This window comes from Vibrio amylolyticus, assembly GCF_023145695.1.
Taxonomy (GTDB): Bacteria; Pseudomonadota; Gammaproteobacteria; order Enterobacterales; family Vibrionaceae; genus Vibrio; species Vibrio amylolyticus.
The window spans coordinates 173,015-288,357 of sequence record NZ_JAJHVV010000005.1 but is presented as its reverse complement, the minus strand read 5'-3'; the positions used below and the strand labels follow the sequence as shown (position 1 = coordinate 288,357).

The 115,343-nt window shown below is 41.6% G+C and carries 74 protein-coding genes and 3 pseudogenes (2 of these 77 running past the window's edge); 26 read left to right on the top strand and 51 right to left on the bottom strand.

Features of this window, described 5'->3' with window-relative positions; all coding sequences use genetic code 11:
- The 10 genes from pntB to KP803_RS09960 form a co-directional block, all read left to right on the top strand.
- Positions 1-533 carry the final stretch of a Re/Si-specific NAD(P)(+) transhydrogenase subunit beta gene (gene pntB / locus KP803_RS10005; RefSeq protein ID WP_248008682.1) on the top strand. 865 nt of this gene lie to the left of the window's left edge, so 533 of the gene's 1,398 nt are visible here — the last part of the coding sequence; the start codon falls outside the window, past its left edge; its stop codon occupies positions 531-533.
- A 140-nt stretch (positions 534-673) separates the two neighbouring features.
- Positions 674-2,128, top strand: coding sequence for a sensor histidine kinase VxrA (vxrA, locus tag KP803_RS10000; protein ID WP_248008681.1), 1,455 nt, complete (start codon positions 674-676; stop codon positions 2,126-2,128).
- Positions 2,103-2,762, top strand: a complete 660-nt coding sequence (vxrB, locus tag KP803_RS09995; protein ID WP_248008680.1) for a response regulator transcription factor VxrB — start codon at positions 2,103-2,105, stop codon at positions 2,760-2,762. Before vxrA ends, vxrB begins: the two co-directional genes overlap by 26 nt.
- Positions 2,762-3,640, top strand: a complete 879-nt coding sequence (locus tag KP803_RS09990; protein WP_248008679.1) for a DUF2861 family protein — start codon at positions 2,762-2,764, stop codon at positions 3,638-3,640. Before vxrB ends, KP803_RS09990 begins: the two co-directional genes overlap by 1 nt.
- Before the next feature lie 59 nt (positions 3,641-3,699).
- Positions 3,700-4,896 (top strand): conjugal transfer protein TraF, encoded by a 1,197-nt coding sequence (locus tag KP803_RS09985; protein ID WP_248008678.1) that lies wholly within the window; start codon positions 3,700-3,702, stop codon positions 4,894-4,896.
- Between the two features lie 62 nt (positions 4,897-4,958).
- Positions 4,959-5,105 carry a YoaH family protein gene (locus tag KP803_RS09980; RefSeq protein ID WP_248008677.1) on the top strand — a complete coding sequence of 49 codons (147 nt, stop codon included), beginning with the start codon at positions 4,959-4,961 and terminating at the stop codon, positions 5,103-5,105.
- A gap of 394 nt (positions 5,106-5,499) precedes the next feature.
- Entirely contained in the window at positions 5,500-6,237 is a 738-nt protein-coding gene (locus tag KP803_RS09975; RefSeq protein WP_248008676.1) for a substrate-binding periplasmic protein, read from the top strand.
- Between the two features lie 117 nt (positions 6,238-6,354).
- Positions 6,355-6,774 carry a gamma-glutamylcyclotransferase family protein gene (locus tag KP803_RS09970; RefSeq protein WP_248008675.1) on the top strand — a complete coding sequence of 140 codons (420 nt, stop codon included), beginning with the start codon at positions 6,355-6,357 and terminating at the stop codon, positions 6,772-6,774.
- A gap of 138 nt (positions 6,775-6,912) precedes the next feature.
- Positions 6,913-7,305, top strand: a complete 393-nt coding sequence (locus KP803_RS09965; RefSeq protein WP_248008674.1) for a hypothetical protein — start codon at positions 6,913-6,915, stop codon at positions 7,303-7,305.
- Positions 7,306-7,447: 142 nt separating this feature from the next.
- Positions 7,448-8,110: a hypothetical protein gene (locus KP803_RS09960; RefSeq protein WP_248008673.1), complete on the top strand. Its 663-nt coding sequence runs from the start codon at positions 7,448-7,450 to the stop codon at positions 8,108-8,110.
- A gap of 96 nt (positions 8,111-8,206) precedes the next feature.
- Here the strand turns inward: KP803_RS09960 and KP803_RS09955 are convergent, their stop codons facing one another.
- The 7 genes and pseudogenes from KP803_RS09955 to KP803_RS09925 form a co-directional block, all read right to left on the bottom strand.
- Positions 8,207-8,704: a GNAT family N-acetyltransferase gene (locus tag KP803_RS09955; RefSeq protein ID WP_248008672.1), complete on the bottom strand. Its 498-nt coding sequence runs from the start codon at positions 8,702-8,704 to the stop codon at positions 8,207-8,209.
- Positions 8,701-8,973 (bottom strand): type II toxin-antitoxin system TacA family antitoxin, encoded by a 273-nt coding sequence (locus KP803_RS09950; protein WP_248008671.1) that lies wholly within the window; start codon positions 8,971-8,973, stop codon positions 8,701-8,703. Before KP803_RS09950 ends, KP803_RS09955 begins: the two co-directional genes overlap by 4 nt.
- Positions 8,974-9,212: 239 nt before the next feature.
- Positions 9,213-9,905, bottom strand: a complete 693-nt coding sequence (locus KP803_RS09945) for a hypothetical protein (RefSeq protein WP_248008670.1) — start codon at positions 9,903-9,905, stop codon at positions 9,213-9,215.
- Positions 9,902-10,075: a hypothetical protein gene (locus KP803_RS09940; RefSeq protein ID WP_248008669.1), complete on the bottom strand. Its 174-nt coding sequence runs from the start codon at positions 10,073-10,075 to the stop codon at positions 9,902-9,904. The genes KP803_RS09945 and KP803_RS09940 overlap by 4 nt, the downstream gene beginning before the upstream one ends.
- A gap of 290 nt (positions 10,076-10,365) precedes the next feature.
- Positions 10,366-10,792: pseudogene (locus KP803_RS09935) on the bottom strand (DUF3653 domain-containing protein).
- A 444-nt stretch (positions 10,793-11,236) separates the two neighbouring features.
- A complete protein-coding gene (gene yciH / locus KP803_RS09930; RefSeq protein WP_248008668.1) occupies positions 11,237-11,548 on the bottom strand; it encodes a stress response translation initiation inhibitor YciH in 312 nt (103 codons plus the stop codon).
- 5 nt (positions 11,549-11,553) lie between these two features.
- Positions 11,554-11,922 carry a DUF3319 domain-containing protein gene (locus tag KP803_RS09925; protein ID WP_248008667.1) on the bottom strand — a complete coding sequence of 123 codons (369 nt, stop codon included), beginning with the start codon at positions 11,920-11,922 and terminating at the stop codon, positions 11,554-11,556.
- Positions 11,923-12,080: 158 nt separating this feature from the next.
- Here KP803_RS09925 and KP803_RS09920 point away from each other — a divergent pair, with 158 nt between their 5' ends.
- Positions 12,081-12,995: a tyrosine-type recombinase/integrase gene (locus KP803_RS09920; RefSeq protein ID WP_248008666.1), complete on the top strand. Its 915-nt coding sequence runs from the start codon at positions 12,081-12,083 to the stop codon at positions 12,993-12,995.
- On the opposite strand, the gene KP803_RS09915 is transcribed toward KP803_RS09920, so the two are convergent.
- Both KP803_RS09915 and KP803_RS09910 read right to left on the bottom strand, forming a co-directional pair.
- A complete protein-coding gene (locus KP803_RS09915; RefSeq protein ID WP_248008665.1) occupies positions 12,982-13,998 on the bottom strand; it encodes a D-alanine--D-alanine ligase in 1,017 nt (338 codons plus the stop codon). The genes KP803_RS09920 and KP803_RS09915 overlap by 14 nt on opposite strands.
- Positions 13,999-14,159: 161 nt before the next feature.
- The gene (locus tag KP803_RS09910) at positions 14,160-14,753 is read right to left on the bottom strand and encodes an SPOR domain-containing protein (protein WP_248008664.1); all 594 of its coding nucleotides are present in this window, start codon (positions 14,751-14,753) and stop codon (positions 14,160-14,162) included.
- 247 nt (positions 14,754-15,000) lie between these two features.
- Here KP803_RS09910 and KP803_RS09905 point away from each other — a divergent pair, with 247 nt between their 5' ends.
- Complete coding sequence (locus KP803_RS09905; RefSeq protein WP_248008663.1) at positions 15,001-17,682, top strand: bifunctional acetate--CoA ligase family protein/GNAT family N-acetyltransferase; 2,682 nt, start codon at positions 15,001-15,003, stop codon at positions 17,680-17,682.
- 53 nt (positions 17,683-17,735) lie between these two features.
- On the opposite strand, the gene KP803_RS09900 is transcribed toward KP803_RS09905, so the two are convergent.
- From KP803_RS09900 to KP803_RS09880, 5 genes are all read right to left on the bottom strand, one after another.
- Positions 17,736-18,632, bottom strand: a complete 897-nt coding sequence (locus KP803_RS09900; RefSeq protein ID WP_248008662.1) for a LysR family transcriptional regulator — start codon at positions 18,630-18,632, stop codon at positions 17,736-17,738.
- A gap of 393 nt (positions 18,633-19,025) precedes the next feature.
- Entirely contained in the window at positions 19,026-19,277 is a 252-nt protein-coding gene (locus KP803_RS09895) for a hypothetical protein (RefSeq protein ID WP_248008762.1), read from the bottom strand.
- Positions 19,261-20,979 carry an SgrR family transcriptional regulator gene (locus KP803_RS09890; RefSeq protein WP_248008661.1) on the bottom strand — a complete coding sequence of 573 codons (1,719 nt, stop codon included), beginning with the start codon at positions 20,977-20,979 and terminating at the stop codon, positions 19,261-19,263. Before KP803_RS09890 ends, KP803_RS09895 begins: the two co-directional genes overlap by 17 nt.
- Positions 20,980-21,044: 65 nt before the next feature.
- The gene (locus KP803_RS09885) at positions 21,045-21,281 is read right to left on the bottom strand and encodes a DUF3389 domain-containing protein (protein WP_248008660.1); all 237 of its coding nucleotides are present in this window, start codon (positions 21,279-21,281) and stop codon (positions 21,045-21,047) included.
- On the bottom strand, positions 21,278-21,721 hold the full coding sequence (locus KP803_RS09880) for a hotdog fold thioesterase (RefSeq protein ID WP_248008659.1): 444 nt from the start codon (positions 21,719-21,721) through the stop codon (positions 21,278-21,280). Before KP803_RS09880 ends, KP803_RS09885 begins: the two co-directional genes overlap by 4 nt.
- A 99-nt stretch (positions 21,722-21,820) precedes the next feature.
- On the opposite strand from KP803_RS09880, the gene KP803_RS09875 reads away from it, so the two are divergent.
- Positions 21,821-22,612, top strand: a complete 792-nt coding sequence (locus KP803_RS09875; RefSeq protein WP_248008658.1) for a M48 family metallopeptidase — start codon at positions 21,821-21,823, stop codon at positions 22,610-22,612.
- Between the two features lie 112 nt (positions 22,613-22,724).
- Here the strand turns inward: KP803_RS09875 and KP803_RS09870 are convergent, their stop codons facing one another.
- Positions 22,725-23,807 (bottom strand): site-2 protease family protein, encoded by a 1,083-nt coding sequence (locus KP803_RS09870; RefSeq protein ID WP_248008657.1) that lies wholly within the window; start codon positions 23,805-23,807, stop codon positions 22,725-22,727.
- A gap of 220 nt (positions 23,808-24,027) precedes the next feature.
- On the opposite strand from KP803_RS09870, the gene KP803_RS09865 reads away from it, so the two are divergent.
- A complete protein-coding gene (locus KP803_RS09865) occupies positions 24,028-24,585 on the top strand; it encodes a PhnA domain-containing protein (protein WP_248008656.1) in 558 nt (185 codons plus the stop codon).
- A gap of 156 nt (positions 24,586-24,741) precedes the next feature.
- On the opposite strand, the gene KP803_RS09860 is transcribed toward KP803_RS09865, so the two are convergent.
- The gene (locus KP803_RS09860) at positions 24,742-24,933 is read right to left on the bottom strand and encodes a hypothetical protein (RefSeq protein ID WP_248008655.1); all 192 of its coding nucleotides are present in this window, start codon (positions 24,931-24,933) and stop codon (positions 24,742-24,744) included.
- A gap of 438 nt (positions 24,934-25,371) precedes the next feature.
- Between KP803_RS09860 and KP803_RS09855 the strand changes: the two genes are divergently transcribed.
- On the top strand, positions 25,372-26,073 hold the full coding sequence (locus KP803_RS09855) for a tRNA (adenine(22)-N(1))-methyltransferase (RefSeq protein ID WP_345791553.1): 702 nt from the start codon (positions 25,372-25,374) through the stop codon (positions 26,071-26,073).
- A 140-nt stretch (positions 26,074-26,213) separates the two neighbouring features.
- Here the strand turns inward: KP803_RS09855 and ppsA are convergent, their stop codons facing one another.
- Positions 26,214-28,586 (bottom strand): phosphoenolpyruvate synthase, encoded by a 2,373-nt coding sequence (gene ppsA, locus KP803_RS09850; RefSeq protein WP_248008654.1) that lies wholly within the window; start codon positions 28,584-28,586, stop codon positions 26,214-26,216.
- Positions 28,587-28,763: 177 nt separating this feature from the next.
- Between ppsA and ppsR the strand changes: the two genes are divergently transcribed.
- Positions 28,764-29,597, top strand: a complete 834-nt coding sequence (ppsR, locus tag KP803_RS09845) for a posphoenolpyruvate synthetase regulatory kinase/phosphorylase PpsR (protein WP_248008653.1) — start codon at positions 28,764-28,766, stop codon at positions 29,595-29,597.
- Between the two features lie 197 nt (positions 29,598-29,794).
- Here ppsR and KP803_RS09840 read toward each other — a convergent pair whose 3' ends face one another.
- The 9 genes from KP803_RS09840 to KP803_RS09800 form a co-directional block, all read right to left on the bottom strand.
- Entirely contained in the window at positions 29,795-31,195 is a 1,401-nt protein-coding gene (locus tag KP803_RS09840; RefSeq protein ID WP_248008652.1) for a transporter substrate-binding domain-containing diguanylate cyclase, read from the bottom strand.
- Positions 31,196-31,330: 135 nt separating this feature from the next.
- On the bottom strand, positions 31,331-33,304 hold the full coding sequence (locus tag KP803_RS09835) for an alkaline phosphatase D family protein (protein ID WP_248008651.1): 1,974 nt from the start codon (positions 33,302-33,304) through the stop codon (positions 31,331-31,333).
- Between the two features lie 148 nt (positions 33,305-33,452).
- On the bottom strand, positions 33,453-34,136 hold the full coding sequence (locus tag KP803_RS09830) for an SDR family oxidoreductase (RefSeq protein ID WP_248008650.1): 684 nt from the start codon (positions 34,134-34,136) through the stop codon (positions 33,453-33,455).
- 725 nt (positions 34,137-34,861) lie between these two features.
- The gene (locus tag KP803_RS09825; protein WP_248008649.1) at positions 34,862-37,360 is read right to left on the bottom strand and encodes a DUF4150 domain-containing protein; all 2,499 of its coding nucleotides are present in this window, start codon (positions 37,358-37,360) and stop codon (positions 34,862-34,864) included.
- A 146-nt stretch (positions 37,361-37,506) separates the two neighbouring features.
- Entirely contained in the window at positions 37,507-38,298 is a 792-nt protein-coding gene (gene icmH / locus KP803_RS09820; RefSeq protein ID WP_248008648.1) for a type IVB secretion system protein IcmH/DotU, read from the bottom strand.
- Positions 38,295-39,620, bottom strand: a complete 1,326-nt coding sequence (tssK, locus tag KP803_RS09815) for a type VI secretion system baseplate subunit TssK (RefSeq protein WP_248008647.1) — start codon at positions 39,618-39,620, stop codon at positions 38,295-38,297. Before tssK ends, icmH begins: the two co-directional genes overlap by 4 nt.
- 11 nt (positions 39,621-39,631) lie before the next feature.
- Positions 39,632-40,132: a type VI secretion system lipoprotein TssJ gene (tssJ, locus tag KP803_RS09810; protein ID WP_248008646.1), complete on the bottom strand. Its 501-nt coding sequence runs from the start codon at positions 40,130-40,132 to the stop codon at positions 39,632-39,634.
- Positions 40,125-41,606, bottom strand: coding sequence for a type VI secretion system-associated FHA domain protein (locus KP803_RS09805; RefSeq protein WP_248008645.1), 1,482 nt, complete (start codon positions 41,604-41,606; stop codon positions 40,125-40,127). Before KP803_RS09805 ends, tssJ begins: the two co-directional genes overlap by 8 nt.
- 9 nt (positions 41,607-41,615) lie before the next feature.
- Positions 41,616-42,188, bottom strand: coding sequence for a hypothetical protein (locus KP803_RS09800; RefSeq protein WP_248008760.1), 573 nt, complete (start codon positions 42,186-42,188; stop codon positions 41,616-41,618).
- A 645-nt stretch (positions 42,189-42,833) separates the two neighbouring features.
- On the opposite strand from KP803_RS09800, the gene KP803_RS09795 reads away from it, so the two are divergent.
- Genes KP803_RS09795 through KP803_RS09785 form a run of 3 tightly spaced genes read left to right on the top strand, consistent with a single transcriptional unit; the run spans position 42,834 to position 48,065 of the window.
- Complete coding sequence (locus tag KP803_RS09795) at positions 42,834-44,159, top strand: type VI secretion system ImpA family N-terminal domain-containing protein (protein ID WP_248008644.1); 1,326 nt, start codon at positions 42,834-42,836, stop codon at positions 44,157-44,159.
- 17 nt (positions 44,160-44,176) lie between these two features.
- Entirely contained in the window at positions 44,177-47,575 is a 3,399-nt protein-coding gene (tssM, locus tag KP803_RS09790; RefSeq protein ID WP_248008643.1) for a type VI secretion system membrane subunit TssM, read from the top strand.
- A gap of 37 nt (positions 47,576-47,612) precedes the next feature.
- Positions 47,613-48,065 (top strand): Lrp/AsnC family transcriptional regulator, encoded by a 453-nt coding sequence (locus KP803_RS09785; protein ID WP_248008642.1) that lies wholly within the window; start codon positions 47,613-47,615, stop codon positions 48,063-48,065.
- A gap of 99 nt (positions 48,066-48,164) precedes the next feature.
- Here the strand turns inward: KP803_RS09785 and tssG are convergent, their stop codons facing one another.
- The 13 genes from tssG to KP803_RS09720 form a co-directional block, all read right to left on the bottom strand.
- Positions 48,165-49,163 (bottom strand): type VI secretion system baseplate subunit TssG, encoded by a 999-nt coding sequence (gene tssG / locus KP803_RS09780; protein WP_248008641.1) that lies wholly within the window; start codon positions 49,161-49,163, stop codon positions 48,165-48,167.
- Positions 49,160-50,908 (bottom strand): type VI secretion system baseplate subunit TssF, encoded by a 1,749-nt coding sequence (tssF, locus tag KP803_RS09775; protein ID WP_248008640.1) that lies wholly within the window; start codon positions 50,906-50,908, stop codon positions 49,160-49,162. The genes tssG and tssF overlap by 4 nt, the downstream gene beginning before the upstream one ends.
- 11 nt (positions 50,909-50,919) lie before the next feature.
- The gene (gene tssE, locus KP803_RS09770) at positions 50,920-51,330 is read right to left on the bottom strand and encodes a type VI secretion system baseplate subunit TssE (protein ID WP_248008639.1); all 411 of its coding nucleotides are present in this window, start codon (positions 51,328-51,330) and stop codon (positions 50,920-50,922) included.
- Positions 51,331-51,389: 59 nt separating this feature from the next.
- Entirely contained in the window at positions 51,390-52,865 is a 1,476-nt protein-coding gene (gene tssC, locus KP803_RS09765; protein ID WP_248008638.1) for a type VI secretion system contractile sheath large subunit, read from the bottom strand.
- Positions 52,866-52,873: 8 nt separating this feature from the next.
- Positions 52,874-53,380 carry a type VI secretion system contractile sheath small subunit gene (tssB, locus tag KP803_RS09760; protein WP_248008637.1) on the bottom strand — a complete coding sequence of 169 codons (507 nt, stop codon included), beginning with the start codon at positions 53,378-53,380 and terminating at the stop codon, positions 52,874-52,876.
- A 26-nt stretch (positions 53,381-53,406) separates the two neighbouring features.
- Positions 53,407-55,071 (bottom strand): type VI secretion system protein TssA, encoded by a 1,665-nt coding sequence (gene tssA, locus KP803_RS09755; RefSeq protein WP_248008636.1) that lies wholly within the window; start codon positions 55,069-55,071, stop codon positions 53,407-53,409.
- Between the two features lies 1 nt (position 55,072).
- Complete coding sequence (locus tag KP803_RS09750) at positions 55,073-57,064, bottom strand: serine/threonine protein kinase (protein ID WP_248008635.1); 1,992 nt, start codon at positions 57,062-57,064, stop codon at positions 55,073-55,075.
- Between the two features lie 239 nt (positions 57,065-57,303).
- Complete coding sequence (locus KP803_RS09745; RefSeq protein ID WP_248008634.1) at positions 57,304-58,251, bottom strand: hypothetical protein; 948 nt, start codon at positions 58,249-58,251, stop codon at positions 57,304-57,306.
- Between the two features lie 38 nt (positions 58,252-58,289).
- The gene (locus KP803_RS09740; RefSeq protein WP_248008633.1) at positions 58,290-59,267 is read right to left on the bottom strand and encodes a DUF2169 family type VI secretion system accessory protein; all 978 of its coding nucleotides are present in this window, start codon (positions 59,265-59,267) and stop codon (positions 58,290-58,292) included.
- Entirely contained in the window at positions 59,248-60,570 is a 1,323-nt protein-coding gene (locus KP803_RS09735; protein ID WP_248008632.1) for a hypothetical protein, read from the bottom strand. Before KP803_RS09735 ends, KP803_RS09740 begins: the two co-directional genes overlap by 20 nt.
- Positions 60,571-60,593: 23 nt before the next feature.
- Positions 60,594-61,079 (bottom strand): hypothetical protein, encoded by a 486-nt coding sequence (locus KP803_RS09730; protein ID WP_248008631.1) that lies wholly within the window; start codon positions 61,077-61,079, stop codon positions 60,594-60,596.
- A gap of 80 nt (positions 61,080-61,159) precedes the next feature.
- The gene (locus KP803_RS09725; protein ID WP_248008630.1) at positions 61,160-63,238 is read right to left on the bottom strand and encodes a type VI secretion system Vgr family protein; all 2,079 of its coding nucleotides are present in this window, start codon (positions 63,236-63,238) and stop codon (positions 61,160-61,162) included.
- A gap of 113 nt (positions 63,239-63,351) precedes the next feature.
- Entirely contained in the window at positions 63,352-63,870 is a 519-nt protein-coding gene (locus tag KP803_RS09720) for an Hcp family type VI secretion system effector (RefSeq protein ID WP_248008629.1), read from the bottom strand.
- A gap of 461 nt (positions 63,871-64,331) precedes the next feature.
- On the opposite strand from KP803_RS09720, the gene tssH reads away from it, so the two are divergent.
- From tssH to KP803_RS22020, 3 genes and pseudogenes are all read left to right on the top strand, one after another.
- Positions 64,332-67,043, top strand: a complete 2,712-nt coding sequence (tssH, locus tag KP803_RS09715; RefSeq protein ID WP_248008628.1) for a type VI secretion system ATPase TssH — start codon at positions 64,332-64,334, stop codon at positions 67,041-67,043.
- Positions 67,030-68,395, top strand: a pseudogene (locus KP803_RS09710) (sigma-54 interaction domain-containing protein); the annotation flags it as partial. The gene tssH and the pseudogene KP803_RS09710, both read left to right, overlap by 14 nt.
- A 155-nt stretch (positions 68,396-68,550) precedes the next feature.
- A pseudogene (locus tag KP803_RS22020) lies at positions 68,551-68,712 on the top strand (helix-turn-helix domain-containing protein); the annotation flags it as partial.
- Between the two features lie 94 nt (positions 68,713-68,806).
- On the opposite strand, the gene KP803_RS21970 reads toward KP803_RS22020, so the two are convergent.
- The 4 genes from KP803_RS21970 to KP803_RS09690 all read right to left on the bottom strand — a co-directional run bounded on the left by KP803_RS21970 (position 68,807) and on the right by KP803_RS09690 (position 86,394).
- Positions 68,807-73,552, bottom strand: a complete 4,746-nt coding sequence (locus tag KP803_RS21970) for an OmpA family protein (RefSeq protein WP_248008626.1) — start codon at positions 73,550-73,552, stop codon at positions 68,807-68,809.
- Positions 73,552-74,619, bottom strand: coding sequence for a membrane lipoprotein lipid attachment site-containing protein (locus tag KP803_RS09700; protein WP_248008625.1), 1,068 nt, complete (start codon positions 74,617-74,619; stop codon positions 73,552-73,554). Before KP803_RS09700 ends, KP803_RS21970 begins: the two co-directional genes overlap by 1 nt.
- Positions 74,620-74,685: 66 nt before the next feature.
- Complete coding sequence (locus KP803_RS09695) at positions 74,686-76,398, bottom strand: hypothetical protein (protein WP_248008624.1); 1,713 nt, start codon at positions 76,396-76,398, stop codon at positions 74,686-74,688.
- A gap of 654 nt (positions 76,399-77,052) precedes the next feature.
- Positions 77,053-86,394: a tandem large repeat gene (locus KP803_RS09690; RefSeq protein WP_248008759.1), complete on the bottom strand. Its 9,342-nt coding sequence runs from the start codon at positions 86,392-86,394 to the stop codon at positions 77,053-77,055.
- A gap of 350 nt (positions 86,395-86,744) precedes the next feature.
- Between KP803_RS09690 and KP803_RS09685 the strand changes: the two genes are divergently transcribed.
- Positions 86,745-87,725 carry a peptidoglycan DD-metalloendopeptidase family protein gene (locus KP803_RS09685; RefSeq protein WP_248008623.1) on the top strand — a complete coding sequence of 327 codons (981 nt, stop codon included), beginning with the start codon at positions 86,745-86,747 and terminating at the stop codon, positions 87,723-87,725.
- 173 nt (positions 87,726-87,898) lie between these two features.
- Here KP803_RS09685 and KP803_RS09680 read toward each other — a convergent pair whose 3' ends face one another.
- The 5 genes from KP803_RS09680 to KP803_RS09660 form a co-directional block, all read right to left on the bottom strand.
- Complete coding sequence (locus KP803_RS09680; RefSeq protein WP_248008622.1) at positions 87,899-88,234, bottom strand: hypothetical protein; 336 nt, start codon at positions 88,232-88,234, stop codon at positions 87,899-87,901.
- A gap of 378 nt (positions 88,235-88,612) precedes the next feature.
- Entirely contained in the window at positions 88,613-90,250 is a 1,638-nt protein-coding gene (gene pfaD / locus KP803_RS09675; protein ID WP_248008621.1) for a PfaD family polyunsaturated fatty acid/polyketide biosynthesis protein, read from the bottom strand.
- 46 nt (positions 90,251-90,296) lie between these two features.
- Complete coding sequence (locus KP803_RS09670; protein WP_248008620.1) at positions 90,297-96,224, bottom strand: hotdog fold thioesterase; 5,928 nt, start codon at positions 96,222-96,224, stop codon at positions 90,297-90,299.
- Positions 96,221-98,311: a PfaB family protein gene (locus KP803_RS09665; RefSeq protein WP_248008619.1), complete on the bottom strand. Its 2,091-nt coding sequence runs from the start codon at positions 98,309-98,311 to the stop codon at positions 96,221-96,223. The genes KP803_RS09670 and KP803_RS09665 overlap by 4 nt, the downstream gene beginning before the upstream one ends.
- Entirely contained in the window at positions 98,311-106,209 is a 7,899-nt protein-coding gene (locus KP803_RS09660) for a type I polyketide synthase (protein ID WP_248008618.1), read from the bottom strand. The genes KP803_RS09665 and KP803_RS09660 overlap by 1 nt, the downstream gene beginning before the upstream one ends.
- A 778-nt stretch (positions 106,210-106,987) precedes the next feature.
- Here KP803_RS09660 and KP803_RS09655 point away from each other — a divergent pair.
- A complete protein-coding gene (locus KP803_RS09655) occupies positions 106,988-107,839 on the top strand; it encodes a 4'-phosphopantetheinyl transferase family protein (RefSeq protein WP_248008617.1) in 852 nt (283 codons plus the stop codon).
- A gap of 130 nt (positions 107,840-107,969) precedes the next feature.
- Here KP803_RS09655 and KP803_RS09650 read toward each other — a convergent pair whose 3' ends face one another.
- On the bottom strand, positions 107,970-108,371 hold the full coding sequence (locus KP803_RS09650) for a thioesterase family protein (protein WP_248008616.1): 402 nt from the start codon (positions 108,369-108,371) through the stop codon (positions 107,970-107,972).
- A 398-nt stretch (positions 108,372-108,769) separates the two neighbouring features.
- Here KP803_RS09650 and KP803_RS09645 point away from each other — a divergent pair, with 398 nt between their 5' ends.
- On the top strand, positions 108,770-109,171 hold the full coding sequence (locus KP803_RS09645) for a YkgJ family cysteine cluster protein (protein WP_248008615.1): 402 nt from the start codon (positions 108,770-108,772) through the stop codon (positions 109,169-109,171).
- Positions 109,172-109,246: 75 nt separating this feature from the next.
- Positions 109,247-110,086, top strand: coding sequence for a MaoC/PaaZ C-terminal domain-containing protein (locus KP803_RS09640; protein ID WP_248008614.1), 840 nt, complete (start codon positions 109,247-109,249; stop codon positions 110,084-110,086).
- Between the two features lie 205 nt (positions 110,087-110,291).
- Here KP803_RS09640 and KP803_RS09635 read toward each other — a convergent pair whose 3' ends face one another.
- The gene (locus KP803_RS09635; RefSeq protein WP_248008613.1) at positions 110,292-115,235 is read right to left on the bottom strand and encodes an ATP-binding protein; all 4,944 of its coding nucleotides are present in this window, start codon (positions 115,233-115,235) and stop codon (positions 110,292-110,294) included.
- Positions 115,236-115,262: 27 nt separating this feature from the next.
- Positions 115,263-115,343, bottom strand: partial view of a response regulator gene (locus KP803_RS09630; RefSeq protein WP_248008612.1) — the 3' portion only. 942 nt of this gene lie beyond the right edge of the window; 81 of the gene's 1,023 nt are visible here — the last part of the coding sequence; the start codon falls outside the window, past its right edge; the stop codon is at positions 115,263-115,265.

Genomic DNA, 115,343 nt, shown 5'->3' with positions numbered 1-115,343 from the left:
AAGATTACGGTGAGCACCGTGAAATCAATGCAGAAGACGTAGCAGATATGCTTAAGAATTCATCTTCTGTCATCATCACTCCTGGATACGGAATGGCAGTAGCTCAGGCGCAATACCCAGTACACGAAATTACAGAAAAGCTTCGTGCACATGGTGTTAATGTTCGTTTCGCAATTCACCCAGTTGCGGGGCGATTGCCTGGTCACATGAACGTATTACTCGCGGAAGCAAAAGTACCTTATGACATCGTTTTAGAAATGGATGAGATTAACGATGATCTAGGGTCTACAGATACCGTTCTTGTTATCGGCGCGAACGATACCGTTAATCCAGCTGCGCTTGACGATCCAAATAGCCCAATTGCTGGTATGCCGGTATTGGAAGTTTGGAACGCTGAAAACGTTATTGTGTTCAAGCGTTCGATGAACCCTGGTTATGCAGGTGTGCAAAATCCACTGTTCTTTAAAGAAAATACCCAGATGCTATTTGGGGATGCAAAAGAGAGTGTTGACGCTATCTCTAAAGCACTATAAAAACAGTCGTAAACAAAAAAGCCAGCATTTATGCTGGCTTTTTTTATGATTGATTATTGACGTTGATATCACAAACGATATGTATTCTTATGACAGAATGCTTTATAGTTCTTTCACGTAAATTATTTTGATTATTCACTTTGATTAAACGCGCATTCCAATTTTTAGTATTAAGTTTAGCTCTCGTCACTAACAGTGCCATTGCTGACTCTTTACCTGAAAGAATCGAAAATTTTATCAGCTTATTCAATTATAACGATGCCATTGTCTCTTATGACATTCGAGTTATTCAGGCTGAATACCCAACAAGACTAATTACACCTGACTCACTGTTACCTAGAACCGCAGAATATCCTTTAAGGGACATTCAAAAACTCTATAAGTTGTCCCAATCTTGTACAGGAAAACTGCCGTTAAGCCCCTTAATTACAGAGCCTTTAGTTTTTACTAGAGCGTTATGTAAAGAGACAAATCTATCAGTTCGTTGGTTTGCAAGAAGTGGATTAATACACCCAGGTGGAGGCTCATATGCCTATCGTTGGGTGAATAAATTTCCTGAAAAGAAAGAGCTCCTGGAGATGTTTATGCATATCCAAGAGAGACCGCTTTCTTTACCAAATACCTTACTAGGTAGGCTACAACGAATGGATCCAAATAGTGTTAGCGCACTGATTGGCGGATCCAAAATGTTCATTGAGCAAGATGAACTATGGTTAAAGCAGGGTAATCTCTACCACATATTTGCAGCTAACCGATGGAAACCAAATGTGAGTAAAGCGGAATTGAGCTTTACCTTGTCTAGTCAAAGCTCGACATGTTTTGTACAGCGTGGAAACATGTGTTGGGATATAGAGGATCATTCAGACGTACTAAGGATCTCAATGATCGCATTAGTCGTAGCCAATATTTTATTGGTCATCGGTTGGTCTGCATATCGTTGGAACTCAAAACGACAAGAAATGAAAAGTCGTATGTTGGTATTACAAATTCTGACGCACGAACTTAGGACGCCAATTGCGAGCCTCTCACTGACAGTAGAGGGCTTTAGACGAGAATTTGAGCAATTACCAGAAAGTGTATACGATGAATTTAGGCGTTTGTGTGAAGATTCGAGAAGATTAAGACAATTAGCGGAAGCAAGTAAGGATTATTTGCAGTCTGATAACAAACCCCTCAATACAGAATGGGTACCATCAGTATCAGATTGGCTTGAATATAAAGTATCCGATGAGTTTACTGCTGATGTTAGCTTAGTTATCAATGAAGATATTGCAGCAAAGCTCAATGTATACTGGTTGAGTAACTGTATAGACAATTTAGTACGTAACGCAATCAAATATGGTGTCGCACCGATAACCATTGACGTTACCACCTCCGCAGATCGTTTGACGATCAAAGTGATAGATCAGGGTGAATTATCACATCGAGATTGGCGGAACTTGAGAAAACCGTTTGTAAGTAAATCAGGCCTGGGATTAGGTCTGACGATTGTTGAATCAATGGTTGGTCGAATGGGTGGCAAAATGTCCCTTATTGGCCCACCAACTACATTTATTTTGGAGATCCCCTGTGAAACAGACACTGCTACTCGTTGAAGATGATAAGAATTTAGCTGATGGCCTTTTAGTAAGCCTTGAGCAAGCAGGTTACGAATGTCTACATGCGGAAACCATTTCCGCGGTAGCACAGTATTGGGAAAAAGCAGATCTCGTGATCCTAGATCGCCAATTACCCGATGGCGACTCTGTAGAGCATCTAATAGGTTGGAAACAAATAAAGGATGTACCTGTTATTTTGCTGACCGCATTGGTTACAGTAAAAGATAAGGTTGCTGGACTAGATGCTGGTGCCAATGATTATTTAACCAAACCATTTGCGGAAGCAGAACTTTTTGCTCGTATACGTGCTCAACTACGATTACCAGAGTCAGAAGATCAAGATGACTCAAAAGTGGTTACAACACATTTAGTGATTGATAAAGCGACACGCGAAGTGTTTTATCGTGACGAAGCGATTACGTTAACTAGGACTGAGTTCGACTTGTTACTTTTCTTAGCGAGTAACCTTGGTCGAGTCTTTACCCGTGACGAGTTGCTCGATCACGTATGGGGTTACAATCACTTCCCAACGACTCGTACCGTAGACACGCATGTGTTGCAATTACGTCAAAAACTGGCAGGTCTTGAAATCGAAACGCTACGTGGCGTTGGTTACAAGATGAAAGCGTAATGCGCAAAATAGTCACATTTCTATGTATTACTATTTGCTTACCTTTGGTGGCAAATAGTGCTGATTGGTTTGAGTCTAATACACCATTGACTCAAGCTCATCAGTTTCTGCTCGATGATGATTTAGATTCAATGTTCGGTTCTGTTGTCGAGGTTTATCAGCAAAACGATAGTCGCTCAATACAAGAGCATTTGAACAACTTATTGCTTCACTCACTTGAAGTAGACTGTGGAAAAGGGCTCGACAACAAAAGACTTCCTGATTGGATAGAAACCGCTTCTCTTAGAAGAACCAATATTCAAAGCCCGGGAAGGGATATGTACAATGTAACAATTTCTATTAAGTCTAAAAAAGAAATTGAAAACATAGTTTTTAAACGTTGGGTTGATAAGCCGCTTTCAACAGATAGCGAGTTCGCGATTACAGAGCCAAATAATCAAGAAAATGATAGTAAGATCTATCAGAAAAGATACAACCTAAACAGTCGAGTCCCAATGGGGCTCTACCGCTTAGATGTAACGGCTAGCGATCAGGAAACCTGGAGTTCCTGGGTGGTATTAGTTGATTCGAAAGCGAAACAAGTCGTTCGTTGGCAATCAAAAGACCAATGGTCTGTCGAAAAAAATGCGCTATTAAACGAAAATTGCCCTTTGCCTTCGTTAACCGTTGCACTCTATGATTATGTCGACGGAAACTATAACGAAGTGTGGAGTCGAAGCTACGAATCTGATTACCCGACGTCGTTTGAACCTAGGAACATAACACCAGAAAGGTACGTTTTAGCGGTCTCTATGACTAACCAAAGGTGGCAAGGTCAGATATTAATCGAACAATCTCAAATAATTAGTAAAACATATGATGTTTCTGTAGAGGATTAGCTAAAGTTAATAGACAATAAGTCGTTATAAACCTTAAGGGAATAGACGTTTATAATATTATGAAAAATTCGATTAGATTTTTGACTTTATCTATAGCTTTAGCCGGAACATCAGCCAGCGCTGCCAACTATGCCATCGAAGCACGTGGAGATGCAATGGGTGGTGTAGGCGTTGTCTCTGCTAATTTTCTCACCGCGCCTTTCTATAATCCAGCCTTAACTGCAATTTACCGCCGCAATGATGATGTCGGTATGATTATCCCAAGTATTGGTCTTTCATATAATGATGAAGACAATATGGTCGATGATCTAGATACAGCTTCATCCCTACTTGATAGTTCTAACCCTGATGATATAGCAGCTTTGCAAACGTCTTTGGATTCATTAGAAGGTGACCAAGCCAAACTAGAGCTGGGTGGTGTAGTCGCATTCGCAATCCCAAATCAATATGTTGCTGCTAACGTATTTGGCAAGGTTTATACCGAGTCATTTGCATCTCCAGACATATATACCGGAGCTAATACAGGAATCAGTCCTGATGCAGATACTCTTGTAAATGCAGCTTTGAGCACAGTAAATGCAGTAGCGATAGGCGTTACAGAAGTAGGTATATCGTTCGCTAAATACCAGACATTTCTAGGTCAACATATCGCTTTTGGCGTATCACCAAAACTTCAACGTATCTATACATATGTTTATTCAGCAAACCTTAACAACTATGATATTAAAGATGTAACTGAAAATGGTACAGGCGAAACTATGTTTAATCTCGATGCGGGATTTCTATGGTTTCATGGGCCACTAAGAATCGGTGTAGCTGCTACGAACTTGGTTTCAAGAGATATAAACACTATAGCTTACACTGATACACTAGAATACTCATACGGTGGGACGACGTATAGTCGAGACGTTGACATTGGCTATGCCTACCAAATGCGCCCGCAATACACAATCGGTGCAGGTCTTGTTGCTGACTACGCGACTATTAGTGTTGATTACGACATCAATGAAGATGAACGTTTCACTGGTTTTGATGATAATACTCAGTGGTTAAGGGTAGGGGGCGAGATAGATATTATGCGCCAATTGAAGCTACGTGCAGGGTATAAACGTAATCTCGCTTATGAAGATAGTGATGATACGATTACCGCCGGTGTCGGAGTTTCACCACTTAATCTTTTTCAACTAGATATTGGTGCGAGTTACACGAATGAGAACTCTATGGGTGTTTACTTAAATTTCTTAGGTAGTTACTAAAACGCTATCGCATCACGTAAATTCATTATATAGTCGGCTCCTCAATTTAGAGGAGCTTTTTTATGTTCGATGATTTATCCCTTTCCCATGAAGAACAGCAAGCGGCTGTTGAAAAAATCCAAGAGCTAATGAAAACGGGTATTAGTACCGGCCAAGCAATAAAACTTGTTGCTGAACAGATCCGTAAAGAGCATGAAGAAAAAGAGTAGGGCAACGTCCTACTTTACAACCTAATGCACTATAACAAATTATATTGTATTAGAATCAACGCAGACCTTGTGCCAAAATCATAATATATCAATTTTGTTATCTCTTTTTTCTAGTAAGAGTGTTCGTACGGAATTCATCATTAGTCGCTATTTATCAATAATTTAGTGTGGAGCTTTACTCTGATTGTCACGTTACTTACGTATGTTATGTAATTAAATTACAAGCTTGTTTAATTACCCATAAAGTACCAGTTTAAAGCTCTACTTTAATACAATGTCACGTAGTTCATTATAAGTACACTCGAATAAGTTACGATGTAAAATTTACTATAAATGGAGCGACAGAACCTAGCGATGCTAAACTTTAATAATGTCAGTTGTTTTGGATTTAATAATGGCTAAATGGGTGACCATTCTTTTTCTAGTGAGTTCACTTTGTAAAGCTAAAGACGTTGTTACTTTGGCTTCTGGTGAATGGTATCCCTATCAGTCTCAAAGCCTAAGACAAGGTGGGTATGTTTCTCATATTGTTAGCGAAGCTTTTAGGTTGGAAGGATATGAAGTGTCGGTTCTTTATTATCCATGGGCACGGGGATTCGACAAAGTGAAATTGGGGGATATTGACGGTTCATTTTCTTACTCAAAAACAGACGATCGCGAAAAGTACGTACTGTATTCAGATATCATCCTTTCGTTACCTATCTCAGTTTTTCACTTAAAAGGGAATGAAATAGAGTGGGAAAACATTGACGATCTGGGGAATTATGAGCTAGGTGGTGTACTTGGTTATGATTACGGCGTTTCAGATCTAGAGAAAGAACGTGTACTTACTATAAACAGAATTCAAAATCAGATGGGAAACTACCAAAAACTGCTAACAGGCCGTTTAGACGTTCTGTTCGAATATCCGCATGTTGCAGAGTTTTTCATAGAAAAACTTCAAGCGAAAGACCAAATAGTCATGCACTCTAAACAGTTCAAAGTACTTTCATACTCACTAATTATATCCAAGAAATCCAAGCGCTCGAAAGAGCTTATAAAGGCATTTAATCAAGGGCTAAGAAAGTTACGTGAAACCGGCATGTACGAAGAGATTGAATTGAATGCAACGCTAGGTTTGTATGAAAAGTAAACTATGACCACACAACTTATTGATGTAAGTTGAATTTTATTTTTTTTAAAGCACTATATACAGATGTGTAAAACGGAATGATTCCGTCTATAAAGCGTTAGGAATACAGAGGATATCGTGCATAAAATTTTTGTATTTGGCACTTTGAAAGAAGGCTTTCCAAACTATCAAACCAACAAAGGTATCAGTTTTCGAAACGAGTTTGTTACCAAGGAAAACTACTCTCTATACCTCATTGGCGACAGATACTCTCCTTGGCTAGTTTTTGAATCAAACTGCTCCTCTCCTGTTAAGGGGCAAGTTTTCGAAATCAACGATGAAGCTTTAGCTGCTATGGATACGCTAGAGCGAATCAACGAACCAGATGGTTATCGCAAATTTGATACCACCGTTATCTGTTTGGAGTCCGGTGATGAGTTTACAGTCCTAGCTTATGGCAAACCTCCAGAGATGCTAGATAAGTCGGCAATTAAACTCAAGTTATCAGGTGAATACAATATCGAACATGCAAAGCTATATCGCAGTCGGTATTCCTAACAAACTGCTCAACAGGATTAACAAACGTTCGGCAGTTTTGGTTTGTTTAGCTTTGGTGTTTACGGTGGTAAATTTTGGCTAAGTGGTTATGTTTGTTAACCTATTAGCAGAGCGTTATATCCCTGAACGAGGAGTTTTATGTCAGCCGAAACTTTACAAATAATATTATCACTAGTATCTGTTAGTGCTGCTTGTACAAGTGCATATTTTGCTTATGTTGCTATAAAAGCAAGTAAGAAAAATGCGTTTCTTAAAGAACGCCATAAGTTGGCATTGGCTGCAAAAGATTTATATATTGCTTTTAACCGTGAGTGGCAGTACTTTCGAATAGATAATCATCAAGATAAATGGAAGATTTTGATGTCATCTGAGTATTTTGTCTCGGCAGAATTATACGCTAGCTTTCAAGAAGTAATCATAGAACTTCGCAATTTTGATGTTGAGCTTAAATTTTCTGAAAAAGACGAAAAAGCTCATAAAATATCAAAAATGTTAGAGAATATACAATGTGATAAGCGACTTGATGAATAAAACTTGTTTATCATTGCACAGTACATAACAAGGCGTTTAAACGGAACAAAAATAGTGGGTTACGTTTCGCTTCGCTACACATTTTAACCCACAATTTTAGTCCGATTAATGCGGCGTTAGGGTACTCTCGAGTTAGGTAGTTATGGATAATAATGAGCAATATGAAAAGTTAATGTTCGATTGTTGTAGTGAGATATTGAAACCGCATATAGACGAAATAACTAACGGTACAGAAGTAGACCTACCGGAAAAAGAATTTATAGACATCCTTTATCATAACTTCTACGACATCATGGAAACTTATGAAGCACTCGAACTCTCTGGAGTGTTGCTTTCAGTAAAGGGACCTAGAAGCAATAAAATATCTGAAGATAAATATTGTAGATATGTGATTAATACATATCTTCAGGACATGTACATATTAAAAGAAAGACTAAATTCCTACGCTACAAAAATTAAGCGAATGCATAATAGTTTAGGTCGTACTCAAATTGTTGAGTTACTTATTGAACCAGTTTTTGATGTAATTAAATCCAGCTTTAAAGGAATTGTAGATACTCGAGGAAGTCATGTGCATCAACGAAGGTATACGGACACAACTCTAGACGATGCAAGCTTATTCTCTTCAACTGCTAAATCAGATCCTAAATTTTCACCAGTATCAAAAGCTAGCATTGAGTTACTAAAAGAAGAATGGGGCGAAAGAATTATAGGAAATAATGCAAAAGTTAAAGAGTTACTTAATTATTATTTTGCATGTTTATATGGTGTAATCCAAGAAAATCAGCAAGTTATTGTGCCGTAGTACCCTAACAACCGCTTAAGCGGGCGATAGCCATCTAGGAGAAGGATGAAAATATATATCGATAAATACAAAACAGTAATCAGTAGTAACATTTCACTACTCGAAACTAACCCTGACATCTGCGATGGTAATAAAGAGTTTATTCTCTGCATCCTGTAACGCCTGAAACCCGTAGCGTTCGTAAAAGTGTTTCGCGCCGTCTTTCGCATCGACAATGACCATCGGAAAGGCCACACTATCACTGGCGGAGACCAGTTTACGCAGCGCATCAATGAGCAACCATTCCCCAAATCCTTTTCCCTTATAACGGTCATCGATCGCCAAACGAGCTATCAATCCACCGGAGCTGGCCGACTGATGTTTCTTCTGCAGGGCGTCAGGTAACGCAGTCAGATCGATCGGGGTCATCGTCAAGGTGTAATAGCCGATGAGGATGGTGCTGTCGTGCTCGTCTTCGAGAACAAACGTACGCGTGTTGTCTTTCTTACCTTGCTGGCTCGCCATCACTTTTAAGTAATGATTCAATGGCTCGATCCCACAATCAAAGTGGCGTCGATTGTGCTTGGCTTTGTCTAACAACACGGTGTGCATCATTGTGTTTTGCTCTCATAGCGATCAGCGGCCGCTTTCAATTTCGCATTCGGGGTAGCGGGGAGCTCAAGTGCCTCGATGAACAGCATCGCATCGGCCTGGCTCAATTTCAGCACTTGATCGCGTTCAATCACTTGTTTCGCTTTCTCAACCGCGGCACTCAAGACGAACGAGTTAATGCTCGACATGCCGGCAATCGCGGCCGCTTTACTCAATAACTCCTGGGTGTCGAGATCGACGCGCGTGGTGATCCGAGGTAATGTACTGGCCATAGTCAGCTCCTAAAGTGTCAAAAGTGGCACATACTTCATTATGGTCGCAAAGCGAGGAACATTCAAACGTTGTGTCACTTTGGCACTCAATCAACCCGTTCGCCTGAGGGCTACGGTCTCGTTATCCAGATGACTTTTAACGATGACCTCTTGAGTTTCTTCGTCAATTTGCCTCAGTCTCTCGAGGAAAACTTGCAGTCCCTCAGGGCTACCCAGGTTGTCTTTTGTGAAAACCTCTGTCATTTGTTTATACTCTTTTTTCTAAGCGCAGTCAGGATAGCTTTCATGCGCTCAGGGGTAGCTTTAGGCGCATTGGGGGCAGGGGCGGTGCGGTTTTCCGAGCGGGGTAATTTGCTGTCCTCCCTTGCTTTAAACTGCTTCAAAGTTCGATGAAATTCATCCATTCGTCCTTGAAGATAATCAAGATACCCAACGTTAGGAGAAGACAGGGTGTCCACTTCTTCGGGCCACACTTTCTTATGGATCATACCCCCAGATTGAGGATCAACCTGAAAGGTCAGTTGCATCGCGGCACTGATCCGCTCTGAAATGACATCGTGCTCCAGATTTTGATAATAGGTCGCGGCGTTGTAGCCGCCCGATCCGGTAAACAGAAGCGCCCCACTGACCGCAGAATCCCCAACGGACGTGTCAATCAGCAGGCCTTCTTCTTCGGTAAGGGCGATGACCCCAATCTCATCCCGCTCGTCGAGCTCGGCGACCAAAGTGTCGTACTGCTCATCCGACAACAGCCTAATCAGCCCGGCTTGAGCAAGTAAGATAGGGATCTCGTCCCCCGAAAAGAAGACGATTTTACCGTCCCAAATCACGTGTTTTCGAGTGAGACAATGAACGTGCTCTAGGGTTAGCTGACTAACCCAAGCTGCATCGCCCGCAATAAAGGCGCCTTCAAGGGCGAGGATGGTTGTCATTGTTTTTTAGGGGCGTACTTAGCGTTGGTGTGTGGAACCTTAAGGTTGACGACCTTCTCTGGTCGCGCTAAAGCCAACGCCCATAACTGGGCATCGCGCTCACTGAAGATGAGCGGGTTCGCGCTGGTCGGTAGGTACCTTACGGGGGTTTCAGTTCGTGAGGTTTTCATGGCTACTGTCCTTAATGAATGGAGACTAAAGGTTTGGGGCTCAAACGAGGGCGACAAAGTCGGCCGGTGTGAACACCACGCGTGAGTGATCCGTGTCTCTCTCAATTGAGGCTCTCATCGACGTGGCGTTGTTTTTCGTCCCGTTGCTTCAATTTCTCTAAGATCTCTTCTTTTCGCTCTGGACTGACGTTCGGAGGGATCGAGGTTAGCGGATTGATGCGGTACTTAGAGCGTGGGTGCCTTTTCTTCATGAGTGAACTCCTTTCTATTGACCATAATCTGTCGGTTAGTTATCGAAATTTCGAGGGGATCCAAGGGCTAGCGGGGGGGGCGGTGACCACCGCCACGAAATAGATCCTGGTGAGGTTTCGCCTGGGGGCGAGTGGGAGAGTCAATTCGGCCATGTAGTTCACGGAATTGACGGTGCTCATCACGCCAATAAGCAAAACTGAGTAATTCTTTGGGGTTGAATTCGCGAAACTCGGGCGTACGCAAGACGGCGCGTTCAACATTGATGCGAAAACCGTCCCAACGAGGATCGTGAGGTAAATAGCCACGCGCATGGATATTTAACAATTTTTCCGCGATCGGATTGATGGACGTGGCACCGGATAACCAACGTCGAACCGTGGCCGGTTGGACATGAAAAAAGGCGGCAGCGTCGTGTACATCGATAAAATGCCAGTGAACCAATTCTGTAAACTTTGGGGTTCTCATTGTGATCGTCCTTCAATATCTGGAAATTAACAAAAAATATTTTCCTCCTAAAAAATGGCCGTTTTTGACAGGAGGCTGCCAAAAACGGCCCAAAGGACAAAGTACGCAAAACAAGATATACCGCAGCGTTTTGGCTTAATCTCTAAATAATGAACATAAATTAGGAATAATGTACGAACATTCAGTGAGATACAGCGTGAACTGTGCAAAATAAAACAAGGTTAAGGGTTTGATAAGCCAAAGAATTTAAGCTTGATTGGTGCGTATTATCTATCTTATGTTAAATGTGAATTGCTATAAATAAGAGTACTAAATACTCTTCTCTACTACTCGCTTGTCTAGCCTAACCGTATTAAACATAAGTGCTATTTACCATAAAGTAGATAATAACTAACTTGCTATCTGTCGATATACGCTAGTTATTATCTTTGAGCGCTCTTTCTTTTAACCACCGGAAAGCTTAACGGTATGGCCTTTCTTTTCTAGATGAGCCTTGATCTTGTCTCGCGCATCACCTTGAATCTCTATCGCTCCATCTTTTACAGAGCCACCACAGCCACATACTTTTTTTAGTTCAGCTGCGATGAGCTTGAGCTGCTTGTCTTCAAGGTCTAACCCAGAGACTATACACACACCTTTGCCTTTACGACCTTTTGTTTGACGTTGAATTCGAACAATGCCATCGCCTTTAGGACGCTCAGCCACAGGTTCTTCTTGTTTAATACGACCAATATCTGTTGAATATACAAGACTCATTATTACTACTTTCTCTGTTGTTCTGCTTTCTGTTTCGCAATTATATACGCTTCAATATGTTTTTGTATCGCGATTTTAGAGCCTTTAATTAAACGGCCATTAAAAAAACAATACCAAGTGTTTGGCTCCCCCGTATCGTTTTTCAACGCGTACCCGTTAAAGTCTTCTGCAACTGGTGACCCGGTTGTTTCTCTCTTTTGCCCAACGGATGAAAACTCTTTTGGGTCAATGATTGTGGCAGTATCACAAAACCAATCGATACTTTTTTTTACCGCAGCTAAACTACCAGCCAAAACATGGTTTTTTATTTTAGCTTGCCAGATATTATTGTCAGAGGACTTTAGGTTAAAACCTTTGTAAATTGTCACAGCCATATGCAATATTCTTGTTATGTTAGTTTCTTAAATAATAATTGTATCTGCTCGGTTATCAAGTATATTTGCAACTTATCCGCGATTTTTTTAAAGATTTCATGAGAAAAAAGATTCCTAAAATTACCGACAAGCTAAAGATTATTCAGTGGAGAAAACAAATGTCTTCTCCAGTGTCTTTGGAAGCGTTTGATGAATTAACCTCTGGCGTATACAGCCGTAACTCTCTACTTGCACTGGTTAAAGATTGGAATCTATTTCGCATTTTCTGTTTTGAAAAACAAGTCAATGTATTACCCGCCTCGACAACTGCCGTCAGACAATTCATAGAGCATGAGGCTAAAACTCGAAAGTTCTCCACCTTAAAACGTTACACTGTGACTATATCTTTAGTTCACCGTCTTTTAGCAAGCCATGACCCTATTGCAAATAGCCAAGTAAGGTTACTTATCGCTAAATACCGCCTCGACAAAAATGGCGATGCCAAACAGGCAACGAGTTTTACTCTTGAGCATTTAAATGAACTAGATGAGTGCTTATCGAAAGAGCATTGCCCGAAGAATATTAGAGACCTAGCAATCTATTTTTTAATGTTTGAATGTGTATTGAAACGCTCTGAACTCAAAGCTCTCACTATTGGCCAAGTCGACAGTATGGAATCGTACTTACATGTTAATGTTCAGCAGCATAGCTATCGCTTGAGTGAGCGTGGGACATTTGTATTACGGCAATGGCTTTCGATTTCAGGAGGAGCGTCTGACTGGCCATTGTTTCGTGCGATAGATAGGCATGGAAATATCAATCATTCTGCAATGGATGACTCGTCAATTTACCGTGTATTGAGGAATGCAGGTACTTTGATCCAATATCCTGCAGTATTCTCTGGTCAATCAACCAGAATAGGTGGCGCCCAGCATTTAGCTAAAACTGGCCATAAACCAAAAGAAATTCAAGAGTTTGGCCGATGGCTATCCCCTGCTATGCCATACCAGTATATTGGGAATAGGCAAAAAGCAGAGACGAAAAGCAAATCTTTAAATCAATCAGGCCTTGGGAATAACGCTAGCTGTGAATAGATGTAGCTTCATTCAGTGAAGTTTCGATGCAATTCGCTAAAAACTCACTAAATGTATGACCATTATTTTCTAACATTTTAGGGAACATCGATATTGGTGTCATGCCTGGGAATGTATTAACTTCATTTAGATAAATATCACCACCTTCTGTCAGAAAAAAGTCAATGCGAGATAGATGGCGTAAGCGCATTTGTTTAAACACCTTTGTAGCGCTTGTTTCTATTGTTTCTAGTTGTAACTCTGTAAGATCAGTCGCTTCTATTTTAGTGCTTGAATGACTGTCGGCACTGTATTTCTCTTCGTAGCTGTAAAAAGCATCTGATGGAGCGATGACCTCACCAGGTCTAGACAAAAACAGTTCGCCGTCAAACTCGTACGCTGCAACTTCTAATTCACGAGGTTTGACTGCTTTTTCAATGAGCACTTGATCAGAGTAGCCAAATGCGGAATCGATTGAGCTTTTTAATTCAGATAGTTCTGTGACCTTGTAACATCCTACTGAAGAGCCCTGACGTGCCGCCTTAATAAAAAGACTTCCCCACGTTTCTAGAGCTTTTTCCGCCTCCTTTAATGCTTCAGCATCATTTTGAGATAGAAATAAGTAAGGTGTATTAGGAATATCTAAAGCGTCATACCATAATTTTGATGTTATTTTATTAAAGCTATTGGTACTGGCCTCGGGGCCGCAGCCTAAGTAAGGGATACTGGCTAATTCAAGCATTGATTGAATATCGCCTGTTTCGCCAGGGTAACCATGAATACATGGAATAACAAAATCAATGGGGGTTTCTGTTGTGTCACAATTTAATGTGGCTTTGTTTGTGTTGAGTGAAACAAGCTTGCCTAAGTCGTTGTACCAAGCACCTTCACGCATCTCTACCCTAATGACGTTAAAATTTAAACTGTTTGAAAGCTGTTGCTGTAAATAATCTGCAGAGAGTAGCGAGACTTCATGTTCCGAAGAACCTCCACCGCACAAAAGAAGAATGGTTGTATTGGTCATTAGTGTTGTTCCATAGCTCTACAAAGTATTGAGTAGCCATAATAATAAAAATGAGCCAAAACGGTAGCGCAACTTTAAAAGTTTTACGCGATTTTGGCTCATTTGCTTGAATGTTAACCGTATCAGGCGCTGTAAACGAACAACCCTTTACAATAAACGCTTTAGTTTAGTTTATTGAGCGTCGGGAATTCAGAGTTTTTGATCGAGTCGATGCTCTTAACAAAAGGTTTTAAGTTTCTAAATTCGGTAGGTAGTACGCTAATCGCTTCTTTTGCTTCGTTACGCGTTGCATAGTCACCGTAGAGAACGGTATACCATTTCGTTCCATTTACGACTTTGTAGTTTTCCCAAACAGGCTGGTTAGTATTGTTTGGCAACATACGAGCGAACTCATCGACCTTAGTTTGAGAGCCGACTGCCACTACCTGGATGGTGAAACCGTAGCGTGGGTTCATTGCCACCTGCTTTGCTGTTGGCGGAATAATTACAACAGCGGCTGCTTCTGGGCTTTTCTTTACGACCATTTTCTCTTCAGCTGCTGGTGATACCTTAACGACATTCTGCTCTTCATTGCTTTGAGTCACGTTGGTTTCGGTAATACCGTCAGCCGTGCCTTCATTAGAAACAACCGGTTTTTCTACCTCGGCAACTTTATAGTCTTCTTTATAACTATCTGAAGTCACATCAGTGATGTAAGTATCAGACGCACAAGCTGAAAGAAGCACAGATAGGGCAACAATTGAAATCTTTTTCATGAAATGTACTTATGTCCTTTATAGAGATTACTGTAAATCATGCCGATTGAAGAGCTTAGAATCAAGCCAACAATTTAATTATATATCAATACTCTGTGATACATGACACAAACTAGATTTTATGCCCGCTTTAACTGTACGAAACGAGAACTATAAGCTCACATATTGTTACGTAATTGATTAATCTAATATTGAATAAACAGGCTGTTAGATAACTTTCCTGTGACCAAAAGCGGCAGAGCAAACCATGAATACGTTAGATCATTTATTAAAACCCACATCAGTAGCCGTGATCGGTGCTTCGACTAAAGAGCTACGGGCTGGCAATATTGTAATGAAAAACCTCCTACTAGGCGGGTTTGAAGGCGCAATAATGCCCGTTACTCCAAAATATCCATCGGTTTGTGGCGTCTTAGCCTATAAAACGGTCGACGCTTTACCAATAACGCCGGACATTGCAATATTATGTACGAATGCATCTAGAAGTGTCGAATTAGTAACAGAATTGTCTTCTAAGGGGATTTCTACCGTAATCATACTCTCGTCTGATATGGCTCAAGTGAATTCAAACAATGTTTCTATTGAAGAACAATGCCTCGAAATTGCGAAGAAGGCCAATATGAGAATATTAGGCCCGAATAGTCTTGGGGTGATTTTACCTTGGCTAAACTTTAATGCGTCTTTTTCTCCAGTGAGTGCTTTGAAAGGGAAAATCGCTTTTATTTCCCAATCTGCGGCAGTTTGTACCACCATCCTTGATTGGGCTAACGATAAAAACATTGGTTTTTCAGCATTTTTTTCTCTTGGCAATGCATTAGACATCGATTTCGCTGAGCTTCTTGATCGCTTAAGTATGGACTCCCACACAGAGGCGATTCTTCTTTATGTCGATACAATAAAAGACGCCCGTCGATTTATGTCCGCAGCTAGAGCCGCTTCCAGGAACCGAAGGATTTTGGTGCTAAAAGGTGGCCGCACTACTGGAGGGCGTAAAGCCGCTCAACGCCACACAGGAGGAAGTGATACGCTTGATATAATCTATGATTCTGCCATTAGACGTACCGGTATGCTTAGGGTAAATAACACTCACGAACTCTTTGCTGCGGTTGAAACACTGACACATTCGGTTCCTCTTAGGGGCGAACGTCTTGCCATTATTACCAATGGTGGTGGCCCCGCAATCATGGCCGTAGATGCGTTACTTGAACGGGGGGGCAAATTAGCAAAACTTGATGATGAAACAATAGAAAAACTCAGTACTCTACTTCCACCAAGTTGGTCACATAATAATCCAATTGATTTGGTTGGGGACGCAGGGCCGAACCGTTATGTTGCAACACTTAATACACTTCTAGACAGTAACCTTGCAGATGCCATTTTAATTATGCATAGCCCGTCTTCGGTATCCCCGTCAGAACAAACAGCGCAAGATATAGTGGATGCAATAAAGGCTCACCCGAGACATAAGCAATTTAATATACTTACCAATTGGTCAGGTGAACTGACAGCAAAACCCGCAAGGCTAGTATTTACACAAGCAGGAATACCGACCTATCGGACACCAGAGAGTGCGGTGGTGGCATTCATGCACTTGGTGGAATATAGGAGAAACCAAAAGCAACTGATGGAGACACCAACCTCGTCTGAACCAGTTCACGTCGTAGAACTTAACCAGGCTAAAGAGTGGATTGGAAGAAAGTTAAGTGAATCTAACTCCGTGATATTAGATACGCACCAGATTGGTAAATTCCTTAAATATTTTAACTTCAATGTTCTGCCCACTTGGATTGCCAGTGATGCCATTGAGGCTGTTCATGTCGCAGAACAGATTGGATATCCAGTTGCGGTTAAACTACGGTCTCCCGATATCGTGCATAAGTCAGATGTACATGGCGTCATGCTAAACCTTAGAAATAGTGTTGAGGTGGCAAATGCAGCACAAGCGATTCTAGATAGAACTAAACTCTCGTATCCTGCCGCTAATATTCACGGTCTTCTTGTTCAAGGGATGGGTAAGCTTGCCGGTGGTGAAGAAATTAGAATTAAAGTAAAAACCGATCGCACATTTGGTCCGGTCATTCTGATTGGACAGGGAGGCTCAGAGTGGGATGAATCTATAGACGCGGCTGCCGCTCTGCCTCCACTTAATATGACCCTTGCTCGATATTTGATTGTCAGAGCGATCAAGAGTGGAAAGATCCGCCCACAAAAACTTCCAGAGCCTATGGACATTAAAGGACTCTCCGAATTTTTAGTGAGACTTTCTCAAATGGTGGTTGATTGTCCTCAGGTTCAAGAACTGGATATTCATCCACTACTCGCTAATGGAACTGAATTTACCGTTCTCGATGCCGATTTAACGCTTAAGAAATACGAAGGTAACGCACATGAACGATTGGCCATTAGGCCGTATCCCGTAGAAATGGAAGAAAGCCTGGTCCTTAAAGATCACACTAAGATCTTGTTACGCCCTATTCTTCCTGAAGATGAGCCACTTCACGCTGAATTTATAAATAACGTCTCTAAGGAAGATTTATATAAACGATTCTTTACTGATGTCGGTGAGTTTAACCACGAAGCATTAGCGAATTTCACTCAAATCGATTATGACCGGGAGATGGCGTTTGTAGCCGTATCGAATGCTGACGGAAACGCGTCGATCATTGGAGTGTCTCGAGCTTTGATCAATCATCAAAATAGCGATGCAGAATTTGCCATTTTGATTCGGTCTGATTTAAAAGGAAATGGCTTAGGTAAAGTCCTACTAGCAAAGATTATTGAGTACTGCCGTGATAAAGGAACAACACAGATATCAGGTATGACAATGCCGACTAACAGAGGAATGTTGACTCTAGCGCAAAAGTTAGGCTTTGAAGTCGATGTACAGTTCTCTGATGGTACGGCAGATATGGTATTGAAGCTGAACTAAGTTTCGTTATACACCCTTTGTGCACTCAAAGGGTGTTTCTTAAATATCCGAGTCTATAACGGGTTCACTAGGTTCCAATGTTGGGTTAAGTATTGAATGCACCAATTCTTGCTATTGCCCATATTATTTCGTTTCCACGCCAAAACGATCTCTATGTCTTGTTCGTCAGTACCGTCGATTAGAGAGAGCTTTCCCTGCTCTATGAAGGTATTCGCGACCTGTTTCGGTAAAGTACCAATCCCTAACCCAGCGATCAGTGCATCGACTTTTGCATGAAAGTTAGTCACAGTTAGTCGTGGTTGTTTATCTAATACATTGACGGTTTGGATTGGGTGCTCAAGCGCAGTATCAGCAATAGCAATTACTTTGTATTTCTGACGCTCTTGATCATTAAGCTCGCCGACACGTCTATGTATGTAATGATCGTTAGAGGCTACCCAGACCATAGACATTGATCCAATCACTTGCGCCTTCAGATCTTGTGGGATCATCCCTACCTTAGGGCAGATCAATAAATCAGCACGTTCTACTGCAAGTGCTTCCCAACAGCCTGCCAGGATCTCTTCTTGAAGCTTTAGTTTAGTACTACTGATCTCTTCTAATTTTGATACCAGTGGAAAGAAATTATTTACTGGAATAATACCATCGAAGGCTATAGTCAATTCTAACTCCCATCCATTAGCCAATGCAGATGCTTTATCCACCAAGTCATGGGAAGCACCTAGAATGAGCCTTCCCTGTTCTAGTATTAATCGTCCGACCTCAGTAAAAGCGGCTTTGTGACCTGAACGGTCAAAGATCATCAAATCTAAGTCTTGTTCGAGTTTTTGTATTTGATAAGTTAGCGAGGAAGGCGCCCTATCGAGCTCTTTGGCTGCACTGGCGAAGCTACCTCGTCTATCGATAGCGTCTAAAATATGAAGAGCTTCAAGTGTAAGTGGGTTTTGCAATGGAATTCCCTTTCTAAGTCGGCACTTATATAGAGTATCCAAATAACAAAAAACCAGCAATAATTGCTGGCTTAGATAATGCTCATTCAAAAAGTTTTAATAAATTGGGCTGAACGAAGATTAATTATTAGACATCTCTCTTTTCACCATAACCACTGAGGCAATGATAAAAGTGATGATTAAACCGATTTCCACATGTAACTCCTGAATTCAAACTGTAACAAAGTGTGTCTAGCGGGGATTCTAACATTTGTTCGGGAACATAAAAGGCTTTAACTTATTTATTACGTAAATACCGGATTTAGATCAATAAATGAGCATAACTAGCAGTTGTAGAAGGTAAAACTAGAAGATAACGATCATGATATGTTAATTAAATGTAACGATAAGTACTTATTTAAACGTAACTTTTCCGCCAATAATCTTAAAAGCAGGCAATCCTCTTATCAACGCCTCCCGAGCAAAGTTAATTAAGCACTTTGGGCAAGTTCCAGCCTCTGTCGTGTAATCCGTAACAATACGTTCCTGAAAACACTTCACGAGCGAACCTTTACCGCCCTTACGGTATTTATACAGTTGGGTCTTACACTTTGCACAATAGATGTCGACCGTTCTAGTTGGCTGCTTCTTATTCGGTTTCGCCATCATAAGGCCCCACAACTAAATCGGGCTTTACCCAAGCTCGGCTAAAGTCAAACCAACCGAGAGCATTGCACTTGGCATTTTGTAGTGACCCGCATTGATCTTGGCTTACACCCAACCAACAGTGAAACATGGGCACTAGCTGTAAGTTTTCGACTAATGACTTACCGAGTGCTTTAGCAGGGAATGCCCCGTGTTCCGTACTTCGCCAATCATTGATTAAGCTAACCCAGTCCTCAAAATGCTCATCTTTACTCATTAACTTGATATCGCTGTAGCCAAGCAACCAACCTGCCAACGCATCATCACGATTATTAGACACACTCATTGGCTTTATCCAAATGTCGATTTCATCTGTATTAGGTACCGAGATGTCGTATTTAATAGTGTCTAGTTTTAGTCCATCTTCTTTTAGTATCTTTTCAATTATCTTTGCCAATGTTGGGAACATCGGATGATGAGCGTGATAAGCAATGGTAATCGTTTTTGTTTCAGGGGGAGTCACTGAACAGTTTGCTCTGCTTTGGTGATACCAACCGGGCTTTAACCCATGAGCTGGCAAAACACCTAATTCGACGAGTTTATTATCCGGTAACATTCGAAACAGGTTCATTGTATGAAGCTTATTAGTGAAGTATTCAGCCCAGTCATTACGTGCAGCGAGCCCATCCCTTCGATTCAAAAGTAAATATGTGCAACCGGGATCAAGTTTTACTTCTTCATTATGGCCACCTAATTCGGGTTTAATCGGATTAGACAAGCTAGGGAAAATCATGGTGGAGTGAACTTCATCAATCACCCAAACTTCAACACGATCAATGAGTGGTCTAAAACCGAAGTATCCATCAAATGCTTGAAGTATTAGTCGTTTGTCGTTGTTCTCTACGATCTGGTAAGGTCCGGTACCTACTGGCATTAGATCATAATTTTCGGCCTTAAGATCATTCGGTAAGCCAATCTTGGCTCTTGTTTCTGCGAGTAATAAAGGAAGTCGCCAATCGTCTGTAGAAAGCTCAATATCAACGATCCAGTCACTTGGCGAGCTTATATGTTCTATATGGGTATAAAGTGGCACAGTTTTAAGCAGTTCAAGACTATTGATTATATGTTCTGTTGTTAATACAAGGCCATTATGGAACCTAACCCTTGGTCTTATATAAAAACGCCATTTTTTGCTAGAGATCGCTTCCCAGCAGTGCGCGAGATCGGGCTGAAGTGCATCTGCTTCGTCTAGTCTGGTTAAACCGCTGAATAGCTGCTGTGCTATGTGTTGCTCAGAACGACGCATATTCTTAGTGGTATTGAGCATAGAAAGCGGACGGTAGTACGGCAATCGTATAACTTGTTGCCCTTCTTGATGCTGTACCCCTAGGTAACCATCAATCACTCTTGCAAGCTTGGCACTATCGTTATTGAGGACACCTAAAGCATGGGATATTCGCCCTTCATCTAAGTACCTCTTGGCGAGTGTCTCATTAACATCTGTACGGCTTCTTTTGAATTTGAGTTGAGACAACTTCCCTCGACCAGGCGCTGGGTGCCATTCAATCCAGCCCTGCTCTTCCATTTTATTCAGTACGATCCGAGCATTTCTACGTGTGCAATATAAGATCTCTGTGATCTCATCGAGTTGAATGCCTGTGTCTTGGCCTTTAAAATGTTTGAATAGGGACTCAAATTGAACTCTTAGGCGGGGACTACTCATAAAGGGGAAATCTCTAGCTTGGATCGTAAGCTAATAGTTTCCCCTTTTTATAACAATGAAGCAAGCTAATCGATAATAGCACAGCCTAAAACATCGCTTATTTCTTTAAGTTGCTGTTCATTATCAAGTTTTAGTGTCCATTTGCATGAACTATCATTGGCGATGACTACGTTAGCGCCCTTACCCATTAAAGTAACAGCGTCGCTAATTGCTTGAAGCGCAATATGATGTTCACCATCGACTCTTACGGTAAGTTCATGTGGGGTCACAATGATCTTACCTTTTGAAAACTCAATGATCATTTCGTCACTCTTTTATCTGATTTATGCTTTTTGACTGCGATAGTCAGACGGCTAGAACAAACTAATCGTTCTCGCTCATCGACAATATTAATTTGCCATACTTGGGTAGATACCCCCAAATGAATAGGAGTAGCGGTTCCAGTCACATAACCACTTCGCATTGCTCTTATATGGTTAGCATTGATATCTAGCCCAACGCAAAAGAAATTGTCATCGACACACATATTAGCAGCGACTGAACCGAGTGTTTCTGCTAATACGACAGAGGCCCCGCCATGAAGCATGCCGAGTGGCTGGTGGGTAATTGGGCTGACTGGCATGGTTGCAGAAATACTGTTGTCATCAAACGTAGTATATTGAATCTGCAAGTGCTCGATAAGGGTATTCTTTGAACTACGATTAAGCTGTTCAATATCTAGTGTTTTTTTCCAGATAGTCATTTAGCACTCTTATGGATTGGGTTATAGTTATTCCAATTGTTGTGAATCTAATAATTCATCACGGTATGACTAATTTGCCTTTCAATATGGAGATTGTAAATGCAAACATCGTTTAAATTACCTGTTCTTTGTTCTGTTATCGCATTAACAGCTTGTAGTTCTTCGCCTACAGGACGAAACCAATTAACACTATTTTCCGACGAAGAGATGAGTTCTCTTGGTGGTCAATCATTTGAACAGATGAAAAAAGACCAGCCGATCAGCACCGATAAGAAAACGAATGCCTACGTTCAGTGTGTTGCTGATGCCGTATTGGCTCATGTTCCAAAGCAACCGAGTTTTGACGAATGGGAAGTCGTCGTATTCGACAGCGACCAAGTGAATGCCTTTGCCCTACCCGGCGGAAAAATTGGTGTTTATACTGGCCTATTAAAAGTGGCAACCAATCAAGATCAACTAGCCACGGTCATCGGCCACGAAATTGCCCATGTATTGGCTGATCATAGTAACGAACGGCTGTCTCAATCCCAACTGGCAAATGCTGGCTTGCAGGTGACGAGTATCGCGTTAGGCTCCTCAGAATATGCTGAATATAAATCAATGACGATGGCGGCTCTTGGTATCGGAGTTCAGTATGGCGTAATTTTACCTTATGGTCGTACTCAGGAGTCAGAGGCCGATATTGTCGGTTTAGACTTCATGGCCCAAGCAGGGTTTGATCCAAATCAGAGTGTCGAACTTTGGAAGAATATGGCCAAAGCCTCAGGTGGCGCTCAACCACCAGAGCTTCTCTCTACACACCCATCGCACGATACTCGTATCAATGATTTGAAAGCAAAAATATCAACGCTACCAAATCAAAATACAAAAGTGCCTAGCTGTAAAAGTTAACACTCAAATTTGAGTAACCATATAAGTCAAAAATGGCGGCGAAATCAATCACCGCCATTTTAGTTTTTGAGAAACTATTGTTTTACATACTTACGTTTTATACACCTAAGTTCTACGTGCCTAGAATCTGTAAAGGCAGTTGAAGTAGCGCATCGCCAGTTGAAGCAAAGTACCATATGATTCCAATCAGTGAACTTACTAATCCGATATACCACACTGCCGAAACAACCTGACCATAACGATCAAGCGGTAATAGATGGCTATTATGACGCTGTTTCCATTCAAGAACGATTTCAACGGTTCCCATGATTAATAGAAACCCAAACAGTGTGAGACCTAACGAATAACTAAGTATCACACCACCAATTGCACCCGCTGCACACAACACAATTCCTGCAACGCTATTCATCGAGAAACTAATACTCTTCAAAACATGCCCGCCATCAAGCGGTAAAATAGGCAGTAGATTGAATAGATTTAAAAATGCATTAAATACCGCTAAGCCTGCAAAAAACATGTTGCCGGTTATTGTGTAAGCAATGAGTAAGATAATAGAGAGAATCAGGCCAAAAAATGGGCCCATTATTGATATAACAACATCTTGCCAACGTGTATTTATTTTCTCATCACTTAGCGCTAACCCACCTAAGAATGGGACGAGATAAATACCCTTTGTTTTCATGTTGAAGTACTTCATTGCTCTCACGTGGCCATATTCATGAAAAACAAGGCAAGCGATCAGTGCGAGAGCAAATTGAAAAGAGAACAACCAGGAATAAGCCGCAAGACTCGCTGACGCCAGCACGACTTTTATTAGTTTCGCACTTTTTAGTGCTTTCATACCTAAAGAAACAAGCCCAATAAGACTAAAGCGTCTTTCCGCTTTTGGTGGTGTAAACGGAACTTGTTGTTCTATGTCTTTTTGGTTTCTACTTCCCTGATCCAATGGTTGTTCATTTATTGATAGCGTGTAGTCAAGAGAGAATGGCTGCCATACTAAATCGACGATCAACTTACAATTAAGATTTATCTCACCATGCATCAACGTAAATTGATGCGTCATTTGATTATCTGAAGTACTAGAGGCATCGATCTGAGAAACTAGTGTGTTATCCCAGTATAACTGCTGCCATCCCGCCATAGAGCCTTCGAGGCGTAACGACTTACCCGCACATTCAATTGATAAGAGTTCCAATGCATTCCCTATTATAATGTTAAGTAACCGCACGATTATGACGTGCGATATGTCGTTGGTAAAGAGTAAACACAGGTGACGCGGTAACCTATATTTACTCTAAGCCAATATCGTCGCTAACCCCATGTCATTATTGGGCTAGTTGTACGAATCCCCTTTATTTTTTATGGATAAAGTGGATAATGTGCGCGTTATTTAAATTACTAAATGTGAGCCTATTATGTCTTCTGAAGCAACTATGCTAGAACGCTGTCAATCAAAGTGTGAACTGTGTGCAAGCGATTCACCGTTAACAGCCTACGCTGTACCGCCACACAGCCACGTAACAGTAGATCACGGCATCATGGTTTGTGATAAGTGTTTAGCCGAAATTGAAGACCCAAAAGATATCAACCACTGGCGTTGTCTAAATGACAGCATGTGGAGCCAAGAGCCACCAGTACAAGTGACGGCTTGGCGTCAGCTTACGCGCCTGAACTCTGAAACGTGGGCACAAGACCTACTCGACATGATGTATCTAGAAGAAGAAACATCGGTATGGGCACAAATCGGCATGTCTGCAGACGACAAACCTTTTGATGTGAATGGCGTAGAGCTCAAAAAAGGTGACGACGTAACAGTTATTAAGGATTTACCAGTAAAAGGGACGAATCAAGTTATTAAACAAGGCACAGTTATTCGCGGAATTAGTGTTGGTGACGATCCTAAGCTTGTTTCTGGTAAAACTAACGGCGGTCAATCAATGTATGTCATTGCTGAGTTTTGTCGTAAGAAGTAATCATAATAAAATGATGAATAGAAAGCGTCCAAGAGGCGCTTTTTTTGTGCCTGATTACCATCGATATACAGAACGACTAAGACATTGCCGACAAAAACAAAAAATGCAGCCATTAGGCTGCATTTTGGTATTCATAAGACACTTTAGATATTGGAGCTATCGCATCAAGCCTAAGTCTTTTTGCATATGATCTGACATGTCAGACGCATAATAAGTACTTGGTTGGCTGTTATCTACAAACAGAATATCTAATAAATGTGCAATCAATCCTTTGAAACTAACCGAGTAGGTTTTCTTATCCATAGAGTGTGGAACAGCGATTGTGTCTAGTGGCATAACTTGTGACATATTGGCCTCTCTATAATTCGAATAATTTTGTTTCGTTGGGGCTAATATAGTGTTTTTTTTAGTGATTAAATAATGACAAAAACTAGATTATAGGATTAGTTATTCTAATGAAACAACAATTTAACACAAGCTCGTTTTCTTTAGTCATCATTAGTGCATATAAATTCTCAATACCCCTATTTCGACCACATAAGTATATATTAATGGTTTTGATTGAGTGACTTGGTTAACAAATAAATTACACCTTATCTACCATTTATCATCTCGTAAACGGAGGTGTTTTCATATTTTGTATTAGAATATCTTTCCCTAAGCACGTTGTCGTTGTGGTACTTAACGATAATTTACACCATTCAATTTGTCGGCTGCTTAACGCGTTCTTTAGTTGTCCTTTAAAAGTCATTACAATAGTGTCGATTTTTATTTTGGGTAATTGGTGTGAAGATAAGTAAACGTCTAAAACAAGTGGATGAAATGGTCGAGCACGGATACGATCATATATGGGATTGTTGCTGTGACCATGGCCTATTAGGTGCTCAATTACTTTCTCGACACGCTGGTGAGCATATTCACTTTGTTGATATCGTCCCTGGGCTTATGGAACATGTAGAATCCAATTTGAATAAATACTATGCCCACTCCTCTACTCCTTGGTCTACACACTGTGTTGACGTTGCTGAGTTACCTCTAGAACAGCATACAGGTAGGCACCTCATTATTATTGCAGGAGTTGGTGGCGATCTTACCATTGAGTTCGTTAAAGCGATTTCTAATAAACATCCAAAGGAGTCGATCGACTTTCTACTTTGCCCAGTACATCATCACTATCGTGTTCGAAACCAGCTCCGCTCTATCGGATTTAGAACAATGAAAGAGGCGCTTATTGAAGAAAATAAACGTTTTTATGAAATTCAGCTGGTATCTGGCTCAACGCGGAATAACAGTTTTCCGCTTGTTTCGCCTGTTGGTATCGATATTTGGAAACCCCCTTCTAAATCACAGTATGAGATTGCAAGAAGATACCTCACTAAAACTCTTTCTCACTATAAGAGGATTTCAAAAGGCGATAATGAGGAAACACAGCCTATTGTCGATGCATACAGTAGTATAGAGGTTCAACTGCCACCAACAATAAGTTGAAACAACACATAAATGGCTGATATTTAAGATTTCTCTGAAACCCCTAAACAAAAAAAGCGCCACAAAGGCGCTTTTATTTGTTCTTCACGCACTACTGTTTAAATAAACAGTAGTGCGTGAAGAGTAATGCTTGGAATATTTTACTTAGCGTTCACGTTGCCAAGTTTAAGCCAGGTATCAATAACAGTATCTGGGTTTAACGATACTGAACTGATCCCTTGCTCCATTAACCACTTAGCGAGATCGTCGTGGTCAGAAGGCCCTTGCCCACAAATACCTACGTACTTACCTGCTTTAGTTGCTGCATCAATCGACATTTTAAGCATCGCTTTTACCGCAGGGTTACGCTCATCAAATAGATGGGCGACATCACCTGAATCACGATCAAGACCCAGCGTTAACTGCGTCATGTCGTTAGAGCCAATCGAGAAGCCATCAAAGTACTTTAAGAACTCTTCCGCGAGAATGGCGTTTGAAGGCAATTCACACATCATGATGACTTTCAGTCCTTGGTCGCCACGTTTAAGCTCAAACTTCGCTAATAGATCAATAACGGATGCCGCTTCGCTTGGCGTACGAACAAATGGAATCATGATCTCTACGTTCTTTAACCCCATTTCGTTACGAACACGCTTAATCGCTTGTGTTTCTAACTCAAAACAATCTTCAAAAACTGGTGAGATGTAACGCGATGCACCGCGGAAGCCAAGCATTGGATTTTCTTCGTGTGGCTCAAAGCTTTTGCCACCAACTAAGTTGCTATATTCATTCGATTTAAAGTCAGACATACGAACAATTACGCGCTTAGGCCAGAATGCCGCAGCAATCGTTGCAATACCTTCAGTCAATTTGCTGACGTAAAAGTCGATTGGATCTTTGTAACCACGAATACGCTGTTTGATTTCACTTTGAATCTCTTCACTCTGGCCATCAAAATTCAATAATGCTTTAGGGTGGATACCAATCATTTTGTTGATGATGAATTCTAAACGAGCGAGACCAACCCCTTCATTTGGCAGTTGAGCAAAGTCAAAGGCACGATCTGGGTTACCCACGTTCATCATGACTTTCGTTGGTAAAAGTGGAAGCTCGTCAACTGCGGAACGTTTAATTTCGAAATTAAGCTCACCTTGATAGACGTAACCCGTTTCACCTTCTGAACAAGAAACAGTGACAACGTCACCATCAGTAAGTGCACTCGTTGCTTCACCACAACCAACAATCGCTGGAATGCCTAACTCACGAGCGATGATCGCGGCATGGCAGGTACGCCCACCACGGTTAGTGACAATCGCAGAAGCTTTTTTCATCACAGGTTCCCAATCAGGGTCTGTCATATCTGTAACTAGGACATCACCATCTTGAACCAATGACATTTGATCAAGTGAATCCACCAAGCGAACTTTACCGCTGCCGATACGTTGTCCGATAGCGCGACCTTCAATAAGTACATCCGCTTTGTTATTTAGCTCGTAGCGCTCAATAACGTTCTTCTCAGATTGAGAACACACGGTTTCAGGGCGTGCTTGAACAATGTAAAGTTTGCCGTCGATACCATCTTTAGCCCACTCAATATCCATAGGACGTTCATAGTGCTTTTCGATGATCATCGCTTGTTTTGCTAATTCTTTAATCTCTTCATCGTTAAGCGAAAATTGTTCACGCTCTTTTGATGAAGTATCGATGATATCAACCTGCTTACCAATCTCCTGGTTGTCAGAATAGATCATCTTTATAAGCTTAGAACCGAAGGTTTTTTTAACGATTGGCGTTTGACCAGCTTCAAGCAGTGGCTTATGTACGTAGAATTCGTCAGGGTTAACCGCACCTTGAACGACCATCTCACCTAAGCCCCATGATGAGGTAATAAATACAACTTGGTCAAAACCAGACTCAGTATCAAGAGTAAACATCACGCCAGATGACGCTTTATCTGAACGAACCATGCGTTGAATACCTGCTGAAAGCGAGATTCCACGGTGATCAAAGCCTTGGTGAACACGGTATGAGATAGCACGGTCGTTAAACAGTGATGCGTAAACGTGTTTCGTTGCTTCTAAAACGGCATCAATGCCTTTCACATTCAAAAACGTTTCTTGTTGCCCTGCAAAAGAGGCATCAGGTAAGTCTTCTGCAGTCGCAGATGAACGTACAGCGACAGATAACTCTTCATTTCCGTCTATCAGTTCTTGATAATCATTACGAATGGCCTGTTCTAGATCCGCAGGGAACGGAGCTTTTAATACCCATTCACGAATCTGAGCACCGGTTTTACGTAGTGCGTCAACATCTTCTACATCAAGTTCGTCGAGAAGTTGATGTATCCGGTCATCGAGGCCTTCAAAATCTAAAAATTGGTTAAACGCGAAGGACGTTGTCGCAAATCCGTTGGGTACTGATACACCAGCGTTAGCTAGGTTAGAAACCATTTCGCCTAACGAGGCATTTTTACCGCCGACTTTGTCGACATCGTTCATGGACAGGCCATTAAACCAGAGGGTGTTCTTATGCATGAATTTCTCCGAATGCATTGCAGCTTTTTAATGTAGGGGGAGGCAAACGATTACGCATAAGCAAAAAAAATTTAGATTAATTTTTAAAGCTGTGGGGCACGTAACTGAATACCAGGTTTTGTTATCGTTATTATGGTGTGAATCATACTCAACATTATTTGATAGCTTAAACAATATATGCAGATCAATACCGAAAGTCGTGATGTATTCTATGTTTCTGACGGAACCGCCATCACTTGTGAAACACTTGGGCACGTTTTACTTGGTCAATTCTCATTTTCAGCGAACGAAAAAACCTTTCCCTTTGTAGAAAGCTTAGACAAAGTTGAAGACCTTGTACGTGAAATAGAAAATAGCTTTACGCGAACAGGGGAAAAACCACTGGTCTTTTTTTCTATCGTGTTACCAGACATTCGCCAAGTTCTAGTGAAGAGTTCGGCGCACTGCTATGACGTTTTAGAAGATCTCGTCAAAAAGATGCAAAACGACCTCCAAATGGAGCCACAGCCAAAGCTTCAACGCTCTCGTAGTGTTAAGCGTGATTCTGACACCTACTTTGATCGTATCGCTGCAATTGAATATACCCTCGCCCACGATGATGGCATTACGCTAAAAGGCATTGAGAAAGCGGATATTGTTCTGCTAGGCGTCTCACGTAGCGGAAAAACACCGACAAGTTTATATATGGCGATGCAGTTTGGGCTAAGGGTTGTTAACTACCCCTTCATCGATGATGACATTAAGGCGATGCGATTATTACCTGAGTTTGAAATCCACCGTCATAAACTCTTCGGTTTAACCATAGACGCACAAAGGCTGACTGAGATTAGGGAAAACCGATTATCAGGAAGCGACTATGCGAGTGATGAGCAATGCCGTTTAGAATTAGCATCGGTTGAAGCGTTATTTAGACGTGAAGCGATTCCCTACATCAACACCTCTTCTTTGTCGGTTGAAGAGATCTCGACACGAATTTTAGAGAAAGCAGGGTTGAAGAGACGTTTGGTTTAGTTCATCCATACTACTCACATCATGCCCTAGTCTTTTCTAAATCAATTAGAGCATGATGTTTTGGTTAAACTACAAACGTTTATCGCAGACAGCTCCACGCCGATAACAACCACGAAGATTGATAAGATAACAGTGAGTACTTGATCATATCGGAATGAGTAAATTATGATAGTAACAACCCTAATAAATTGAAAATATTAGACTTTTTCAACCACTACCCGATTTTTACCCTGTTTCTTTGCTCTATACATTAAATGATCGGCTTTCACTATATCAATGTTACCCGAACACTCTTCATAAAATGCACAGCCGACACTAATAGAAAGCTGGTTTAGGTAGCCTTCTGATCGATTCCCTTGATGGACTTTTCGACAAACTCTCTGGGCAAGATCTTTGGCTGCTTCAAAGTCCAGATCGAGTGCTACTATCGCGAACTCTTCGCCACCAATGCGTGAGAAATGCATCGTAGAATTTAGCTCTGTTTTAACTACTTGTGCGACAAAGCGTATGACTTCGTCTCCGATAGTGTGTCCATAAGTGTCATTAACGTTTTTAAAATTATCGATATCAAAGATCATGACAGATATCGTGTGACCATCTTTTTCCAAGCTCTCGATGTAGTCAGTAAAGTGACGACGGTTACTGATGCCAGTGAGAACGTCCGTTAAAGAAAGCTTCATCAACCTTTGATTCGTGTCCTCTAGATGCTTTGTACGTGAGATCATATGGCGTCGAAATATAGCAATAAAGAATAGAATCATTGCTGTAACGACGACTACAACTAACCAGAGAGTTTGCGTGGGATATACGGTTTCAATATACATCCACTTTTGGAGAATTCCCTTACGGTTTTCATCTGTAAGATTGGTAAATCCACTAATTACTTGATTTCTTAGAGACTCGTTACCCTTTTTAACCGCTGGGTATAAATCACCTGAATAGAGATATTGTACTGGCACGAAGCTCAAAGGTTCTTTCGATGAATAGAGATAAAAATTGGACGTTAGCAAGTCACTAACAAAGGCAGTCACCCTACCTGAGTTGGCGGCTATTAAAAGCTCTTTAGTGGTGGAGTAGACAAGAATATTGGCTTTAGGAAACTCTTTACGGGCGAAGTACTCTTCATACCCGCCTTTTACAGCGCCGATTGCGTCTGCTACTTCGCCATTGAGTAGGGGAGAAATATCATTGCCGACATCTTTTTGATGGTAGTAAAGCTGCGTTTCAATCTCAAACAGTGGCTCCGCAAAATCTAAGAACTCTTCACGAGGCTCAGACCATAATAGCCCGCCATGTACATCTGCTCTACCATCCTTTATCGCTTCCAGTGAGTCATTCCAGTCGACGAGGACAAATTCAACCTCAACATCATTGAGTTCGGCATACTCATTCCAGAAATCAATGAGTATTCCTTCTGGCTCCCCACTGTTATTGATAAAAGAATATGGTTTCCACGCTTTCGAGTTAGCGACTCGCAATACCGACTCACTTCCTGCATTAATTGGCGCTGTGTAAATCATGACAATAATCAATATGATAGCTAGAGTAAATCCTATGCCTACCCTAAAACTGAGTTGTCGACCATGATTTAGCTTCATGACTAGACCTTATTCAACAATATACCGAACGATATCTTAAGTGGAGGTAATTGATAGATAAGTTACTATATACAACTGATTTATCGCATTAAACACTCATTTTGATATCGACACCTTGTTCATGAGTCTAGTAAATTATTGCAATTTTTCCACCTCAGGAAACGTCACAACGTCACCTTTAGCGAGCGTAATTTGAATTTTAGTCGGTTTACCCGTTTTATCTAAATACACTTCTCCAATTGAGCTTTGATTGATCAATCGGCGTTCTCCATCAAAGTTAGGGTCCCGTTTGTATATTTTTAAATTCTTACGCTTGGTAAACAGGTTGAGTGGTGAGCGAGGGCTATAGAGTGCTCTATCCAATACATCACATATTTTTAAAAGTGGATCCGGAAATTCATTCTTAATTCCACTCGACGTGATTTGATAAATATTCGGGCTGCTCTTACTAAAACGAAGACGAATATCGTAAGCAAATGAGTAATGTACATCGCCAGATAGAATGACAAAGTTAGTCGGCGTCTTTGAGTGGGTAAAGATACTAAGTAGTGTATTCGCCGAACCTGGGTGTGCCATCCAGTTTTCAGCGTCAATCAGTAGCGGTTGTCCAAGAATCGTCATCCCTCTTTGCAGCATTTCAATAAACTTAACGCCAAATATCGGTGCTGGAGAAACTATGATGACAGCAGGCTCATGCAGTAACGACTGCTGTAATTCAGATAACGCCTCCCAATCCATGAGCCCAGAGGGTTTATTTAATTTTGATTCAGAGCGCCAACGTCTTGTTCGAGTATCTAACACGATAACCTTTGGCGTGGTCTCAATGGTGTAATGCCACTGTTCAAATTTATACAAACGTGAAATCAGCGCATCATGTTGGTTTGTGTTGTTATTGTCAAAGACGCTTCTAACACTGCTTATAAAGGCATTATCAAATTGACTTGGTGTATTCCCCCACCCTTGGAAGATCCAATAACCGATAAGCGCGTTACCAATTATTCGATTCGAAAAAGGATGTTGATAGGCTGCTTGTTCCCAGCCTCGGGTTAAGTTCCAATCGTCAGTCACATCATGATCATCAAAAATCATATAGGTAGGTATATGCGCCATTAGTCGGCGTACATTAGATAACCCCACTACAAAGGTTTCGATTTCAGGGAACTCTTCATGCCATAGCTTTTGCCATTTAGGCGCGAGTTCTTTATTCGCATGGACAAAGCCATTTTGCTCAAGCGCCGTGTTGTCGACAAATCGCCATAGAGTCGGAGACCACACCAATAAATACATAGCGACAAATTCAGCTAAAGAAATCAGATGGTTACCTGATTCTCTTGAGCTAAAAACTGGGGACTTACGGGTCAGCCAATTTTTTAGCCAAACATGGCGTTCAATGGCGCCTTCGCCTCCATCTAAATAGTGAGGTAAAATCTTGTCGCGCTCGTAAAAGTTACTCTCATGCTGATAGAGTTCAGATGCCGACGCTATCGGGGCATCGATAAATGTTTCATCTCTTAGCCCTAAAAGAGCGATGACTTGTTGAATGGCGTCTAGCATTGAGCCAGCAACATGATCCGCATAGATTTGATCACCACTCATCATCAGCATAGACGGACGTTCTTCTATCGCTAAGTTAGATACCTTATTATCTGCGGCAACAAGACTATCTTTGCTTGGGTAATGCGGGTTTCGACATGAACCATGCATGACATAATCGGCACGGGATTTTATCTCAAACTGAACTCTATTTTCTGATTCATACAAAATGTCAGACACAAGTTCCGTTAAGTTACCTTCTTTGGTTATTAGATCGTATTCCAAAGGGGTGTCAGTTGGAAAGTCTCCAGTAATATTAAGTAAGTAAGCCCATGCACGATCTCCTAGTTGAACGTATTCGCCCGTCTCAAGGCCAATCGAATAAATAGATTGATCTTCACCCGACAAATAGAGAGCAAACTGACCTTCAAGCGGTTTCGATGTCGCTAGCCAAAGGGTTATTTCTGACCCTGTACACTTTCTTAGAATTGGCCCAGATAGTATGGTGGGTAACGTAAATGAATGTTCGTTACTCTGGGCATTGGCTGGACGATCGGCTTTTGATTTGTCTGACATTTGTAACTTAACTTCCCTTTAAAACTCTCTTCGACATTATTACAAATTAATAAAAAATGCTAACTGCGAGTGATACAATTACACTATGGAATGAATAAACATTACTGGAGTGGTTGTCACTTGTGATCCACCCCAGTTACGAGTTGCTTTATTCTAGTTCGACAGGCGGTCTAAACGTAAGCTCGTGAACAACCGCATCTTTTGGATTGCTAAGCAGCTGCGTAATCATAGTCGCCACACTTTCTGGCTTCATGTATTGGGGACGCTCTTGATCTCGAAATTCTGTATTCGTTCCACCTGGATAAGCAGCGGTGACTTTAATACCATGTGGCTGCGCTTCTTTCATGAGCACGTTATTGAGCCCAGCAAAGCCTTGCTTCATGGCGGTGTAAATGCCCATGATTTCATTGCTACGCTTCGCGACTGTACTAACCACATTGATGATATATCCGTGCTTATTTTGCACCATATCTTTCATCGTTTCACGACATAAAATGTACGGCGCGCGAAGGTTGACTGCATACTGCTTTTCAAACTCTTCGAGATCAGTATCGACAATCGCGCACTTACGAGAGTTCATACCTGCATTGTTAATCAATACATCAATATTGCCTAACGCAGCTTTAGCTAATTGGTATAGCTCAACTGTTTTTTCTGGGTTACTCAAATCACAAGTCACGCCTTCACAGCCTGTTTCGTCTTTTAAAGAGTTGAGCTGTGTTTCATCACGGCCAGTTGCAAACACGCGATAGCCTTTTTGGCAAAGATCTTTCACCAACGCCCTTCCAATTCCTTTCGTTGCACCTGTTATTAGTATTGTTTTGTAAGTCATGTAGTATCCCATCGGTCAGCAAATATGATTCGCTATTGTAGCGTTACCCCCTTTTATAACACGTACGCTGTAAACCTAATATGAACAAACATCACAGAGGCCTCGCACGTTATAAAAAGGATTCACAGTTAACGCACAAATAGGTTAATCCTTAAGCTAGGCAAGTATAGTTAGAGGGTGTTTAGTTTAGCTCTAGTCAATAAAGTAAGATCAAAAAAGGACTAGCAATGCTAACCCTATAATTGAATACTTATCTTTGTTCTACATAACTGTTGGATTTCTTAGAGATTTAATCATACCTACTGATTATATCCTTTAAGCCTTAACTCTTTTCCAAATAGAAAATACTTTCATTAGCTAAACACCGAAGTGTTTTGATATAAGAACTGAAACTACAAACATAATAACAGAGTAAAACCACATAGAATTTAACAACATTATTAGTTTGAATTTCCAAGAATTAGTCGTTGCTCTTTTCTTAATAAAAGGAAATGCGATACAGTAATCGAGAAAACGAGAGCTTATCGCATACGGAGACATATGGAATGGGTTGGAGTGCAAAGTTTTGATGTCTTTAGCCAATTGTTCATCCAAAAAAAGAATGTGTTTGCTGTCCCCTAGCGAGGCTCTGATAGCTAGAATCAAAGGAGGAACAAACCAAATCACCGCATATAATCCAGAGATTGTTCTAAAAAGCACAAGAAATTGTATAGTTAGTTCACTCATTATTCAAATACCTCAGAAATAGGCTCTAACAAGTACTCATGCACGATATCACCAAATATTTTACCGCCTGTCGCGCCAACAGTTCCACCAATTGCTCCCCCTACTACAACTCCTGTAATTGTTGCGATAGCAATAACGGGAGCTGATGCTGCAGCTCCAACTACACCTACTGCAAGCGCCACCCCGGCTACTGCCCCCTTAGATCCCCCCCAAATACCAAAGCCAAAGCCAGCAATTTCTCTAGTAGTTGTTTTACCACAGTTGCCACTTCCGTCAATGTTGCATGCTTCATAAATATTTTTCATACCACTAGCTGCACCTAACGTAATCCCAACGTATCCGACTTGTCGTGAAGTTGTGATTCCAAGTGCCACATTTGCCATTCTTTTACCTAAGTTCGGAACAAAACCCTTGGCAATTATCTGATCTGCGTTATGAATTACTGATTTAGTTGATAGTTTCAAATTGCGCTTGACCTGTTTATAAGCTGGTATTTTAATGCTCTTTTTAGAAAGAGCTGAAAATGAACCATCTAATTTTTTCAATAGCAATGTTCGCTTTTGAAAGAAAGCGTTGTAATTGACATACCCTACGCTTTGTCGCTTGCTAACATGACTTACATATAAGTCGTTTATTTCTTTTAAAATATTATTAATATTAGTTAAATGGTGAATTGTCCCAGAGGCAGCGGCTCCGACCCCTATTGAAGCATAAGAGTAATAATCGTTTGGCAATCCATTATCTTTATATACATCGATTGCGTTATTAGCTAAATGGTCGAATAACTCAAAGAAATTATTAGCTGTTGCGACTTCATCATCAGTAAGCTTCGCAAGCTCAATACTTGCAGCCAATGCTTCTTCTTGTAACTCAATTAGTTCTTTTACTTCTTTCGCACTTCTAGGCTCTACAGTCAGCAATATGACAATCTCGCCTTGTCGAACTGGATCGTTTAGATGTGAGTTTGTTTCTTTAACAAGAGCCTGTTGCTTCGCTGAAGTATCATCAGTAAAAAGTTCTGCCCATAGCGAATCTAAAGGTCGGGTAACTTCATTTTGCATCCAACCAAGATGGAAAGCTAATGGCTCTTCTACATCTAAAGTTTTTTTGGTATTCACAGGCAACTGAACTTCATAGACTTCTGCAGATGTTGTGGCATTAACCTGTTTCACGACCATAACGCTTGAGCTTTCATTAATGAATATACTGCTCTTAACTTTTAGCAACGTTATAATCTCATCGGTGTATTCTGGTAACTTTCTTGTCCATTGCTGAATCGTATCAATATGAGCAGGGTACACCTCGCCGGAAAGATAGCCGTAGTTAAGTTGGTCAGCGTACAACTGCATAGAAGACAAACGCTCTTTTATTTTTTCAAGCCATCCACTTATCCAAGTATTTAATACATGCTTCATCGAATCCCAGTCATAGTTACTTAAGTACTCTATTGGGTTACCTTTCCCGTGGAGGCGCATGAAAGCGAAGTAATCATCTGCGGTATGTTCTTCAGAAAGGAATAACAACGATGCTAATAACTCTCCTTCATTTAGTACATGTGGTAAGGCTTCATACATAAATGCTAGAAGCTCAATAGAATCAGGTTCTTCTAGGCAATTTATTAACGCCGAAGATAGTTCAGATATACTAAATGACGGATGGCGATACTCTAAGTACGATTGTGTTTCTAATAACACCAGCTCTTCAAAATCGTTACTTGAAGATAAAGAAGGTGACATCACTCCCCAAACTGGTGCATCGTGAGACATTTTTTTAGGAAGCCAGAATGGCTGCTTTTCCTTTGATGCAAGTTCAAAAAAACTTAGTTCATCAATGACACGACAATGTACGTTAGCTTGTCTTTGAGTTCGTATTATATAATCGTCATCAGATTCATAGACTTTAATAAACAGAGCACCACTTGGTAAACCAGCAACTTCTCCAACTCCCGTATCGTTTATACGACCTGAAGAGATGATGCCTTCATCCTCGTCGAGAACATCAAAATTCGAGTTTTTTAACAACTCACCATCAGGATAATGACATGATATTGAGACAGTAAACGTCCCTACTTGGTCTTCAGTCACAACCACTGATGGATTCTGAACTCCACCCAAACACATCGTATTGGCGTCGTTCATTGTCATTTGATCTGAAAGTCGGCATACCCCAAGCCCTTCAATCTTAACAGTCGGTGATGATGATATGAATTCAGCCTCACCTTGAATAGTTCCAGAGCTTACGCCTTTTTTATCTCCACCTTCATCACCAGTACTGGTTGAGAAAGTTGAGCCATGAATCGCAATAGAGTTTCCTCCATCTGCCGTAACAGTAGTTGTTCCCCCTGCAAGATCTGAAGACTTTGCGCTGTTTTGGTAGGAGATATCAACCGTCGATTTACCAACCGAGGTTTTGCACACGTCAGGAAGTGTCGCATTGGCTTCACCTCCAGAACCTTGGTGAACGACACTCAGGCCATTCGCACATACTGTTACACTCATAGCTCATCCAATTTGAGAGTAAAAAGACATGATAATAGAAAACACTGTTAACTATCTATCTGATTTAATAGCCAAAATGGCATTAGACACTGTTATACTCACTGTCATTGCTTTTTTGGGCACAGTGTCACTGTATTGCGCTTTTTTTACTGGTAATTCGTCAGTAATTGTTGGAATTGAAGATCTATAATTAAATAGGTCGCTCCGTACATTGCAGCGAAAATAACGGCGCTAATACCGAGAATTAATTTAGGGGGAATGACTTTCTTTAATGGATTTTTTAGATATTTGGCTTTGAGATTTACGAGGGATAACTTCTCTTGTTCTGCGAGTCTTTCATCCCTAACGAGTCGATAAACAGTATTGCCAATCTCAGTCAGTTTCTCGTTTCCGCGTTCTTCTCGTCCATATCGGCCTTGGAACCCCATTTGAAGCAATAGATAAAGAAACTCAATCACATAACGGTATTTTCTTGGATCGGCTTTCAGCCTTTCTAATATGGTAAAAAATTTATCACCACCAGATGTTTCATTGTGAAACTCAGAGAGTAAACTGTTCTGTGCCCAGTGACTGTTTGCCCCCCACTCTTGACGACATACTGACTCGTCAATTGCCGCACATAAGCAGTAGCGAATGACCAATATCGACGCTCTATCGACTTCCATTTCCCCTAGCTTACGTTCGCCTTTACGAATTTCTCTCGCAACTTGCTCTCGGAATGGCGCAGGATCATCAAGCCAAGGGATAGAGGACATACACGATAAACTTGCTATTAACCAAGTAAACTGGTCAACAAGTGGGTTAACGCCCATGCTCTCGATAGTTAACTCTTGAACGGCAATGTTACGTGAGAGATCGGGCGCGGGCATCACCTCCATTGGTTTACCCGGCTCTGGCTGAAATAGAACGACTGTTACATCATTTTCGGCATAACTCATAATCTAACGGCCCATAACTGTAGAGATAGATTCACGAAGTCACCTGCCACATGTATAGCAATAGCAGCCGTGTTTGATAAAGCGGCCCACTCTTCACACGACTTATCCAGTTCGAAATAGGTGTAACCAGCATGATAAGGCAGTGCTCTAGGCACAACTGGCATTGGTTTTATTTCTATACCGGGTAGTTGAAGATTGATCAGGTCACGAATGTTATCAATCGAACCAATCTTCGTTTGGCTAACGAACTGAGTATGCAGCACATCGAGGGTAACATCGGCTTTAACAGCCAAAATGAATGTTGTTTTATCGATAATGCTTGCATCAGGTATCGCTGCTGTACTGATGCCAAAACTCTGTTCTTTCAGTGTTAAAGGAATCGCTCGCTGCTCAGACATAACACTTAACGTCATTTTCGTGCTATCAAGAGTTTGGGTTAGGCATTCCGTTAAATTGCCATGGTTGTATTTTACAAACTCTTTAGGACGTCGTTCAGAAGTACAAAGCGTTGCAAGCTCGCCTTCAGCTTGAAGCAAAACCCGATACAGCTCTTCCGGGTGAACCCCTTCAACACTCGCGAAATGCCAGAAAAGAGGCTCATAGCGATTGAGTGTTTGTAGCAACATAAAATCAGAAACAGTTGACACTCCTTGCTGATCCACAACACCTAAACGTTGGACAATCGATTCAGCTCTATGCTTTAACATTGCCGCAAATTCAGTTGTAAATTTACTCAGTAAATCAGAAGCGTGAATATCAATGCATGTAGGAATGAAATCATCATCCAGTATTACACTACCATCTGGCTTTACTTCCAAAATCTTTAAGATTGGAATCGATGTGTAGGCACTCTTATCTTCGTGGTCAAACATTAAGCTAAAGTTAAGTTTTCCCACGACAATACTCGCCATGTCTTCGCTATCGTAACAAGCATCAACCGCTTCTTCTTGGCTTATAGAGTAGCGAGCACCGTCTTTATCGGTACCAAACACTTCTGAGCGCTTAGAAGGTAAAGGACAGCAAAGGTAAACGACCTTATCTGCATAGGAAGGATCGATATCTCTTATTTCAGGCAAGTCTGACAGAAGTGGCAGTTCAAAAGGTGTTCTATCACGCAATATTCCTTTGACACTCGTCACTCCGATCTTTCCAAGCGATAGAAGCTCAGTATTAATTTCTAATCGCTTTATTCCCCAATAAAGCGGGGAAGCATTAGAAATTAGCATGCTCCCTTGCTTACTTTGGGCGCGGTCAAGTTGTTGAAAGTGTTGAGGCTTCATGAACATACCATCTTGCCATACAACAGGGTTATATAAAGACATACTGCTATCCCTTAAAAATACGTTTGTTCAATGCCACGTGTATTGTTGGTGCTAAGCTCACTACCTTCTAGCGTCAGCCTTAAGAAGTACTCACTTTTCTCCTCAATCACTTCAACTTTTCTCCACGAAGAGCCATTAATATCTCGAAATGCCACCGAAAAACCTAATGCTCTCGTCGCTGGGTCTAACTCAATATATTGATGAACTTCATCGCCAGGCTGAAGTTGAAATTCATAGCGCTTTAAATATTCATCGCCTAATGAGTCTTTATCATTTTCGAATAATGCGAAAAAGTCTAAGTTACGAAATAAGACTGGGGAACTAAGCTCATGTACGCGAAGGATCACAGGCGAGGATTGCCCTCCTTCTCTTACATTAAGATTCGAAGACGCTTCAATGACTAACTCAATCGATGACGTTTGAGGCGTTAGGCCGGTAGACTCTTTAAATTGGTCCCACATGGCACAACCACTTAGACTTAAAGCTGCCACTAGAATAAGTACATTACGCATGCTCACCCTTTAATAATTCGTTATAACTATGTTTAATTTTATCTTTGACCGAATCTTTATGAATCTCACGACTATTACTGAGGTATTGCTCGTTATATGCACTCCACAGTTTTCCTTTCGTTATAAAACGGGAATTTTTCTCCATTTCTAAAGCGAAATTTTGTGGATTTTGACTTTGAACCTGATTTTTAAACACATCGTTAAGTGCATGGTCTAAATGAGCTTTATGCTCATCCAATTCATCTAACATTTGTTCAACGAGTTCATTTGGTGAGAGTAGATCTTCACTGTTCAATGCAAACATCAGTTCTGCGAAATCTGTGTTTTGTGCTGTTTCTTGTGAATCTTCTTTAAGGCTTTCAACTTCGTGTAGATCATTTTGAAGTTTATTAATACATAATCGAAGGCACTGGCCCATCTGCTTAAATAGTGTTTCGTCCACTGACCCAATGTTGTTTGAATTAACCCCTAAGCCTTGCAAAAATGCATGGCTCTTGCCACATGCAATAGCTCCATCACTAGAGTATTTCGGAGCTGATGCTATTGAGTTATTTGAACCTTGGTTAGTCAGCTCTTTCGTGACCGGTTGAGCTTTGTGGTTCGTCTCAAAAGAACGTGTCACCTCTTCCCAATGCTCTAGTTTCTGCTCAGTAACGTTCTTATCGGTTATTACTTGTGGACGATTATTAGCAACCGGTGGCTGAGTAACCACCTCACTCTCAATGGTTTGTTTTTCAATAATCTGTTTATTTACTATGTTGGAATCATTCCGATCTTTTGGGGCCGAAGGTGATGAATCCTGTTTTTCATTATCTGACGCTAGCCAGTTCTCTGGGATCATATTCGGTAAGTCGATACCAGATTGGATACTGAGGCTGTCATCAACAACTTGTCTTCTACTTTCAACGGACGTAACACGAGATTCCTTTTGCTCATCCCTAATTAAAGCGTCGTCATTATTCTGCATACTAAAGTTCAAATGCGTTACAGGATCGCTGCTATCAACCTGATCTTTTTTAGTTTCCAGAAAAAGGTCCTCAAGAGCGCCAACAGCGGTTGCTTTCTCTTGAGCGATATCACTAAGATTTGATAAAGGGTCATTGGAACTTCGTTCTGGAGCAATATCGATGGCAATATCTGACTGCACTTCTGTTTGTTCAAATGTGGCTGAAATTTCATACTGACCTAAAGTGATCGTATCGCCATCAAATAGTGATACAGGTTGATTCTTTAGTGTCTTTTCACCATTAACCAATGTTCCGTTAGTACTAACATCACTGATATAAAAGCTATCACCGTAAACGCTTATGAGACAATGTGTCCCAGAAATGAACCGATTCAGGTCAGCAAGGGGGACGGTACAACCAAGGTTCCTGCCAATAGAACCTCCGGTTTCTGGCATCTCAATATGTTTTGACCCCGTATATTCTTCAGGACACTTGGTTATGAGCAAAACCAACTGATTGCTTTTCATATTTAGCCTTTAAAATAGCAATGAGATAGAGAGTTCAACCCCACCTAATCCATCGTTGTAGACGGGTAAGATGTAGGATATTTGTGGGATTATCTGTAAATGAGCGTTGGGATTACTGCCGATTTTTATGACACTACCAGCAGTGGCGACAAGGCCGACTTCGAATTGGCTGATATCGTCCAGCTGTAAACCATATTTATACCCTTCATCGTCAACTTCCCAACGATTACTGTATTGTGTATAACCTGCAGAAAGTCCGGCGCCAACATAGGGAGTGAAGATTGACCATTCTGTAAGGGCGTATTGAGGGACTAATCGAAACTCGTAATTGGTCACCTCTTCATAAACTCCATTAGCGGGCGCTTCTACTGTGTCGTCTAGATAATTAAATCCAAACCACCATCGCCAGCGATTATTGTTCTTATCAATGGGTCTAGTATGAACAAACCCATAGCGTAAGATGTCCTCCTCACCACTTGAACCTTCAGCATAATCGACACTATCAATGCTAAGCATTCCTACAGAACCACCATATCGAAGTCCTTTCGAGTGAACGGGTGCAGATAATAGGCAAATAAGCATAGCTATATTTATATAACCAAACTTGGACATAATACTTCCTCGGTGAAATGAATCCTTTTCAACGTTAGGAAGATACCGAACTATTATCCATTTACAACATCCAAATAATAACTTTGGTTAAATAATGCATTATGCCTACACACAAGCTCACATTAACCATCAATATAGTTTTTATGCGTTATTACATTAATTAAGTCTTAATATTTATTCTCATTAACCATGTAATAAAACGTTTCATTAACATTAAAAGTGTAGGACTCCTTCAAGTTCATATTATTCACCAAGAGAATAATTACGACACACCCAATCAACATCTAAATAAAACACCACTTCACATATAAAATACAAATACTTAAGCGGCCATTCATATGATTACAATAAGTACTACCATGGCTAAAACGAGTAAATTTCAGTTCTTACTGATAGAACTATAAAGTTATATCTTAACTAATATGTCGTTAATTAGTGTGAAATTTTGACTTCCACCCCAAAAAGTCAATTAATAAGGTAAAAACGTGCATATGCTATTTCTTTGCTGACGATTAATTATAGAATCCAAAACATAGCTATCCTATCTCTTATTTATATCGATCCTATAAAACCATCGATTAATGATATTATTAATAATTAGTGGAACTGACATTCATGTATTTTTCAGATTTTACAAGGCGACCGGTAGACGAACAAAAACCATGTGGTACTTCGCCAAATAGCTTAGATGAATTTGAAGAAATAAAGCGTCAAATTAATAATATCAGCAAGGTTACAGGGCGTGTTTCCTGGAAAAAAGTGCAACAACTATCTAAGTCAATTCTCATCGGACAAAGTAAAGACTTCAGATGCAGTTGCTATTACACCGTGGCGGCAGCGCACAACGAAGGGTTAAAAGGGTTTGTTGAAGGGCTCAATTCCATTTTAGATCTCTGTGTTGTTTATTGGTTTAACGCCTACCCTGAGCATTCTCGGAAAAATGCGCGTACCAACGCAATTGAATGGATGGTCGAACATTCAGAAAAACGAATTAAAAAGTTTACCGTTGGCGAAGGTGATCTCCCACTCATTGAAGCGGGTCACCAGATTTGCCTTCGTATAGAAGAAGAAATGAGGCTTCATTACGGATCCAAAGCGCCGGCTTTAGGTTCTATTCGTCGAGTTTTCGGTATTTGGATAGAACAGATAAGAGAAGAAACAGCTCGAAAAGAAAGCCTAATTAAAGAGACGTTGAAGCCACAAATCAACCCCGAACAACAAGTCTTACCCCCCTCTATTAACGTAGAAGTCATGCCACCTAAAATTACAAAGTCCAAAAGCGAACCGAAAAGTAAGGCTAACGTTGGCATTAATCCAACCCTTTGGAAAAGCATGATTGCAGGATGTGTCTTCTGTTGTCTTGCTATTATCTACATCAGTATTGACCATTTTGAAACGATCAAACTAGAACAACGTATTCATGGCGCTACCATCAGTCAGTTGGCCGAGATATCATCAGAGCTAAAAAACGCCCCACTAAAAAGTAGAAAAATAGCAAAACACCCGCTTATCAGCCGATTTGATCAGGCTTTATTAGTTTGGAATGAGCGAACAGACCTAATACTAAAGTCAGATAAGCTTGCTGACGTCGCAAGTAATCTCGAGCACTTATACCCCGATTCATCGTCCGTTAATTTACTGAGTCAAAAGTTTACTAAACAACAACATCAACTCGAGACTGACTATCAAAACCTGAACAGACGCTTTTCTCAAGCTCGTACGGTATTCGCTAACGTAAATAATAACGACAACAGTTCAGATGCAGAGGAAGCATATCGATACAGTAACTCGTTGTTCCCTTTACTAGGCAGAATAGATTACGCAGAAAAAGTAAGCGATCTTAACGAGCTACAAAGATCCCGAGATTTAATAAACATCTATTTGTACAAAATCACACAAATTCAGAATGACATGGATGCGCAAGCTTCCACAATACAATAACGAGTTATTACAGGCTTATGTTTAATACAAAATTTTTTAGAAATCCTATATTTCTATCAACCTTATTTGCAGTAATTACGATATCAATACTTTTCTCAATTCAATTCTTCTGGTTTAAAGAAGGGAGTAAGTTATATCTTTGGATTGGTATGGCTCTGGTCTCCTTCGCCTATTTATTGTTTTTGGCTTCTCTTTGGTATAAGAAAAGAAAGTATTCAAAACTTCAGCATATCGAAACTGAGAGTGAAGCGCTATCGACGGTCATTCGACCGCTTTTGTATGAAGCAGGCAATCGCCCTATTTACCTTTTGATCGGTAATAAATCGGCTGGAAAATCTCAGTTTCTGACGCATTCCAATGCGATTAAACCTAGGGATAAAAGTAACACCATTAAAAATGATTTTTTTGAATGGTACGAGTCCGACTCTGCTATTTACATTAAGCCAGATCATCGACTTGTTTTCCAAGAAGTTTCAAGTGCAGACTCAAGCTTATGGGAAAGTTTCATTAACGAAATCATTCGCCATCGGCCTAGAAGACCATTTTCAGGTTGCCTTCTTTTCGTCGATTTTGAGTTTCTTATTATCCATGAAAAAGAACAGGTTGATTATACCGTCAATGCTCTCGTTGATAGGCTTATTTCTATTGGTCAAAAGACAGCCGCCGCGTTACCAGTCTATTTAATGATGACGAAACTCGATAAACTTGAAGGCTTTCGGGAATATGTGCAATTTAGTCCGCTTAAATCGAATCTGGAATTTTTATCTATCCCTTTAAAAGACGCTAAAGGGGCAGTAGCCAATTATTGTACCGATAGTTATCAGAATCTTGTAAAAGTGATGGAGTCTAACGCGCTCGACGCTTCCTCTCATTCAAACCATGTTAATGAAAAGCAAGCTATATTGTCTTTCCCAAAACAGTTTGAACTGTGTCAAAACGAAGTATGTGCGCTAATTTCCCGCCTGAACGAAGCCAATCAAGGACTCTACTCTTTAGATCTCCGAGAGGTCTTCTTTACATCGAATCTGCAAGGCGGTCGCAAGTACAACTTATTAGCGAAGAGCTGTAGTAACTACTTCAATTTGCCTATCATTGCATCTGAGCATACACACCTCACAGAAACGCCCTATTTCACGCGTTTTCTGATGGAGTCTCAAATACTGCCAGAAGCTGATTTTGCAGGGGAGAACAAAACCTATTTAAAGCTTATCCAAAGGCGCAGCCGCTTGGCAATGGCGTTTTCAGTCAGCATTTTACTTGGGGGGGGGGATTTATTGGTCACTGCGTTAGATAGTAACCTAAAAGTCATCGATCAGTTAGTTAGTGTCGAAGATGCCAATCACCAGACAAATATAGCGACTTCGTTCGACAATCAACTGCTAGACGTCAGTAATCGTATTCGCCCTGTTTACAATGCATGGATTGACGGCAATATCGCGTTAGACGCAGAGATCGCGTCACTAAACGTAAGCAAACTAGAACCGACGACTAAACTCGCGTATCAAGCATTAATTTCGAAAATTAGCCAAGAGCTTATGCCTGTTATTGAGCGCGGGTATCGTATTCAACTTACCCAGCACCAGGAGAATCTAAATAAGACCCTACCATTATTGAAGGGTTATTTGATGCTTAAAGAGCCTTCAAAAAGGGAAATCACTTTCCTACGAAAGCAAACCTATTCAGCATTAAATAGTTTGAGCTCACAACCGCATGTTGTTGACTCTGTTATTGAGTATCTTGATGCATATTTTCGAACGTCTTTTGAGCCAGTTGAGATTAGTATGGATTTAGTAAGAGCAACAAGGCGTTCGTTACTCGCTAATTCTAATGTTGACCTGGTTTATAGCCAGTTGTTACAACAAGCGAACGATATTGACCTAGGCACGCTTAACCTACAACGTGCAGTTGGTTTTGATTTCAATACTATCTTTAACGATAATTTTGAATCGAAACGTTTAGAGATAGGAAACGTTTATACGTCTACTGGATTTAGTACCTTCTACCGCCCTAATGTTGATCTTTTATCAACACAAGTGATTTCAGATAACTGGGTACTAGGTCTCTCTAACCATGTTATTCCAACGAAAGCGGAAGAAGAGTCTTTTAAAGAAGAAGTACGTAAAAAATATACCGATGACTACATCAATTATTGGCGAAATACACTTGGCGAGTTAAAGGTAAAACAATACAACAATATCGCTGAATTAACGAACGCTATCGATCTCATTTCTGGTCCGGCTTCACCTATGACAACGATTTTAAGACAAGTCTATGTCAACACCCATTTCTCGCCTGATGCTAATAAAGGGTCGCTTTTAGCCAACATTTCACCAGCAGCATCCGGCGCGGTCGATGCGATTTCAGGGCTAGCAGAAGAAGTGATTAAGCCAGACTACTTATTCATGCAGCGAGTGGAGCAAGCCTTTAGACATTTGAATCATCTTCAGGTAAATGAAACGTCTAATACTCCAACACCGTGGGAAGAAATCATTACTGCTCTGAATCGCTTAAGAACCTACATGAAAGACATTTCGGATGCACCAGACTCTCAAATGGCAGCTCTTACTGCTGCCAAAGCGAGAATGAACAGTTCAGAATCTGACCCTATAATTCGATTAAAACAGATTGCTCAGAAATCTCCAGAGCCAGTGCGCAGTTGGTTGCTCGATATTGTTAACCAAAGCTGGTCAGTGATGATCGCCGAGTCTTCAAAAGGCATTCAAACTCAATGGTATAGCGAGATCTACAGTAAGTTTAGAGAGGTAGGTTTAAACCGCTACCCTTTCCAGTTGGATGCTAAGGATGAAATATCACTTGAAGACTTTGAACTTCTATTTGCATCAGGTGGGCTGTTAGATAATTTCATTCAAGAAAACTTCGCACCCTTCTATGATACGAACCTTTGGACACCAAGACGCGTCGATGGCGAAATTTTAGACCTGTCACCAGAAGTTCTGGTACAACTTCGAAACTATAACGTTATTAAAGACACTTTAATTAGTAAAAGTACCAATCGCTTTTACATCCCATTCAGCGCAAATGTGCTTGATCTTGATTCTAGTGCCATTCGAGCGTCTGTTCAGGTAGCGGATGCACGTATTGATTACTATCACGGTCCTAGTCGTATACAAGAACTACAGTGGCCACCGCAGAGTGGTGACTTCAATGTGGCGATTACGATCCAAGACGTAACCGATGAAGGTAAGCAACACGTATTAAATAAATCAGGCCAATGGGCCGTTTATAGATTGCTAGGGAAATCGACATTAACGAATACTCACAATGGCAGTTTCACCAGTGATATTACCGTGTCTGGCCGTGATCTTAGTTTACGAATTACACCATTAACCCAAAGAAACCCTTTTACTTTGGGTGAGTTATTTAATTTTACAATTCCAGAATCTATTAGCTTATAAACACTATACCAATAATAATTTAACGCAGGGCATACTTATGATTTCAAATATCAATATACAAGGCTTAGACAAACTTGATAGAAAGATTCTTTCTAACTTACTCTCTAATGGGCGCGAGTCGATAGCTAACCTATCTCGAAATATCGGCTTATCTCGTACGGCGATTGCCGAACGAATAAACCGTCTCGAGAAAACAGGCATTATTAAAGGCTATACCGCTCAAATACGTATCGAGAATGAGGGAAGAAACGCATCAAGTTATTTGCTTATTTCCTGTGAAAAAGGAAAAAAGAATGATGTGAGTAACTCGTTAAAAGAGCTTCCAGAGGTTCGAATGACAAGTGTGGTAGGTGGAAGTTACGATATCATCGCTCTCATTGAAGCGCCTGATCTTCATTCTATCCACCACTTATCGAATGAAATCGAGTCTTTCTCAGGTGTTCAATCGTTAAATACGACCGTTGTACTACACCAACCTATTCGTCGATAACACTCGTTTAAGAAAACCTAAGACCTTTAATCAATAAAGTTCATTTAAAAACCGATAATAGGTATGACTATTATCGGTTTTTTATTCTTAACCAGTGAATTAAACTTCGCCAATGAGTTTAATGGTTGCGTTATTTGGCGCAGCATCACCCAACCAAAGTGTTTTACCCAACACACTTCTTTTGCTCTCACCTAACTTGTTTTTAGGAATGCAGTCTAGTTTTAAAGACAGCTTTAAATCCCAAGCCATAGGGTCTCTAAGTATGAACCTCATTAACTCCCGTAGCGTAAGATAGTGTTCCCCTCCTTTTGAAAACTGACTGTATTGCTCGAAATCCAGATCATTAATCACCAGATTAAATTTGCCTGTCAGGTCCGACATACTCTGCCCTAGATGAAGATTTTGGCCCAATCTGCAGTTTTTTCGATTTAACTGATTTCGTTGACAAGGCGCAATGTCGACCCTACGGAAAATCCATTCTTCGACATGGACATTTGAAATTCCAAAATAGTGACTAACTATCCCTGAGATTAGTTTCGGTGAGCGTGTACGTGTTGAAAGTTGGTTGGTATAAGATAGTAATTTAGCGCGATCAAGGTTATTAACCTGTGTTTCTTGTATTGATTTGGACAGTCCCGCTAAATGTAGTACTCGGCCAGAAAACTCGTCTTTAGCGTCGCTTTGATACTGAACATGGTAACGGTACTTTTTCCAAACCCGATACACCATTGACAAGTATCTATTATGGAAAAAATCAAAGAGATCTTTAACAGGGTTATCGTCAGGATCTCGGCCAGCCAGCTTTTCCGTATAGGAAGCCGGTAACGGGGAACTACTCCCGTGTAAACCAAGGAAGTTAACTTCTACTTCTGTGTAGGTATTCCCATTTCGCTCTAAACGAGTAATGGACTCCATATCACTTTTGGGAAAGCTAAGTTTAGATGAAACCTTGAATGTGATAGTTTCTTGATGAAAGTACTTGTTCTGATCAAGTGAGATATACTCACTTTTGTCACAGTACTGGTACTGCTTTTCCAGTAATGACACCGCTTGGAAAAAGCTAAACTCATGAGATTTATTGGTTAAGTGTTCAATCATAATACAGTCTGATGCCCTGTTAAACTTTCCCAGGAATATTCTTCACCCGTATTTTCGTCAAACACCTGTAACTCTGTAAATGAGTTAACACTGGAGTACAAGCGGATAAACTCGTTGAGTACATTCGTTAACAGGTACATATCCCCTTCATTCACAAAAAATCTTGAATCTACCGTTAATTTGAATTGATTACCTCTTACCGACACACCTCGAAAAATGCGGTCAATAGAGGTGAGTTCTGAATGCTTTATTCCGTCAAGTCTATGTAGTGAGGCACGGTGAGCTTGTCTATCGACGCGTGAATGAAAGTCATACGTCGAAAGTAGCACTTTCAACACATCCGTATTCGCGAGTGAAAGATAATTCAACGACATATTAGCGATAAGTTGCCACTGTAGTTCACCATTCACTTGTGGGCTTACTGATTGAGTAGGCTTAGTTATATTATGAAAAGTCGCATAAGTCGGTGATTTATGTGTCGTATAGGTAATGTCACCAACAGATAACCTTTCCGCTAAGTCACTGTTACTACATAGCAGCTTTGTCAAAACCGTTTCTGTGCCCAAGTCTGCGATATTGTTATTGTGGGTATGAAATGAAATGTTTCTCTCAAGGCCTCTATTACTTACTCTTGGTGACACAGACGTCTTGTAGAAGTCCCTTTTATCGCGTTGGTTTATTTGATGCTCGAAAGATTCGAACTCAATCAACTCTTTTTTCCTGCGCTCTTCTTTACTCCAACTCTCTACTTTTTTAATCAAATATACTTCGTAATGATCTTGGTTTTTCGTTTGAGGGCGGACACGGTATTCATTTCGTTTGTGTTCTAGGCGAATAGGATCCCCATCTTTTTCAAACAAATTTACCGCTGGCGTACAATGGAGTTTGAAGTGCTTATCTTTCACTACAACTTCTGAAGGTAATGCTCGATTAAAGTGAAAGTGTATTGTGATTGAGTGTCGCTGAGGTACTCCTTTCAGCCACTCTAAGTCGACAAGGTCAAAAAACATGAACTTATCGGGTAATGAGAAATACTCTTGTAATAAACGATAACCTGAAAACGAATTTTCACCATAAGGCAAAATAGCTTCATTTTCTCCATAGCCTACTGGGCGAATTTGCTCAGGTGTTAGCGTTTTCTTATAGCCGCCGCCAAGATCCAGCTCTACATGACTTAGGTATCGAAATAGCCATAAAAACAGTGTTCTAGTGATATGTAGCTCACCATGTAGGTGAAAACGTAAGGAATCAATATTTAACCGAGAAAGCTCAAGCCCATGATCAGCATTGAGCGTCAGCGAAACGGCTGAATTGCTGCGGCTGTTCGTCTGTTCAATTTTCGATAGATGCAGTGGGTACAAGTCAACATCATAACAGGTTTGAAACAAGCATTGAGTGGACTCGACTTGCTCACTGGCCATTTCAGCGCCACGTTTAATCGTGGTTTTCTCGGTGACACTCCCGGAATGCGGCTGTAATTCTGTTATACACATTGATGGAATGGAACGCATATAGTGCGGCCAAAGCAATGTCATCATTGATTGCGTTAGTTCCGGCAATTCATCATCTATCTTTTCTCGAATACGACCCGTTAGAAATGCAAAGCCTTCCAGTAGCCGCTCCACGTCCGGATCAAACGAACCTTCTGACAGAAAATTAGTCAGCTTAGGATGATATTTTGCAAACTCACTGCCCGACTCTTTTAGATAAGTCAGTTCATCTTGAAAATACTTACTATTACTCACAAAGACTCCAACTACAGGTTGAATTGACCATCAGTTCCCATATAAACGTTGATCGACATAGGAACTTTGCCACCGTTATGAAACACTTCTCCACTAATCCCAAACCCAAGGTGCAGAGCATTGTGGTTATCTTCTTGATAATGCACCTCCACGCTTTTCAACCTAGGCTCAAATTTTTCAATGGTGGATAGGATATTTTTCTGAATATGGCGAACAAGATTATTATTAGTTGATAGGACATCATTAAAATCGGGAAGACCGTAATCAGTGTCAATCATGGCATTACCTGAATGGGTATTCAGTAAATCCCCTAAATGAACACGAACTGATTCAATTAAGTCTTTATGTGACACCACTTTTTCGTAACTACGTTTGGGTTCACCAAGCTCAATTCGCTCTAGGAATCGATAACCTTTTTCCATTTTATACTCAAAAACGAGCAGTCAGCTCATCGCTTTCTGCTCGTACTATTTGGTTTATATTATTGGTCTAATTTGCCAACAAGTGATAGATCGAAACTCGCACCCATGTACTTGAAGTGTGGACGCACAGACATTGATACTTTGTACCAACCTGGATCGCCTTCAACATCAGACACTTCCACTTTTGCTGCACGTAATGGTCGACGACCGCGTACTTCTGCAGGTGGATTCTCTTGATCTGAAACGTATTGACGGATCCATTTATTCAATTCAGTTTCTAGATCTGCACGCTCTTTCCAAGAACCAATCTGTTCACGTTGTAGCACTTTAATGTAATGCGCTAAACGGTTAATGATGAACATATATGGTAGCTGAGTACCAAGTTTATAGTTCATTTCAGCCTGTTTACCTTCAGGTGTATTAGGGAACACCTTAGGAACTTGCACTGAGTTAGCAGAGAAGAACGACGCGTTATCTGAACCTTTACGCATTGTTAGAGCAATAAAGCCCTCTTCTGCTAGTTCATATTCACGACGGTCTGAAACAAGAATCTCTGTCGGGATCTTCGTTTCAATTTGTCCCATAGACTCGAAGTTGTAGACTGGAAGATCAGTCACAGCACCACCGCTTTGAGGGCCAATAATGTTTGGACACCAACGGTATTTCGAGAACGACTCACTGATTTTAGACGCCATTGCGTAAGCAGAGTTACCCCAGAGGAAGTTCTTATGATCTTCCGTTACTGACTCATCATAATCGAACGCTTTAATTGGGTTGTCCGACACTGAGTATGGCGTACGTAACATAAAGCGAGATGTACATAGACCAACGTAACGAGCGTCTTCATGTTCACGAAAACCACGCCACTTCGTGTATTGAGGGCCTTCAAACACAGACTTAAGGTCTTTAAGGTTCGGTAGCTCTTCATAGCTATCAAGACCGAAGAACTTAGAAGAAGCAGAGGTAATAAATGGAGCGTGCGACATCGCGCCGACATTACCCATATATTCCATTAACTTGATGTCTGGCGACGACGCTGACAGCTGGTAGTCACAGATGACTGCACCAACAGGTTTACCACCAAATTGGCCGTATTCACGCGTATAAATCTGCTTGTATAGGCCTGATTTAACCACTTCAGGAGCATCTTCAAAATCGTCTAATACTTCATCTTTTTTCGCTGAAATAAGTTCGATTTGAATATTTTCTCGGAAGTCAGTGTGGTCAACCAAGTACTTAAGACCACGCCACGTTGACTCAACCGCTTGAACTTCGTCGTTGTGTAGAATCGCATCAACTTGCTTTGATAGCTTTTGATCGATTTCTGAAATCATTAGATCGACAAGCGATTGATCCACTTTGGTTGTCGTTGAGCTACTTAATAGTTCGCCAATGAATGCTTCAACACCGCGCTTAGCGACATCGAACCCTTCATCTGAAGGTTTTAGGCGAGTTTCATTTAGAATGCTATCTAATAGCGAGCCTGAATCTGCGATGACCACTGCTTGTTCAGGTGCTTGTGCTTCTACCGTCATGGTATCCCTTACTCTGCTTTATCGTCTTGGCCATCGCCAATACTTAATTCATCCAATAACTTCTTACGCGCTTCTTCGTCTTGAAGAACTGAAGCAATTTTTTTACGGAATGCAGGTACATTACCAAGAGGCCCTTTCAGTGCGACAAGCGCTTCTCTTAGCTCTAATAAGCCATTTAGTTCCGGTACGTTTTTAGCAATGCTTTCTGGTGAAAAGTCTTTCATATTGTTGAAAGTTAAGTCCACACCTAGCTGTGCGCCTTCTTCATCAGAAAGTCGATTTTCTACGTTCACTTTTACGTTTGGAGAGTAGCCTTCTAATACTTCATTGAAGTTATCTTTATCAATGTTAATTGGCGTACGCTCTTCAATCGGCGTTTCATCAGCGCGTGCAGTAAAATCACCAACAACCATCATGCTTAGCGGTAATTCTACGTCTTCTTGTGCATCACCCGTTGCTGGAACATAACGGATATTAATTCGCTCTTTAGGAGCAACCGAGCCCTCACGTGACATAATTAGTTCCTTATCTAATTGTGTTACTAGTTATAAATTGTTTTCCACTCTTGATATTTAACAGGTAATTGTTCGCTTGTTACGTACAATGCTGTTAATGTCGTTCTGAATAGAGACTCAACTTGAAAGTACAAATGGGGTTCCCAACTCGATAAGTGGATCTCTTTTTGTATTACCCACAATTTGTCCAAATAGGGTAAACACAACGAGTACATTCCCACCGCTTGGTAAACCTGAACCATTTGTATAAGCAGCCTAAATTGCCCTCTCCCTGATACATCTTGATCAAGTTGTTGTGCAATCTTCGCTGCATAATCACCTAGGTTTGTTAAGGTGATATCCTCCATTTGCATTGCTTCCTCATCTGACTCAACCCTTACGAGTGATTGTGAGTAAGTATTTTGTTCAGAAGACGTCGAGGACAGCCAATTGATGGTTGCCTCATCAGCAAATGGAATAGAATTTTTGAATGAAAGTTTGGTGATATTAGGTAAAGCATCGACAAACGCATTCACTTCTTTTTTGACGGCGTCGGCCGCTACTTTATGGCCCAAATTACATAGCATTTGATAAACGAAGTAATGGCCTGTTAACCAAAAGGGGGCGTCTGTTAGCGTTCTTTCTAAACGCTTAATGGTTTCAATATCGCTGTTATTGTGTGCCTTGTCTTGATAGTCATTTTGCTGGTCTTGGGAAATAGCAAGACTAAGCGGTGTCATATTCTCTTTATGCTCGGGCAACGAATCGATGTCGAACCACGTTAAGTGTCTAAAAATACGATACGCCAGGGGCAATCCAATATTCGACGAGATTAAGTTTTCTGCGACGCTTTTAAGCGTTTTCTTTGAGGCTGAAGGCGAGGAAAAATCGGTATCTAAGTCGATGGTACTCGAAGGTTTTGTTGCTATCGTGTTTTTCTCATCACCTCGGTTAACGTGAGCCTTCTCAGGTAATCGGGCTTCAGATGAATCATCGTTCACTCGCTCCTGTTTTCTTGAAGGGGCATTGACACTCTCACTTTGCTTGTTGCCACTGCCATCTTGACTGGCTGATCCCATTGTTTGAGATAACACTTCTCGTGAGCTTGTTTCTACATTTCCTTGTGCATCTTTCAAAGGCTCTAAATCAGTTCCCGTAGATTCATCTTGCACGCCGACTCTTTGCGATAACGCATTGAGAGCTGATTTAATTTCAAAAAAGTCAGCTTCCGAATCGTGATAAACACCGTCAAATTGACACTGAACCTTACTTAACAAGTCTTGGCACGAAGAAACATCAGACCACGATGTGACATTGTCACTCATTGCGTTAATTGGAGTTTTTAACTGTTGGTTAAGCCACTCGATAGCGCCGTCACGTCCACGCTTTCGGTTTGGAAAAAGGTCTGAACCATATCGAATGAATGCACCTAAGAGTAAACTGAGACCTTGATTTAGGCCTTCAAGTTTTGAATCTTCGACCAATGCTCTTATAAGATAACAAATCGCCTTCAAGTCTTTACTATGAGATGACAGAACCTCAACAGCGTAGTCTTGGACCACTTTCCAATCGACAGTCTCTCCAAACAAGGAGCCAAATTTCTTGATTTCTGCTTCCATCATCTCGTAGCAGAATTCATAACGTGCATCCTCGCCTGAAGGTAGGCTCTCAGAAATGGGTTCTAAAAGTGAGTCGATATCAATCAGAGACATATTAACTTTCTCCCAGTAAACGGTGGTTTTGCAAAGCTCTTTGCACTGCTATCGCGCCACGGGAAGGTGTTGATTGTTGATGATTGCTATCAATAGCGTCCGCTGCCATTCGATTAAGTAAATCACTGACCTCATGGAATTTCTTCGGTGCGTTACGCTCTAACTCTTGTAGTGATTCTGTCAGCTTATTTTCATCGAAAATGGAGCGATCAGTGACAGTGCTGAATAGAATATATTCGCTACGTGCTACCCTAAGCTCTCTCTCTTTGGCAATCAGTTCAGGAGTTCGACCGAAAAATAGTGCCGCAGACTTTATCTCTGAAATCGCTTTAGAGTAATAATGGTTTCTTACATTATTTTCTATTGATTCATTCAGTTCATTCATCAAAGATTTTGGTAATACTTGACTATAAAAATAGGCATTGGCCTGGTTACTTTGCCATTGTGCCTTTATGTACTGGTCTACCGCCTCACCTTCACCTTTCAAAATTGAATCAATCAATGAGTGGTTAATTCCACCGGCAATATTTGCGATTTGTTCTGCTTCTATCGTAACCGAGTTCAATATCGCCATGGTGTTGCTCAAAGTGCGGTCTGTACTTGGCTGTATGTGACCGTCCATAAGCATGGACTCTCTTAACGCCACTAACTCGGTTCTGATATTATTTAGTGACGGCGCCAAATTCATTGCTATTTGATGTTGACCAACAATTGAATCTTTTCGGCTGCGATACAAGTGTGACAGTTTTAACTGCTGAACTTGGTAGGCTTCTCTATAAGGCGCTAACGACACAACATCATTAGACATATCGTTCAACGCCGCTTCGATATCCCATGGCGCTTGTGCGATAAACGCGGCTGTTTGGGCCGGCTTTACAGAGCCGATTCCATCTTGTGTGCGGCTATCTGACGCAACAATCGTCTTCCATTCAGGTTGGTTAGACGTATAAAGATATGACCCCGTCATTGCTACTACACTTGCGACCAATGCGGCTTCTAGATACTTAAACCGTCCAACAGAAAACTTATCTAAAGCACTACGTGGCGTTAACACTAGGTCAGCATTACGTAGGTTGGTAAAAATTGGTGCAGTATTAGTCACCTCTAGTGAACGTACATCGATTTGTGCAAGTCGCTGTGCGAACGCGATTGCTGTTAAACCATGATCACGAGGCTGTTTGATGACTTGTTTTAGTAACGTCCATACATGCTTTGGTATAAGGTTAGGTCGTCGACGTGCATTCAGTTGATTTAACCAACCATCTCCATAAATGGCGCCTAAGAAAAGATGCCCAGTTAACAATGCTAACGAGTAAACGTCATCTTTAGGTTTTGCTGTACCCGACTTCAAGTACAGAGGAGAAGCGTATTTTAAGCTTGCTTCTGCATAATCTTCCGCTTCATCGATATATCTAGATGCACCAAAATCAATCAACTTAACGTTGTCATTATCACAAATAAGGATGTTTGAAGGCTTAATATCGAGGTGACAGATCCCACGGGTATGCATGTATTCCAGAGCGCCTGATAATTGGTAAATCAACCAAGCGATGTGATCATGTCTAAATCCTTTGCCAGAATAACGAGACATTTTGTCAGCGAGACTTTCACCCTTAATCCATTCGTACATCAGGTAAGGGCGATCGAACTCGGTACCGACCTTAATAAATTCGGCAACGCTAGGGTGTTGCGATATTTCTAAACGGCTCGCTTCTTTAACAAGCATATCGCGGGCGAAATCTAACGCATCTTCATTGACAACTTTGCAGCAAATTTGATGTTCTGGTTCAGCTTTTTTGGCGAGATGATAAACCGTTGTTTTACCATTTTTTGAAGGCAGTGTTTCTAATACTTCAAACTCCGAAAAAAGAACATACTCCAGCTTAGGCTTGTTATTTTCAGCCATGCGCTGCTGTTGCAATTTTCTTTTTTCAATCGCTTTTACAACTAACTGGTCAACTAAACCATTTGGAGTTTGCTGCTTATCGGACACTGCGTTCTCTTTAATAACTACAATTATTTAGGAACGCATATTAATAACTCTTAAGGACCATTTTCAACACTGCAAAAGCAAACCATCACTATGTCTATTATTTCAGTTAAACTAACTAAAAGTTGATTGTTATTTACAATCTGTATGACGGTTTTTTACACCCTCTTATATGACTTTCATTCCAGTTTTTGCGTCGTAAATGAATGAACTTAACTAAGCATTACCTTTACTTAATTAAATCAGTGGAGGTGTTTTTTCATTGTAATTATTGCGTTTTCATTGCTTTGTGAAAATAAGAATAAGCTTGCTAGGTTATTTGACGTTTGTTCATTGATCACGGTTGAAATAAGCGTATTGACTGAGCTTTCCCCCAGACTCCCCCATAATGTGTTTATTAGAAACGGCTGTTGAGGGTTTGTGAATTTTTCCGCTCTCGCGCCGATAGCAAAGCCGTAAGCTTCGGTTTCTGAACGCTTGTTGGTCATATTAGAATAAACGTTACCTAGGCACTCATTCGTTTTAGATACTTCGCGAATTAGTCTCATCATCCCGCGACGATCATCAGAATGTTCACTGAGCAATTGACCAAATTCAGCGAGTGGTTTAATTTTTAACGTGTCGAGTATGTTCGCTTTAGTCAATATCAACCCTCCAGCCCCTTCACTTGGGATGAGACCCCAAGGGTTTTCATCTGACATCACGACACCATCTTCAATCAGTTCTGGGCATCTGTGGTAGAGAGAATCAACACAGATACTTAATAGCGCATCGCTTCTATCCAGTGCCTTTAACGACTTTTGTAAAAACTGTATCCCGGTCGAATGACAAAGGGTAATATTTGATATCCAACGGTTACATTCTAACTGTTCCAGTTTTTCCTTAACACTGTGTGTCTTCAGCACGTCGGGAATCGATACATAGAGCGGAATAGGCTTCAGCGGTTTCGGGATCTGTTTGAGCAGGGAGTTAATTAATATGTTAAGCATTTCTACGCTTCTTTCTTCTTGATCATCCGAAGATAAGAACTCAACATTTGCGTAAGTGAATCGTTCAGGTTTATTTTCAACACTCTTTTGGCTAAATAAGCTCAAATCAGCTTTTGCAACTGACAGAGCCATTTCCAAATTCATCCCCGTTGGTGTTACTACATCAGCGCCAATTATAAAGCGACCACTGCTTAGACTCATATAAGTTACTCATATTACATATTGATAGTGCGGCTTAATTATTTTTTAATTTTTTCTACAGCCGTTGTCGTTAACAGATGCTCTTTAGATTGACATGAAAAAGCCGCTGTATAAGTTATTGTTATTTGTTTTTCTTCTGCATCGATAAATACAGTGTTGATTGGCATTTCAAGGCTACGCTCCTTCTTATTAAACGCAGCAACGGCAATATAGCGCTCTTCAGGTACACGAAAAATCATGGTGTCATTGTGACAAAAGCCACTTAACATCATCCTCTCACCGCCTTTTAGGTGGCCGTTACACTGTTGGTCTTTCGGAGCACACTGATAATATCGATCATCAAAATCTTCTGGCAGTAGTGGCCTACGATTTTCAATCCAGTTCTCATCATAAGTACCAGCATGCATGTAGCGATCAGCAAAAAATGGAGGTAATGGTCCAAAACCCGCGACTCGAATTGCTTTGCTGCTCGTTGACCAGTCTTCTTTCGAATAGAATACACTCGGCACATTCATACCTGTGAGTTCTTTTATCGAAGTTCCAACACCTTTACCCAAACGATTGCGTTCATCTCCGCCAAAAGCGTGTGAATAATCAATCGCCTTGTCTATAAATGGCTGTGTTGCTGTCACAGTCAGACTACCGCTATGCTCTACCCATTTTCTGTCACCAAAAACCGTTAACGTTTTATCAATGTGTTCATCGACAAGAAGCCGACATTCATGATAAGTAACCGGTTTTTTTGCGTACGACCTTGCTCTACCGTATACAATCACATCGGTATTACGTTTAAGGATCGGAAAATCATGATCGATCTTCATCGCTGATCTTCCTGGTTCGTCTAAATAAACGGGGGTATCTGCTATACTGGTTTCAACCGTTTCTACCCATTGGTTTTCAACCCAATCCCACCCACGCTTTACAGTGACTACCCAAACCTCATTCCCTTCTTTATCACGCTGAAAGCAACCATGAATCTTTAGGTTGTCATTCGCTTCAATGTCCCAAAGTTGCAATGTGTTGTCCTCTATTGTCAAAACGCCTTAACGCCATCTGATTTGATTTGAACTTGTGGAATAGTGTTTTCTGTTGCTCTGATGACATATAAGCGTTCCATGGAAAATACGTACTCGAGTGCAAACAGAGTGAACGCCAGATCCATAATCTAAATTCCGCGGGAATATGTTTATTTAATAGCGTCTCTATTGTCGATTCAGAGGTAGCAGGTTTGCCAAAACGTAATTGGGTTTCAAACCTGTGTTCATTTTTTTCATACCACTCTGCTAACAGAGCCAAGGCATCTTCCCATTCATATTCAATGCCAAGTTTCGATGGGTTTAAAGGAAAAGCGTCACCATAGAGAACGTAAAGTGCGTATAGCCACTCCTCACCTTCATCAGCCTCTAGCGTGACCATATAAGCAAGTGTTGCCTCTACATCTTCTATGTCACCGGCGATAGCTAGGTGAATTGGTGCTTTTTCTGAAGTGACATCAAATACAACAAGGTCTTTGATCTCTAATATATGAACATAGGTGACAATGTCACTATACTCTGCTTTATCAAGACTATTCCCAAACGTATGTCTAAGCCAAGTGTTCCTATTTTCGCGACCAACTAATCTTTCAAAAAGAAACGCATCACCTTCTACAAGTTTTTCTAACTCGTCACGAGCCTCCATATCACCATTTAAAGAGAACAACGGAAGTAATTCGATATCTGAAAGTTTGTTTTGCTTTAGAAAATGATTTAACAATGAATAACTGGCTGTTTGCCTTAGATGCAACCAATATAGGCAGTTCGACTTTAATGGCGCATCGCCACTGATCATTTCAGCCAGAACAATATCTAGGTCGCTTCTTTTTGAACCAGAAACCAGTAACGTGACTATGTTCTTGTCGACCTTGTTCGAACTATAAAGCGCCGATAGAAGATGTTCTCGCTTCATTTCAAATTGCTTATCTAGCATTAACCATAAATACGTTTCCGGGGATCGTTCTCTAACTTCATACACCAAGCCCGGTGCGAGGTGAAAAAACGAAACAAAAACGTCTTTATATTGTTCCAGTTTTCGTTCGATTAGTTTGATGTAATCACAAGAACCACAGGGAAAACCCAGTTCGTGTTTGAATTTCCACTGCTTTAGTAAGAACGTAATCGATTCTATTGCAATGTCGGATTTTTCACGGCAAAACCCCACCCAGTTTGGGTCCATATCCTTTAATTTAACAATCTCTGATTCGATAAACTCTTCATTCGAAATGATATCACTGTCGGTAATTGGTGAATTCAGCTGTTGTACATTTATTCGTTGCATCATGCCGGTCTATTCTGTTATTGAGGTTAGTTAATTGAAACTGTTCCACCTTGAATCTTGTTCGCTTTATCAGCTTGAGTAGTTATAAATCTACCCTTTGTTGTTACACGCCCGTCACGTCCGCTGTAGCGTGTTTCGGTTTCTCCACTTCTAAGCACTAATTCGCTCTTTGTTTCGAGAACCAACTTATTTGCCCTGATAGTTAACTCTTCCGACTCGTCCAATATTGAGAAAAATATATCGGTAATAACCGGTAACGTTAGATCCGCACCAATAAACTCAACCCTACAATTAAGTTGATTATCGACTGCCATCGTTAACTCAGAAAGCGTGAAACTACGCCCAAGACGAGCCATGATAGGCTGACCAAGCACATTGCCTTCAAAATCGACTTTGACCGCCCCGTTTGCTTTATAGATCTCTGTAATTGTTCCAAAACGAGAAAAGCAAGCCGGTGATTCGGCTTGCTGGTACGACTCTTTTTCATCTAATAACGTCGTTTTCTTATACATAATTCATTGGGTTCCGATGACTCATTCGTTCAAACCGAGCTAATGTCATTAGCCAATAGCAGTATTAATAGATCGCAACATCAGTTAATTGCAACATCAGCACCTTTAACAATTACCTTCGTGCTTCCTTCAATCATTATCGATACACCAGACAGATTGATCGTCCCGTCACTGTTCATCGATAGTGAAGAAGCCCCTGTTTTCAGCACGATACTGTCGCCACTGATTACCTGTGTCGATGCATCAGACTTATAAGAGATGTTCTTATCGACTGAAACCGTTAAGTTGCCACCGACACTTTGATTATCATCTTTACTAATGTCAGAACTGCGTGACGCTCCAACAACTAAGTTACTATTTTGGCCAACATCTAAGTCGTCGTTTTTACCGATCACAGTTGCGCGGTTATCACCAATATCTAACGACGTGTTGTTCTTTACAGATTGTTTTTCATTCGCGTTGTAGGTCACGCTAACGTCTTGTTCGACAGTTTCCGTAAACGTACTATTTACTGTTGTCGTTTTATGGCCTTCGATGGTTTCTTTATGATCACCCTTAATTTCATTGGTTTGGTGGCGATCCACTTTCAAGAATTCATCTTGACCTATGTTTCTAAATCGGTCATTCAACACCTTCGTGGACATATCCTTTTGTGCATGGATATAAACTTCTTCTTGATTTGCTTCGTCTTCAAAGCTTAATTCGTTAAAACCGGAACCTTTATGCGTATGGGTTCTAAACGTCGTTCTTGTTTTGTTTTCTGGAAGTGAATACGGAGGAAAATGCAGACCGTTATACACTGCACCGGTTACTAACGGTCTATCAGGGTCGCCTTCCAGAAAAGTAACCACGACTTCATGGCCAATTCGAGGTAAATACACTGCTCCCCACGTTGGAGCCGCCATAGATTGGCTGACACGTATCCAACAACTGGAATGCTCGTCTGATTCTCCATAACGATCCCAATGAAACTGAACCTTAATTCTACCTAAGCTATCAGTATAAATTTCCTCACTTGATGGGCCAACAACAACCGCTGTTTGTGGCCCGTCGACAAGTGGTGCTGGAAGTTTCGGCGCTTTAAACTCTACATCTCTTGGAATACAAACAAATTGATTGCTATAAGTCGTCGGCATTCCATTTGCTTCATCTTCATGAACTTGTGGGTTATGGCCATTGTGAGTCACAGACAGCATCAAATAGTCACGATTTATCGCACTTCGTGGGTGCTCGCCGATATCGAAACTATAACCTGCCGTTAAGCGCATAACGTCACTGGCTGCTTCAACCTGTTGATTATCGACAATATTATCCGAAGCCCATTCGTTAGCACGATGTTGACCTGACTCAGGCTCACTATAACGTCCAGGGTAATCGAAGAGCTTAAGATCTTGATCAAGCTCACCATTACTTTCCATCAATTGGGGAATATTTGGGTGTTCATAGTTGTAATCTGTATGAGAAACGTGCCCAGATCTCACTCTGTTAACCAGCTCTAAATCTGAGATGTGCTCTCGGTCTGCAACACCTCCCCCATCAGCATGGTAAGTAATGGGTCCTATATAAGAGGAATTGAGAGGAGTGCTACTGAGGTCTTCGATAGAATCACTACTATCAACAATGACCATTGAGTGGTTCGATGCTGTGTGCTCGAAGTAATACCATAAACCGTGCTCTGCGAGTAACCGTTGTACAAATTGAATATCGGTTTCACGATACTGTAGTACATACTCTTTTGAACTGTAGGTACGCGAAAGCTCCATTCGGTAGTTGCTGACCGCTGCTTCATCAAGTACTTGAGCAATGATTTCAGGTGCTGTCTGTCTTTGGAATATTCGGCAATCTTGTCGTTGACTTAAAAACCATACTTCCGGTACAAGTAGTAGCTGATAGCGCGAGAATCTACGACCTTGTCCAAGGTATCGCACCTCATTGACAACGCCGTTAAAGTTTCTTGCTGTCGCACTTCCCTGACCGTACACACTGAGTAGACCAGGTTTTCTAATTAACGAGTCAAAAGTGATATCAGCATCAAGTGAAAGCAATGAAATGCTTACCTGGAACGGCTTTGATAGCTCTTCGATGACTTGAAAACTTTCAACTCGAAATTCATGCCCTGATCCTGGAACTTCAAACTTAAACTCTACGTCATTATTCATATCTTTTACCTGATGCAAATATTCAATGGTAAGGTCGCACTAAAAATGTGGTAACTACCAAAATAAAAACTGGGTCAACTAACAAGTTGACCCATAAATTAACGAAAAACGAATTACGCTTCGCGTGGAGTACGCCAGTCGTCGTTACCGCCCTTACCACAAACTTCGTGTGTTACTTCAATAGCACGGTAAGTGAACTTAAGAACTTCTTCAGTAACACGATCAGCCGTTGCTACGTCTTGGCAATGCGCCATACGAGTTTCCATATCAACAAGAAGCGCATCAATCAGTTTGATTGTGTAGTAATGCTCTTGCTTACCTTGTACTGAAGTACGGTAGAAACGGATTTGACATTCAGGAAGCTTCTCGCCAGATACCAATGCATTGAATAGTAGTGGTGAACAGCAATCTTGCTGCTTAGTTACTACTACAGGCTTATGAACACGCTGCCCTGTTGGTTGACCACTTTGAGGATCGCGTGGAATCGTAATTACGTGGTCGATCTCTTGAACCATAAACTCATCAAGGTGAGCTTCTTGCCAAGCGTTACCTACTGAATCTGCTGAGTATGCATCTTTAGTGATTTCGCCTTGAGATTCACCTGTAATTGACATATATGCTGGAGTTGGCATGTGTAGTTCCTTTTAATATAAATTTTGTTTAGTTAGTTAATTCACCAAACCGCTTATCACCGCGATCTGATTTTACTAATACAAATCGCATGCCAATTTTTATACTCATAAAAAACAAGCACTTAGAGAAACACCCAAATGACACATGATATATTAACGCTTAATTTCTTGTTCCAAGAAACAATTTCTTGTTCCAGATATTAATTTATTGCTGACCGATAATAAAGTCACAATAACCATATTCAAAACGATTATAAAAGTCATTACAACCACGCCTTTAGTTATAATAACTAGCATTATAATAAATATAACCAAGGTAGGCTTGGTTTTCATTTACAAATAACCTTAGCCATTAAAATTAACACTAATAAATCATAGTCAAAATATCTGATTAAAAATAAGCGAGTACAATATTTAGTATAATGATGCCAATTTCATTAACTAATATATAAAGACATTCAATGATAAACATAAACTTATCCTCTTTAATTCAGCGCCTACACCCTATTGCTAAGATTGCATTAGAAGATTCAGCCGCACTCGCTGTTTCTGAACGCGCTAACGAAGTTCAAATTGAGCACTATTTATTAAGCCTACTTGAGCGTCCTAATAGTGATTTTGATGTGTTATTAAGCCATTTTGACTGCTCAGAAAACCTTTTGCGCCAATCTATTCGCTCTACGTTAGACACGTCGGCTAAAGGTAACGGTAGCAAACCCGTGTTTTCATCACTTCTTATTGAGTGGTTACAAGAAAGTTGGTTAGTTTCTTCTTTAGATCTGTCTCAAACCAGCATTCGTTCCGGTTCTCTATTATTAACATTAGTGAGTAACCCTCTACGTTATGGACAACACGGCTACGCCACGTTATTAGAAGCCATCAACCCTGACAGCCTAAAGCGCAACTTTGCTGAATTAACGAATTACTCCATTGAAAACCAAGTCGCGTCATCAGAAAAGACTGAAGCAAGAGAAGAAGGCTCCGCACTTAGCCAGTTCACAACCGACTTCACTGGTAAAGCTCGCAACGGTGAAATTGACCCGGTGTTTTGCCGTGATAAAGAGATTAGACAGATCGTTGATATTTTAGCCCGTCGTCGTAAAAACAATCCAATTGCTGTTGGTGAGCCGGGTGTTGGTAAAACAGCCGTTGTTGAAGGGCTTGCACTAAAAATCGTTCAGGGTGAAGTGCCAGATAACCTAAAGGGTGTTGAACTCTACGGCTTAGACATGGGGCTATTACAAGCAGGTGCAAGTGTAAAAGGTGAATTTGAAAAGCGTTTAAATGGCGTACTCGAGGAAGTAAAAAACTCTCCGACTCCAATTATTTTATTTATAGATGAAGCGCATACACTCGTTGGTGGTGGTAATCAAGCCGGTGGCAGTGACGCAGCAAACCTGCTTAAGCCAGCCTTAGCTCGTGGTGAAGTGAAAACGATAGCCGCAACAACGTGGTCGGAATACAAAAAGTATTTTGAAAAAGATCCTGCACTCGCTCGCCGATTCCAGTTAGTGAAACTTGATGAGCCGTCACCAGAACAAGCCGCTCTTATCATTCGTGGCCTATGCCCAGTGTACGAAAAGTCACATAAGGTTTATGTAAGGGATGATGCGATTACGACAGCAGCAATGCTTTCTGCACGTTATATTTCAGGACGCCAGCTCCCTGATAAAGCGATCGATGTTCTTGATACTGCGTGTGCACGAGTCAACATTAGTTTGAATGCTGTTCCTGCGTCTGTAGAAACGCTTCAACAGCAGTTAGCCGCTCAAGATCGTGAATTAAAAGCGCTTCAACGTGATGAGCTTCAGCAAACGGGTGACAAACACAGCGTCGCCACCATTCCTGACCTTATCTCTGCAATGGAAGAAACAAAAAGTGAGCTTTCCATTCTAGAAAAGCAGTGGCAGGAAGAGAAAACTCAAATCGATGAAATGATCGCGTTGCGTGCGCGATTACATCAATTGGTCTCGGATGATGAACATGCCGACTCGCAAAACTCGACTGAAAACGCCAATGACAAAGATTCAGATGCTGACTTAATCGACGATACTGAGACTGAACCATCATCTTACTCTGAACTGGATGAAGAATCAGTCCGCATTGCAATCGCGTCTTGCCAAGAACAGTTGGACGCAATTCGCCAAGACAACCCGCTTGTACACTTCGAGGTTGGCCCTGATGAAGTAAGCCACGTTATTGCAGATTGGACGGGAATTCCAATGGGTAAAGTCCTCCAAGACGAAGCCGCAACCACTTTAAGACTAAAAGATAGCCTGACGGAAAGCATCAAAGGCCAAGAGTTTGCAATGCATGCATTATCAGAAGGTATTCAGACTGCAAAAGCTGGCTTAGGCAACCCTGATGCGCCAACAGGTGTTTTCTTATTAGTTGGCCCAAGCGGTGTTGGTAAAACAGAAGCGGCTCGCGCGATTGCGGATCAATTGTTTGGTGGTGAACGCTTTATGACGACCATTAACATGTCTGAATTCCAAGAGAAACACACAGTATCACGCCTAATTGGCTCTCCTCCTGGGTACGTGGGTTATGGTGAAGGCGGTATGTTAACCGAAGCGGTGCGTCAACGCCCTTATTCCGTGGTATTGCTTGATGAAGTCGAAAAAGCCGACCCTGAAGTATTAAACTTGTTCTACCAAGTATTTGATAAAGGAACACTTAATGATGGTGAAGGTCGTACTATTGATTTCAAAAACACACTCATCATTATGACCAGTAACCTTGCAACGCACGAAATTGAATCTTTAGTAAATCAGTCTAAAGAGCTTGATACTGGTGTAATTGCAGAGGCTATCCGACCAACGCTTAACAATCATTTTAAACCAGCATTGTTGGCACGTATGTCAGTGCTCCCGTTTGTACCTTTGAATGATCAAGCGATGACGGAAATCATTCACCATAAGTTGTCTAAGGTGTCTCAGCGTCTGGAAAGCAATCATAAGCTAGTACTCAAATACGATGATGCTTTGGTTGAGTTTGTCTTAGGCAACTGTCGACTCGCTGAAACGGGCGCACGAAATATTGATGCTGTGATTAACCGACAACTCCTTCCCCAGTTATCAACTCAACTATTGGTACACGATAAAGACGAAAGCCATAGTCAAATCAACGTGTCTGTTGATGAGCAGGGAACATTAAGCTATGCGTTCAGCTAGTCATAACGAACTTAGCAATGCATTACTCGCGATCAGTCAGTCACTGTCTGATCGCAGTCAGCTTGCTCAAACCTTTGAAGCGGTGCTCACTGCCGCTCGGCAAATGACCTTCTCAAAACACGGCATTATCTATGTGTTAGACCAAACCGGAGAAGCGTTAATACCGAGTACAGTTCACCATAACGAAAAGGTATTAACGTCACACCCGTGGAAACCATTAGCACTTGATAGCGCAAGTGAAACCGACCCCTTTAATTTCGCCGTTCATAATGGTGAAGTGGTATTGCTGAACGATCTATACCAGTACAACGGATACGATTGTGAAGGCATTTATCAATGTGAAACGATCTTAGGGGTGAAAAGTACTAACCTACTCGCATGGCCTTTAATCGACTGCACAGGCAAAACCATTGGGCTATTGGTGCTGCTTGATCTCAATGTTATTGATAACGAAACGGCCCTAACCGAGTTTTGCCGAATGGCCGCAAGTTCAATTCGCCAAGCGGTTTGGTTAGAAGAGTACGGGCAAGTGATTAAAAACTTAACTGCCGACAATCAAGCGTTAGCACGCGAAAACTCACAGTTAAAAAAACGCACTACAAAGAGATACCAAGGGCCGATTGCAGAAAGTAAAGCGATGACCGATGTTTTACAACGGTTAGACCGCGTTCTTTCGCTGCCTGTTGATGTCCTACTTCGAGGTGAGACAGGATCGGGTAAAGAAGTCATTGCGAAGTACATTCATGACAACTCCAATCGCGCTGATAAAGCCTTAATTGTTCAGAACTGTGCGGCCATTCCAGAACAGCTTTTGGAATCTGAATTGTTTGGCCATAAAAAAGGATCATTTACTGGCGCAGACAGGGACAAGGTTGGGCTATTTGAAGCGGCGAACGGAGGCACTCTATTTCTAGATGAAATTGGGGATATGCCTTTACTGCTACAAGCAAAGCTTCTGCGTGTATTGCAAGAACGTAAACTCAGGCCAATTGGCGCGAACAAAGAGATAGACATTGACGTTCGTGTAATCGCCGCTACCCACTGTAACCTGACTCAAAAGATCAAAGACGGAAGTTTTCGTGCCGATTTGTTCTATCGATTAAACGTCTTCCCTATTACCCTGCCACCACTTAGAGAAAGAGAAGATGATATTCTACCTTTGGCCGAACATTTCATTTCTCAAAGTGCACTCAGCTTAGGGCTTTCTCAAGCGCCAGGGTTTACTGCAAAAGTAAGAAAAGAATTACTCGACTACCCTTACCCGGGCAACGTTCGTGAGCTAAAGAACATTGTAGAACGTTCTTTGTTGCTCTCTGATTTAGAAGTCATTTCCGCTATTGAGTTTGGTGATAGTGAGTTTCTAAACGATAGCACTAACAACGGCTTCTCAACCGATGGGATACAGTCAACTACAACCCATCAAGAGCTTCATAACGCTAGCATTGGAGATACGGTTCAAACAAAATCAATCGCTACAGGGAAAAACGGAGCGAATGATATTAAAAATGCAGGGCTGAAAGAGACCGTTGGGCAATATGAAAAGAACGTTATACTCGACTGTTTAACCGCGTGCAATTGGCATACTAAAAAAGCCGCAGAGCAACTCTCTCTTCCGCTTAGTACCCTTAACCATAAGATGCGTAAGTACGAGATAAATGCGGTGGATTAGTACGTAATTACGTTATCGGCCTTTGAATCAACCATAAAAAAAATCCCCTAGCTCATTGAGTTAGGGGATTTTTTATAACTACTTTCCAAGTGTTTTAATCAAGTTGTTTTAACTCCAAACTTGGTGCGCCACGCGAGTGTGAATGCTTGGTCAACCACTCTTTGAGATGTTCGATTCTTTGCTCTTTCGTAAGTGTGTTCCAATACTGCGCTGCACTTGGATCATCGGCAGAGCCCAAATCCGTATTGCCTGACCAAGGATTTTTTTCAGATGCTAAATCATTAATAGCCGGAGCCAACAATTTGCTGGATGGCACTTCATAATGTTTCACTAAACCAGCTTGCCTCAATGTCGAAACAAAGAGATGCGTACGGAACTCATCCGCCTTACCAAATGGCCTCAAACCAACTACTTTCTGCCCCGTTGGTGCAATGTAGTCAAGCTCAAATTTCATGACGTAAATAGCTTTGGGCTTCCCACCTTTTAAATTACCTACATAGTCTGAGAGATTCTCATTGATGTGTTGTAAAGCTTGTTGAACAAACTCACTCTTAGAAGCATCATCCTCACCATTGCTGATAGTCTCGCTTAACTCCAAATGGTAAGTATTAGTTGAAGTTAAACTTCCCTCTCTATCCTGTTTGTACTCGGTCTTCTCATTCGTTTCAACACGTCCAAAATTATGCATTTTGGTATGGAAAATAGGGCCAGTATCGGAAAGCTGCATCTGCATTTGGACCGAATCCGTGTCGAGCGACATCTTGCTGTATGCTTCGACATTAATTTCATCAGCCAGTATTGCGATATACACGCTTTCTTTTTTATTAGTTGCCCAATTAAAGTTAAACGCGGATTCGATTCGATTGCTTTCCGATAAGAAACGGCGCTTACCCGCTAACTCAAACGCAGCAACCGTAATGACATTTCCAGTTAGAAGTAACGAGGTATTGTCTGCCATTGAAGAAGAGGTACTTCGGACAAAGTCCTCAATCATTAAATCTTCAGCAGAGAGACGCAGCTGTTGATTATGCTGGCCAGTGTATGTCATTTGAGCATGTGGTTTACTGTCGACCCCTACACTGAAAACACTTGATGGAACGATGACTTCAACAGTATTGTTATCGCCATGCACTCGGCGTTGTTGGTTGACTTTAGCGATTTCAATATCCACATTACCCAGCCTAAACTTATAGTCCATGTCTCTATGATGTTGCTCTTCAAGCCATAACTCGAAAACTGACTTGTCTGAAAAACGACTTTTGAACCCTAGGAATATGGAGTCCAACGCATCTTTTGGAAACAGAGGTTTCACACCCTGAATTTCGTGCCTACCAAACCAGTAGCTAGGTTCAAACTCACAACCCATTAAATACTTCGAATCACCGCCATTTTTTATTTCTTCAGCGTACTGTTTGTCAAAATAATCAGAAATTGCACTATCAGGATCGACCGCGAAATCTGACTTACTTTTCTTCATAAACAGAGTTTCAAATTCTGGCCCGTGTGCATCCCCCCACGAGGCAATTGCTCGATATTTCAGGGTTTGGAAGAATAGGGACTTGGATTTGTCAGACGCATTTTTTTTCAATATGATCTGTAGCTTAACTCGGGTAAGCGGAGAGATGATTCTGTTACCAGAATCAAGTAGCTCTTTGTAGGGCTGCCATTCTTTCGTACCCGTATTCCAAACAAGTAGACGAGAAAATCCGATATCGTCTTTATTAACATTTTGCTTAGTAATATCAAAGTCACGGGCAAACTGAACCAGTGGGTTTTCGAACTTGCTATCTAGATAAAGCTGAGTTTGAACTGGGAAGCCGCTGTTAAAAATACCGCCTTGAATCTTCTTACCCAAATACTCGTAGCCAGAGATACCCCAGTAGCTCATCGCTGATGACTGCTCAATTCTATTCACCCAAGACTGAGCTAAAGAATAACCCGAGTACAATGGCATGTCCCAATCTTCCGACATGACATACGTTTCAATAAACTCTTTCACTTTGTACTTCTTAACCTGCGATTCCAAATCACGCGAGAATACTGAACTCGATTTCACCGATATTGTTGCCAGCAGCTCCGTTAAGCAGTTAAGCGCATACGCCCTTAAAATGAAACGCTTGATTAACTCATTTCTAGTTAAGCTGCTTTTCAAATGCTGCGCGGCTTCTTCTGCACTGAGTGCTTTAGCTTCAATATCAACGTTCACAAATTCATATTTTTCCAGCAACACTTTATTAATGCGGCCCAGAACAACTAAGTCATGTTTGTTCGCAAACTTTTCCTTGATCTCTTCAAAGATCTTATTGCCATGGAGATCGTCCATAAAGTCTGCGGCGCTCGTCATGAGAGAACCACTGTCTTTGCCCATAAAGTACATAGCTGCATAGGGAGCTGCGGGCGTAAACAATGCCATACCGCAAAGCACGTCGATAGTCGACATGATCATCTTGTTCTTGGCGTCGTTCGCTTCAATGCAATGAGATTGCCAGATCTGGTGAATGCTCTCTAGCTTCATTGCACCGGTTCGGCTCGGCGGTAGAGCAACTTTATAGTTTGGTATCACTAAGCGAATATCTGCTCGGCGGTCCATGGCTTGCTCAGCACTGTCAGAGCGATCATTGTGATCCGAATAGTTCTCTTCACTCCCTTTGACTAATTGAGACTTACCATACGCATGTGTAGTGATTCTCGATGTTAGCGCAGACTCATCACTAGCATTTTTTAGAATGTGGTCACTAACAAAGTTCACTCTTGCCTCAGACACCCGCATATTGGCTTCTGCCGTGCCAATCAGCCCCGCAAAGCCTTCAATCACAACTTGGTAATCAAGGTTATCTTCTAGGAACTGGCACAAGCTTTCGCAAATGGCTTCGAAATTAGTGTTTGTTACTTCGATCTGATTTTCTTTTTCAGCAGAATTAAACTGAAAATAGAGACTGATGGCGACGCCTTGCTGGTCTACAAGTACAGTGGCCCCTTCGCCAAGAGCTTCAGTGACTTCCTTAGCCTGATGTTCCCATTCGTCCACATTGTCGTACTTTTGGACGTAAGTCAGATGCTGCAAATACTGCTCGGCCATGTTTTCTAATTGAACGAAAGCTGACTCCGCATCTTCAATGGCTCCGGTGTAACCTTTGTAGTCTTGGTACATTTCATACGCACTTTGCGCAGTTTCCATGGCCTTAAAACGTTTACTGAGATCGCCCCGATACCAAGACTCCGACATCCTACCCATTGTGCGTGAAACTTGGCTTTGACCTTCTGCCAGCTCCCCCATTCCGTGTAAGCGCCTAAAATAATCCATATCCAGAACGTTGTTTTTAAAAATCAGCTTAGCCGAATCAGCAGCACTGATGCCTCTGCTAGCCAGTATCTTCGCATCGTTAAACTGCTTTAGTGACTCTTTAGACGCGGAAAGTGCAGATGCCAGTGCCAAGCCACTCATCACAAACGAAGGGATTTCACTTTTATCTGAGCTTTCCCATAATGCAAGGCCTATAGTTTCTGCGAGTTCACTGGTTGAACCTGGAATATTCGGGCCATTTAACGTCACAAAATCGCCCATCACCGATTCTGCCGTTTTCATCAAAGTGCCAGTGAGAGACATAGCCGCTAAGCCCGGTTTAACAGCATTTTGGTCAGTGAGCCCTTTGGTGGCAAAATCAGCGTAACTTGGATGTTTTTCTGGAAACTGTTGAATCAGTGTCTCTTCAAGGGAAACCATGTCGCCACAAACACAAGCAATCTTGCCAATACCTGGGGCGGGTTTAAACTGAAGTTTCTCGTGCAGTTCATAGCGATATAGTCGTTGCGGGGTAGAGTCGCCATCTTTCGCTACCATGGAGTAATTCACATTGGCGTGTATCACACTCTGAGGTAGCTCTACATCTACTTTGTATTGGTCTTGATAGAACTTTTTATAATCCTCTTCCCAAAATTCGACTTGAATAAGGTAAAAGCCATCATCAACCAAATTGGAATCTAAATTGAACATCGCAATTGGCAAGGCGTTTTGAGTTTCATCTATCACTGGAGCTGAAACCATCGCTTCAGATAAAACTTCATAAACAGGGGAATTATCAATACTCGGATCAGATGCACCCATAGTTTTAATCAGTGTGACTTTAGCACCTGCATAAAGTGGGTCACTAAACACAACCGCCACAGAATGCATGTAGGGCATCATAAAGCCTTTTAACGGCTTGCCCTGTTCTATTTTTTGTTCACGCCACTGATTGTACTCTTGTTGTTCTTCGGTTAACGACTCTTCCTCATCATACTTCGCAAGCTGGCTAGGCAATATTTGAGTCAATTTAAATGTACTGTCTTTACCAGTAAAATCTTCATTAACTGCCTTAGTGAAAGAAGCAAGATTTTCTGCCAACGTTTTGTTATCGCTCGCACCCTCTCCGCTGTCTGGTTCACCAACCATTTGGGCAAGTAAGTTCAAGGGCGGAATCGTCAGCTGCAGGCTTTCATCGGGGTGGATTCGCTCTTTGCGCGCACTGTGGCGTAACACTACATTTTCCAAATCGCTACTCTCTTGGTCGGTACCATTAAATACCGCGCACAATGAGTCGGGCTTACCTAAAGAGATTTCTTTTAACTTGCCAAACTTATCACTGCCCCATAGCTGTGGGTCGCCACTTTCTACAAAGGCGTCAATCATAATTGGAGTGAGGGGTATTGGACGAACCTTTTCTTTTAGAACCTCCACGTTCTCAGAGCTCGTAAGGTCTTCAGTTATGTTCCATTGTACAAAATCAGTATCATCGCCTTGTACATTAGAATCATAATGAACTCCAAACAGGTAATATTCTTCAGATACGTAACAAGTCACTACTCCACCTCCTTAAACCAGGTGCCATCATTCGCTAAGGAGTTGTAAAGGCTACTTTGTTCTAGAGATCGATTCATACCTAATGGACGCCACTTCCACGCCTGTTTCGTTTCGTTGTCTCGAACATCCATTACCATGGCGTGACGAACACCAGTAGCAAATCGACCATCGAGGCCAAGTATGTAGGGCATATAATTATTGTTCACTTCCGCTGTTTGATTTTCTATATCAATAAAAAATCTGTGTTGCTTAGAAGCTACCCAAGCATATTTTCCTAGCGGACTTATCGAACGATACTCAGCACGTGCTTCTCGCCAGTTCTCTATAGTTTCATGCCAAGGAATACTAGATATACGTTCATTACTTTTTTCATCAAATGTACCGACTCCAACATCAGATACGTTATACCTAATTCCTTCAATAATCACTCCTGTATCGCGTATAGAGATATCAACTGGAGTTTTCTCATGCGTCTCAGCATCCCATCTATAAGTAGCTGGCCCGTGACTACCTCTGACTAAATAGTACAAATAGCTGCTGTCTTCTGCCCATAAAAAGCCATTAGGGCCTCTACGACTCGTTAGACTATGTATTTCTCCTGTTTCTAGATCATAAACGGCTTCACCATCTACTGCTCTTGAGTAAGCCAAGTAACGGTTGTTTGGTGAACGAACCATTTTCCCTTTACCTGTTAGACCTATCAACGGGTCTTCAACAACAAGGCGTAGATCTGTACCGTCCGTTTTCATACTCCAAATTTTTGCTCTCCGCTCATAATCAGAGTACATCGGGTGGCTTTTATCTGACATATTGGCCCAGTAGAACTGAATGCGCGGTAAATCATAAGAACTGACATCGCTTAAGTCTTCTCGCGGCCACTCGTCGGCACGATAAATGTAGTAGCGCGGAAACAGCTTCTCTTGGTAATCAAACGTACCTTTCTGTTCGCTCACTTCACTGGGAGCCATCACGTAGTAATTGTGCTCTCCTACGTAAATCTTGCCATCGTCTTCACTGCATGCGGCAAGCAAAATGGCACTGAGAAACGCTAGTAGTATTTTTTTCATTTTCTAACCTAACTGATTTAGCCTTAAAGCTGACTCAACGAATAACTGACTTAGCTAGTCATTGAATCAACCCAATAAACTGGAAACTGGGATATCTTCTTCAATGGTGATGTAGTACTGCTGCCCTTTACTTAAGTCGGAATGGGCGGCTCGAAGAAGATCGACGGTTTTTACCTCCGGTGGAGGGAACGCAAAATGTAGGGTGTAATAACCTGCTTGATCTTTATGAGACGAAGATAGATAAGTACGGCTAGACCAGTCTTCATCTAGATTTCTAATCTCGAAAAAATCGTCTTCTTGATCAACATCGGGCTCATGTAAGTAGATCACCGTAGGCACAGAGCCGCTAGCTATCTTAAGAGCAGCGATATTGCACTCTTGTTGGTCTTTGATTAAAGCTGGATTAACGTCTTGAGAAACGTTATTCGATAGTGCTGTTAGCGGCCCCTCTGCAGCTTCGAAATTATGCTCTTCACTGTAAGCCATCAGAGCTTCCAGCGATAAACTAGAGCTTTGTGGATCTTTCTCCAACTCTTCAATCTGGCTAATGGTAAGTGGCGCCTTGCTGCAGTGCACAAACAAGTTATCTTGTATCTCACCGTTGATTTTGTATGGCAGCCAAATGTGTGGCAGTGGGTTTCCTTGACTGCGCCTTTCAAGACTTAACCCTGCACGTTTAGGGCTTGGTAGAGTTTCCAATAAAATAGGGTCATGTTCTATATTGTGGAACTTGATCTCTATTTCTTCACTGCTCAGCCCCTGCACTCTGGCTGTTTGCTCAAGCGACAACCATTCTGTTTTGAACACCTCGCCATCTTGAATGATATCGAAAGGCTCTGCCCCCATATAACACTCTTCAATTAAGGTCGCGCCATTGATATCAAGGTGACGTAAATTTTCTGCAGATGGTGGGGTGGCATTGCGAAAATAGTCGATGTCGATATCAGAGAAATGACCGTTTTCTTGGATTTCAATTTCTCGCCATACCTTGTTGTTCCACACGATGTAAAAGCAACCCACATCTTTGACTGCATACTCTTCGCCTTTGTGGTCAAGTGGAACTACCGGCACCAACACATTATCCCACTCGTCCATCTTCTCGTCTTTATCAACAGGGATGATGTTGTCTGCAAGTTTGAGTTTGATTGGCGTTGGCTGATCGACACATGGGATCTTGATGTAAAGCGACTTGGCTTCGTCTTCTAAGCTTTTAAATGTTGTTAGGCTTCGGTGGCTGTTTTCTGCATCAGGTTTTGCGTTGCTTACTTTTTCAGGCTGTGCTTCGGTCTTACCTAACATCAAACAGGCAGCATGGTTTCGCCACTGTCCAGCAAACTCAACCACAATCTTTTTATCTGGACTTGGTTCCACTGGATTATAGGTATAGTTTCGCGCCAAAGGTACATCGTCAGCTACTTGTTGGTATCCAGCTTTGGTTTGCTTTTTACTCGGCTGATCTTGTAGGCCGTCGATGATACGCATAAGTGCTGGGTATGAAGATAATTGATCATTAGAGATTGGGTACTGGCGAGGAAACAACGCTAATGCGACCCACTGCCCTTTAACCAATTGAGATTTGATGCCGGTTTGTAGGCTGTAAAGATCCTTTCTAGCTGACAGTGGCAACTGATCTAGCAGTTGTTTTGGCAGCTGAGCGATAACATCCTGTGATTTTCGCATACGCGAAAGCTGCCTTACACACTCATCAGGCGTAAGGATATAATTAAGCTCTTTGTTGGTCACTTTAGAGCTTGGAACAAACTTGCAAGTTAATTGCATTTATTTTCTCCACAACCAAGGTTATAAATTGGCCGCGGTAATAGTTAAGTTGATAAGACTTAATATAACGGTTTGGCTGGTAAGATATTAAACAATTGAAATGATTTATTCAACACAACGAGACTATTAATGTCATCAACAAACATTCATTAAAGTTATTAATTAGGCCAATTAAATTACGGGAGTGGTAATACCTGAATAAAGATCACAATTGTAAATTGTCAATCGACATTATTGATAATTAGATTAATAACAACCAAGCCTAGTGTCAAAACAACTCAAATAAAAATAGAGGGTTACACGGAGAACGTAATAAAAAGGGTGTGGTCATTACAACCACACCCGAAAGGTGAGAACAGTCTGAATATTGCAGTATGATACAAATCTTAGATAATTATTCGCCACCTAACCAAGTGAAGTCTCACTCAGAACAGGACCGTATCGGTTAAGATACATCCGTATTTTATCTTTGATTTATCTATATCTCAACGTGTCACAATGTCAGCTTAAATAGTTACTTTTATAAGTACTCACCCTAACAAACGGATTATTAAATTCGACTCATGCCATACTTTTACTATTACTACATTCTATTCCACTACTTTATTTATAAGTTACTATTAAATTAATTAAAAATAATTTCGAATTGGACGTTTAAGCAGCCAGATTAAGTGCGAGACGACCCATACTCAGTGTTTGATTGCCCATTCGGACAATCACAGGATCTTCTACAAGTTCAAAGTCAGTACTTGTGTTTGCATTGGTATAACCATTGTTACCTGATGCTGTTACTGAAATCGTTCCAAGTGCTAGCGTGTCGACCTTTGCGACAATGCTCCACGATCCTCCAGAACCAATGGTTGCCGCTTTCTGAATTTTTCCGCCATTATTATCGGTTATTGATATTTCAAACGTTTGACCTTCACTAAAACGTGTCGTGACGCCACTAATAATCAACTCACCCGCATCCTCAAGGCTTACATCTTCAATAGGGTTAAACGTTATTGATGGCTTAAGCACTAAAGGAGTTGAAGTATGATCATTCCCTGTATTTCCATTACTATCGGCGAACCCCCCGATTGTAACGGCTAGCGTTTTTATCGCATTTTCAATACTATCCGGCACAACTATAATTCCAACCCAAGAGGTTTTTGTATTTGAACCTTTTGTCTCCCAATCTATCTCAATACCACCAATATTTGAGCGATTTGGTATGGTCACTCTAGAATCAAATTCAACCTCGACTTGTACTTCATCGTGAACGTCGGCAATTTCAGGATCAATGCTCACTGAACTAACTGTAGGTTTTGTAAGATCCAGCGTAAATTCACTACTAGCAACTACTGCAACGGCACCGTATTCGTTTGTACCTGAAACGTTATATGAAATAGGGCTACCAGATGTTAGATCCGATACATCCACGACTTTGTTCCATGCCCCACTACTATTGATGTCTACTTCTATGAAGCTCTTACCTTCAATATCAAGGGTCAGTTTATCTGTACTTAAGAATCGGTCACTTGCTCCTTCGAACAGTAATGATTTTGCTTGTTCTTCATTCACATCACCTTCAATTGGTATGATAGTGATATGTGGCGTTAATGGTAACGAAGTATCAGTATAATCGTCACCCATATTACCAACACTATCTTGATAACCCTTTATTGTAATGGGTAATTGAAGGTCATTGATGTTTGCGCTTACCTCAACCGTGCCTTGCCACACTAGGCTATCTGCTGTTCCGCTCCAGTTAATCGTATTGCTTCCAAGTGTTGAGCCACTCGGTTTGGTTACCGGTTTATTGAATGACGCTTCTATGGTTACTATTTCAGTGTCATCAGCGAATTTTGGAGTAAGAACAACGCCTGCAACTGAAGGTTCGCTCGCTTCTAGTGTGAATGTCTGGTTGCCTTCTACAAATACTGCCTGCGCATTTTGACCCTCTACGACTAGTGATATTTCGCCATCATTTAAGGCTTTCAGGTTAACGTTAAAATTCCATCTATCATCACTCACGTTTATTCTGTCTTTAATAACGGGACCACCGCCATTTTCACTCGTAAAGGTGGCACTCAATCTATTACCATTAGGAAAACGTTCAGTGCTTCCAGAAATGTAAACCGACTCAACGTTGTCTTTATTTACTGTCTCTACATGATCAACAGTAATTGTTGGTGTAATTGGTAGTCGGTAACTCGTATCAGGCAGGCCAATATTACCCCAGTTGTCTTCAAAATCGCTTACGGTCAACTTATGATGGTCACCCGAAGTGTTACCAACAACAAATGCCCCTTCCCACGTGGTTCCTGATCCCGTTAACCCCGTTACCGATTCACTACCCAGTTTAGCGCTAATACCTGTCACCGATTCATTAAATTCAAATGTGACGTCTACCGTTCCACCAACTACTTGATGTATTGGACTAAATACTACGCTTGTTAAGGTAGGAAGTTTGGCGTTGATTGAAATTTCGCTACTTTCACCACGACCTGGAATTGTATTTATACTTTGATAGCTTCCTTCTTCAACTTCTAAGGTAACTGTTTTGTTTTTGTCGTCATTTGGGCCTCGGTAATTTACTGCGTAGATATTGTCACCGACCCAACTTTCCGAACCTTTAACTAAAGAACCAACATCGCTACCTTCATTTGCGGTTAACCTAATTGTTATATCATTTTCAATAATCGGCTCTGAAAACAAGATAGTTACTGTTGTTTCTTTTCCTCCACCTATGGGTGCATTTGGATAAAATGAAATATCTTCTATAAATGGCTGACTCGATTCAATAACCGTTACTTCTTCTCTTTCATGCGAAACCGAATTTTCAGCTAAATCATTAGCAAATACTTTTACATCGTAATCACCAGCATCGACTAAGTATTTAAATGTATAAGCATCACTGCCATCAGCGGGTGGAATTGTTTCCATTGGGTTAACATACTCTAGCGTTCCTCGATTGAATAATTGTGACCATACTTCATTTAAGTTCTGATCTTTTACTACGGCTGTTACCTCTACAGGGTATTTACCAGTTACCGGAATAGACGATGTTTGCTCTGCAGTCACAGTTCCGATTTGAGGATCGTTGAAGTCGATAACGGTATTCACGTTAGTATAGCTCCCTCCCAATAGATCAAACCGCGTAAGCTCACCGCCAAACTTGTCAATTAATTTTAATGTCAGATCATATTGGCCTTCCCTACTCGTTAACGATGGTAGTTGCTCGTTAATATTTGAAGACCCATTAAAGCTACCATTGACTTTAATGGTATTTAACTCAGGGTCAGTAGGTGTCAACATTAGCTCATAGGTATCTAAGCCTATAGCTGCGCCTCCCTTTGTACTAATAGTGAAGCTTTGATTGATGTTATCTAAAATTAAATTGGTATTTTTAAATTCAACATTAGGAGAGAAGCCCAACTCGATTGTGGGTACAGATACATCAACCTCTATCCAACCTTGGCTAACATTCCCTGCCTTATCAAATGCACGTATTTGTACAATTATCAGTTTATGACCTGATAAATTCTCTTCTGGCACTTCAAAGTATTGCGCAGACCCAGTTCCATCCTCTGGTCTATCTCCTGGGTTTTCAGGATCGTCACCTGGTGGAATACCGATATTTGGAGCACTACTATAATTAACCTTGTCAATACCGCTTCCTGGCATATCCGTAATATTAAAGGTAAATCGAACGTACCCTTCTAAGTCAGGAGATTGCGAAACTGTAAAGTGTTCACCAATAATTGGCGGAACATTATCGACAATAACAGATACGCTAGTGTTACTGACCTCTCCAAAAACATCCGTTCCAACTATTTCAATTGTAGCCCCCTCTATATCTTCCGCTAGGTCAGCTCTAAATGTCGCACACCATGTTTTAGTATTGGTTAGGGCCTTAGACTGACAAGATTTTGGATCAGAAAAGCTACCATCAATAGGTGATGAAAATGCATCTAATCGAGTGTTGTCATGTATTTCATACTCAAACTCTACCTCTAGGTTATCTCCTCGGATTATTTCATTTGGTATAGGACTCAGAATATTCAGTGCCATTTTCACATTCGGTTTTTTTAATTCAATCGGAATGTTGCTTGATGGATTTCCAGCATTATCCTTCAAACCACGAATTTCAAACTCATGCACTGGGCTGGTGCTATCAAGAAACTCACTATATTTACCAGTATAGGTACAACGCACAATTCCAGGCCCTACAACCCCACTGTCGCCACACATACTAGGGTAGATAGTGTGTCGTCCAGACATTCTGAATAGTCTTGGGTTTTGGCCATCTGATATATCTACACCTGACAATGTATCCTTATAGTCCAGGTCTATCGTGATCATTTTCTCGCCAGTGATAAGGTCTTCAGAAACCTGATTACCGTGTAAATAATATGAACCTTCATGTTCAACTGTTGGAGTATCAATATCCATCATCTGAAAGGTGAATTTTTGAATGTTCAATGTACCATTCGTCGCTTCTGTGCGCGTAATTAACGTTGCTGGGTATTCAATATTTCTGTCAGTTTCTAATGAACAACTGTATTTAGTTGGATCGTTTACTGGCAATCTAGTTGAATATGCAAAATCATTATCAGGGACACCGTCTTCCTGATAATTATTTCGTACCCAACATTCGACAAACTTTGCAGGAACTTCTCCAGATTGTCTGAACTCAATATCTAGTGTGCTATTTGCAACATACTGTTGAAAATTATTTGGTGAGGTAATTGTGTGGGTAGCACCAAGACGCTCAACCCTTTGGTTCGTATTCCATTTCCCTACGGCTCGTTGCTCCTGGTTAATGAAACGGACCTTATTAAATACATCGGCTTTAAAATAGTAAGTTCCATCTAGGGATAAGTTTTCACCTAATAGGGCAGCTTTCCAACCCCCCTCTTCTGGTGTCTCTATAAATGTTACTGATGTTCCATCTTGATCGCTTGGTATGCTTGAATGACGATAAAATGCTTCAATGGATTCGACCCCTATTTCGTCTTCTATATTTAGTACAATATTAATATTATCATTTTGTGTAATCGGCCCGTTGATAACTGTTCCATCATCATATTGGAACTGGTGAGACGTAACATTTGGCGCTGTGTTATAGACGTTTACTTCAAAAGATTCCGTCGTAGCATTGCCTCGAACATCTGTCGCTGCAACCTCTATATTAACAGTACCATTGCTTGAATTATCTAAGGGAACCATCCAGTCGGTTGGCGCTGTGCCATTACCTCCAGGATGAGTATCTCGATAAACCCAATATCTTAAGCTTTCTTCATTTATGCCTTCAGGTGATTTGTCACCACCAGGGACGTAATCAGTAGCGTCAATCCTAAATTGGTAGCTGCCTAAGTAATGAGCGTCAGGGTTTAAGCCACTTAAGTAAATTTCTGGCCCTTCTCGGTCAAATAGAACTGGTTCAGGCGTTGATGGGTCGCTTTCAAATCCATGTTCATCAATCGCCTTTAAATAGAGCTCAATATTTTTGTCTTCTTCGATCACAATCTTATTCGTATCACGCTCAACCAGGCTAATAGGAATTTCTTCTCCTTTATTAACGTCATTAATTGTAATAATGGGTGTATCATTTCCTACCTGGTACAGCGAGACTGAAGCAATAGCAGAGTCATCCTCTAGCGAATCAATGGTCACCTTAAACGTTTTACCTAAAATATCACTACCACCTGATCGCGAGTCGACTACCCAAGGACGAGTCACATTAATATCAGGTCCTTTGTTGTCAACTTGGAAAGTAAACTTGCCTACGTCGCTTTGATTTTGCGGATAGGCATTATTTTTAGCGGTGACAATAAACTGATTTTCATCACTGTAGTTAAAGTCACTCGCCACCAATTGAACTTTAATTTCAGGTTGTTTACCTGTTAGGTGTGTAGTATGTGAACAATCTTGGTACTGTGAATCACATTTCTCAAGTGTGTACTCAGTCAGTGAACCAAGCTTTAACTTCACATCAACACTTTCAATCCCCGATAGGCCTGGAGTAACTACCGGTCTCCATTCTCCATTACCACTAAGCTTACCTTGTATGGTCTCACTTTCTACTAGGGGTTTCTGTGTATCTATATTCACTTTAAACCGCGGTGCATTCAGTTCTCTTGCTGAAATCGAGTTTTGCAGATTATCGGTTGCTTGTGCGTAAACTGTCCATTCACCGTCACCTGGAAAAATTGATGTTTCTTGATACTTACAGGCATCTTCCGTACATAAATTGACTGAAAAATTATTGTGACTATTACTTGCAAAACGCACTGGGCCATACACTTCATCAGGGCTGCCAGGCTTTGTAAAGACAAGGCTTCTATCTTCTACAATATCATCAACGAGGTCTTCAACATCAAACGTTAATACTAGGTGAGTGTCGGACACATTAAGGAACGTATCATCATCGCCCGTTGGGGGCCTATACGTAATTTTAGGGGGTTCGTTATCTAAGTGGTAAATCGCTTCATACGGCGGGTTATCGAAGCCATGATCATTACCAACGGTATCTGTTGCACTTACCTCCAGCATAAACTGTATATAATCTGAGATATCTGGGTTACTAGGGTCGTCACTATTCAACGTAAATCTATACGACTTTTCGTAGGGGTTATTAAAGTTATCATCACTAGGTGTAGGCGTAATATTTGCCGGAATACCATTGATAAGATCATCTTCAGTAAACCAAAGTGAATTAAAAGCCACTTTCTGGCCGCCATCATCTACAATACCAGACGGGTCCTCTAGGAGAATACTCGCATCAATGGCACCTGCTACATAAGTTCTATTATTCTTTTCATAAAATCTCCCTTCTTCGACTTTTAGCGTAATGGCGGGAGGTTGTTCATCGATGCTGCCTCCTTCATCATCTCCAAATATACTTTCGCCGAAAAATTGTGGATATGCTTCCGATATTTTATTTGCCCACGCTTGGGCAACCGATAATGATATCCCGTGATTATTGGTTATATTTCGGTAGTAATATTCGGCCAAGACCTTGCGGTACGTCTCTGCTGAAAGTTTTATATTCCCTATCGTGATTTCACCGTTGGCTCCTCGGCCATTCGCTAGGCCATCATGACTTAGGTCATCATAGAACGCTGCAACAATGTCGACAGAGCTTGATAAAACATCTGTATCAGCCAACGCAACCAGCGCCTCGACGAGGAATCGATGGTGGAATTCATCATTTAGTGTTGGCGGAATGGTACCGCGCAAATCTTCATTCGTCGCATAACGAGTATCCGTAGGATCGAATCCAAAAAAAGCATTATTTTGCAGTGCAAGAGCCGATTTTACTTCGTCTAAAATTGTTTTAGCTTGGCTATACGTTTTCTGCCCATTACTTAAGTTATGCCATTTATAATCAAATAACCCAGTGTGGTATGCAGACAACTCTGTTAAATAAAACTCTTGAGACCCATTTAAAGGGAAATAGACACCAATGCCCGAACTAATTAGGTTATGGACTTCTTTGTCCTTTGAAGGGTCATCTTCCCACTGATAATACACCGCATTTCCAGTGAGCCGGATATGTAAAAAATCAAAGTTTGATACATCAGAAATAATGTCACACGATGCTACATCAAGCGCCTTGTTACCGGAGCGAATTTCACTATCCCTATCGGTCTGACATGCGCCTGCTGGTATGAACCCTCCATTGGAGTCTAACCCTAACAGTTCAACATTCACGCCTATAAATGGAGTGATGACTTTAAAACTTGGAAGATCAAATGTATTTCTAAAGTAAACTTCTTGAAGAGCACTTTTATTACCAGCCTCGTCCGTTGTACTAATGACAAGTTTATGGGCGCTATTTTCTGTTTTGGATGAAAATGTTCCCCCGAGTATATCCGAAGTAAAAGGAATGTAATAAACCATTTGTTCAACATAGTCGTTACCATCAAACACTATTTTTTCATGAGGAATGTTAGACGGTTCACTATCAATATGTGACGTAGATGTTATTTCAGTTACAAATCTATAATTGCCATTATTAAGTTCGCTTTCATGATATTCAACATTAAGTTGTAGTTTATCGGCCGAGGAACCTATCAGTCCCGAACTTTGCGGATCATAAATTAGAACTCTGACATAAGGGATTTTATTGGTCTGTAAGATACTGACATGAAAATCTTCAAAATCTACACCTTCAATATTCTTGATTCCTTCTGAAGCATACGCATGTTCAATTTTTAAGTATTCGTTCTTCGTTTGAATGTTACTTTCAGTATACGTATTGCTCTCAAACCTTTGACTCAAGTGATTTCGATCACCATTAGAGGAAACAACCACAAAATCCATATTGGTTGTCGGGTATGTTATCGCTTGATTTGGCGCTTGCGCATCCCGCCTTACTTCATGCTTCGCTTCACCTCTGTTTCCAACCATATCTTGTGCAACTAACGTGAAAATTGTTGACGAACCTAGATCTTGAGTTAGATACGGTTCTTTAAATTCACAAACCCCTGGATTTATTGGATGTGGATTACAGGTAGTTTCTACTGTGGGTAAATTTGTTCCAGATATTTCCAGTAAAGTAATTGGTGAGTTCTGTTCTGTTACTGTGCCATAAAGCTCATATGTACCATTCGCACTGCCAATAGTACTTTCCGACAATACATTAATAACTGGAACTTTATTATTCCACTCAAACTCTAGTGGTACACCATCGCCTACCTGATGTTTGTTACCTAAAGCATCTTCTGCGTAAACCACTATACGCGCAGCTGATACATCTGATTCTCCTGTATCAGGGGAAATACTTAGCGCATCTAGAGTAAGTGTATCGATTTCAACATTGACATCCGCAACTCGTTGCCCCCTCTGGAAGTCATTGAGTTGCAGCGCACATAGTCCGTCACCAGCGCCTAGATCATAGCTACACGGTATTTCTAATTCCCAAAAGCCATTTTGCCATGGGTTCTCACCAACTTGGTACTGAATAAAGGCGCCGATTTCGTCTATCCCAATATTGTCAGAAACCGTTACATCTATTTTATCAATCTTCGATAATACCGCATTATCTGTTCTTTCCACTTCTGGTGGATCTGTATCAATATCGTCGCCATCTCTTGGTGGAATCACACCACTTCCCCCACCTCCAGGTGTGCCAAGGGTGTTAATTTGATGACTGAACTCTATGTAGTCTGAAGATTGTGTACCAGAAATGTTGAGCTCAGGGTCATTTACTACAATCAAGACATGTTTCGCTAACCCAGCCGTATATAGATCGCTCGTGACACGTTGCATGCCAAATGTTATAGGAGTTTGCATACCTGTATGCGGATGAACTTCTCGCCCATCTAGTAACCCATTTGAACTCACGTCACGATACTGGATATCAGCAAGGTGCATCGATGTATAGACGTTATTGGGGTTTCCGTATTTTTCTATCAGGTCAAATGACAATGATGAGTAAGCGGTTAATAACGCGCCATATTTATGCCCTGGTGTTGCAAAGCTACTTTGTCCGCCTTGCGTTATGTCTATCGGTCTTGTGGTATTAACATCAAAGCCATAAAGACCGTTAATGGCCTGCAAGGATTGATTGACAGCGTACGAGTCACTCACACCGTTTTCTATTTTAAAACGAGCCAACCCCGCAACCATGTTGGTTAACGGAGTCACCATTAAACTGTGTCTTTCACCTTCTTCGTAGTTAATGACACTATCAAGCCTGAGAACTTTTCCGTTACTAACAGATACCGTCTCGTTGGTGAGTGGATCCACATAACCGCCACCCTGTGCGCTAACTAACAACAATCGATTAGACGCTTCCAAGCTCATAAAGTAATTGCCGAACGCATCGGTGGTTGTGCGCCCTAATAACTTACCTATCTGGCCATCAACGTATTCCCATACATACACATTGGCACCTGAAACCGGCGCATCGTATACGATACCTGAAATGCTGCCTACCTCTCGTGACGGAGGTTCATTTGAATTCCCATCTCCACTATCTCCTCCGCAAGCACTGAGGATCACTAAAACCAAAGAGGTAATAAACCATAATTTAAGCCGATGTAATTTATTTATTAGACACATAGTAATGACACAATAGTAGTGATATAAAATTAGTTGCGTCGATTATATTTCCATCACTGATTTTCTCAATCTGTCACTTTTTCCATAAAATACCCCCTTTTAACTAGCATAAAAGTGGTTAATTCATTTAAGTGAACACTCTAATCAGGTAAACCATTATTTGTGCCAGTCAAAACAGCGCTTTTACGTATAAATTTGGCCCGATTTTTTTTTGTAAAATTGCTTATAATCGCCAAAACACGCATAATTTTTTCTTTACTGGTCTATTTAGCACGTCCGTTAGGAACATAATGAACTCTATCAGTCGAATATCCCCAAGCAACAAACTTAGAGTCCCTTTTGTTATCTTTTCTATCATATTGATCATAGGAATAGTTGGCCTGATATCTATAGAGTTCAACAAGAAAACAAGCATTTATAACCAAGACAACCTTTGGAGAAAATCAAACAACGATTTCCATTTGTCTTATCCATCTGAGTTGAACCAATCTAATATTATTAAACGAGAACATTATTCAGGTGAGGTCAAATACTCTTTTATCAGCTCCATTATGGATTCAGGGCTTCCTTCCAATGTTGCACATCAATTAATTAACGTAACGCTGGGTAAGCTCGACCATTTCGATCAACGAAATGACAATGCGACATTTTTAGTACAAACCAAATCGAACAGCTATGATAATAAAAGTCGTTTAGAAGCCTTTTTATATAAGACTTCTAGCTATTCATTCTATATTTTCAATTCCGAAACTAACGAGCTATTTAATCAGCATGGTAGGTCATTAGTAAAAAACGAATTTTTAGTAAATCCAACACAAGATCACTTTCGTATTTCATCCCAATTTAGTCACAATCGACTACACCCGATTACCCAGCGTTATTCTCCACATAACGGTACCGATTACGCGACCCCGATCGGCTCAAAAATAGTATCAGTAGGTAATGGTGAGGTGGTTTCTTCTCGATTTAATCGCCTTGCAGGGAATTACATCGTCATCAAGCATTCTGATAGCAAAGTTTCTCGATATTTACACCTTTCCGAGTCTTTCGTTTCTAAAGGGGGCTATGTAACCAGTGGCGAGGTTATTGGGCTAAGTGGAAACAGTGGAAGAACGACCGGTCCCCACCTTCACTTTGAGTTAATCGTAGATGGCAGGCCTATTAACTTTGAAGAGTACATTAACAACCAAGAAAGGTACGAAGAATTTGCAAATGATTACTCCGACGAAGCGGTTCAAACCTATCATGATCTAAAACAAGCGTTACTCTAGTTACTTTAACTAAATGTGTACAACTTAATTAGATGCAAATAAGTCAGCTTTTACCTTAAAATACAACGACATTCATAGATATAAGCTGTATTAGTGTTGAAGTTTTCAGGAAAACACCTCTAATAATGCACTTGAAAACCCATAGGGTAGCCATCGCTGTCCTATTTTATAACTTAATCACTGGAAAACTTCACATGTGGCCACGATGCATCAAAACCGATTATGATGTCGCTACAACATAAACCAAAATGCCACCTATTTTTATCTTTGCTCGTTGAGTCCAATCGAATAATATCCCATGGGAATGTGAGGTCGAGCTCTTCATCGGTTGAATCTAACTGCGCTTCAACATAGCTAAGCGTGATATCCTGAAATACCGCGGAGACTTCGTCTGTCAAGTCAGTCCAAGGGGCAACAACTAATACGATGCGAGCTTCTGAAATTTCTAGCTTCTTTACTGCATGGGTACCGAAATCACGAAATAGCACGTTTTTCAGTTTATCAGTCATGTATCCTCCTATTACCTAATTCTCCTTATCAGTACTTATAGGATAGACCAGCGTAAAACGTTCAAGTACCAATAACACCTCCTCTTTAGCCGCAATGGCGAGCAGCGTGTTATATTTTGGTTAATCCCGATTACGCCCCCCAAAAGTCGATAATACCCGTATTGATAACCTCTGTTCTGTGAAAAAAGCGTTAGGACTTTAAACTTTAACAAGGAATTGAAAATGTCATAAGCTCACAACCTATTCCGATGTAAAAAGTAAAATTAAGATTCGCTTTTTGCCTTACATACAAAAAACGACCATACTTATGGTCGCTTTTCTTATTTGGCCTACATCTTAGTTCAACTAATAAGTTGAATCATAAAGATTCGAGATAACCTAAGCCATTCTCTGGCTCGGGGTCCAACGCGCTAGCTCAGGGTCTAATTTAATACCTTGAGCGGTTAAAAGATTCACGCGAGCAAGGTAAGCAGCACCGTGCATCAAGTGCTTCGCAAGGTCAACTGCGTTACGTTGTGTGTAATCATCCAAGTAGCTGTCTTTCGCCCATTCGTTGAATGCACCAAGAGCAGGGCCAGCCCACACTTGGTAATCCATCTCACGTCCCTGCTCACCCGTATTAGACCAACGGCTTGATAAGCCAAGATACCAACGGAAGATCAGTGCCATTTTACGCTTAGGGTTACCTTCAGCACGTTCAATCTGTTTCGGGTCACGTTCATTAAAGTGAGCAACCGTACCCGCCCAGATATCGTCTAGCGTTGAACGGAACACTTGCTTCTCTAACTTTTGACGCTCGTCAGCTGGGATCGCTTCGATAGAGTCATAACGCGTGTAAATTTCGTAAAGCTTATTTGCACGCATTGGGAACAAAGTACCGCGCTTAACCACTTGAAGCTTAACCCCCATTTCAAACATATCCGCTGCGGGTGCCATGGTTACGTCTGCCATCTCAGTTGTCGCAAGTAGTTTACGTGTATGCTCACTCGCCCCTGCTTCTACACACGCTTGGTTAATTGACCCCGTCACAATATATGCAGCGCCCATGTTGAACGTTGCTAGTGCTGCATCAGGAGTACCAACACCACCACCACAACCCACACGTAAAGGCGTTTTGTAATTGTATTGTGCTTGGATCTTGTCTTTAAGCGCTAAAATTGTTGGCAGAAGAGTCACCAGTGGACGGTTATCCGTATGACCACCAGAATCCGCTTCTGCTGTGATGTCGTCCGCCATAGGAACAAGCTGTGCTAGTTCCATTTGCTCTGCGGTAATACGACCTTCATCAACCAGACCTTGTAGCATTTTAGCTGGCGCAGGTTGCATGAATTTACTTGCTACTTCGGTACGACTTACTTTCGCAATCACTTTGTTAGCGATTTGAATCTCGCCTTTTGTATCACGGCTAAGACCCGCAGCTCGATATTGAACGATTTGAGGTGTTAAACCTAAGAAAGCCGAAGCTTCAACCGTATGAACGCCATGTTTTAAAAACAGCTCTACGCTTCCACGCTCTAGTGCTGGTTCACTTGGGCTGTGGATTAAATTAAACATGTAAGGGCCGTTTGGCAGTGCCGCTTGAATACGGTTAATCGCCTGCTCAACGCGCGAAGGAATAAGACCTGCTGCGCCAAATGAACATAGAATCCCCGCTTTACCAAGAGCAATCACAAGTTCTTCAGAAGAGATGCCGTTTGCCATCGCACCTGCATAATACGCGTACTTAACACCATGACAGCGACGGAAATCTTCATCACCTAAGCTTTGAGTGCCAAGAGCTGGCGCAAATGCACTTACTGGGTGTGTATTTACAGAGCTTGCAGAATCACCAGATGTAATTTCAGCTTTCTGGCTAACGCCTAAGCCTTTCTCTGGGTGATTAATTACGTAGCAACCAAGACTCATGTCTTTAAGCGCTGTCGCCATTGCTGCTGTATCGAAATGCGTTGTGCGCTCTTCAATCTGCCAAGGCCATGGAGAAAGTTTTTCGTTATTCATTGTTGTTTGTGTCGTCATTTTAGTTTTTCTTCCTAATTCTTTTTCTTACCAACATGAACTTGGCTTACACTTCTTCGATACTGTCGGCTTCTTGAAGACAGATCGCGATGTCTTTTAGTTCGTAGATACGAAGACCGTCTTTACTTAGGTTCGCGTCACCAACAATGATCTTCTTGCCGTCTTCATCTTTGATTGCAGTGATGTGTACATCAAGAGACATCTGTTTGTTTAGTGGGTTAATCTGACCACGGTACTTCCACTTCACCTCAGACTGAATTTGGCCGAATTTAGGATTGAGGAAACCAGCGCCTAAGTCTTTGTTCAACGCGTACGTTTGCATTAGCTCAATGATCGCTTCAACACCTAGAGAGCCCGGCATTACAGGGTCTTGGTGGAAGTGGAACTGGAAGAACCAGTCGCTAGGGTCGATAGTACGCTCGGCGTATAGGTAACCAAGGCCAGACTTACCACCATCGCTCGTGATTTGAACGTTATCGATGAAATTCAAACGACCACCAGCAAGTTTGTAGTGCGTTTGTTCTACGCCCGTTGCTGAAACTGGCGCGTTGAAGTAACGGCTTGTTTTATCAAGAAGATCGATGCTAACGTCTGGCGTTCGGTTGTTATCGACATGCCAAGGTTGAGTAACCTTGCCGTTATCAAGACCCAGTTGATCTTTAAGCGCCGCGCCTTTGAAGTAACCAAATACAGCAGTTCCTTCGTAGAAAGGAACGCCATCGGTACTTAGCTCGAAGCTGAAGCTTTGAACAATGTTAGTACCCATCATGACTGTTGAAAGTAGACGTGAGTCATTGGTGATGGTTTTACCACGTAAATCGACGTTACGTAGCATTTTACCGCTACCATCAAGGTTACGGAAGAATAGCTCTTCGCCTGGGAAACCAAGCGTTGTACCCATGTAGCCAGAAATGAAACCATTAGGCTGCAGAGAAATCTCCATTAATACCGAGTATGGCATCAATGACTCATGGCTGTTTTCGTCGAAATACCAAGCATTCGCAGGTACTTCATATTCCGCAATACACGAAGACGGTTTCTTGAAGTCGCCACGCTTACCTTTGATATCAACAACACGAGTCGTCAATTGCAGATCGCCACACGGTGTACGTGGTGGGATCATGCCTCGGTAGATTGAGAAGTCAGGACCGAAACATTTTTCGATATCACCCGTTGCGAATTCAAACATATGATAAGGCGTGAACGGTACTGTATCCGGAGTGCGGTTCGGATAATCTGGCGTTGCCGGAGCTTCAACGTGCTGAAGTGGAATCACGCCTTTATTTGGAGCCGTTTCTAGATCAGGAACCTGCGCCATTAGAGGTGCATTTTCTGATGCTTGTTGGCTTACCGATTTATCTGCAACAACCGCTTTTACTGAGCTAGAAGCAGTTGAAGCCGTTTTTGCGTAAGGAACCGTAGTCTCATCCGTCACAACGTAATCACCAGAACCGATGTAACGAGTACATTCTTCGTCTTCACGAATCATCACACCCAAGTTTTGGAAATCAACAATGACTTTACCGTTAAGTAGAATATCGATGTTTGCTTTCGCGTATGGACGTGGGCTCAAGCCAATTTCTGTTACTTCCATACGGTACGTTAGTTCCGCTGATTGAGGCAGAACTTGACCGCGACAGCGTACTTGCTGTGGTGCATTCTCTAGCGGTTGGAATCGTCCGTTCTGTACTAACGTGTGCATACCTAAATGCATCATGTAGAACTGTAGCAGCTGGCCACAACCTTCTGCCATTAATGAGCCAGCCATTACTGAGTCATCTTTAAAGTGGCATGGGAAGTACCAATGTTCAGGCTCTAGCTGCTTGTGACCTTCAATTAGACCAAGTCCCCATGTACCGCCTTGTGGTTCAACACGGCTAACCTTTTCAATCATCATAAACTTCTCAGAGCTAAAGCACAGTGAAGGTTGATGACGATCGGATTGGTGAGTCGGGCCAAAACATTCCACAATGTTTGCAGTAAGCAGATGACGTAGTGATTGGTTATCAAACTGAGTTTTAGGACAATGTAAGATTGGCTCAAAGCGCTTCTTCGTCGCCAATTTACGTGCCTTGATTTCATCTTCAGTGTGAATCACGCCTTTGCCGTCAGCTAGCTCTTCATCATTGAAGAAGCCCGCACAACCGTTATCCATTTTCAGGATCATCTTATCGCCAACGAAACATTCGTAAGAGAAGAAGAACAGCAGCGTGTCGCCATTACGAGCAAAGCTATTGATTGAAATATCGTAACGTAGCGTATCGCCACCACGTGGAAGATCGCCCAAGAAAGTCAATGTACAATCAAGTAGACGATAAACACGCTCGCCTTTGTTTTCAAAATCAATGCCCAAGTAGCTGATCAGCATTAAGTCACATTGACCTGACTCTACGGCCACTGCCCAAGGGATTTGGCCATCAACTAGATATGGCGCATCAACAGGAATATCGTATTCCGTTGTCATTGTGCTTGGCTTGTATTCATTTACTGTCGCGTTTAGTTTAGTAACACGAGATACCAACAGGTAATCGGTTGTTGGCAGTCTTACACGACGAGAGTAGTTATCAATAATTGCATAATCTGGACCAAATACATTCGCGATGTCACCTTCGGCGTATTCAACTAAGTCGTCGTAATTCCAAATACATGGTTTAAGGACTGGCTTAACCGGAGCTGCTAGATCTGGCAAAGAAAGTACATTCACTGGTTGCGTTACAGGAGCGCTAGCCACACCGTTTTGAATTTCCACTGTTTGAACACTGCTGCTTAACTGGGCATTATCAATACCCGTTGTAACGGCATTTAATTGCGCCTTTATTAGTGCATCGGCTATTTGAAGACCTTGAGCTCGAGTCTGTAGAAACGCTTTGTGCACTTCTTGAGTCAATTGTTGATTTTGATTGAACGCTGAAAGCTGTGGTGCGTTCTCTTTAGCGGATAGGACTGTAGTCATATTGCTGTGATTACCTGTAATCGAATTCGGCGAAATCGTCGCCAAAGCTTCAGAAGAAATAGTTGCAGAAGAATGTAAAGGCTGTGCTGTTGTAAGCTGTGACGTCTCTATTTGTGCCGTCTCTAGCAGTGGAACTTCAGCGTGTTGTAGAGTCACAATATTCGATTGCGCTAATGTCGCAACCGTAGCTTGTCTCTTCGCTAATTTACCCGCTGACTTTTGTTGGATTTGATTCAAATCAGCTAACGGTGTTTCCGTGATGTGCTGATAAATATCGCGTCCACCCAGTGCTACTGACTTAACTAATTGACGCTTACTGTCACTTGGCAACTCGCTACTTAAACGGCCATTCAAAGATTGGGATTCAACGTTTGATTGGGTTAACAGTAATTGAGAACACTGCCCTTCACTGATGTTTGCCACAACTGCTCTTTTCGATGCACTTACGTTCGCTGGCGATTGAACATTTAGGCTCAATAAACCATGAATAAGGCTCGCCATACCAGATGCTGATGAACAATGTCCAACACGGTCACTCGCATGTATTGGTGTCGCTGTGGCTAACGTTCTCGTTAATTGGCTAGCTGTTTTATTTTCAGCGGCTTCATTGAGTTCAAGAAGAGAAACCTCATTTGAACTTACACCTACGCGTGTTAGAAGCTCGTCAGTCACGACGTGTTCACGTTGACTAGAGCCAAAGGCCAAAGCACTTATCTCACCGTAAGCTTGGCATTGGGTTGATTCCGCGTGTGCTTGATCAACCAGAACAAGCGCACCTGCACCCTCACCGACTTTCCAACCCGAATTCTTTGAACTAGGGTCGTTGGCAGTTAAAGCGACTGGCGTAATGCTGTTTCGTAGTAATACATGTTCAGCACTACCGCTTAAGTCTACTGCGGCAATAACGACTGCATCAATTGACTCTTGTGACATTAGGTTTTCAGCAACATCGACACAACGCGCAACAGACTGCTCCGCAGCGGAAATAGTGAAGGCTGGTCCATTGAAGTCCCACAATGATGAGATTCGAGATGCCATGATATTGCCAATGAAACTGGTGTACTGATTCAGCTTCGCCGCATCCATTACACTGTCCATCGCAATGGTTTCTAGCGCTTTATATTCAGCATCCGTTAAATCAATACCCATGTTTTCAAGGCTATCAGCAAGCTGGCTATGCAAATTCACACGACCACGGAACTGGTGCATTTCCAGTTCTGTTTCCATCGCCACTAAAACTGCGACTTTCTGTCCAGCTTCTAACTTAGCGTCACGAATCGCTTCATCGGCAACTTTCATCAATAACAGCTGCTGCGAGATCAAACGATCATCTTCATTTGGCGGTACTTTAAAGCGTAAGAAATCAAGGTCGAACTGATCAATATACGCGCCACTTGGAACGCCATCTAAACCAAGCTTACTCAACAACTCTTGGTGTTGGTCTAAACCTTTCCAACGTTTCTTCGGCAGTTCAATGAACGCGTTTGAGTTTGATCTAATCGCACTATCGAGCTCACACACACCTTTTAGGGAACCAAAGTGAGATGCTAGACCTGTTATCTTCAATGCAGAAGTCGCGGCGTTAGTACTAGGCTGCTGAACCGATACATTGTTGCTGCTGTTTTCTGAGTAAGCTTCAAGTAATAAGTGGGCGTTACAACCGCCAAAACCAAACACGGATACACCAGCACAACGTTCAGAGTTGCCTGCTTTATCTGGCCACGACTGAACTTGTTTCGGTAAAGTTTGCGTACCGAATAGACCATCTGGAGAAGATAAAGGGGTATCAAGGTTAATACTTGGCGGTAGCACGCCTTCCTTCATTGCAAAGATCATTTTCATGATCCCTGGCATACCCGCTGCTGTAAGCAAGTGGCCAAGGTTTGATTTAGCGGAGCCAATCAGTGGTACGCTTGAGCCTTGTAACTTATCCGTAAAGAAACGCTCCATAGAGGTCAGCTCTACTTTGTCACCCAGTGGCGTACCTGTAGCATGACACTCAATCACTTCAATGCTTTCTGGTGTTAGATTTGACGCTTCATACGCACGTTCAAATGCTTGTACTTGGCCTTTACTATTTGGACTCAATACGAACTGGCCACGGCCATCGTTTGATAAACCAATACCACTAACAACGGCGTAAATATTGTCGCCATCACGCTCAGCATCAGCGAGACGTTTTAGAACTAAAACACCTGCACCTTCACCAGCGAATAGACCTTTACTGTTGCTATCAAATGGGACTGATACACCATGGTCTGGATAAGCATGGAATATCGAGAAGCCCATGTTAATAAAGAATGGATCTGCGCCAGACACTGCACCAGCCAACATCATGTCAGCCTTACCCGTATTAAGGTAATCGCAGGCAAGCTTTAATGAATAAACCGAACTTGCACATGCTGCATCTAAGCTTAGCTGTACATTGCCAAGGCCTAATGCATCAGCAACCAACTTCGACGCGTTATGAGCAGCGGCTCCATTGATCGCATTGAGTAGCTGAGGTTGCTCATTGGTCGGCAGTAACTGGAAGTTTTCGTTTGAAAGCTTCGTCTTCAGGGCCTTCTCTACAACAGAGTGGTACATAGGTAAGAACAGATCATTCGAGCGTGTTGTTGGGAACGATAACGCCCCCATAATCACACCCGTACGCTCTAGCACATCTGCACTAAGATTGACGCCTGCATCGACTAACGCTTTTCGGCTCGTATCCAAAGCCCATAAAAAGCTTTGATCAACACCGTTAAATGACTCTTCCGTTACGCGGTAACCTGAGCTGTCAAAATTAAAGTTTTCAATATAGCCGCCTTTATCGCAATAAAAACGGTCTGACTCGCCTTGAACACCTTGGTAATCTTTTGGTGTCGCACCAAGCTTTTCAGCGCTTAACGTTGTACGTGAGTCTTTCTTATTAAGTAGATTCTGCCAAAAATCATTTGGCGTATCAGATTGTGGGTATTGATTGGCAATACCTACAATTGCAATTTTATTGCATTTCACATTATCTTTCTGAGAACTCATATTGGCTCTCCTTGGTGGTTATTTTTTTGATTCTCTGCGGCAGAGCTACTGTTTGTTACTAGTAAGTTCGTTGCAGATAACTGGCGCTGAATTTTCGCATCATTTATCTGCTGCTCTAGCCCTTCAAGAAGTGGTGACATAGACAAGGGAATTTGGTGAGTAATTAGCTGACCAATACACTTCAATAGCGTAGTGATGTCTTCACCCCCCTTAGCGTTCGCTGCAACAGTACAGTAGTGACTGGACACTTCATCTGTACGATTGATCTTGTCAATTAACGTACTTGTCTGGCGATCAGCCCCTACTTCGATAAACAGACGAGCACCCTGTGTACGGGCACTACGAATCAATGAAGTAAAATCTAATGTCGAACAAAACGTATTAGCAATTGAAAGTGCAATGCTTTGACTGTCGATATCAACTGGACGATTTTCGGCTGCGCTGATAAAACGAATATGCTCAGGCAGTTCATCAAATACTGGTTGCGTGTAGAACTCACGAATCTGCTCATGCTGACTCCAAGCTGGAGAAGTATGCATCGCTGTTACCCGATTCGCTGGAATTCCACGCTTGCCTAACTTCTTAAGAAGAGCACGGCACGTTTCTTCACAACCCGCTAGAACACAAGTATCACCTTGAACAATGGCTAAATAAGCGCGTGGAAACTCAGGTAGAAGAGCTTCAATAGATGCAGCATCACTACGAACAACAAAGCTATTCCACTTAATTTGTTCAGAAGTGCTTAATTGCCAATTCTCACGTACCGCAGTTAGCTCACCTGAAATCGCGGTGGTGAATATTGGGCTGGTTTGAGTCATCTCAATCAGTGCGTGTGGGTTTTTCCACACGCCCAAACTTGCCCACATGGATGCTTCGCCTTTAGAGTAACCCAAAGCGAAATCCGGTTTCACTGCGAAATCTTCACACAATAACTGCGTCAGAATATAGCTACTGCCGACTCCCGCGATGGCAAGTTCACTTAATGACAACTCTTTAGGTTCATCAGCGTACGTTTTACTCGCCTGCAGCATTTCCTCTAAATCACCTTCACGCTCTAAACGAGCAAAAAGCTGTGGGAAATAGTGGTGAAATTCACGAAGCAACCCCGGATAGACTGTGCCTACACCTGGGTAAACAAACGTAACGCCACCTTTGCTATTTGGTGACGGTGAAAAACAGCTACCAGCGGGCGTTTTGTAATGACTGTTTTCAGCCATTACCTTGCTCAGTGAACTTTCTAACGCAGAGATCTCTTTTAACGCAGACTCTACCGATACCGCTTGAATGACAATATCAGCACAAGCAGCATTTTTAGAACCCGATGTCTGGTACTGCTTTAGGTTCGAATGCATTAACTCAATCAGTTCAATCGCTTTAAACTCACTTGAGTCAATTAAAGGCAAATCACTAAGCTGTACTTTTAGTTGAGCTAGAGCAGATTTAAGTTCCGTTTCATTTGAACCACTAACGACAAACATCACTCGATCTTCAGAAAGCAATGGTTTAGCTGGCTGTAGCCCTGTCGCTTGAGTCAAAATTAAACTTGTTGAGCCCTCGCTTTTGCGATTAAACGTTAGCGACGCAACACGTGCTCTATTCGGCTGAGTAAACCAATACCGATTAGCCAGTGTTCGACCTGATAGTTCGCTTACCACCTCAAACAGTTGGGCAAACTGCTGGGCAGAAGTCGTTACATCAAAATCACGATCATAGCTGAGGTCTTCATGTTGACGTCGTGCATGTGAAAGTGCTTCTTCGACACTCTCAGCTTTTGTCGCACTGTTTTCACAAAAACCAGCAAAGTAAGCATGTGGATGAATTTTACTTTTCGCAGCACTTAGCGCGCTTAGCATTAAGATGCTACTTTCCAACCCTGAATTACCAGAAGCCGCAGTTAGCTCAATAACATGACCTTCAGACACCGCTTCAATAGCGCTATTAATCGATAGATTGAAATCGTCACCGATCACTATTTTTTGAACAGTAGGAAGTGAGGATAATAAGTCGGCAGAAAGCCCAGCGGCGTTTGCAGGCTGAGCTAAAAGAGCGATGCGCAAAGGCATCGCTTTATTAGAAGGAACAGTCACTATGAGGATAGCTCCTTTTCCGTTTTAGAATCTGCTGTCTTAGACTTTTTTGTCTTTTTCGCTGCCGATTTAGTCTCAGGTTGATTCGCTAAGAAGGCGTCATTAAGCGTTTTACTGATGGTCACTTTCGCCCCATTCATAACAGCACTTAATCGACCATCTTGATGATAAAGAGCAATATTCGCTTGCAGTGAACGAGCGGTACTCTTGATCACTTCAAGTTCTAAATAGCCTTTATCTCCTGATTGCATTGGTGAATAACAGATCATCTCACCAATTGCAGAAGGAAGACTTGCTGAACCGTACTTTAGACGAGCCCAAACTAGCATCGCTTGTAACAGATAATCTTCAGTAAATGGTTGGCTATCACCAAACGCATTTTTTGCAATGAAAGATCCGCAATCACTATCAGCAACAGTAGGCATTTCACATTGGGCTAACAGGCCTTCGTCGTCAAAACGCTCTACCGTTTTAATGCCTTGTAGTATTGGCCCGTGAAATAACGTTCCATCACTGTACAACGTTTCTGCAGTGGCTACTTTTGAGCCTGAGCTAGTATCAAAATATTTTACCAATGAGGCCGGTACATCGCTCTCTGCCTGAGCATCAGCAACCAACAATTCAGCTTGGTATTGCGGACGACCTTGGCAACTGATCAACGCTTTTATCACATCCGTCTTAGCCGAAGCTTTAGCCGTTGTTTTAGAACTGACAGCCACAGGTGACAGCGTCACTATTAATTCTTGTGCTTCATCAGTGTCAAAGATTACGCCTTTGAGCAACTTGTAGTTGCGAACGCTAACGTTCGCCCCTATCAATTGCTGCGCTGTTTCACGCATCCATTGGATTGCACACACTGTCGGTAACACTGGGTTACCGGCAATGCAGTGATCCTTGATGAAAGGCAGAGCCTTTGGATCAAGGATACGTGTCACAGTGATGCTTGTTTTCAGCGGACTCTTTGCAAGATGCATAGACTCCGCATTAAGCTTTTTTACAGAAGCTTCCTCTTCAGCGCCTTGCATGCTTGTACCAACAAGAAGTTGAATGCCAGTTTCGCTTAGCAGCTGAGAACTAAACAGTTCTGCACCTGACTGTAGAGGAATCACGTAAACACCACGCTCTTCGAACATTTTTTTCAGCGCCGCATTTACCATGCCACCATCCCACGGCCCCCAGTTGAAGCTCATTACTTTCGCTTCTGGGTTACGTGCTGAAAGCTGCAGTGCTGCTTTGTTCAAGATTTCGTTCGACATCGCGTAATCGCTTTGTCCAATATTTCCGTAGAAACCCGCCGCTGATGAGAACATCGCAACCAATTTCAGCTTGCTGCTATCAAGACCGCTAAGTACTGCTTCTAATCCGCCGACTTTCGTTCCGTAAACCATGTTCAGTTCATCTAACGTTTTGTCTTGAATATGTTTATCAGCCAGTACACCTGCTCCGTGAATCAAGCCAGTGATGTCGTTGAAGTTCGCCAGTGTATTTACTACAGACTCACTGTTAGATACATCGAGACTTAAGTATTCGGCGCTAGCGCCTACATCACTAAATGCTGCTAATGCGGCATTAATTTCTAGACTGCTTAATACAGGCTTTATTAACGCATCGACTTTCTTTGGTGTTGGTTTATCACCTGTCGCTTGTAAATGTGCAATTGCTGCAGGCTTTAGCTCGCTTTCTTTCTTACCTTGAGCCCATTGTGGAAGCTCACTTGCAGTAACATGCTTACTACGACCAGCTAGGATGAAGTGAGATTGACACTGCTTAGCAAGAGTTAAAGCACACTCGAACGTTACGCCTTTAGCACCGCCAGTAACAAGAACCTTATCGCTCTTACCCAGTTTTGCTGCTGTATTTTTTGTTACAGCTTCACCTGGAACTGCTGCAATCAACGTTGCACGGCCAGATTCACCTTCAACAGCTTCAATTAGACCTACTTCAACCGTATTAGTATCAATGTCGAAAAGCTCTCCTGTAATCGCTTCAGCTAAGTGGCGAGCATCAAGCGTTAGCGTTGCATCTAGCGCACGACAGAACACGTTTGTCCATTCGTGGCTCAACGTTTTTGTTAAACCTGAAAGTGCTGCTTGGTTTAGCTCAGCATTCACTAATTGTTCTGCATCTAGGTAACCAAAACCGCCATCGATACGGCTTAGTGTGAAGAATACGCTACGACCAGATACACTATTAAGTTGGCTGTTTAGGTGCTTAGCGAATAAGAACGCGATTGAAATTGACGATTTAGAATCGACATTTAAGTTAACGCCTGACTTCGACTGCTCATCTTTCGAATTAACTAACGCTTGTAGGTGAACAAAACCTGCAATTACTTTGTTTGAAGATTTTAGGTCTGCTTCAATAGAATTGATAACAGCACTTACACCTGCATCATCAATACTTTCTAGCGTGTAGCTTGCGATTTCACTGTTTAGTGGTGACGCGGCAGATAGTGGACTACGTACTACAGCAACTTGAACGCCGTTAGCAGTCAGCTTTTCTGCTAAAACACCCGCATTATGACCATCATCGGTGATCACAACACACGCGTCTTTTGAAAAACAATCGACCAGTTTATCTACCGCTGGTAGCTTTTTTAGCGCTACCTCGTTGTGTGGAGGAAGTTCTGAAGATTCAGAAATCGGTGTCACTGTTTGAGTTGCAGGCTTATCAACGTTAGCGACTGGAGCAGACGCCAACAGTTTGCCTTGCATGTAAGTAACGATTTCACCAAGTGTGCGACACTCTGCTAGATCTTCAGGGTTTAGCTCTGGAAGAGTTGGTAGTTGATCTTGAACCGTACCAAGGATCTCAACACGCTTGATTGAGTCGATACCTAAGTCTGCTTCCATATCCATTGCTAGGTCTAGCATTTCTGCTGGGTAACCTGTCTTGTCTGCAACCACTTCTAGCATTGTTGACTGAACATGCTCTGGGTTTAGACCGTTCGCTGTTGGAGCTGCTTCGGTTTGCGCTACTTCTTCTACAGGAGCAGGTGCACCTAGTTTGCTGTTCATGCCTTTACTGTTCATATAGGAAACGATTTCGCCTAGTGTACGACACTCTGCTAGATCTTCAGGGTTAAGCTCTGGAAGAGTTGGTAGTTCGTCTTGAACCGTACCTAGAATCTCAACACGCTTAATTGAATCGATACCTAGGTCTGCCTCCATATCCATTGCTAGATCAAGCATCTCTACTGGGTAACCCGTTTTTTCAGCAACCACTTCAAGCATTGTCTTTTGAACTGTCTCTGCGTTAAGTCCACCTGTTGTTGCTACCTGAACTTGTTGAGCAGCAGGTGCCGATACAGATACAGCAGATAATTTGCTGTTCATATAAGCGACAATTTCGCCAAGAGTACGACATTCAGCGAGATCTTCTGGGTTAAGCTCTGGAAGAGTTGGCAGTTCATCTTGAACAGTACCTAAAATTTCAACACGCTTAATTGAGTCGATACCAAGGTCTGCTTCCATATCCATTGCCAGATCAAGCATTTCTGTTGGGTAACCAGTTTTCTCAGCAACCACTTCTAACATTGTCTTTTGAACTTTTTCTGCACTTAACGAATTAGTAGCACTTAGACCACTAGTGACTGGCGCTGATGCAGGAGATGCTGTTGCAACAGCCGGCACAGCAGATAACTTACTGTTCATGTAGTTAACGATTTCACCCAGAGTGCGACACTCAGCTAAATCTTCAGGGTTAAGCTCAGGTAGTGTTGGTAGCTCGTCTTGAACGGTACCTAGAATTTCTACTCGCTTGATTGAGTCGATACCAAGATCTGCTTCCATATCCATTTCTAGATCAAGCATCTCAGTTGGGTAACCTGTTTTCTCAGCAACCACTTCTAGCATTGTTTTTTGAACTACTTCAGCACTCAAAGAACTAGCCGCGTCTAGGCCATTTGAAACTGGAGCAGCTTGAACTGGTGCGCTACTGGTTACTGATGAACCAGAAGGCATCTTAGTGTTCATGTAAGCAACAATTTCACCAAGCGTACGACACTCTGCTAAATCTTCAGGATTAAGCTCAGGAAGGTTTGGCATTTCATCTTGAACCGTTCCAAGAATCTCAACACGTTTGATAGAATCGATACCAAGATCAGCTTCCATGTCCATATCAAGATCTAACATCTCTGTTGGATAGCCCGTCTTCTCAGCAACCACTTCTAGCATTACTTTTTCAGCATCAACTGATTGTACTTGCGTCGAAGCTGCTTGAGTTGGAGCAACTGGCGCACTAGCGACCGGAGCCTTAGCCGCTTGAACAACGATTGCAGGTGCTGAAGTCTTAGCTGTCATTGCTTGAGTTGCTTGAGTCGCTTGCTGTTGTGCTACTGGAGCTACAGACTTAGGCGCTTGAGCGGCAACTGGAGCAGCTTGTGTTTTAACAGGAGCGGTTTGCGGAGCTACCTGCGTATTAACTGCTGGTACTACTGCTTGTGCAACAACTGTTGGTGCATAAGCAGGAACCGTTACTGGTGCTGCGCTTTGAGAGCCAAGCGCACTTAGTGCTGAATTGTTGCTTTGAGCTTGCATCTCTAAGTAATGCGCGTGAGCTTTCAGCGTTTCAGCTTGGTGTTGATGGAACATGTCCATTGAACGTTGTAGGCTTTCTGGAACCGAAACGCCTGCTGTTGCCATTTTAGCTTGCTCAGACATTAGCGTATTAAACGTATCGCCATATTGCTGAGGAATTGCTAAGAATTGCTGATGAACTTCAGCGGCTTGTTGCTGTGCGTTAAAGAACGACTGTAACGACGACTCATCTACAGAGACTGGCGACGTAGCTTGAACATTAGTTTGAACGTTAGACGCTTGAACTGGCGTTACTTGAGTAGCAACTTGTGCTGTCGCCGGTACTTGCTCTGTTGCAACGGCAACAGGTACTTCTACTACTTCTGTTTTTATCACTTCTTTTTCCACAATCTTTTCGACTTCAACTTTCACTTCAACAATTTCAGTCTTCTCAGTCACTTGACCCGTCGATAATGACTTATCCATTTTCTTACGAGTTGAAGGGCTGATGTAGTTCGTCGCATTCAATTTAATGTTCATTGGCGACGTAGCTGCTGGCGCTGCAATATCAGCTTGGTATGGGTCAATGTTGTTTAGTGACACACCCGCTACACACAATTGAACCGCCGCTAAGCGCAATTGATGATCACTATCACCTTTAGGGCTTGGGTTAATGCTGATCGTGCACAGCTCTTCACTTTTATCTGCTAGCGTTTTCTCTACTAATTTAGTCAGAATGTTCTTCGGTCCGAATTCGACAAACACGCGAGCACCAGCGTCGTACATAGCTTCAAGTTGAGCGCTGAAATGTACTGATTGCAGCATGTGCTGTTTGAAGGCTTTCTTAATTGCCTTGCCATCTTTACCGTGCAGTTTGCCCGTTGCATTTGAGTACAGTGGTAGCGTAGGCGCAGTGAATGATGCTTTATCAATTGCAGATGCAAATGGTTTTTGAGCATGAGCAACTAATGGTGTGTGGAATGCACCAGACACAGGCAATGCGATTGCTTTAAAGCCTTTCGCAGTCAGGGCATCAGAAGCTTGCTTAGCAGCATCCGTCGGCCCTGCAATTACAAGCTGAGTTGGCGCGTTGTAATTTGCAATGCTTACACCTTCAAACTCAGCAATGCAGCCTTCAACGTCTGCTAATTTGTCAGCATCTAAGATCACAGCGTACATTGTGCCGCTGTCACCTTCTTTTGGTGTAGCTGCCATTGCATCGCCACGAGCAAATGCTAATTGGTAGTAATCATCTTGAGAAATAACACCAGACGCACATAACGCGCTTAATTCACCAAAGCTATGACCTGCAACCATGTCCGCTTTAAAACCTGCTTGAGACATGATCTCAAACTGACCCATTGAAACGGTACCAATAGCACTTTGAGCGTTCGCAGTGTTAGTTAATATAGCTTCTTGAGCTTTAGTTGCATCCGTTGTGAATGTTGGGATAGGGAAAAGTACTTGAGACAACGCCGTCTTCTTATGCTGACCAAATACCTGATCCGCTTTTGCTAATTGCTGGCGCATCTCTGGGTAGTGACATGCAAGCTCGCGACCCATGTTTAGGTATTGAGAGCCCTGCCCTGCGAACAACGCAGCAACCTTGCTATCAGAACCAGTGAATGCTGATTCACGGAAAGTCGTTCCGTTAGGCAATTGCCACTGTGTTTTATCTTGGCTCTCGACCATCGAGATAGCTTTCGTCAGCTGAGCTTCAAGATCAGCGTGATCATTTGCCACTAAACCAAGACGAGCGTGAGATGCATCGATTTCGCGCAGTGCGTACTCTGCTGCAAGTTTGCTTAGATCAGTATTCTCATTGAGAGCTGATTTGGCCTGATTCATATTAGCAACTAACGCGCTACGTGACTCTGCACTGAATAAGAACGACTGTGGTACTTGACGCTGACGGTATTTATCACCACGAGCATGTTCTTGGGTGTACTCTTCCAAAACGACGTGGAAGTTTGTTCCACCAAAACCAAATGAGCTAATACCAGCACGACGTGGAGTACCGTCAACACGCTGCATCCAAGGTCGCGTTTGAGTATTCAAATAGAATGGAGAATTCTCAATGTCTAACTTAGGGTTCGGAGCTGACACGTTGATCGTTGGCGGTAGTACTTTATGGTGCAGTGCAAGAGCCGCTTTGATAAGACCAGCTGTACCTGCTGTCGATTTAGTATGACCGATTTGAGATTTAACCGAACCTAAAGCAATATGTTGCTTCTCTTCGTTATCTTCACTAAATACTGAATTTAGACCGCCAAATTCGGCAACATCACCTGCAGCTGTACCTGTACCGTGCGCTTCAAGTAGACCAAGTGTATGCGGAGCAAAGCCTGCATCATCGTAAGCACGTTTAAGCGCTTTAGCTTGGCCTTCAGGACGCGGTGCATAGATACTCTTAAACTTACCGTCTGAAGATGAACCTACCCCTTTGATCACAGAATAAATTCTGTCGCCATCACGCTCTGCATCTTCAAGACGCTTAAGCGCCACCATACCGATACCTTCACCGATCATCATACCTTTAGAGTCGATGTCGAATGGCTGAATAGTTTCGTTAGTAGTAAATGCAGGAGTTTTAGAGAAGCTCATGTACATGGTTGGTGAGTTATCGGTACAAACACCACCAGTGATCATCATTTCACTGCGACCTTCAACAAGTTCGCTCAACGCCATACGCATTGCAGCTAAAGAGCCAGCACATGCAGCGTCTACCACACAGTTAATGCCACCAAGGTCAAAGCGGTTAGCAATACGACCTGAGATAACGTTACCAAGTGAGCCTGGGAACGAGTTTTCTTCCCAGTGAATATACTGATCTTGGAACTTCTTGATTAGCATTTCGCTATCTTCATCGCTAATGCCGCTGCTCTTGAATACTTTTTTCAATACAGGGTATTGCAGACGAGCATTCAGGCTTTGTGCGATTTTTTGACCGCCACCAACACCTAACGTAATACCAATTTTATCGCGATCGTAACCTTCTGGAAGTTTTGCATCTTCAAGTACTTCTTTTGCAACGATCAGTGATAGCAATTGAGACGTATCCGTCAGCTCAAGAATGTTTGGCGGAAGGCCAAACTCCATTGGGTTGAAGTCGACTTCAGGAATAAAACCGCCACGCTTACAGTAAGACTTATCTGGCGTCGTTCTGTCTGCATCGTAGTAATCTTCTGGACGCCAGTGAGTGTCTGGAACTTCAGTGATAGCATCGATTTTTTCGCTAATAAGATCCCAGAATTTATTCAAATAACGGGAATTCGCAAACATGCTCGCCATGCCAACGATTGCAATCGGCATATCTTTAAGGCGCTTATTAAGACGAGTATCGTCGATAGATTCAGGTTTGTTTGTTTCGGGTTGGCTCATTATGAGTCTCCACTGGACATCACAGAGAGTGATGACATGTTTTGATACGGCGTTTTTAGATACATAGAAAGAAAATCTGTAATAGATTTATAAAAACACAGCTGAAAATTCTGGTTGCTGAGGTTGTGCAACCAAGTAAAGATTTGTTTCTTAGAGTTCGATAACTCGTAGGAGGTAATGCTTTTCATAGACGATCTAAGCATTGAAACGTTAGGTTAAGGTCTGACTGAGCTGGCTTATTAAGTACTTGGTCCGTTAGTACAGCCTTCATTAGCACATTACTTGTAAATGAAATGTTCGTTACTGAAATGCCCATTAAATCCTATCCAAACTATTGCTAAGTAAGACGCTTAATCTCGCAATGAAAATTAGTTAATTTGACCAATGGTTGAGCAGGCTACCCGAGGTGGCAAGTTGATACAATCCTCTAAACGCTCTGTACGATCTCTTCAGACCAGTTGAAATCTCTATATTCAATAGGATTGCAAAGCAAAACACGCTAACTATCTGATTATTATTGGCTAGCAACCCTTTTTTAGTGTTTTTACTCTACACAAAGGCTTAATGAGATCTACGTCAGGTTTTTGCAAGTATTCTCAAAGAGAGCCTTATTCAGCAAAGGCTTATTTTTGTCGCTGCTAAAATTATGATAACTTCCCTCACAAGCGATAACGTCCCCATATGAAAAGCAATCCGTATCGTTTTTACGTCAATTTATGGCTTTTATTTGGTGTATGTATTTACACCGCTTTGTCGGTTTTTTAGTAAGTGAGAAATTATGTCTGAGTGTCGCCCACAGGTTGATTTATGGCTTTGTCCCCTAACGACACTTGATGAATCACCGGAACGTATCTCCTATTTAAAATCGTTTCTCACTCAAGATGAAATTACAAAAGTTGATCGTTACCGGATGTACGCCGATCGAATCAGAGCACTCTATGTTCGAGTGTATTTACGAACACTACTTTCTCGTTACAGCGATATTGAACGTGAACAGTGGCGTTTTGAGTACGGAGATAAAGGCAAGCCTACATTAAACAGTGAGCAAAAAGCTTTAACGGGGCTTCATTTCAACATTAGCCACAGTAAAGATTATTTGTTGATTGGAATTCTTCAGTCGCCAAATGACAATATTCAACCAGGAAACGATATTCAATTAGGTGTTGATATTGAACATACACGTGAGCGTACCGATGTTCATTCGATCATGACCAATTACTTCTCTAGTAAAGAAGTTGAAGATCTAAAGCGCCTAGAACCCAACGAACAACGAACACGTTTCTTTGATTTATGGGCTTTAAAAGAGTCTTATATAAAAGCCACAGGTAAAGGGCTATCAACGTCTCTTAAGAGTTTCTCTTTTGACTTTTCGTCAGTGGAACTACAACAGCAATTTATCGATCAAGAAAAGATAGCGGCTAACAACAGAGTTTTGAAAGAGCTCTACACGGGTATAAACATTTTATTCGAAGACAACGAATTCGTAGGTAAGGTAAATGACACTAACTGTTGGCAGAGTTGTTTAGGTCGCTTAGATGAGGAGTACCGTTTCGCTGTAACCCTAGGCGGTATTGGTAAAGAAATGCACATTCGTATGTTTAACTTTCAAAGCAAAGATTTATTTGATTAAAAATCATACAGTTAGAGACACTAATGTCGCCTGGCAAGGTGTGGAATAAAAAACCCCAGATTGTGTTGAGCATGTATTCACAATATTGCCGCCCTACTAATCAATCGTAATAGAACGGCGAACCTTAGTACTAACCAGCTAGCATCGCTTTTAGTACATCTTCAGGCAGTGGATGCAGACGCTTCTCTTTGTCCAAGCACACCATCTCAATGTCACCGATAACAGCAGGCCTAGACGCCCCCTTCTGCCATACTTCCTGTCGCCAAAGCGTTTTATATTTGCCATCTAATTCAAACGACGTACGAATATCGCAGATTTCTGCAAACTCAACACCGTCTTGAAAGGTCATGTTCGCTTTATATACCGCAAAGCCCAGGCCATAATCATTCCATAACTGAGCAAGCTTATCACTTCCTAGTACATGCTCTCTTGCACGTTCAAAATATTTCAAAAAGTTAGGATGATAAACGACCCCAGAGTGATCGGTGTCTTCGTAATAGATTTGTACAGGGTGATGAAAGATCTTGCTCATGTATAAGGATCTCGTTAGTGATGTGTCAGCAATAGGTGCCGAATAGTTTGCGACACTCTACTGTAAACGGCTTAATCACATCAAGAATAGTTAAGTAATATAGGTTTGGTCTGACCACAAATATGCTTTAACACGAACAATACTTCTCACCTCAAAATATTTATGCTGAATATACGATAACTAGCGACGATAACAAGGAATCCGTGAACGACAACACGAAACAATAACTAGAAAACATCGCCACCTAAATGCATGCGTACCAATGACAAAGTAAACCAATGACAGAGTTAACCAGTACGTTCATACGGCGTAATCTTACAAGCTAATTGAAATGAGCTAAGTTAAACGAAACCACCAGTGCTACAATACTGTTAAGTAAACAAACGAACTGACATTCAATGAAAGATTGCAATCAATGCGGTAAATGCTGCATTAAGTATGGTGGTGGCGATCTTTGGGCGTCACAAGAAGAAATTGATCTGTGGGAGTTATTCAACCCAGAGATCTTTGAATACGTGAAAGATGGTCAAATTTGGTTCAACCCTGAAACTGGGAAAAAATACGATCTCTGTCCTTTTCTAGAACTTGAAACTAATCACAACTCTAAAGCCGCTAAAAAATACACATGCAGCATCTACCTAAACCGTCCCGATGATTGTCGTCAGTACCCTAGTTTAATCAGTGAAATGGTCAGGGATGAGTGTGAAATGATTGAAGTAATCGACCTAGAAAACCCTAAAAAAGCGAAAATAAAACTCGATAAATTAATGATAGACAGTCGGCCTAATTACAACTCCTAGTTCTTTTCTCTGTATAATGTGTCGCTACTAGAGTTTCGCTATAAAAACATGAGGCACAGAGCATTGGAATTGACGTTGTCAACGTTACCCGATTATCGACCACTTCTATGTAAAGCACTATTCAAAGGTCGTAAGGGCAACGAGTTAAAACCGTTTTCATTATCCATTGAACATTTTTCATTTCAATGTGACCATATAGCCATGTATCGTCATTTCTTTAACATTCGAGACAAAAACTTCCCTCTACCCTACTTATTCGTTGCAACACAAGCCGCTCAGCTATACCTTTTTACGCATCCTGATATTGCCATTCGTCCTCTTGGCCTTGTTCACACAGGCATTGAGCTGGATTGCTTTGAATACATCGATGAAACACTCGAGTTTTCGTTTAATCTAGCTTTATCGGCTCAATCAGATACCGAGCGTGGCAAAGCATTTGAGCTAACGGGATCTTTGTTATTTGAGAATAACGTTATTGCTCAGTATCGCAGTCAGTACCTTATCCCAAACAGGAATAAGAAAATAAAGCGCTCAAGCACACAAGAGCAAGAAGAAGCGAAGAGTGGCAAGGATTTAAATTGGGGTAGCATTTCCGTTAATGATGCAAGGCGTTATGCCAAGCTCTCAAAAGATTACAACCCGATCCACCTTAGTCATGTCCTCTCTCGTTTATTTGGTTTCAAACAGCCCATTGCACACGGAATGTATATGGTAGGTAAGCTATATGAAAAAGCGACAGTGAAAACGACTGAAAGAGACAAAGCAAATAGTAACCAACACCTAAAAGTAGCATTTTGTCGTCCACTGTTATTACCAAGTCCAATGTACTTTAGAGACCAAAACGATTCTCTTAGTTTGTTAAACCAAAAACAAAAGCTGTGTGTAGAGATGACAATAAGGAAGGGTGAGTCTTAGAGCACCGGTTGCCACTTACAATCTTTTCATTGATCGTACTAGCAAAAAAAACAAGATACCGGCTTTTATAGTTACTGTAGTTACATTGTTTTTTTATATATTTGAGCATCATTCATTAGGTGTTAGAAGAATCCAGTAAAATCCTGATGCCCTTTGCTAACGCCCCTTCTTCGCAAAGCGTCAAGTGAATGAAGATCGAGCAGCACTAAGATACTGGTAGCTGTTTAGCTGTTTCTAATGCAAGTTCAAAATCATATTCCTCTAACTGTTTAGCAAGTGTATGTAGGGTTTGATTATTGGGAGAAGAATGTTCAAGTAATTCTGAAACTAATCCCTTTGCTTCAACGTCATACGCTTCAATCAATGCAATCAGCTGTTCAACCCTCTCTTTATCAAAGGTTTCATTTTCATCACGGTACGAATCTAGCTCTGAAGGCTCTTTGGCTCTAGCGCCTTCATGTGCTTGTTGGATTTCATTCTCTAAGTAATGATTGATTTGGATAGTTAAAGCATTAAGCTCGGGGGCGAGCGCGGATAATAAGTGTTCTCGATCTTCAATTTCGTTACCCTGTGTATTTTCCAAAGATGAAAAACGTTGGCTAACCTGGATCGCTCCGATTGCTGCGGAGGTGCTTTTTAATGTATGTGCGTATCGGATCAACCCTTCATTATCCTTACTTTCAATTAACGTGTTGAAAGCGGGAATAATCTCAGAGATTTGATCATAAAAACGAGTAGTCAATTTATTGAAAAGGCCAAGGTCTTCATTACAGTGTCGCAGACCCGCACTGCGATTAAACACCTCTGTGTCCGAAATAACTGCCAATGGGGGGCCCTCAACACGAAGTAACCCTTCATTGAGCAACACACCAAGTTTTGCCGCAAGATCCGTTAAAGCGATTGGCTTATCAACAAAGTCGGTCATCCCACAGATTTTTGCTTTTTCCCTGACTTCTTCCGCTAGATTGGCAGACATTGCAATGATTGGTGTCTCTTTATCAAAGTGCCTAATTTCAGTCGTCGCGCTAAAACCATCCATTACTGGCATTTGTATATCCATTAATATTGCGTCAAATCGCTTCTGTTTAGCCTTATTAACGGCTTCTAAACCATTGTTTGCTATTTCAGCCGTCACTTTCAATTTAGACAAGAAGGCTAAAGCCAAATCTTGATTGGTTTCATTATCTTCAACCAATAGCACCTCTAAATTCTTTTGGCCATCAACCAACTTCCAGTCAGAGTTTTCACTTTCTGCTACTGTATCGTTTAATAGAAAATCCAGCTCAAAGTCGAAACAGCTGCCCTTTCCAAGCTCACTAACGACTGAAATCTCTCCTCCCATTGCATTAACAAGTTTTTGGCTAATATTAAGACCAAGACCCGTTCCTCCATATTTTCTGGTTATGGAGGCATCCGCTTGAGAAAAAGCAGAGAAGAGCTCACTTTGCTTTTTCTCATCTATCCCTATTCCAGAATCTTGAACTTCAAATTTCAACCTTGCTTTATTACCATTCCTCGAAATAAGTGCAATATTTAAAGCAACTTCGCCCGAGGGCGTAAACTTGATCGCATTACCCATTAAGTTCAGTAAAATCTGAAATAGACGCACGGCGTCACCAACGAGATCATTAGGAGTCTCAGATGCAACAGATAGAAGTATTTTAATTGGTTTATCTTTCGCTGACACTGACGTTATGTCATTTAACCCTTCAACAACCGCATCTAACTTAAAGGGAGCAGATTCGATATCTAACTTTCCGGCCTCAATTTTGGAAAAGTCTAAGATGTCATTGATAATGCTTAGTAAAAACTCTGCAGAGCGGTGAACTTTCTGCACATAGTGTTTAGCCGTTGTACTTTGTTGCTCTTGCAAAGCGAGATAAGACATACCAATAATGGCATTCATAGGTGTTCTTATTTCATGACTCATATTAGCCAAGAAGTCTGATTTCGCTTGATTTGCTGAATCCGCTTCTAACATTGCCTGGCTCAACTGAACATTTAGGTCTTTTAGCTCGGTGATATCGTACGCCCAAAATAGTGTCGCAGCTTCACCTTCATTTTTGATCAAATAATAACTTGTTAACGCTGTAAACTGTTCGTCTCTTGTGTTTTTCAGTACAATCTCTTTATCTATTATGGTCTGATTTTCTATTAACTCTTCATAGACCTGAACCCTTATATCGACATCAGGATAGATAGACTCAACATCGATCTCCCCAACGTCGTCTGTCTCAATCTGAAACATCTCTAACGCGCGCTCATTGGTATAGACAACCTTGTCATTTTGGACAATCGCTGCTGCTATAGGTGACGCATTAAGCACATCAAAAAGCTGCTTTTGAAGGTGAACAGCGTCCGCCTGAGCTTTTTGAGTGTGCTGTATTTGAATTTTTAAACGACGATTCCAAGCTAAACTCACCAGAATAAACAGCACTGAAAAGCCTGAAATAAGGTAAATCAGTTCGTAATTGGTCTTATCTATATATTTAGGAGCAGACCACTTTGATACAATTTCATTTCGCTCCTTTTGGTCAATTGAGCGTATTGCTTTATCAATAATGGACTGCAAAATAGGTTCTTCAGCAGAAACATGAAGCGTCGGAGAGACAATATAATTCGAGCGGCCTATGATTTTCATATCGTGATAACCATGAGTGCTCATCAAATAATTCAATACATGAACGGTATCAAGCGTGGCATCCAGTGAATTATCGGCAACTTTTTGTAGCCCTTCCTCAGTGCTTTCAATCATCTCCCACTTAATGTATGGATAATGCTCAACAAGCTTTAAGGTATTAGAGGCCCCTCTTATCACACCGACTCGCCACCCAGTTAAATCCCCTAGCAACATACCACTTGCGTCGGATTTTGAAGCGATTGCAATCGGACTTGATAGCAATGCCAAGCTACTTTTAAAGCTCGGTAAAAAATTAACATTTTCAACGGCAGCAGAGATGAGCGTTACCTCATTTGCTGCAATCAGCGTTTCCGCCTCGCGCCAAGAGCTAACATCGGCAGCATGAATACTCAAGCCAGTTTTTGATTCAATAATTTTCACAAAATCACTGACTATGCCGACATACTGTCTATCACTGTTAATTTCATCGTAAGGAAGAGCGCTCGGATCAACCGCTAATCGCTGAACGGGGTTAGACTTTATCCAATTTAATTCACTTGGAGTTAAGTTAAGAATTTGCCCTATCAAATCATTTTCTTCATAAACCCTTGATATATAACCTTGTTCTTTTTCACTTAAGTGATTAAAAAATTCAAGTGAGGGCAGATAGGCATAGCTGTTGTCCATTTTTGATAAGTCAAAGTAGAAAGTCACTGAACCTACCTTCAGTTCACCCGAATCGCTTGAATAGATGCTGTCTTTAGTGACGCTAACGTATTGTGATGCATCAAAATTGTACTGGGTCTCTAATCCATTATCACCACTAACCACGCTAAACAATATCTGCTCTGTTTTATTCGCAAAAATCTCCATAGCAGCAATATCTTGCGATAAATCAAATACTTTTGCGACGGCTTCTAGTCCCTCAATATCATCGTTGTACAAATACATTCCCATAACTTCAGCAATAATATCTGCCCGCTGCAATTGGGGGCGAAAATCGGTATCAATATGCGATTTTGTTAACGTCCTAACTGCGGGCTTATTTTCTGAAAGGCTTTTTAACGATGCGTTAAACCGATCTCGAAGATCTTCATTTCTAAACTCAACATAGATTGGAAATGAGGCTAGATAGGTATCATGTATTTCTATTGTCTTGCTGTTTAACTTGCTTTCATGCGCTAAATGCCAATCCAGGACACGTTTCTCAACAATTATGAAGTCTAACGACTGATCGTTAAGTCCTTTAAAGCCTTCCTTTAACGAAGATAAGTCAGTCGTCGACTTGGGCTGATACTGTTGGGTAAACAAGTTAAACGCTTTTCGGCTTGGGGAATCCCCCTCTTGTAATACAGAGCCGACATTCGATTTGCCTTCAACAGATGCAAATGAGAGGGAAAGCTCTCTCGCCTTTAGAGAAATCGCAACATATTCGATCTTAAGCAGTGGGTCTGAATAGTAGTGAACGCCCGACTGTTTCTCCATAATTCCAGAGTTAAAATCAATGTCGGGATCAACTTTAATTAGCTCCTTACGCGTTGAAAACGAGGCTCTATGTGATTCACCAATTTGCAGGCCCATATTATTAAATACCGCTTGTAAATAGGCATATTCAAGCCCTACGGTTGGCGAGTCGGTGTACATGTATGGCGGATTCCCAAAATCAAATCCTCCATTAACCTTCATTCTATAGGGGCTACTTTTCAACCACTTATTCAAAATGTAGTTTTGTATCGTAAAGCCCATTTTTTTCAATGACTTATTTAGTATCCCCTCAAGTGTATTGGAATTTTTAGGCAACGTTATTTGGGCAAAAGATTCCGACCACCGAGGCTTCATACCGTTGGGTTTTAAGTTACTTAATCCTAGTTGTTGCGCCAATGCCATGGTAGAGACTAGCTCACTGACGATGCCAAACGCTTCTCCCTGATGAACAGCTCTAACCGCCTCTTCTCGTGTACTATAAATATTAAGAGTAATATCAGAAAAAGTACGCTGTAACTGATTAGCAATATCATAGCCTTCGACTACCGCCAGCACTTTTCCTTTTAGCTGATTTGAGCTACGAATCTCAGATGCAGAAGTCCGGGTAATTAATTGCTTTTGATAAGGTAAGTAACGATTGGTGTAACGATAGTTGTCCTCGTTGGCTGGTTTATGAAAGCTGATTGGAAAAATATCAGCGTTGCCTTTATCAAGTAACTCATGGGCCGACTTCCAATTATTTACAAATTGGTATTCAACGCGTAAACGACCTAGATCAGCAAGTTCTTGAATAAAATCGGGGACGATACCATCAGCCTCGCCTTTTCGATTTTTAAACATATAAGGGTAGTTATTTTCAAGTACCACCACTCGTAGAATTCTTTTCTTCGATAACCATGTAAGTTCTTGTTCGCTGAAATCCCAAGTGCTTTTTGCCTTAACATTGCTAGGCATCATCAAGCCTATTAACATTGCGCAAATCAGTACGAAACTCGACAATACAACGCCGACATTCATAAAGCTAAAAAGCCGCCAACCAAACATACATTTACACACTTTTAGCGGCATCTATTAATCCCTAAACTTATTCTTAATTTCCAGTATCTTTTCTAGATTACCGATGAATAAGTCAACGAGATCTGGTTCAAAGTG

Excerpts from the sequence above, each read along its gene's own strand:
- KP803_RS09670 (WP_248008620.1), bottom strand. The coding sequence starts at position 96,224 with ATGAGTTCTCAGAAAGATAATGTGAAATGCAATAAAATTGCAATTGTA.
- KP803_RS09880 (WP_248008659.1), bottom strand. The coding sequence starts at position 21,721 with ATGACTATCTGGAAAAAAACACTAGATATTGAACAGCTTAATCGTAGT.
- KP803_RS09940 (WP_248008669.1), bottom strand. The coding sequence starts at position 10,075 with ATGAAAACCTCACGAACTGAAACCCCCGTAAGGTACCTACCGACCAGC.
- KP803_RS09655 (WP_248008617.1), top strand. The coding sequence starts at position 106,988 with ATGTCTGAGTGTCGCCCACAGGTTGATTTATGGCTTTGTCCCCTAACG.
- KP803_RS09830 (WP_248008650.1), bottom strand. The coding sequence starts at position 34,136 with ATGACTTACAAAACAATACTAATAACAGGTGCAACGAAAGGAATTGGA.
- KP803_RS09910 (WP_248008664.1), bottom strand. The coding sequence starts at position 14,753 with ATGAAAAAGATTTCAATTGTTGCCCTATCTGTGCTTCTTTCAGCTTGT.
- tssG (WP_248008641.1), bottom strand. The coding sequence starts at position 49,163 with ATGATTGAACACTTAACCAATAAATCTCATGAGTTTAGCTTTTTCCAA.
- tssM (WP_248008643.1), top strand. The coding sequence starts at position 44,177 with ATGTTTAATACAAAATTTTTTAGAAATCCTATATTTCTATCAACCTTA.
- KP803_RS09720 (WP_248008629.1), bottom strand. The coding sequence starts at position 63,870 with ATGCCAACTCCAGCATATATGTCAATTACAGGTGAATCTCAAGGCGAA.
- KP803_RS09725 (WP_248008630.1), bottom strand. The coding sequence starts at position 63,238 with ATGAATAATGACGTAGAGTTTAAGTTTGAAGTTCCAGGATCAGGGCAT.
- KP803_RS09825 (WP_248008649.1), bottom strand. The coding sequence starts at position 37,360 with ATGAGTGTAACAGTATGTGCGAATGGCCTGAGTGTCGTTCACCAAGGT.
- KP803_RS09645 (WP_248008615.1), top strand. The coding sequence starts at position 108,770 with ATGAAAGATTGCAATCAATGCGGTAAATGCTGCATTAAGTATGGTGGT.
- KP803_RS09745 (WP_248008634.1), bottom strand. The coding sequence starts at position 58,251 with ATGAGTCTAAGCAGTGGTCGCTTTATAATTGGCGCTGATGTAGTAACA.
- KP803_RS09860 (WP_248008655.1), bottom strand. The coding sequence starts at position 24,933 with ATGTCACAAGTTATGCCACTAGACACAATCGCTGTTCCACACTCTATG.
- KP803_RS09805 (WP_248008645.1), bottom strand. The coding sequence starts at position 41,606 with ATGAAAAGCAATCAGTTGGTTTTGCTCATAACCAAGTGTCCTGAAGAA.
- KP803_RS09915 (WP_248008665.1), bottom strand. The coding sequence starts at position 13,998 with ATGACCAATACAACCATTCTTCTTTTGTGCGGTGGAGGTTCTTCGGAA.
- pfaD (WP_248008621.1), bottom strand. The coding sequence starts at position 90,250 with ATGACGACACAAACAACAATGAATAACGAAAAACTTTCTCCATGGCCT.
- KP803_RS09975 (WP_248008676.1), top strand. The coding sequence starts at position 5,500 with ATGGCTAAATGGGTGACCATTCTTTTTCTAGTGAGTTCACTTTGTAAA.
- ppsA (WP_248008654.1), bottom strand. The coding sequence starts at position 28,586 with ATGCATAAGAACACCCTCTGGTTTAATGGCCTGTCCATGAACGATGTC.
- KP803_RS09865 (WP_248008656.1), top strand. The coding sequence starts at position 24,028 with ATGTCTTCTGAAGCAACTATGCTAGAACGCTGTCAATCAAAGTGTGAA.
- KP803_RS09925 (WP_248008667.1), bottom strand. The coding sequence starts at position 11,922 with ATGGCTGTGACAATTTACAAAGGTTTTAACCTAAAGTCCTCTGACAAT.
- KP803_RS09700 (WP_248008625.1), bottom strand. The coding sequence starts at position 74,619 with ATGAAAAAAATACTACTAGCGTTTCTCAGTGCCATTTTGCTTGCCGCA.
- tssJ (WP_248008646.1), bottom strand. The coding sequence starts at position 40,132 with ATGCGTAATGTACTTATTCTAGTGGCAGCTTTAAGTCTAAGTGGTTGT.
- KP803_RS09795 (WP_248008644.1), top strand. The coding sequence starts at position 42,834 with ATGTATTTTTCAGATTTTACAAGGCGACCGGTAGACGAACAAAAACCA.
- KP803_RS09785 (WP_248008642.1), top strand. The coding sequence starts at position 47,613 with ATGATTTCAAATATCAATATACAAGGCTTAGACAAACTTGATAGAAAG.
- tssB (WP_248008637.1), bottom strand. The coding sequence starts at position 53,380 with ATGTCACGTGAGGGCTCGGTTGCTCCTAAAGAGCGAATTAATATCCGT.
- KP803_RS09685 (WP_248008623.1), top strand. The coding sequence starts at position 86,745 with ATGAACTCTATCAGTCGAATATCCCCAAGCAACAAACTTAGAGTCCCT.
- KP803_RS09735 (WP_248008632.1), bottom strand. The coding sequence starts at position 60,570 with ATGATGCAACGAATAAATGTACAACAGCTGAATTCACCAATTACCGAC.
- tssK (WP_248008647.1), bottom strand. The coding sequence starts at position 39,620 with ATGTCTTTATATAACCCTGTTGTATGGCAAGATGGTATGTTCATGAAG.
- KP803_RS09920 (WP_248008666.1), top strand. The coding sequence starts at position 12,081 with ATGTCTTCTCCAGTGTCTTTGGAAGCGTTTGATGAATTAACCTCTGGC.
- KP803_RS09980 (WP_248008677.1), top strand. The coding sequence starts at position 4,959 with ATGTTCGATGATTTATCCCTTTCCCATGAAGAACAGCAAGCGGCTGTT.
- icmH (WP_248008648.1), bottom strand. The coding sequence starts at position 38,298 with ATGAGTTATGCCGAAAATGATGTAACAGTCGTTCTATTTCAGCCAGAG.
- KP803_RS09990 (WP_248008679.1), top strand. The coding sequence starts at position 2,762 with ATGCGCAAAATAGTCACATTTCTATGTATTACTATTTGCTTACCTTTG.
- KP803_RS09985 (WP_248008678.1), top strand. The coding sequence starts at position 3,700 with ATGAAAAATTCGATTAGATTTTTGACTTTATCTATAGCTTTAGCCGGA.
- tssH (WP_248008628.1), top strand. The coding sequence starts at position 64,332 with ATGATAAACATAAACTTATCCTCTTTAATTCAGCGCCTACACCCTATT.
- KP803_RS09730 (WP_248008631.1), bottom strand. The coding sequence starts at position 61,079 with ATGTATAAGAAAACGACGTTATTAGATGAAAAAGAGTCGTACCAGCAA.
- KP803_RS09905 (WP_248008663.1), top strand. The coding sequence starts at position 15,001 with ATGAATACGTTAGATCATTTATTAAAACCCACATCAGTAGCCGTGATC.
- tssC (WP_248008638.1), bottom strand. The coding sequence starts at position 52,865 with ATGACGGTAGAAGCACAAGCACCTGAACAAGCAGTGGTCATCGCAGAT.
- KP803_RS09960 (WP_248008673.1), top strand. The coding sequence starts at position 7,448 with ATGGATAATAATGAGCAATATGAAAAGTTAATGTTCGATTGTTGTAGT.
- KP803_RS09885 (WP_248008660.1), bottom strand. The coding sequence starts at position 21,281 with ATGATCATTGAGTTTTCAAAAGGTAAGATCATTGTGACCCCACATGAA.
- KP803_RS09650 (WP_248008616.1), bottom strand. The coding sequence starts at position 108,371 with ATGAGCAAGATCTTTCATCACCCTGTACAAATCTATTACGAAGACACC.
- tssA (WP_248008636.1), bottom strand. The coding sequence starts at position 55,071 with ATGTCTCTGATTGATATCGACTCACTTTTAGAACCCATTTCTGAGAGC.
- KP803_RS09945 (WP_248008670.1), bottom strand. The coding sequence starts at position 9,905 with ATGACAACCATCCTCGCCCTTGAAGGCGCCTTTATTGCGGGCGATGCA.
- ppsR (WP_248008653.1), top strand. The coding sequence starts at position 28,764 with ATGCAGATCAATACCGAAAGTCGTGATGTATTCTATGTTTCTGACGGA.
- KP803_RS09955 (WP_248008672.1), bottom strand. The coding sequence starts at position 8,704 with ATGATGCACACCGTGTTGTTAGACAAAGCCAAGCACAATCGACGCCAC.
- KP803_RS09680 (WP_248008622.1), bottom strand. The coding sequence starts at position 88,234 with ATGACTGATAAACTGAAAAACGTGCTATTTCGTGATTTCGGTACCCAT.
- KP803_RS09835 (WP_248008651.1), bottom strand. The coding sequence starts at position 33,304 with ATGTCAGACAAATCAAAAGCCGATCGTCCAGCCAATGCCCAGAGTAAC.
- yciH (WP_248008668.1), bottom strand. The coding sequence starts at position 11,548 with ATGAGTCTTGTATATTCAACAGATATTGGTCGTATTAAACAAGAAGAA.
- KP803_RS09660 (WP_248008618.1), bottom strand. The coding sequence starts at position 106,209 with ATGAGCCAACCCGAAACAAACAAACCTGAATCTATCGACGATACTCGT.
- KP803_RS09635 (WP_248008613.1), bottom strand. The coding sequence starts at position 115,235 with ATGTTTGGTTGGCGGCTTTTTAGCTTTATGAATGTCGGCGTTGTATTG.
- KP803_RS09840 (WP_248008652.1), bottom strand. The coding sequence starts at position 31,195 with ATGAAGCTAAATCATGGTCGACAACTCAGTTTTAGGGTAGGCATAGGA.
- KP803_RS09695 (WP_248008624.1), bottom strand. The coding sequence starts at position 76,398 with ATGCAATTAACTTGCAAGTTTGTTCCAAGCTCTAAAGTGACCAACAAA.
- KP803_RS09950 (WP_248008671.1), bottom strand. The coding sequence starts at position 8,973 with ATGGCCAGTACATTACCTCGGATCACCACGCGCGTCGATCTCGACACC.
- KP803_RS09800 (WP_248008760.1), bottom strand. The coding sequence starts at position 42,188 with ATGCTTATTTGCCTATTATCTGCACCCGTTCACTCGAAAGGACTTCGA.
- tssE (WP_248008639.1), bottom strand. The coding sequence starts at position 51,330 with ATGGAAAAAGGTTATCGATTCCTAGAGCGAATTGAGCTTGGTGAACCC.
- KP803_RS09875 (WP_248008658.1), top strand. The coding sequence starts at position 21,821 with ATGCAAACATCGTTTAAATTACCTGTTCTTTGTTCTGTTATCGCATTA.
- KP803_RS09965 (WP_248008674.1), top strand. The coding sequence starts at position 6,913 with ATGTCAGCCGAAACTTTACAAATAATATTATCACTAGTATCTGTTAGT.
- KP803_RS09890 (WP_248008661.1), bottom strand. The coding sequence starts at position 20,979 with ATGAGTAGTCCCCGCCTAAGAGTTCAATTTGAGTCCCTATTCAAACAT.
- KP803_RS09895 (WP_248008762.1), bottom strand. The coding sequence starts at position 19,277 with ATGGCGAAACCGAATAAGAAGCAGCCAACTAGAACGGTCGACATCTAT.